Annotated in this window: 101 protein-coding genes, 4 tRNA genes, 1 rRNA gene, 2 pseudogenes and 1 riboswitch (1 of these 109 running past the window's edge); of the genes and pseudogenes, 37 read left to right on the top strand and 71 right to left on the bottom strand. The window is 57.5% G+C overall.

Annotation, left to right across the window (positions count from 1 at the left end; translation table 11 throughout):
* The 23 genes from G5182_RS12825 to mioC form a co-directional block, all read right to left on the bottom strand.
* Positions 1–1211, bottom strand: partial view of a glycosyltransferase family 4 protein gene (locus G5182_RS12825; protein WP_150390036.1) — the 5' portion only. The gene continues 7 nt to the left of window position 1, outside the view; the window shows 1211 of its 1218 coding nt (coding positions 1–1211); its start codon is at positions 1209–1211; its stop codon lies beyond the left edge, outside the window.
* On the bottom strand, positions 1208–2218 hold the full coding sequence (locus G5182_RS12820; protein WP_227341677.1) for a glycosyltransferase family 2 protein: 1011 nt from the start codon (positions 2216–2218) through the stop codon (positions 1208–1210). The genes G5182_RS12825 and G5182_RS12820 overlap by 4 nt, the downstream gene beginning before the upstream one ends.
* A complete protein-coding gene (locus tag G5182_RS12815; RefSeq protein WP_227341678.1) occupies positions 2215–3594 on the bottom strand; it encodes a capsular biosynthesis protein in 1380 nt (459 codons plus the stop codon). The genes G5182_RS12820 and G5182_RS12815 overlap by 4 nt, the downstream gene beginning before the upstream one ends.
* The gene (locus tag G5182_RS12810; RefSeq protein WP_227341679.1) at positions 3591–4805 is read right to left on the bottom strand and encodes a lipopolysaccharide biosynthesis protein; all 1215 of its coding nucleotides are present in this window, start codon (positions 4803–4805) and stop codon (positions 3591–3593) included. Before G5182_RS12810 ends, G5182_RS12815 begins: the two co-directional genes overlap by 4 nt.
* On the bottom strand, positions 4802–6943 hold the full coding sequence (locus tag G5182_RS12805) for a GumC family protein (protein WP_227341680.1): 2142 nt from the start codon (positions 6941–6943) through the stop codon (positions 4802–4804). The genes G5182_RS12810 and G5182_RS12805 overlap by 4 nt, the downstream gene beginning before the upstream one ends.
* 15 nt (positions 6944–6958) lie before the next feature.
* Positions 6959–7498 carry a polysaccharide biosynthesis/export family protein gene (locus tag G5182_RS12800; RefSeq protein ID WP_201963337.1) on the bottom strand — a complete coding sequence of 180 codons (540 nt, stop codon included), beginning with the start codon at positions 7496–7498 and terminating at the stop codon, positions 6959–6961.
* 1 nt (position 7499) lies between these two features.
* Positions 7500–8819: an outer membrane beta-barrel protein gene (locus G5182_RS12795; RefSeq protein WP_421254426.1), complete on the bottom strand. Its 1320-nt coding sequence runs from the start codon at positions 8817–8819 to the stop codon at positions 7500–7502.
* A complete protein-coding gene (locus G5182_RS12790) occupies positions 8803–10206 on the bottom strand; it encodes an undecaprenyl-phosphate glucose phosphotransferase (RefSeq protein ID WP_216952480.1) in 1404 nt (467 codons plus the stop codon). The genes G5182_RS12795 and G5182_RS12790 overlap by 17 nt, the downstream gene beginning before the upstream one ends.
* A gap of 20 nt (positions 10207–10226) precedes the next feature.
* Positions 10227–11594 (bottom strand): bifunctional UDP-N-acetylglucosamine diphosphorylase/glucosamine-1-phosphate N-acetyltransferase GlmU, encoded by a 1368-nt coding sequence (gene glmU / locus G5182_RS12785; protein WP_227341682.1) that lies wholly within the window; start codon positions 11592–11594, stop codon positions 10227–10229.
* Between the two features lie 93 nt (positions 11595–11687).
* Complete coding sequence (locus G5182_RS12780; protein ID WP_005339345.1) at positions 11688–12116, bottom strand: F0F1 ATP synthase subunit epsilon; 429 nt, start codon at positions 12114–12116, stop codon at positions 11688–11690.
* 18 nt (positions 12117–12134) lie between these two features.
* Positions 12135–13523: a F0F1 ATP synthase subunit beta gene (atpD, locus tag G5182_RS12775; RefSeq protein ID WP_026455856.1), complete on the bottom strand. Its 1389-nt coding sequence runs from the start codon at positions 13521–13523 to the stop codon at positions 12135–12137.
* Between the two features lie 33 nt (positions 13524–13556).
* Positions 13557–14423: a F0F1 ATP synthase subunit gamma gene (atpG, locus tag G5182_RS12770; RefSeq protein WP_041210471.1), complete on the bottom strand. Its 867-nt coding sequence runs from the start codon at positions 14421–14423 to the stop codon at positions 13557–13559.
* A 42-nt stretch (positions 14424–14465) separates the two neighbouring features.
* Positions 14466–16007, bottom strand: a complete 1542-nt coding sequence (gene atpA, locus G5182_RS12765) for a F0F1 ATP synthase subunit alpha (protein ID WP_216952485.1) — start codon at positions 16005–16007, stop codon at positions 14466–14468.
* 15 nt (positions 16008–16022) lie between these two features.
* Complete coding sequence (gene atpH, locus G5182_RS12760; protein WP_204480539.1) at positions 16023–16556, bottom strand: F0F1 ATP synthase subunit delta; 534 nt, start codon at positions 16554–16556, stop codon at positions 16023–16025.
* Positions 16557–16569: 13 nt separating this feature from the next.
* On the bottom strand, positions 16570–17040 hold the full coding sequence (atpF, locus tag G5182_RS12755) for a F0F1 ATP synthase subunit B (protein WP_204480536.1): 471 nt from the start codon (positions 17038–17040) through the stop codon (positions 16570–16572).
* A 55-nt stretch (positions 17041–17095) separates the two neighbouring features.
* Entirely contained in the window at positions 17096–17338 is a 243-nt protein-coding gene (gene atpE, locus G5182_RS12750) for a F0F1 ATP synthase subunit C (protein ID WP_005307205.1), read from the bottom strand.
* A gap of 58 nt (positions 17339–17396) precedes the next feature.
* A complete protein-coding gene (gene atpB / locus G5182_RS12745) occupies positions 17397–18179 on the bottom strand; it encodes a F0F1 ATP synthase subunit A (RefSeq protein ID WP_216952488.1) in 783 nt (260 codons plus the stop codon).
* Between the two features lie 8 nt (positions 18180–18187).
* Positions 18188–18598, bottom strand: a complete 411-nt coding sequence (locus G5182_RS12740; RefSeq protein ID WP_216952492.1) for an ATP synthase subunit I — start codon at positions 18596–18598, stop codon at positions 18188–18190.
* A 190-nt stretch (positions 18599–18788) separates the two neighbouring features.
* Positions 18789–19697 (bottom strand): ParB/RepB/Spo0J family partition protein, encoded by a 909-nt coding sequence (locus G5182_RS12735; protein WP_227341683.1) that lies wholly within the window; start codon positions 19695–19697, stop codon positions 18789–18791.
* Entirely contained in the window at positions 19694–20497 is an 804-nt protein-coding gene (locus G5182_RS12730; protein ID WP_216952494.1) for a ParA family protein, read from the bottom strand. The genes G5182_RS12735 and G5182_RS12730 overlap by 4 nt, the downstream gene beginning before the upstream one ends.
* A 26-nt stretch (positions 20498–20523) precedes the next feature.
* Positions 20524–21150 (bottom strand): 16S rRNA (guanine(527)-N(7))-methyltransferase RsmG, encoded by a 627-nt coding sequence (gene rsmG, locus G5182_RS12725; RefSeq protein WP_227341684.1) that lies wholly within the window; start codon positions 21148–21150, stop codon positions 20524–20526.
* A gap of 8 nt (positions 21151–21158) precedes the next feature.
* Positions 21159–23048, bottom strand: a complete 1890-nt coding sequence (gene mnmG, locus G5182_RS12720) for a tRNA uridine-5-carboxymethylaminomethyl(34) synthesis enzyme MnmG (RefSeq protein ID WP_227341685.1) — start codon at positions 23046–23048, stop codon at positions 21159–21161.
* A 508-nt stretch (positions 23049–23556) separates the two neighbouring features.
* On the bottom strand, positions 23557–24006 hold the full coding sequence (mioC, locus tag G5182_RS12715; RefSeq protein WP_227341686.1) for an FMN-binding protein MioC: 450 nt from the start codon (positions 24004–24006) through the stop codon (positions 23557–23559).
* Between the two features lie 396 nt (positions 24007–24402).
* On the opposite strand from mioC, the gene G5182_RS12710 reads away from it, so the two are divergent.
* From G5182_RS12710 to G5182_RS12670, 9 genes and pseudogenes are all read left to right on the top strand, one after another.
* On the top strand, positions 24403–26499 hold the full coding sequence (locus G5182_RS12710) for a TonB-dependent siderophore receptor (RefSeq protein ID WP_227341687.1): 2097 nt from the start codon (positions 24403–24405) through the stop codon (positions 26497–26499).
* Positions 26500–26578: 79 nt separating this feature from the next.
* Positions 26579–28273 carry a multidrug ABC transporter permease/ATP-binding protein gene (locus G5182_RS12705; protein WP_421252460.1) on the top strand — a complete coding sequence of 565 codons (1695 nt, stop codon included), beginning with the start codon at positions 26579–26581 and terminating at the stop codon, positions 28271–28273.
* The gene (locus G5182_RS12700) at positions 28261–29025 is read left to right on the top strand and encodes an ATP-binding cassette domain-containing protein (protein WP_421231430.1); all 765 of its coding nucleotides are present in this window, start codon (positions 28261–28263) and stop codon (positions 29023–29025) included. The genes G5182_RS12705 and G5182_RS12700 overlap by 13 nt, the downstream gene beginning before the upstream one ends.
* Positions 29026–29043: 18 nt before the next feature.
* Positions 29044–29970 (top strand): ABC transporter substrate-binding protein, encoded by a 927-nt coding sequence (locus G5182_RS12695; protein ID WP_227341690.1) that lies wholly within the window; start codon positions 29044–29046, stop codon positions 29968–29970.
* A complete protein-coding gene (gene fhuB, locus G5182_RS12690; RefSeq protein WP_421254425.1) occupies positions 29967–31949 on the top strand; it encodes a Fe(3+)-hydroxamate ABC transporter permease FhuB in 1983 nt (660 codons plus the stop codon). The genes G5182_RS12695 and fhuB overlap by 4 nt, the downstream gene beginning before the upstream one ends.
* A gap of 24 nt (positions 31950–31973) precedes the next feature.
* A pseudogene (locus tag G5182_RS12685) lies at positions 31974–32207 on the top strand (IS3 family transposase); the annotation flags it as partial.
* Between the two features lie 189 nt (positions 32208–32396).
* Complete coding sequence (locus tag G5182_RS12680) at positions 32397–34271, top strand: HAD-IB family phosphatase (RefSeq protein ID WP_227341692.1); 1875 nt, start codon at positions 32397–32399, stop codon at positions 34269–34271.
* A gap of 40 nt (positions 34272–34311) precedes the next feature.
* Entirely contained in the window at positions 34312–35586 is a 1275-nt protein-coding gene (locus tag G5182_RS12675) for a hypothetical protein (protein ID WP_227341693.1), read from the top strand.
* A gap of 16 nt (positions 35587–35602) precedes the next feature.
* Positions 35603–36583 carry a hypothetical protein gene (locus G5182_RS12670; RefSeq protein WP_216952506.1) on the top strand — a complete coding sequence of 327 codons (981 nt, stop codon included), beginning with the start codon at positions 35603–35605 and terminating at the stop codon, positions 36581–36583.
* On the opposite strand, the gene G5182_RS12665 is transcribed toward G5182_RS12670, so the two are convergent.
* From G5182_RS12665 to G5182_RS12625, 9 genes are all read right to left on the bottom strand, one after another.
* Positions 36536–36727, bottom strand: a complete 192-nt coding sequence (locus G5182_RS12665; protein WP_227341694.1) for a hypothetical protein — start codon at positions 36725–36727, stop codon at positions 36536–36538. The genes G5182_RS12670 and G5182_RS12665 overlap by 48 nt on opposite strands.
* A 162-nt stretch (positions 36728–36889) precedes the next feature.
* On the bottom strand, positions 36890–38251 hold the full coding sequence (gene mnmE, locus G5182_RS12660) for a tRNA uridine-5-carboxymethylaminomethyl(34) synthesis GTPase MnmE (RefSeq protein ID WP_139459600.1): 1362 nt from the start codon (positions 38249–38251) through the stop codon (positions 36890–36892).
* A 99-nt stretch (positions 38252–38350) separates the two neighbouring features.
* Positions 38351–39997: a membrane protein insertase YidC gene (yidC, locus tag G5182_RS12655; RefSeq protein ID WP_088868083.1), complete on the bottom strand. Its 1647-nt coding sequence runs from the start codon at positions 39995–39997 to the stop codon at positions 38351–38353.
* A 5-nt stretch (positions 39998–40002) separates the two neighbouring features.
* Positions 40003–40251, bottom strand: a complete 249-nt coding sequence (gene yidD / locus G5182_RS12650; protein WP_075116235.1) for a membrane protein insertion efficiency factor YidD — start codon at positions 40249–40251, stop codon at positions 40003–40005.
* The gene (gene rnpA / locus G5182_RS12645; RefSeq protein ID WP_005342318.1) at positions 40218–40577 is read right to left on the bottom strand and encodes a ribonuclease P protein component; all 360 of its coding nucleotides are present in this window, start codon (positions 40575–40577) and stop codon (positions 40218–40220) included. Before rnpA ends, yidD begins: the two co-directional genes overlap by 34 nt.
* The gene (rpmH, locus tag G5182_RS12640; RefSeq protein WP_005307156.1) at positions 40577–40711 is read right to left on the bottom strand and encodes a 50S ribosomal protein L34; all 135 of its coding nucleotides are present in this window, start codon (positions 40709–40711) and stop codon (positions 40577–40579) included. The genes rnpA and rpmH overlap by 1 nt, the downstream gene beginning before the upstream one ends.
* Positions 40712–40981: 270 nt before the next feature.
* Positions 40982–41716 (bottom strand): amino acid ABC transporter ATP-binding protein, encoded by a 735-nt coding sequence (locus tag G5182_RS12635; protein WP_005339311.1) that lies wholly within the window; start codon positions 41714–41716, stop codon positions 40982–40984.
* 12 nt (positions 41717–41728) lie between these two features.
* Entirely contained in the window at positions 41729–42397 is a 669-nt protein-coding gene (locus G5182_RS12630; RefSeq protein ID WP_019445518.1) for an amino acid ABC transporter permease, read from the bottom strand.
* Positions 42398–43156 carry an amino acid ABC transporter substrate-binding protein gene (locus G5182_RS12625; protein WP_005339308.1) on the bottom strand — a complete coding sequence of 253 codons (759 nt, stop codon included), beginning with the start codon at positions 43154–43156 and terminating at the stop codon, positions 42398–42400.
* 311 nt (positions 43157–43467) lie between these two features.
* Between G5182_RS12625 and dnaA the strand changes: the two genes are divergently transcribed.
* The 4 genes from dnaA (at position 43468) to gyrB (ending at position 49539) form a co-directional block, all read left to right on the top strand.
* Positions 43468–44838, top strand: coding sequence for a chromosomal replication initiator protein DnaA (gene dnaA / locus G5182_RS12620; protein ID WP_005339307.1), 1371 nt, complete (start codon positions 43468–43470; stop codon positions 44836–44838).
* Between the two features lie 83 nt (positions 44839–44921).
* Positions 44922–46025, top strand: coding sequence for a DNA polymerase III subunit beta (dnaN, locus tag G5182_RS12615; protein ID WP_005339306.1), 1104 nt, complete (start codon positions 44922–44924; stop codon positions 46023–46025).
* A gap of 2 nt (positions 46026–46027) precedes the next feature.
* On the top strand, positions 46028–47131 hold the full coding sequence (gene recF / locus G5182_RS12610) for a DNA replication/repair protein RecF (protein ID WP_005339305.1): 1104 nt from the start codon (positions 46028–46030) through the stop codon (positions 47129–47131).
* Positions 47128–49539 (top strand): DNA topoisomerase (ATP-hydrolyzing) subunit B, encoded by a 2412-nt coding sequence (gene gyrB, locus G5182_RS12605; RefSeq protein WP_421254424.1) that lies wholly within the window; start codon positions 47128–47130, stop codon positions 49537–49539. Before recF ends, gyrB begins: the two co-directional genes overlap by 4 nt.
* 100 nt (positions 49540–49639) lie before the next feature.
* On the opposite strand, the gene G5182_RS12600 is transcribed toward gyrB, so the two are convergent.
* The 4 genes and pseudogenes from G5182_RS12600 to G5182_RS12585 all read right to left on the bottom strand — a co-directional run bounded on the left by G5182_RS12600 (position 49640) and on the right by G5182_RS12585 (position 52675).
* The gene (locus G5182_RS12600) at positions 49640–50017 is read right to left on the bottom strand and encodes a VOC family protein (RefSeq protein ID WP_227341697.1); all 378 of its coding nucleotides are present in this window, start codon (positions 50015–50017) and stop codon (positions 49640–49642) included.
* A 66-nt stretch (positions 50018–50083) separates the two neighbouring features.
* A pseudogene (locus G5182_RS12595) lies at positions 50084–50788 on the bottom strand (helix-turn-helix transcriptional regulator).
* Positions 50789–50853: 65 nt separating this feature from the next.
* Positions 50854–51813, bottom strand: coding sequence for a helix-turn-helix domain-containing protein (locus G5182_RS12590; RefSeq protein WP_421254423.1), 960 nt, complete (start codon positions 51811–51813; stop codon positions 50854–50856).
* Positions 51814–51904: 91 nt separating this feature from the next.
* A complete protein-coding gene (locus G5182_RS12585; protein ID WP_184237128.1) occupies positions 51905–52675 on the bottom strand; it encodes an MBL fold metallo-hydrolase in 771 nt (256 codons plus the stop codon).
* 280 nt (positions 52676–52955) lie between these two features.
* On the opposite strand from G5182_RS12585, the gene G5182_RS12580 reads away from it, so the two are divergent.
* Both G5182_RS12580 and G5182_RS12575 read left to right on the top strand, forming a co-directional pair.
* Positions 52956–53369, top strand: coding sequence for an Hsp20 family protein (locus tag G5182_RS12580; protein ID WP_227341699.1), 414 nt, complete (start codon positions 52956–52958; stop codon positions 53367–53369).
* 92 nt (positions 53370–53461) lie between these two features.
* The gene (locus G5182_RS12575) at positions 53462–53902 is read left to right on the top strand and encodes an Hsp20 family protein (RefSeq protein ID WP_005339297.1); all 441 of its coding nucleotides are present in this window, start codon (positions 53462–53464) and stop codon (positions 53900–53902) included.
* A 72-nt stretch (positions 53903–53974) separates the two neighbouring features.
* Here G5182_RS12575 and G5182_RS12570 read toward each other — a convergent pair whose 3' ends face one another.
* A complete protein-coding gene (locus tag G5182_RS12570) occupies positions 53975–55225 on the bottom strand; it encodes a valine--pyruvate transaminase (RefSeq protein WP_227341700.1) in 1251 nt (416 codons plus the stop codon).
* Between the two features lie 292 nt (positions 55226–55517).
* Between G5182_RS12570 and G5182_RS12565 the strand changes: the two genes are divergently transcribed.
* Positions 55518–55751, top strand: coding sequence for a hypothetical protein (locus G5182_RS12565; RefSeq protein ID WP_216979794.1), 234 nt, complete (start codon positions 55518–55520; stop codon positions 55749–55751).
* Here the strand turns inward: G5182_RS12565 and G5182_RS12560 are convergent.
* Complete coding sequence (locus G5182_RS12560; RefSeq protein ID WP_216979793.1) at positions 55681–56505, bottom strand: AraC family transcriptional regulator; 825 nt, start codon at positions 56503–56505, stop codon at positions 55681–55683. The two genes, G5182_RS12565 and G5182_RS12560, sit on opposite strands and share 71 nt — an antisense overlap.
* 92 nt (positions 56506–56597) lie before the next feature.
* Here G5182_RS12560 and G5182_RS12555 point away from each other — a divergent pair, with 92 nt between their 5' ends.
* The gene (locus tag G5182_RS12555; protein WP_227341701.1) at positions 56598–57725 is read left to right on the top strand and encodes a multidrug effflux MFS transporter; all 1128 of its coding nucleotides are present in this window, start codon (positions 56598–56600) and stop codon (positions 57723–57725) included.
* 4 nt (positions 57726–57729) lie between these two features.
* On the opposite strand, the gene G5182_RS12550 is transcribed toward G5182_RS12555, so the two are convergent.
* The 10 genes from G5182_RS12550 to G5182_RS12505 form a co-directional block, all read right to left on the bottom strand.
* Complete coding sequence (locus G5182_RS12550) at positions 57730–58413, bottom strand: response regulator (RefSeq protein ID WP_058059785.1); 684 nt, start codon at positions 58411–58413, stop codon at positions 57730–57732.
* Positions 58413–61001: a sensor histidine kinase gene (locus G5182_RS12545; RefSeq protein WP_227341702.1), complete on the bottom strand. Its 2589-nt coding sequence runs from the start codon at positions 60999–61001 to the stop codon at positions 58413–58415. Before G5182_RS12545 ends, G5182_RS12550 begins: the two co-directional genes overlap by 1 nt.
* 126 nt (positions 61002–61127) lie before the next feature.
* Positions 61128–61655, bottom strand: a complete 528-nt coding sequence (locus tag G5182_RS12540; RefSeq protein WP_227341703.1) for a potassium-transporting ATPase subunit C — start codon at positions 61653–61655, stop codon at positions 61128–61130.
* A 62-nt stretch (positions 61656–61717) separates the two neighbouring features.
* Positions 61718–63775, bottom strand: coding sequence for a potassium-transporting ATPase subunit KdpB (gene kdpB / locus G5182_RS12535; RefSeq protein WP_421254422.1), 2058 nt, complete (start codon positions 63773–63775; stop codon positions 61718–61720).
* A gap of 67 nt (positions 63776–63842) precedes the next feature.
* On the bottom strand, positions 63843–65537 hold the full coding sequence (gene kdpA, locus G5182_RS12530; RefSeq protein ID WP_421254421.1) for a potassium-transporting ATPase subunit KdpA: 1695 nt from the start codon (positions 65535–65537) through the stop codon (positions 63843–63845).
* 463 nt (positions 65538–66000) lie between these two features.
* Positions 66001–67350 (bottom strand): glutathione-disulfide reductase, encoded by a 1350-nt coding sequence (gene gorA / locus G5182_RS12525; protein ID WP_042054367.1) that lies wholly within the window; start codon positions 67348–67350, stop codon positions 66001–66003.
* A gap of 76 nt (positions 67351–67426) precedes the next feature.
* Positions 67427–69394 carry an ATP-binding protein gene (locus G5182_RS12520; RefSeq protein ID WP_421254420.1) on the bottom strand — a complete coding sequence of 656 codons (1968 nt, stop codon included), beginning with the start codon at positions 69392–69394 and terminating at the stop codon, positions 67427–67429.
* A 118-nt stretch (positions 69395–69512) separates the two neighbouring features.
* Positions 69513–72593 carry a multidrug efflux RND transporter permease subunit gene (locus G5182_RS12515; protein WP_421254419.1) on the bottom strand — a complete coding sequence of 1027 codons (3081 nt, stop codon included), beginning with the start codon at positions 72591–72593 and terminating at the stop codon, positions 69513–69515.
* 15 nt (positions 72594–72608) lie between these two features.
* Entirely contained in the window at positions 72609–73742 is a 1134-nt protein-coding gene (locus tag G5182_RS12510; RefSeq protein ID WP_216952544.1) for an efflux RND transporter periplasmic adaptor subunit, read from the bottom strand.
* Complete coding sequence (locus tag G5182_RS12505; RefSeq protein WP_421231413.1) at positions 73739–74335, bottom strand: TetR/AcrR family transcriptional regulator; 597 nt, start codon at positions 74333–74335, stop codon at positions 73739–73741. The genes G5182_RS12510 and G5182_RS12505 overlap by 4 nt, the downstream gene beginning before the upstream one ends.
* Before the next feature lie 232 nt (positions 74336–74567).
* Between G5182_RS12505 and G5182_RS12500 the strand changes: the two genes are divergently transcribed.
* The 5 genes from G5182_RS12500 to G5182_RS12480 all read left to right on the top strand — a co-directional run bounded on the left by G5182_RS12500 (position 74568) and on the right by G5182_RS12480 (position 75723).
* Positions 74568–74644: transfer RNA gene (locus tag G5182_RS12500), tRNA-Arg, on the top strand.
* Positions 74645–74695: 51 nt separating this feature from the next.
* A tRNA-His gene (locus G5182_RS12495) sits at positions 74696–74771 on the top strand.
* 20 nt (positions 74772–74791) lie between these two features.
* Positions 74792–74877: transfer RNA gene (locus tag G5182_RS12490), tRNA-Leu, on the top strand.
* A gap of 75 nt (positions 74878–74952) precedes the next feature.
* Positions 74953–75029, top strand: a tRNA-Pro gene (locus G5182_RS12485).
* 178 nt (positions 75030–75207) lie between these two features.
* A complete protein-coding gene (locus tag G5182_RS12480) occupies positions 75208–75723 on the top strand; it encodes a ricin-type beta-trefoil lectin domain protein (RefSeq protein WP_307895902.1) in 516 nt (171 codons plus the stop codon).
* A gap of 34 nt (positions 75724–75757) precedes the next feature.
* On the opposite strand, the gene G5182_RS12475 is transcribed toward G5182_RS12480, so the two are convergent.
* The 8 genes from G5182_RS12475 to G5182_RS12440 form a co-directional block, all read right to left on the bottom strand.
* The gene (locus G5182_RS12475) at positions 75758–76573 is read right to left on the bottom strand and encodes a Cof-type HAD-IIB family hydrolase (RefSeq protein WP_005339262.1); all 816 of its coding nucleotides are present in this window, start codon (positions 76571–76573) and stop codon (positions 75758–75760) included.
* A gap of 89 nt (positions 76574–76662) precedes the next feature.
* Positions 76663–77703, bottom strand: coding sequence for an alpha/beta fold hydrolase (locus tag G5182_RS12470; RefSeq protein WP_266135176.1), 1041 nt, complete (start codon positions 77701–77703; stop codon positions 76663–76665).
* Complete coding sequence (locus tag G5182_RS12465) at positions 77703–78362, bottom strand: CatB-related O-acetyltransferase (RefSeq protein WP_227341706.1); 660 nt, start codon at positions 78360–78362, stop codon at positions 77703–77705. The genes G5182_RS12470 and G5182_RS12465 overlap by 1 nt, the downstream gene beginning before the upstream one ends.
* Positions 78362–79093 (bottom strand): tRNA (guanosine(18)-2'-O)-methyltransferase TrmH, encoded by a 732-nt coding sequence (gene trmH, locus G5182_RS12460; protein WP_159162642.1) that lies wholly within the window; start codon positions 79091–79093, stop codon positions 78362–78364. Before trmH ends, G5182_RS12465 begins: the two co-directional genes overlap by 1 nt.
* A 44-nt stretch (positions 79094–79137) precedes the next feature.
* Complete coding sequence (spoT, locus tag G5182_RS12455) at positions 79138–81255, bottom strand: bifunctional GTP diphosphokinase/guanosine-3',5'-bis pyrophosphate 3'-pyrophosphohydrolase (protein WP_421254418.1); 2118 nt, start codon at positions 81253–81255, stop codon at positions 79138–79140.
* A gap of 131 nt (positions 81256–81386) precedes the next feature.
* Positions 81387–81662, bottom strand: coding sequence for a DNA-directed RNA polymerase subunit omega (gene rpoZ, locus G5182_RS12450; protein WP_005307060.1), 276 nt, complete (start codon positions 81660–81662; stop codon positions 81387–81389).
* A gap of 79 nt (positions 81663–81741) precedes the next feature.
* Positions 81742–82368, bottom strand: coding sequence for a guanylate kinase (gmk, locus tag G5182_RS12445; RefSeq protein WP_021230465.1), 627 nt, complete (start codon positions 82366–82368; stop codon positions 81742–81744).
* 303 nt (positions 82369–82671) lie between these two features.
* On the bottom strand, positions 82672–83724 hold the full coding sequence (locus tag G5182_RS12440; protein ID WP_167565482.1) for a glycosyltransferase family 9 protein: 1053 nt from the start codon (positions 83722–83724) through the stop codon (positions 82672–82674).
* A gap of 222 nt (positions 83725–83946) precedes the next feature.
* Here G5182_RS12440 and G5182_RS12435 point away from each other — a divergent pair, with 222 nt between their 5' ends.
* Both G5182_RS12435 and G5182_RS12430 read left to right on the top strand, forming a co-directional pair.
* Entirely contained in the window at positions 83947–84660 is a 714-nt protein-coding gene (locus G5182_RS12435; protein ID WP_227341708.1) for a 3-deoxy-D-manno-octulosonic acid kinase, read from the top strand.
* Between the two features lie 70 nt (positions 84661–84730).
* Positions 84731–85594, top strand: coding sequence for a sensor domain-containing diguanylate cyclase (locus tag G5182_RS12430; protein WP_227341709.1), 864 nt, complete (start codon positions 84731–84733; stop codon positions 85592–85594).
* A gap of 6 nt (positions 85595–85600) precedes the next feature.
* Here the strand turns inward: G5182_RS12430 and G5182_RS12425 are convergent, their stop codons facing one another.
* Positions 85601–86455, bottom strand: a complete 855-nt coding sequence (locus G5182_RS12425; RefSeq protein ID WP_129503003.1) for a carboxylate/amino acid/amine transporter — start codon at positions 86453–86455, stop codon at positions 85601–85603.
* Positions 86456–86494: 39 nt separating this feature from the next.
* On the opposite strand from G5182_RS12425, the gene G5182_RS12420 reads away from it, so the two are divergent.
* Positions 86495–86956 (top strand): DUF6314 family protein, encoded by a 462-nt coding sequence (locus tag G5182_RS12420; protein ID WP_216952561.1) that lies wholly within the window; start codon positions 86495–86497, stop codon positions 86954–86956.
* Positions 86957–87460: 504 nt separating this feature from the next.
* Here the strand turns inward: G5182_RS12420 and G5182_RS12415 are convergent.
* Complete coding sequence (locus G5182_RS12415; RefSeq protein WP_005339236.1) at positions 87461–87622, bottom strand: hypothetical protein; 162 nt, start codon at positions 87620–87622, stop codon at positions 87461–87463.
* The gene (locus G5182_RS12410) at positions 87607–88506 is read right to left on the bottom strand and encodes a DMT family transporter (protein ID WP_219265247.1); all 900 of its coding nucleotides are present in this window, start codon (positions 88504–88506) and stop codon (positions 87607–87609) included. The genes G5182_RS12415 and G5182_RS12410 overlap by 16 nt, the downstream gene beginning before the upstream one ends.
* A gap of 91 nt (positions 88507–88597) precedes the next feature.
* Here G5182_RS12410 and G5182_RS12405 point away from each other — a divergent pair, with 91 nt between their 5' ends.
* Complete coding sequence (locus tag G5182_RS12405) at positions 88598–89557, top strand: LysR family transcriptional regulator (RefSeq protein ID WP_227341710.1); 960 nt, start codon at positions 88598–88600, stop codon at positions 89555–89557.
* On the opposite strand, the gene trpS is transcribed toward G5182_RS12405, so the two are convergent.
* Complete coding sequence (gene trpS / locus G5182_RS12400) at positions 89536–90549, bottom strand: tryptophan--tRNA ligase (protein WP_103252027.1); 1014 nt, start codon at positions 90547–90549, stop codon at positions 89536–89538. The two genes, G5182_RS12405 and trpS, sit on opposite strands and share 22 nt — an antisense overlap.
* A gap of 192 nt (positions 90550–90741) precedes the next feature.
* Positions 90742–91179, bottom strand: coding sequence for a universal stress protein (locus G5182_RS12395; protein WP_005339229.1), 438 nt, complete (start codon positions 91177–91179; stop codon positions 90742–90744).
* Positions 91180–91580: 401 nt separating this feature from the next.
* Here G5182_RS12395 and fabV point away from each other — a divergent pair, with 401 nt between their 5' ends.
* The 4 genes from fabV (at position 91581) to G5182_RS12375 (ending at position 96184) form a co-directional block, all read left to right on the top strand.
* Complete coding sequence (gene fabV, locus G5182_RS12390; protein WP_227341711.1) at positions 91581–92768, top strand: enoyl-ACP reductase FabV; 1188 nt, start codon at positions 91581–91583, stop codon at positions 92766–92768.
* A 92-nt stretch (positions 92769–92860) separates the two neighbouring features.
* Positions 92861–93385, top strand: a complete 525-nt coding sequence (gene ftnA, locus G5182_RS12385) for a non-heme ferritin (protein ID WP_005339225.1) — start codon at positions 92861–92863, stop codon at positions 93383–93385.
* 150 nt (positions 93386–93535) lie between these two features.
* Entirely contained in the window at positions 93536–94720 is a 1185-nt protein-coding gene (locus G5182_RS12380) for an NAD(P)/FAD-dependent oxidoreductase (RefSeq protein ID WP_227343145.1), read from the top strand.
* A 216-nt stretch (positions 94721–94936) separates the two neighbouring features.
* Entirely contained in the window at positions 94937–96184 is a 1248-nt protein-coding gene (locus G5182_RS12375; RefSeq protein WP_216979779.1) for a winged helix-turn-helix domain-containing protein, read from the top strand.
* Between the two features lie 284 nt (positions 96185–96468).
* On the opposite strand, the gene G5182_RS12370 is transcribed toward G5182_RS12375, so the two are convergent.
* The 5 genes from G5182_RS12370 to G5182_RS12350 form a co-directional block, all read right to left on the bottom strand.
* Positions 96469–97377 (bottom strand): hypothetical protein, encoded by a 909-nt coding sequence (locus tag G5182_RS12370; protein ID WP_216979778.1) that lies wholly within the window; start codon positions 97375–97377, stop codon positions 96469–96471.
* A gap of 185 nt (positions 97378–97562) precedes the next feature.
* Positions 97563–98132, bottom strand: a complete 570-nt coding sequence (locus tag G5182_RS12365; protein WP_254204534.1) for a fimbrial protein — start codon at positions 98130–98132, stop codon at positions 97563–97565.
* Between the two features lie 10 nt (positions 98133–98142).
* Positions 98143–98886: a fimbria/pilus periplasmic chaperone gene (locus tag G5182_RS12360; protein ID WP_216979777.1), complete on the bottom strand. Its 744-nt coding sequence runs from the start codon at positions 98884–98886 to the stop codon at positions 98143–98145.
* A gap of 34 nt (positions 98887–98920) precedes the next feature.
* A complete protein-coding gene (locus G5182_RS12355) occupies positions 98921–101386 on the bottom strand; it encodes a fimbria/pilus outer membrane usher protein (RefSeq protein ID WP_421254417.1) in 2466 nt (821 codons plus the stop codon).
* 84 nt (positions 101387–101470) lie between these two features.
* Entirely contained in the window at positions 101471–102025 is a 555-nt protein-coding gene (locus G5182_RS12350; RefSeq protein ID WP_005342239.1) for a fimbrial protein, read from the bottom strand.
* A 1084-nt stretch (positions 102026–103109) separates the two neighbouring features.
* On the opposite strand from G5182_RS12350, the gene G5182_RS12345 reads away from it, so the two are divergent.
* From G5182_RS12345 to G5182_RS12335, 3 genes are all read left to right on the top strand, one after another.
* Entirely contained in the window at positions 103110–104783 is a 1674-nt protein-coding gene (locus G5182_RS12345; protein ID WP_005357096.1) for a sensor histidine kinase, read from the top strand.
* Positions 104784–104829: 46 nt separating this feature from the next.
* The gene (locus tag G5182_RS12340) at positions 104830–105573 is read left to right on the top strand and encodes a LytR/AlgR family response regulator transcription factor (protein WP_108613331.1); all 744 of its coding nucleotides are present in this window, start codon (positions 104830–104832) and stop codon (positions 105571–105573) included.
* Between the two features lie 109 nt (positions 105574–105682).
* Complete coding sequence (locus G5182_RS12335) at positions 105683–106873, top strand: L-lactate MFS transporter (protein WP_227341714.1); 1191 nt, start codon at positions 105683–105685, stop codon at positions 106871–106873.
* A gap of 73 nt (positions 106874–106946) precedes the next feature.
* Here the strand turns inward: G5182_RS12335 and G5182_RS12330 are convergent, their stop codons facing one another.
* The 4 genes from G5182_RS12330 to G5182_RS12315 all read right to left on the bottom strand — a co-directional run bounded on the left by G5182_RS12330 (position 106947) and on the right by G5182_RS12315 (position 109874).
* Positions 106947–108071: a 5-(carboxyamino)imidazole ribonucleotide synthase gene (locus tag G5182_RS12330; protein WP_227341715.1), complete on the bottom strand. Its 1125-nt coding sequence runs from the start codon at positions 108069–108071 to the stop codon at positions 106947–106949.
* On the bottom strand, positions 108068–108577 hold the full coding sequence (purE, locus tag G5182_RS12325; protein WP_227341716.1) for a 5-(carboxyamino)imidazole ribonucleotide mutase: 510 nt from the start codon (positions 108575–108577) through the stop codon (positions 108068–108070). The genes G5182_RS12330 and purE overlap by 4 nt, the downstream gene beginning before the upstream one ends.
* 63 nt (positions 108578–108640) lie before the next feature.
* Positions 108641–108943, bottom strand: coding sequence for a P-II family nitrogen regulator (locus G5182_RS12320; protein ID WP_005321666.1), 303 nt, complete (start codon positions 108941–108943; stop codon positions 108641–108643).
* Between the two features lie 4 nt (positions 108944–108947).
* On the bottom strand, positions 108948–109874 hold the full coding sequence (locus G5182_RS12315; protein ID WP_227341717.1) for a sodium-dependent bicarbonate transport family permease: 927 nt from the start codon (positions 109872–109874) through the stop codon (positions 108948–108950).
* 109 nt (positions 109875–109983) lie between these two features.
* On the opposite strand from G5182_RS12315, the gene nhaR reads away from it, so the two are divergent.
* The 3 genes from nhaR (at position 109984) to murI (ending at position 113929) form a co-directional block, all read left to right on the top strand.
* Complete coding sequence (gene nhaR, locus G5182_RS12310; protein ID WP_227341718.1) at positions 109984–110886, top strand: transcriptional activator NhaR; 903 nt, start codon at positions 109984–109986, stop codon at positions 110884–110886.
* A gap of 35 nt (positions 110887–110921) precedes the next feature.
* A riboswitch (cobalamin riboswitch) is annotated at positions 110922–111100 on the top strand.
* Between the two features lie 51 nt (positions 111101–111151).
* The gene (locus G5182_RS12305) at positions 111152–113017 is read left to right on the top strand and encodes a TonB-dependent receptor domain-containing protein (protein WP_227341719.1); all 1866 of its coding nucleotides are present in this window, start codon (positions 111152–111154) and stop codon (positions 113015–113017) included.
* A gap of 108 nt (positions 113018–113125) precedes the next feature.
* Positions 113126–113929, top strand: coding sequence for a glutamate racemase (gene murI, locus G5182_RS12300; RefSeq protein ID WP_129503012.1), 804 nt, complete (start codon positions 113126–113128; stop codon positions 113927–113929).
* 7 nt (positions 113930–113936) lie between these two features.
* Here murI and G5182_RS12295 read toward each other — a convergent pair whose 3' ends face one another.
* The gene (locus G5182_RS12295) at positions 113937–114428 is read right to left on the bottom strand and encodes an RNA recognition motif domain-containing protein (RefSeq protein WP_005339200.1); all 492 of its coding nucleotides are present in this window, start codon (positions 114426–114428) and stop codon (positions 113937–113939) included.
* 604 nt (positions 114429–115032) lie between these two features.
* On the opposite strand from G5182_RS12295, the gene G5182_RS12290 reads away from it, so the two are divergent.
* A 16S ribosomal RNA gene (locus G5182_RS12290) occupies positions 115033–115343 on the top strand; the annotation flags it as partial.

Raw genomic sequence — 115343 nt, 5'->3', positions numbered from 1 at the left:
CGTTTCTCCTCCAGCAACGACTGGTAGAGCGCCAGCAGAGCTTGCTGGTGGCTGGCGAGGGAGTAGTTGTCGATCAGTCGCTGACGGGCCGAACGCCCCATGGCCGCTGTCTGCTCCGGCTCGGCCACCAGCCTGTCCATGCAGCGGGCCAGCTCGTCGGCATTGCCCGCCTCGAACAGCAGGCCATCGAGACCGTCGCGGATCTGCTCCGGAATCCCGCCAATTCGAGCCCCGATCACCGGTTTGCCGTAGGCCATCGCCTCCAGTACCGACATGGAGCAGTTCTCGTACCACTCGGACGGCACCACCACGGCCTTGGCGTGGCGTAGCAGATCGAGCAACGCTTCCCCCTGCTTGAACCCCAGCAGTTCGGCATTGGGATAATGCTGCCCGAGGTGTGCCAGCAGCGGGCCACCGCCCACAATTTTGAGGCCCGCCGGCCGCGTCATGCGCTGATGGGCACGGGCAAGCGTCTCGACCCCTTTCTCGGCCATCAGGCGGCCGAGGAACAGAAAGTACCCCCGATCCTCTCCGCTTTCGCGGCTCGACTCGACATCTATGCCATTGAGGATCACCTCGATGCGGGAAGCGGGCAGCCGGGTACGAAGCATCCCGGCCATGAAGGCGCTCGGCGCCACCAATGCATCGACCTGCTCATAGTTGCGGCGCCACTGTTGCCAGGCCGCCTCGGCAGAGAGCAGCAGGCTCTTGCCCCACGACCCCTCCTGCCACTGATGGCGAAACAGCTTGAGCCAGGAACCCTCGATCCGGGTCAGATCGAACGGCTCGCCATCGACCAGCATGCTGTAGTTGGGACAGGCCACCTTGTAGTCATGCGCCGTCAGCACTGTCTTGCAGCCCAGGGATTTGGCCACCCGGATGATCGCCGGGGTGAGCTGGTGGTAGATGTTGTGAAAGTGAACGATATCGGGCCGCTCGGCACGGATAAGCTCCGCCAGCCGATCACAGGCCTCCTGATTGTGGATGAAGCGAGCGGCAATCTTCAGCCGATCGAAGAGCCCGTGCCGCTGGTGATAATCGACGTTGGCCGGAAAGTAGCCGCTCTGGGGCGAGGGGAGGTTATCCGGATGCTGCATGGCAAAGTCGATCACCTGATGACCCGCCTGACGCACCATCTCCCGTTCCTGAAAAAGGACGGTCTCGGCACCTCCCTTCATGAAAAAGAACTTGTTGGCAAAGAGCACCTTCACGGCAATGACTCCTGGATCAGACGATGGGCGGGCGCCTCGCGCGGGGAGCGCTGGGGCAACAGCAGGCCGCGTACCAAGCCAGCTGCATAGATGGAGAGGTTCATGACACTGCGCAGGGCATCTTGCAGGGAGCGGTTTTTCAACCACTTGAGAGCGATGAAGCCACCCAGCGGTGCCAGCGCCAGCAGCGGCAACCAGAACGGCAGCCCGGCTGCGAAAAGCAGTACGCAGAACAGGAGTGCCAGCAGGTAGAGCCCGAACAGCAGCTCGGAGCGGATCACCGACAACACCTCGCGAAAATAGGGCTGCCCCCACGCCGAGCGCACCAGCTCGCCGCTGGCAAACAGATACCCCATGCGCCAGCGGTAACGGATCAGGGCAAGGGAGTCCATGGTGTGGGAGGTGTGAAAGAAGAAGGGGACATCGAGCCGCTCCAGCCGATAGCCCGCCTGACGCAACCGGATACCCAGCTCCGCCTCTTCGTAACCATGCAGGTTGCGATTGGTGAGATAGCCGATCTGCTCGATGGCGCTGCGTCGAAACAGACCGCCACCACACAGCCAGCGCGACTCGCCCAGCGGATAGATCTGGTTGATGCGCTGCTTGCGCGACTTGAACTCATAGCTGCGGGCATCATCCATCTCGGCCCGCCCGGCCACGCCACCGCATTCGGGGTGGGAGTGCATGTGTGCAAGGGCGGCCGGCACAAACTCAGGCTCCAGCTTCATGTCGCCATCGAGCAGCAGCAGGAATTCCCCTTCACTGAAGAGGTAGCCAAGCTGTGGCCCCACACCACAACAGCGATCGGCCGGGTTGGTCAGGCTGACGACAGTCACTCCCAGCTGGCAGGCGATCGCCTGGGTGCGGTCAGTCGAGAGACTGTCCGCCACGATAATCTGGTGGGTGTAGTCGGCCAGAGCGCTTCTGATGCTGGCAATGGTGTCGGCAATCCCTGCCTCCTCGTTGTAGGTCTTGATGATGACAGAGATAAGGGGGGATGGAGTCATGACACCTCACAAGAGCTGGTGGCCTGCCGAACCGAAGAACGGATCACCAGGGCGGCACCCAGCACGAAATAGAAGAGGAACTGCTGCACCGGGATCAGCATCAGCAGCTGGCTGTAAGGCAAGCTCAGCAGACAGGCGATCCCGAACGCGATGAAAGCGGGTTGGTAGCTGAGCAGACGCACATCTGCCGCGCTCAGCAGCTGGCGATCCAGCAACGGACGGGGACGGCAGCACCAGAGCAGCAGAACGATCAGCACGATGAAGATCAGGGTGCCCATCAGTCCCACCTCCCACAGCAACACGCTGAGGGAGGTGGAGTCGAGCAGCACGTTGAACAGGGGGTTGAGAAAACCGGGCAGGGTGCTGCCATGGTTGGTGGTGTTGAGGCCATAACCAAACAGCAGATTGCTGAGACCGTGGTTATCACCGTTGCAGGCCCAGAAAAAGAGCGTCGTCACCCGCCCCAGCTCACCGGTTTCCGGGTTGATGTGGTTGGGATCGAAGATATAACCGAGGGAGTCGATAAACAGCGCAATGGCCCCCTGTTGTCCGGCCCCCTCGAACGCGGATGAGTAGGAGGCAGCCAGCACCAGAACGGCCACTGCCACCAGCACCGTCATCGCCAGCGCAATCAGCAGCAGACGCTTGAGGTCATAGCTCTTCATCCCCCTGACATAGCTGGGCGAGAGCCAGACCCAGGCCAGCAGCAAGGGGGACAACAGGATGACGAACTTCACCTCGGCCAGCACACAGATGGCAAAGGCGGCAAGAATGTGAAAAGCGACCAAACGACGCGAAATGAGGCCGTGGCGAAACTCGGAGAGCTTAATCAGCATCACCAGCAGGCAGAAGAAGCCGAGTGCACCCGTATTGCCGCCCCCCATGGGGTCCCCCCCGAAGGTGCCGACCACCGAGTCCCACTTCTCAAACTCGCCGCGCATTGCCACCCGTTTCGGCACCACCACCAGCACCTGAAACAGCACCACCGGGATCTGCAGGTAGAAGACCCACTCCACCAGCTTCATGATGCGGTAAATCTGTGACTCGCGGCAGAAGCCGAGCAACAGGCAGGGGAGCAGCAAAGAGAGCGCCAGCTCGTTCTTGAAACCGATGATAGTCACCATGCCCCCCTGCTGAAGCAGGGTGCCCAGCAGCGCCAGCACCAGCAAGCCACAGTAGAGCAGCAGCAGCACCTTCTCCTGATAGTCGAGCCGCAGCGGGCTGTAACGCGTCTGCAGCGGCAGCAACATCAAGGTGGCAATGGCCAGCAGGAAGGGCAGCCAGAGGAAGGCTGTAATGCCGGTGACGTACTGGGCCAGGCCGCAGATCACCAGCGACAGCAGCAGATTGGCCTGCATGATGAGGGCACTGTTCACGAGGGCAGCTCCATCCGCCCCTGCAACTCGGCAGCCCGGCGGTTGACCCGCAAAAAGACGAAGCCGTAGCGCACCGCAGTCAGCAGAGAGAAGGCCAGCACGCAGAGCTCGTACTCCTGCTGCAACCAGGGCAACAGCACGAAGGCAATCACCACGACCAGCAGCTGCTCAAGCTGGATCTGCAAAAAGTAGCGGGGCGAGCCGAACACCAGCTCGATTACGGTCAGCGGGCAGATGGCCACCGCAGTAAAGACATAGGGCAACATGTAGCGGGAGGTATCGATGGAGGCGATCCACTCCGCATTGAAGAACCACTTCATCACCAGCGGATAGCAGATGAGGATCCCGAGGGTGGCCGCACTGCCCATCGCCAGCAGCAGCCGCTTCACCTTGCGAAACTCCTCCCCGTTGAAACGGCGCTGGCGAAAATCCTCCGACCATCGCGAGAAGATGGAGTGGCGGATGGCGTTGCCAACAATCACCACGGGCGCCAGACAGAAGCGGTTGACCACGGCAAAGTAGCCCGCCACCAGAGGGGAAAACCAGAAGTTGATCAACACGGTCGGCAGATTGGCCGTCACCATCGCCAGCACCTCGGCACTGCCGACACCAGCCAGATGCGCTTTATGGCGGGAGAAGAAGTGCTGCAAGCGGCGCGGGGCAGCCTCCCTCAGCATGGCACTGTGCCAGGTAAAGGCAGACCACAACCAGCCCCCGATCACCACCAGCAGCAGACAGGCCCATAACTGATAGAAGTGCGCCATGTCAGGGGCCAACAGCAGACAGAGCAGCACCACGGCAGAGGCCGAGATACGCTGCAGACCGAGCCGCTGGTAGTGGCCGGCCCGCAGGGCCAGATTCTCGGCGATGAGGAGCAGCCCGTGGGTCACGGTCAGCAGGTAGAGCGGCCAGAGCGGCAGCGAGAAAAAGCAGACCACCACCAGCACATAGGGGATGGGGAGCAGCCAGACCTGCAACAGGGAAAAGATCAGGTTGCCGGGCAGCTCGGCCTCCTCCAGCTTGGGCAACAGCAGTTGCGAGGCAAAGGTGGCAAGCTGGGCACCGATCAGCACCAGACTGTAGCTGAGGGCATAGAGCCCGACCGCAGCCATGTCGAACTTGTGCGACAGTGACCAGACCGAGAACGCCCCGATCAGCTGGGATAACACGGAAGCACCCCCTATGGTGGTGATGCTGCGCAGCAGTTTCATAGCGCGCCCCAGGTGGGTGCACCACAGAATCTCAGGTTCTCCGCCCCTTCCAGATCGCGCTCGGCGACCTGGGTCAGCACTGTCCCCAACACCGCCACTCTGGCATCCCGCAGCTGTGCCAGCACGCTCAGCACCCGACTGGCCGGCAGCTGGCCGGACTGGATCACATGAATGGCACCATCCAGCGGTTGCCCCAGCAGCAGGGCATCCTTGCCGACTTCCAGCGCAGGGGTGTCCACTATGATGCGGTCAAACTGCCCGGCAAGGGTTGCCAGCAGTTCGCTCCAGCGTGGCGAGCCAAGCAGTGCCAGCGGGGAGGAGACCGGCTGGCCAGCCGGCAGCAGGGTCAATCCCTCTTTTGGCACCAGACAGGCAGCCAAATCGGCTTCGCCTGCGAGCAGCTCGGCTAACCCCGGTCTGGCTGCCTGCCCCAGCAACTGGCGACCAAGGGAGCCCCGGCGCAGATCCCCATCCACCAGCAGCACTCGCTCATGGCGGGCAAAGCTGGCGGCACAGAGAGCCGCCAGCGTCGACTTGCCCTCACCAGCACCGGTCGAGGTGATCATGATGCGCTGCAGCTGACCCGGCTCCAGCCGCATGATGGCGTAGAGGTCATCGGCACTGGCACCTACTCTGGGATTGACCGCCCCCACCCGCAGCAGGGCACTCTGATCCTGCAGGGCCGCCAGCCGCGGGATTTCACCAAGCACCCGACCACCGAGCTGGGAGACCAGCTGGCTCAGACGATCCAGGGTATTGCGCAGCGCTCCGGCAGTGATGACTACCAGCACGGCAACCATGCCCGCCATGATCACCACCATCAGCAGAAACAGCATCTTGTTTGGTTTGGCAGGCAGCAAGGGCACCGATGCCGCGTCGTAGAGGATGGCATTCGACTCGTGCAGCTGAGCGTTCAGGCGGGTCTCTTCCTGACGGCGAAACAGCTCGTTATAGAGCTGACGGGTCTTGTCGATATTGTTCTTCAGGTTGTTGTACTCATCCTTCTTGACTGCCAGCGAGGAGAACTCCCGCTTCTTCTCGTCAAGCTGGGCGAGGTACTCCTGCTCCTTGCGCTGGCTGCTCTGGTAGCGATCCTCGATACCGTCGGCAATCTCCCGCATCAGCTGGTTTGACTGGGTATTGAGCGCCTTGATGCGTGCCTCGGCCTGCAGAATACGGTCATGCTTGGGGCCATAACGCTTGGCCAGCTCGGAGAGCTCCTGCTGGGCCTTGATGAGGGCGATGCGCAGATCCTGCATCTGGGGGTGGTTGGAGACCTCGGGCAGGGAAGCCAGCGCCGCCGGATTGCGGCCGTACTCCTGAATGGACTGGAATTCGGCCTGCGCCGCCAGCCGCCGCTCGCGGGCATCCGCGTACTTGTTGGTGATGATACCGAGCTCTTCGGTTTGCAGACCATCTACGCCGCGAAACGTCAGCAGATCATTGCGGGCAAGAAAATCGCCGAGCTGCTTCTCCTGCTTCTCCAGACTGGCCTTTATCTCCACCAGCCGGCTCTGGTTCCAGTGCGATGCCGTGGTGTTGGCATCGACCCGCTCCTCCACATTGAGATCGATGTAGGTCTGGGCCACCTCATTGGCGACGCTGGCGGCCAGCTCGGGAGAACGGGATTCGAACCCGATGCTGACCAGCTGGGTATCGCGCACCGGCGAGACGGTCAGGTGTCTGGCCAGATACTCCAGCGCATGCTGGTGGCGTGAGGAGGCATCCTCTTGATGTCCGGCACTCCAGAGCCCCTTGATGCGGCTCAGCCAGCTGTCCGGATTGGGCTGCCCGTTGAATTCCGGCAGCTCAGCCAAGCCCAGATGAGTAACCACCTTCTCGGCCACCCGGCGTGACTTGAGCAGCTCGAACTGGGTGTTGTAGTACTCGCGGCGGCTGGTATCGACCCGATAGACGGGCTCGATAGGGGAAGCGCTGTTGGCATCTGCCTTCAGCAGCAGGGTCGCACTGGATTGATAGTAGGGCGGCATGCTGAGGATAAAGGGGGCTGCAGCCAGGGTCACCACGGCGGCAAACAGCACCACCTTCCACCAGTTTGCCTTGAGCACCCGCCAAGGGCCGCTGAAATCGAGGCGACTCTCTAGCGCACGGCCATTTTCAACCAACAATGAAGTCATGAAGAGCGTCCTGGATCAGAAGAAACTTTGTTCGATGGTGATGATGTCGCCGGGATTTAGCTGCCGTTGCAGGCTCACCTCTTCCAGCAACTGATCGCTGCCATTGAGGCGCAGGCTGATATCCCGTCTGGCGGCGCGATCGGTGAAACCACCCGCCAACGCGACGGCCTTCTCCACCGTCAGGCCGGGCTGGTATTCATAGCCACCTGGGTGAGCCACCTCGCCAGCAACAAACACCTGGCGGAAAGTGGTCACGTTGACCGTCACCATGGGGTCGAGCAGCACGCCGTGCTTGAGCCCTCTGGTCAGCAGCTCGGCCACCTCAGTGGTGGTATGGCCCATCAGCAGCACCTGACCCAGATAGGGGTAATTGACGTGGCCACTGGTATCGACCTTGAACTTCATCGACAGATCCGGCTCGCCATACACCCGGATTTCGACCTCATCCCCCGGCGCCAACCGGTAGGCGGAATCGTTGCCTTGCGGGCTCTGGCCAGCCCAGACCGACAGGCTGAACAACCAGCCAAGCAGAAGCACCATCACGCTTTTGTTCATGTTAAATGGCTACCTTGAGTGAAAGAGAAAGCTGTTGTTTGTCGTAACCGAGGGCACGGCCATAGCAATTGCCGCCGATGTCGATGGGCTGCCCGGCAAAGCTGGAGCCGGAGTCGGCCTGCTGGTAGTGGAGCCCCAGATTGACGGAGGGACGAATGTCGTAGCTGATGCCCATGCCCCAGCGATGGATATCGTCCTGACGGTGGCGGTTGTCGTTACCACAGACCACCGACTGGTGATAATCATCCCGGATATCGTGATAAGAGAGCGTGGTCGCAACTCCGGGTGACCAGTGGTGCTGCCACTCGGCGCCATATAGCTGGCTGCTGACATAGCCGCCGTCACCACCCGGATCACGAATGGTCCGGCTGGAGAGCAGCGCGAGCTTGCTGTAATCGAGCGGTTGCCACTCCAGACGTAGATCCCAGTTCAGCCCTTTGAAACTCTCTGCATGCGGATCGTTGACGAAACGCTTGTAGATCCCGCCGATATTGGCATCGATCCGGGTCTTGCCAGTCAGCTGGCTCATCACCCCGGTGATGAGAAAAAACTCGTCGGAATCCTTGCGCGGATTGGCCGGATAGCGTCGCAGATTGGTCTGCAGGGTGTAACGAAAACGGCTGACATGGGTCACCTGATCGAACAGCTCGACAATGGCAGTGTTCTCCTGCCACTCCTGCTCGGCCATATAGCGTTCAAAGTCATGCAGGTAGAGGTGCTTGTCGAGATAGCCCAGCGCCTTGTGGGAGAGCGCCAGCTCCAGCTTGCCTCTGGCATCGGGAGCGCCGTAACTGTAGCGGCCACCCACTTCGCTGCGTTTGAAGCGCAGCGGCTCGGCAATGTTGAACCAGCCGAAAGTGGCATCACCGCCAGCCTTCTCATCCCCCTGCAACATAAAGCCTTCGGTCAGCCCCTCGCCACGCGCCTCATGGCCCAGCCGATACTGGTACATCAGCTGGAAGGCGTTGCGCAGGGAGAAGCGCCAGCTGCCGTCAAACTGGAACTGGTGATCTGCATAGTCATCCGTATGGCTGCTGCCATAGCGACGATAATCACCCAGATAGCTGAACTGATAGCGATCCAGGCCGCGTTCGCCCACCAAGCGAAATTCCGGGGTGATCCCGACGAAATCGGAGCCAATCGCCTGACCACTGTCACGCTGCCACAAGAGGTTGCTGTCGTGGCCGTAACGGCTCTCCACCTTGGTTTGGATCTCCAGACCAAGCGGCCCCTGATGGGATACGGGGGTGACCTCGGCGCGGACTGAAAGAGAGGGGGAGAGCAGCAGTCCGGCGCAAACGAGGCTAGTAAGCGGATGCACCGACAAACCCTTTGAATACAGTCAGGAAAATGACTTTGAAATCCAGTCCGAGCGACCAGTACTGGATGTACTTGAGATCGAACTTGACCCGCATCTCCATCTTGTCGAGGGTGTCGGTTTCACCACGAAATCCATTTATCTGGGCCAGCCCGGTAATCCCCGGTTTGACCTTGTGGCGCAGCATGTACCGCTCCACCAGTGAGCGGTACTGCTCGTTGTGCGCCACGGCATGGGGACGTGGCCCCACGATCGACATGGAGCCCTGAATCACATTGAAAAACTGCGGCAGCTCATCCAGCGAGGTACGACGCAAAAACGCACCGAATGGCGTCACTCTGGGATCGCCTCTGGTTGCCTGAGTCACCACGGCATCATTCTCCATGACGCGCATGGAGCGGAATTTCCAGACCTGGATCCGTTTCCCCCCCAGGCCGTAGCGATCCTGCTTGAAGAGCACGGGTCCAGGGGAAGAGAGACGCACCCCGAGAGCCACCAGCGCCATAACCGGAGAGATGAGCAGCAGGATGAGTGAACCCAACACCAGATCTTCAATGCGTTTGAGCAGGGCGGCGCCCCCTTCGAACGGGGAATCGAAAAAGCTGAAGGTATAGATATCGCCCACCCGATCGATGTGGGATACGGTCAGGCCGTACTCGTAGAAATCGGGAACCAGATAGGTATTAACCGTGGTGTCGGAGAGTTCGTAGAGGTAGTGATTGATACGCTCCCGGGCGGTCAGGGGCAGCGCCAGATAGATTTCGTCGACCAGCCCTTTGCGTGCCAGCTCGAGCAGCTCATCGACATCACCCAACAGAGGACTGCGAGTCGGGTAACCGAAGCGCTCTTCGCTACGGGCATCGAAAAATCCGAGCATCTGAATATCGTGACGCGGGCTCTCCCACAGGGATTTTTCCAGCGCCAGTCCGGCCGGAGTCACGCCAATGATGGCCACACGCCGACAGCAGGAGGCATCGCTGAACCAGAGGGTCACCAGTCGGTACAACACCCGATAGCCGGTGGAAATGAGGCAGGCCATGGCAAGCCAGAGCACCGCCAGCTCCAGCGGGAAGGGGTGGTAGGGTTTAAAGATGGGAACCAGATAGACCAGCAGGTAGAGCAGGGTAGCAGTTACCAACCAGGAGAAGATGAGGCGCAGCAGAGACTGCGCCAGATGTTTACGAACCCGGCTGCAATAGAGCCCGGTATTCTGGGAGACCAGAAAGAAGACCACCATGCCCAGCGTGACCAGGGACATCTCGTCCAACCCATGAAACAAGCCAAAGTGCCGTGCGAGCAGCACCATTGAGACTGAAATTCCCACCAGATCGACAAAGCGGGAAAACAGACTGTGGCTCGCGTCTGCGAGCTTGATGATTCGCTTGTTCATGGGTCGCCTTCATACTGATATCACTTATCAGTTTTCTTGACCGGACGAGCCCAGTTCTTGATGTGACGCTGGGGTACCCGGGTAATCACGAGTTCATTTTCACCCACGTCCTTGGTAATAGTAGAGCCGGCACCCAGGGTGGCCCCCTTGCCGATGCGAACAGGCGCTACCAGTTGGGTATCAGAACCGACGAACACATCGTCCTCGATGATGGTCTGGAATTTGTTGACCCCGTCGTAGTTGCAGGTGATGGTACCGGCACCGATATTCACCCCGGCTCCGATCTCGGCATCACCCAGATAGGTCAGATGACCGCACTTGGAACCAACCCCCAGACGGGCCTTCTTCATCTCGACGAAGTTGCCAACGTGCGCATCCTGCTCCAGAACCGCCCCCGGACGCAAGCGGGTAAACGGACCCACTGAGCACTGATCTGCCACCTGTGCACCCTCGATAACCGAGTAGGGTTTCACCTCGGTGTGATCGCCAATGACACAATCTTTCAGTACGCAACCGGCTCCGATACGAACGTGATTGCCGAGAGTCACCTTGCCCTCAATGATGACGTTTGCATCAATAACAACCTCTTCACCAATTTCCAAAACCCCACGCAAATCAAAGCGTGCGGGGTCGATCATGGTTGCACCTGCAATCATCAGTTTCTCGGCCTGCATCTGCTGATAGCTGCGCTCAAGCTGAGCCAATTGCACCCGATTGTTGGCCCCTTCCACCTCGGCGGCACGCTCCGGATGAACGGCGGCAATCGGGCAATTATCGCTGTGAGCCATGGCGATCACATCGGTCAGATAGAACTCGCCCTGGGCGTTTTTGTTGTCGAGACGAGACAACCATTGACGCAACTGGCCCCCATTGGCCACCAGCACGCCGGTATTCACCTCACGAATGGCCAGCTGTTCGGCATTGGCATCCTTCTGCTCGACGATACCGACTACCTGACCATTTTCACGGACGATGCGGCCATAGCCGGTGGGGTTGTCCAGCACCACGGTCAGCAGTGCCATCCCGTTTTCAGCCTTGGCGGCGAGCAAGCGCTGCAGGGTCTCGGGCTGGATCAGCGGGGTATCGCCGTAGAGCACCAGCACATCGTCTTCATCCTTCCAGAACGGGATGGCCTGGGCGACGGCATGACCGGTTCCCAGCTGCTGAGCTTGCAGCACCCAGTTCACATCGGCCGCCACGATCCGCTCTTTCAGCAGCTCGGCACCGTGGCCATAGACCAGATGCAGCTGCTCGGCACCGACCTGACGAGCGGTATCGATCACATGGGAAACCATGGGTTTGTTGGCTACCGGGTGCAGTACCTTGGGCAGAATGGAACGCATACGGGTACCTTTACCCGCAGCCAGGATCACGACGTTGAGGGACATAAATTGGCCTTTGGAACATGAGAAATACTCGGCGGAGTCTATCCAACGGGTAAAAAAAAAGCGACCCGAAGGTCGCTTTTTACATCACCGTTATTAGCGGTAATTCTTTTTGACGATATCGATGACTCGCAGTTGAGCCATCGCCTTGGCCAGCTCGGTGGCGGCCTGGGCGTAGTCGATATCACCATGGGAGCTGTGGATCCGCTCTTCGGCTGCGCGCTTGGCTTCCTGGGCTTTCGCCTCATCCAAGTCGTCAGCACGAATCGCGGTGTCCGCCAGCACGGTCACGGATTCAGGTTGTACTTCCAGCATACCGCCGGAGATGTACAGCACCTCTTCAGTTCCGTTCTGCTTCACCAAGCGGACCAGGCCCGGCTTGATGGCAGTCAGCAACGGAGCATGACCGTGGCGGAGACCCAACTCACCTTCGGAGCCTGATACCTGAGCGGATTGCACGCGACCGGAAAACAGTTTTCCTTCGGCGCTCACCACGTCCAGGTGAAAGGAGATCATCTCTGCCATGGGCCCTCCTGTCGAGGCTTACAGTTTCTTGGATTTCTCGACGACTTCGTCGATACCGCCAACCATGTAGAACGCCTGCTCGGGCAGATCGTCATACTCGCCTTTCAGGATGCCCTGGAAACCACGGATGGTCTCTTTCAGCGGCACGTATTTACCCGGAGAACCGGTAAACACTTCTGCTACGAAGAACGGCTGGGACAGGAAACGCTCGATCTTACGGGCACGGGCTACGGTCAGTTTGTCTTCTTCTGACAGTTCATCCATACCCAGGATGGCGATGATGTCCTTCAGCTCTTTGTAGCGCTGCAGTACGGTCTGAACGCCACGAGCGGTCTCGTAGTGCTCTTTGCCAACCACCAGCGGATCCAGCTGACGAGAGGTAGAGTCCAGCGGGTCAACGGCCGGGTAGATACCCAGTGCCGCGATTTGACGGGACAGTACGACGGTCGCATCCAGGTGGGCGAAGGTGGTCGCCGGAGACGGGTCAGTCAAGTCATCCGCAGGCACGTAAACGGCCTGTACGGAGGTGATGGAACCGGTCTTGGTGGAGGTGATACGTTCTTGCAGAACACCCATCTCCTCGGCCAGGGTCGGCTGGTAACCTACTGCGGAAGGCATACGGCCCAGCAGTGCGGATACTTCAGTACCGGCAAGGGTGTAACGGTAGATGTTGTCCACGAAGAACAGCACGTCACGACCTTCGTCACGGAACTTCTCGGCCATGGTCAGGCCGGTCAGCGCAACGCGCAGACGGTTTCCGGGCGGCTCGTTCATCTGACCGTAAACCAGAGATACTTTGTCCAGTACGTTGGACTCCATCATCTCGTGGTAGAAGTCGTTACCCTCACGGGTACGCTCACCTACACCGGCGAATACAGAGTAACCACTGTGTTCGATCGCGATGTTACGGATCAGCTCCATCATGTTTACGGTTTTGCCTACACCGGCACCACCGAACAGACCAACCTTACCCCCCTTGGCGAACGGACATACCAGGTCGATAACCTTGATGCCGGTCTCCAGCAGCTCGGTGCTGTTGGACTGATCTTCGTAGCTGGGGGCTTCACGGTGGATTGACCAGCTCTCTTCTTCACCGATCGGGCCTTTCTCGTCGATTGGCTCGCCCAGTACGTTCATGATCCGACCCAGTGTCGCAGTACCGACCGGAACCTGGATGGATTTACCGCTATTCATTACTTCCAACCCACGACGCAGACCGTCGGAGGAACCCATGGTGATGCAACGAACGACGCCGCCACCGATCTGTTGCTGAACTTCCAGCACCAGACCCTGGCCTTGACCTTCGCTAACGACCTTCAGTGCATCGTACACCTGGGGCACGGCATTCTGCGGGAACTCGATGTCCACTACAGCGCCGATGATTTGGACGATGAAACCGTTACTCATGTCAAATCCTCTAAACCTTTGATAACCCTTGCCTTACACCGCAGCAGCACCGGATACGATCTCTGTCAGCTCCTGGGTAATACTGGCCTGACGGGCCTTGTTGTATACCAGTTGCAGATCGTTAATCAGGTTACCGGCGTTGTCAGTCGCGGCTTGCATGGCAACCATTCGGGCTGCCTGTTCACTGGCCAAGTTTTCCACTACACCCTGGTAGACCTGAGATTCGACATAGCGAACCAGCAGGGTATCCAGCAGCTTCTTGGGATCCGGCTCATAGAGGTAATCCCAGTGGTGTTTCTTGGCCAGCTTGCTGTCTTCAGTTACGGGCAAAGGCAGCAGTTGATCGACCCGTGGTTGCTGCACCATGGTGTTGACGAACTTGTTGTACACCAGATACAGCTTGTCAATCTCACCGTTGTCGTAAGCCTTCAGCATGACCTTGACTGAACCAATCAGGTCATTGACGCTCGGGTTATCGCCCAGTCCTGCGACGTGAGCTTTCACCTTGGCGCCGTGCCGTTCAAAGAAGTTGGAGGCTTTGTTGCCGATCAGAGCCAGGTCAACCTTGGCACCTTTCGCGCTCCATTGCTTCATATCATTGAGGGCAGCCTTGAACAGGTTGATGTTCAGACCACCACACAGGCCACGGTCGGTGGAGACGACGATGTAACCCACTCGCTTGACCTCACGTTCGATGAGGTAGGGGTGTTTGTATTCCAGGTTCCCCTGAGCGATATGGCCGATCACCTTGCGCATGGTTTCAGCGTACGGACGGCTGGCAGACATGCGATCCTGCGCACGGCGCATCTTGCTTGCTGCCACCATTTCCATAGCGCTGGTGATCTTTTGAGTGTTTTTAACACTCCCGATCTTGTTACGTATCTCTTTTGCGCCGGCCATCTCTTCTCTCCATCAGGTGGCAGCTTGCGCTGCCACACTCGCTTACCAGGTCTGGGTTGCCTTGAAGTCATCCAGCAACGCAGTCAGCTTGCCAACGATCGCGTCGTTGTAGTCAGCCTTGGCATTGATTTCAGCCATCAGCTCAGCATGCTGGGTATCGGCGAAAGAGAGCAGAGCGGCTTCGAAGTCGAGGATCTTGCTCAACTCGACATCAGAGAGATAGCCTTTTTCCGCGGCGAACAGCACCAGAGACTGGTGAGCCACGCTCATCGGAGAGTACTGCTTCTGTTTCATCAGCTCGGTCACTTTCTGACCGTGGTCCAGCTGCTTGCGAGTTGCATCGTCCAGGTCGGAAGAGAACTGGGCAAAGGCAGCAAGTTCGCGATACTGGGCCAGCGCGGTACGGATACCACCGGACAGCTTCTTGACGATCTTGGTCTGGGCGGCACCACCCACACGGGATACGGAGATACCCGGATCAACCGCAGGACGAATACCGGCGTTGAAAGACTGGGAAGTCAGGAAGATCTGACCATCGGTGATGGAGATCACGTTGGTCGGAACGAACGCGGATACGTCGCCCGCCTGGGTTTCGATGATCGGCAGCGCGGTCAGAGAACCGGTTTTGCCCTTCACTTCACCCTTGGTGAACTTCTCTACGTACTCGTCGTTGACGCGAGCTGCACGCTCCAGCAGACGGGAGTGCAGATAGAATACGTCGCCCGGGAATGCTTCACGTCCTGGCGGACGGCGCAGCAGCAGGGAAATCTGACGATATGCAACGGCCTGCTTGGACAGGTCATCATAAATGATCAGGGCATCTTCACCGCGGTCACGGAAGTACTCACCCATGGAGCAACCTGAATACGGAGCCAGGTATTGCAGGGCAGCCGCTTCGGAAGCAGAGGCAACCACTACTATGGTGTTGGCCAGGGCGCCGTGCTCTTCCAGCTTGCGCACCACGTTGGCGATGGTGGAGGCCTTCTGGCCAATCGCAACGTAGACACACTTAATACCGGAGTCTTTCTGGTTGATGATGGTGTCGATCGCAATGGCAGTTTTACCTACCTGGCGGTCACCGATGATCAGCTCACGCTGGCCACGACCGATAGGGATCATGGAGTCGATGGCTTTCAGACCGGTCTGGACAGGCTGGTCAACAGACTTACGCTCGATAACGCCCGGGGCAATCACTTCTACCGGAGAGAAGCCATCGTGCTCGACCGGACCTTTACCGTCGATAGGCTGACCCAGGGTGTTGACCACCCGGCCCAGCAGACCACGACCGACCGGCACTTCCAGAATGCGGCCAGTACCTTTTACTTTCATCCCTTCGGCCAGATCGGCATAGGGACCCATCACTACGGCACCAACGGAGTCACGCTCCAGGTTCAATGCCAGAGCGTAGCGGTTGCCCGGCAGCTCGATCATCTCACCCTGCATGGCATCGGCCAGGCCGTGGATACGAATGATACCGTCACTCACGGAGACGATGGTACCTTCGTTACGCGCTTCGCTCTTTACATCAAACTGCGCAATGCGCTGCTTGATCAGCTCGGCGATTTCAGTGGAATTCAGTTGCATGCTCTAATACCCCAATCAAGATTGCAGCGCGTCAGCCATGCGATCCAGCTTGCCGCGGACAGTTCCGTCGATAACCAGATCACCGGCCTTGATGAGCACCCCGGCCATCAAGGACGCGTCGATGCTGCAATTCAGCTTCACTTTGCGCGCGAGACGTTGTTCCAGAGAAGCCTGAATATTGGCTTTCTGCTGGTCGGTCAGTGCAATCGCCGAAATCACGTCAGCCTGAACTTCTTTGTCCAGTTCAGACTTGAACACCACAAATTCGGCAACGACCGCCGGCAGCACACCCAAGCGACCATTCTCTGCCATTACCCGGATCAGGTTCTGGCCATGCTCGTCGAGTTGCTCCCCGCAGATGCTGACAAACAGTTTTGCCAGCTCGTCGGCAGCCACAGAGCCGTTAACCAGGGAGTGGATGGTCTCGTTCTTCACTACTTCCGCAGCGAAGCTGAGCATCCCCAGCCACTGATCAACCGCCTTGTGCTCAACGGCAAACTCGAAAGCAGCCTTGGCGTAGGGGCGAGCGATTGTAGTCAGTTCAGACATAGCCCCGTTCCCGTTACAGTTCAGCTACCAGTTTGTCGACGATGTCGCTGTTGGCAGCCTGGTCGATTTGGCGCGCCAGGATCTTCTCTGCACCCGCAATGGCAAGAGCAGCAACCTGCTTGCGCAGTTCCTCTTTGGCACGATGACGTTCAGCTTCAATCTCGGCACGGCCTTGAGCCAGGATTTTTTCCCGCTCAGCCTGAGCACCGACAGTTGCCTCATCAATGATCTGGGCCTTGCGTTTGTTGGCCTGTTCAATGATTTCAGCAGCCTGCAGCTTGGCTTCTTTCAGCTGATCGACGGCGTTGGCCTTGGCCAAATCCAGATCTTTCTTGGCTCGTTCGGCAGAAGAGAGACCGTCAGCAATAGCTTTCTGACGGGCTTCGATGGCAGCCATCAGCGGCGGCCATACATACTTCATGCAAAACACAACGAAGAAGAAAAAAGCAATTGCTTGGCCGAGGAGGGTGGCGTTGATATTCACAGCCGATGTCCTCTTTAGTTAGTTAATGGGTTATGCCTGGAGATGTCGTAACGACTTAGCCAGCAACCGCAAACATCACATACAGACCCAGACCAACGGCGATCATCGGGATCGCATCCACCAGACCCATTACGATGAAGAACTGGGTACGCAGAACAGGGATCAGATCAGGTTGACGAGCAGCACCTTCCAGGAACTTGCCACCCAGAATACCGATACCGATGGAAGCGCCGATAGCAGCCAGACCCATCATCATTGCAGCAGCGATGTACAGCAGGTCCATGTTCAAGTTTTCCATGAGGATCTCCATTTATTTAGATGTAATTGATTGTATAAAAAGGATTATTTGAGTCGCATCAACCATGGTCTTCCTGTGCCATCGACAGATAGACGATGGTCAGAACCATGAAGATGAATGCCTGCAAAGTGATGATCAAGATGTGGAAAATTGCCCAAGGCACGGACAGGATCCACTGTGACCACCAGGGTAGCAAACCCGCAATCAGGATAAAGATCAGTTCGCCAGCATACATGTTGCCGAACAGTCGAAGACCCAGAGAGACCGGTTTGGATACCAGCGTAACAGTTTCCAGGATGAGGTTAACCGGGATGGCCGCCGGGTGGTTGAAAGGCTGAAGCGTCAGCTCCTTCACAAACCCGCCGATACCCTTGACCTTGATGCTGTAATACAGGATCAAGAAGAACACGCCCAAAGCCATGGACATGGTGATGTTAACGTCAGCAGAGGGAACCACACGCAGATAGGGAATACCCATCAATTGTGCAGCGTGAGGGATAAAGTCAACGGGGATCAGATCCATCAGGTTCATCAGGAAGATCCAGACAAACACAGTCAACCCCAAAGGTGCGATGACCTTGTTGCGACCATGAAAGATGTCTTTGACGTTACCATTCACAAACTCGACCAGCATCTCCACAAAGCACTGCAGCTTACCCGGCACCCCGCTGGTAGCGTTAACGGCTACTTTGCGGAACAGCAGGATAAACAGGGCGCCTAGCACGACGGAGAATACCATTGAGTCGATATTCACCGTCCAGAACCCGGACCCGACTTGAAGGTGGGTCAGGTGGTGGGAGATATATCCCTGAGGAGTCAGGACTTCTCCGGTTGCAGACATGAGTTTTCCTAATAGTGGTTGTTAAGCGTGAATGAGACTATCCACTGTACAACGAGGGCGAGGATATAAGTGGCGAAAAACGAGACGGTAACGACCTCGACTTTCGCACCAAACAACAGAGCAAACAGACCTGCTGTCGAAACGAGCTTAATCCCAGCCCCACCATAAAAGTCCCGCAAAACCAGGCCCACACTCTCGGTTGTCACCTTGCGGCGCAGCACCCAGACAGTAAACAAGGCTTGAGGAACCCAGTACATCCCCCCTCCGTAAAGGGCGGAATAACCGGCGCTGGCACTAATCTGATAAAACCAGACAGCACTCATCGCCAGGATCAGGATGAGCTGACAAACGAGCATAACCCAGGCTAGCGTAAAACCTTCCAAGGCTATTTTCTGCTTCACCAACCTACCCCTGAACATTACAGAACTGTAAAAAATCGGGATCCGAAGACCCCATGTTAACAGCTCTTAAAGCCGGTCAAATTATACCCTTGAGGGCCGCTATTGCAATATGACAAAAATCCTTAATTTTTGCGGCTTTCCGCGGCAAATCAAGGTTATGGCCATATCAAAAGGAATGGATGTTTTATTACTACAAAAAGCGTAAGAATCACGATTCTGACACGCCAAAATAGCCCAATATACGGTCCAAATCGGATAAATTCTCGTAACTTATTACTAACTTTCCGCTATCCCGCTTGCCAGGCTGAAGTTGCACCTGATTGCCAATTTTTTCTGCCAGTTGGCGCTCCAGGTAGCCGATCTGCGGATCACGGGCCGGTTCGACCCTGGCTTTTGCCGGTTCAAGCGCTTTTTGCACCAGCTTCTCGGTATCGCGTACAGTCAGCCCTTTCTGGGCAACCAGCTTGGCCAGTTCGGACTGAGCCTGACCGCTCAGGGCCAGCAGGGCTCGGGCATGACCCATGTCGAGGTCGCCATGCTCGACGAAACGCTTCACGTCGTCGTTGAGCTGGTTGAGACGCAGCAGGTTGGTCACCGTGGTGCGGGACTTGCCCACCGCCTCGGCCACCTGCTGGTGGGTGAGTTCGAATTCGGTCAGTAGTCTTTGTAAAGCGACCGCCTCTTCGATGGCATTGAGGTCTTCCCGCTGGATGTTCTCAATCAGCGCGATGGCAACGGCAGCCTCGTCGGGTACATCCTTGACGATGCAGGGCACCACCTCGAGCCGCGCCAGCTGGGACGCGCGCCAGCGCCGCTCACCGGCGATGATTTCGAAGGATTGTTCGCCGAGAGGGCGTACCACGATGGGCTGGATCACCCCCTGGGCGCGGATGGAGTTGGCAAGCTCTTCCAGTGCATCCTGGGACATGTCCTTGCGGGGCTGGTACTTGCCGGACTGCAACCACTCCACCGGCAGCTTGCGCAGCTCCCCCTGGTTGGCGGGGGCCATGGCCTGCTCGGTGCGCTGATCGCTCATCACCTGTTTCTGGCGGGCAGCCGTGCTGGTACTGAGCAGGGCATCCAGCCCCTTGCCCAGTCCACGTTTTTTCGGAGTCATATGCTCTCTCGGTCTGCGATGGTCGCCTGACGTTCCTGCTCCTGGCGGCGCAGGATCTCGCCAGCCAGTGCCAGGTAGGCCTTGGCGCCCACCGATGATTTGTCATAGTGCATGGCCGGGGCACCGAAACTCGGGGCCTCAGCCAGTCTAACATTGCGGGGAATGATGGTGCGGTAGACCTTGTCGCCAAAGTGCTGTTTTAGCTGATCGGACACATCATTGGCCAGCCGGTTGCGGTGATCGTACATGGTACGCAGCACACCTTCGATCTTGAGATCGGGATTGACCACGGCGGCCAGCTTGCTGATGGTGTCGACCAGGGCGGTGAGCCCTTCCAGCGCATAGTATTCGCACTGCATGGGCACCAGCACGGAGTCGGCGGCGGCCATGGCATTCACGGTCAGCATGTTGAGGGAAGGTGGGCAGTCGATGAAGACGTAGTCGTACTTGTCCCGCACCGAGGCCAGCGCATTGCGCAGACGGATCTCGCGGGCGAAAAACTCCATCAGGCGGATTTCGGCTGCGGTCACGTCGGCGTTGGCGGCGATCAGGTGATAACCACCGGAAGTTTCGGGTATGATCACCTCGCTGATGGGAGCATCTTCGATCAGCAGCTCATAGGCGGTGCGCTCGACTTCGTACTTGTCGACGCCGCTGCCCATGGTGGCATTGCCCTGCGGATCCAGATCGATCACCAGCACCTTGCGCCGGGTGGCGGCCATGGAGGCGGCCAGGTTCACACAGGTGGTGGTTTTACCCACTCCACCCTTCTGGTTGGCTATGGCAATGACTTTTCCCACACTATCCCCTAAATGAAACTGCGACCCTATTCGGGCTGGATATGTTTGAATTCCAGCAGATGACGTTCGCCTTCCAGCTCCGGCACCCGCAGCTCATGACAGGCTACCAGACGGATATTGGCAGGCAACTGGGCCAGCTCCTCTGCGGGATATTGTCCCTTGAGCGCGAGGAAGCAGCCCTGTTCTGACGGCAGGTGGTGACACCAGCTCAGCATGTCCTCTAGCGAAGCGAACGCTCTGCTGAGTACACCATCAAACCCGACTTCGGGTTGATACTCTTCCACCCGGGATTTGATCGGCGTCACATTGGTCAACCCCAGCTCCAGAATGACCTGGCGGATGAAGTTGATCCGTTTGCCCAGACTGTCTAGCAGAACGAACTGCTTGTCCGGATTGATGATCGCCAGCGGCAATCCCGGCAGGCCGGGACCGGTCCCCACGTCGATGAAGCGCTCACCGTGCAAGTGGGGGCTTACCACCAGGCTATCGAGGATATGCTTGACCAGCATGGCGTCCGGATCTCGCACCGAGGTGAGATTGTAAGCCTTGTTCCACTTGTGCAGCAACTCGACCAACTGCACCAGTTGGCTCTTTTGGGTATCGGTGATAACAATTTCGGCCTGCTTGAGCAGGCCGTTCAATCTTTCCAACATGGGATTCCTCAGGCGGTTTTACGCAGCAGGCCGTGTTTTTTCAGGTGAACCAGCAGGATGGAGATGGCCGCCGGGGTGATGCCGGAGATGCGGGAAGCCTGACCAATGGTCTGCGGCTTGGCATCGTTCAGCTTGGTTTTCACCTCGTTGGAGAGGCCGTTCACATCGCGGTAGTCGAGATCCAGCGGCAGCAGGGTGTTCTCGTTGCGCAGCTGCTTCTCCACCTCGTCGTGCTGGCGCTCGATGTAACCGGCGTACTTGATCTGGATCTCCACCTGCTCGGCGGCGGCCGGATCGGCGATGGCCGGACCGACCCCGTCGATGGCCATCAGGGCATCGTAGGTTACTTCGGGACGACGCAACAGCTCTTCCAGACTCTGCTCGCGGGTCAGCGGGGTATTGACCAGAGCGTTGACTGCCTCCAGTGACGGATGTTGCGGGTGGATCCAGGTTGAACGCATGCGCTGACGCTCCAGCTCGACCTGTTCCATCTTGGCGTTGAATTTGCTCCAGCGCTCGTCATCCACCAGACCCAGTTCGCGACCGATGGCAGTCAGGCGGATATCGGCGTTGTCTTCCCGCAGCAGCAGGCGATATTCGGCGCGGCTGGTGAACATGCGGTAAGGCTCGCGGGTCCCCAGGGTGGAGAGATCATCCATCATCACACCCATGTAGGCCTGATCCCGACGCGGGTTCCAGGGATCCTTGTCCTGGGCACGCAAGGCCGCGTTCAGACCGGCCATCAGGCCTTGTGCCGCCGCCTCTTCGTAACCGGTCGTCCCGTTGATCTGGCCGGCGAAGAACAGGTTTGGAATGCACTTGCTCTCCATGTTGGCCTTGAGATCCCGCGGATCGAAGAAATCATATTCGATGGCATAGCCGGGGCGAGTGATGTGGGCGTTCTCGAAGCCACGCACGGAGCGAACGATCTGCACCTGCACGTCAAACGGCAGGCTGGTAGAGATCCCGTTCGGGTAGAGCTCGTGGGTGGTCAGGCCTTCCGGCTCGACGAAGATCTGGTGCGCCGTCTTGTCGGCAAAACGGGTGATCTTGTCTTCGATCGACGGGCAGTAGCGCGGGCCGATCCCCTCGATCACCCCGGCGTACATGGGGCTGCGATCCAGGTTATTGCGGATCACTTCGTGGGTACGCTCGTTGGTGTGGGTGACGTAGCAGGGCACCTGACGGGGATGCTGGCTGGCATCGCCGATAAACGAGAAGACGGGGCGCGGATCGTCGCCGTGCTGGGCCTGCATCACAGAGAAATCGACGCTGCGAGCATCGATGCGCGGCGGCGTACCCGTCTTGAGACGATCGATGCGCAGCGGCAGTTCACGCAGGCGCTGGGCCAGAGCGATCGAGGGAGGATCCCCGGCACGACCGCCCTTGTAGTTTTCCATCCCGATGTGGATCAAACCATTCAGGAAGGTACCGACCGTCAGCACCACAGTCTTGCCGCTGATGCGGATCCCGCTTTGGGTGACCACACCGGCAACACGATCCCCATCCATGATCAGATCGTCACAAGCCTGCTGGAAGATCTTCAGGTTCGGGTAGTTCTCCAGCATCTGGCGAACGACAGCCTTGTAGAGCAGGCGATCCGCCTGGGCACGAGTGGCTCGTACTGCCGGGCCCTTGGAGGAGTTGAGGGTGCGGAACTGGATCCCGCCAAGATCGATGGCACGCGCCATGATCCCGCCGAGTGCGTCAACTTCCCTGACCAGGTGTCCCTTGCCGATCCCGCCGATCGCCGGATTACAGGACATGTGTCCCAGCGTATCAATATTGTGGGTCAGCAACAGGGTGTTCATGCCCATACGGGCTGCCGCTGTTGCTGCTTCGGTTCCGGCATGACCGCCACCGACGACGATCACATCAAATTGTTCATGGTATTGCATTGGGATCACCTTGATCTGCACGCCTGAAGATCTTTATTTGCCTGGGCTAAAGGGCGGAACATTCTATCTGTTTCGCGTCCTGAGGGGAACGTCTACTTAACGTTCAGTATGAAGGGAGGATCCACTAATTAGATCTTAAGGATCTTTAGATCGATCTTTTACTGGATCTCTTATTAGGATCCGCCCTTTCTGTTGATAAGCACTTTTTGATCATAAAGATCATTAATTTAAGGACGATCCTAGCTTGTGGAAAAGCTTGGATCCTGGCTCGGTGAACGAGGGGATAACCAGGACTTTTATACACAGAGGTCTGTCGGTCTGGATCTAATACATGGATAACTATAGGTTTTGCAGAGCTTTACACCGTAGTTATGCACATTACCCCTGGGCGTTGTGGGTAACCTTGTAGAACAACTCCCCCGGATCAATCTGTTAATAACACGGTGGATAGTCGATCTGGGGATAAGTGGGGAGATCAAGCTTTTTTTCAGGATCTCCCGCACGCTGATCAGACGATCATCGTCATCCAGTCGCGGATCCACACTTCTGCGGCATCTTCGGGGATCTCGTGTTGGGTCACATCTATGTCGAGCCGCTCGCCGATCCGGCTGGCACCGCATTCGGCCAGCAGCCGATCCAGCGTCTTGCCACCCTGGCAAAAGGTGTCATAACTGCTGTCACCAAGGGCAATCACTCCATATTTCAATGAATTAAGATCCGGATGCTGCTCGGCAAGATCCTTGGCGAAGGGTTGCAGGTTGTCGGGCACATCCCCGGCACCATGGGTGGAAGTGACCACCAGCAGGATGGATCCCGCATCATCCAGCACCTCTGCCAGCTTGGCCGGGTTGTGGATCCGAGTCTGGTGGCCAGCCTGTTCCAGCAGGTTGGCGACGTGGTCTGCGACATATTCGGCGGCGCCCAGCATGGAGCCGACGACGAGATTGAGTTTGGCCATGGAATGGATCCTGATTTCAGACAAAGAAACGGAAAGCCGGATTCTACCGCCAAAGGGTGTGGATAAATATGGATAAAGCTTGGGGATAATGGATCCAGTCAGATAATGCCACCGGATCCATCCTGCCGATCTTTTTTCTGCTTCTTTATATTCCTCTCCATTGTCTTCTCCGCTCATGGCTCTCCTGATGACTCCCATCCCCTGCGAGATCCTGCCAATGATGCAGCTAGATAACAATGTAGATGCAAATGATTAGCAATTATTGAATCGATTCGATCACGGCTCCTGTAGTAGGATTGCGCTGCTTTATTCGCCCATGGAACAGGGTGATGTCGTGACAAACGACCACAAATAACAATTAAAACAACATAACTCATTGATAAACGAGACTTTAATATGATTGCGCAAAAATACACTACAGGACCCGGCAAGAAGGGCGCCTTCGGCGTGCTTTCGCTCTCCGGTTTGCTCGTCTCCCTGCCGCTGATGGCCGAACAAACCACCGCTGAGCTGCCCAAAGCCAGCGAAACCATGGTGGTGACCGGTACGGCCATGAAGGTGGAAGTGCCGATGGCCGAGACCCCTCGCGCCGTCTCCGTGGTTAATCGCGAGGAACTGGATCAGCACGCCGTGTTGCAGCTGGATGAAGCGATTCGCTACCGTTCCGGCGTATTGACCGGTCTCTATGGTTCCGACAACAACACCGACTGGTTCAAGGTGCGTGGCTTCGATGCCGCCTCTTATCTGGATGGCAACCGCTTGTTTGGCACCGGCTACTACGTCTGGACGCCGGAACCGTTCGGTCTGGAGAGTGTGGAAGTGCTGAAAGGGCCAGCCTCGATCCTTTACGGTGAGGCGCCTCCGGGCGGGGTGATCAATGCCATCAGCAAGCGGCCGACCGCCACGCCGCAAGGGCAGGTGGATCTGCAGCTTGGCAGCCGGGATCATCGTCAAGTCGGGGTGGACGTCTCTGACGCGCTCTCCGACAACAGCCGCTACCGCATGGTTGCTCTTTATAAAGAGCGTGATGGGGTGCTTACCGGTACTTACAACGATCGGGTTTATCTGGCGCCCAGCGTCACCTTCGATCTTTCGGATCGTACCAGCCTGACCCTGCTGGCCAGTTTTCTGCACGACGAAGGGGTCCCGACCAACGGCTTCTTCCCGGTCTATGGCACCCTGAATACGTCAGGTGGCCAGATTGATCCCTCCACCAACCTGAGCCAGCCGGATTACGATCGCAACCGCAATACCCAGATCTCCACCGGTTACGAGCTGGCCCACCAGCTCAACCAGACCTGGGAGTTCAAGCAGAACGTCCGCTTCAACTACAACGATCTGCTGCTGCGCCAGACCTATATCTTCCCGACCTATGAAGGCACAACCGCCAGTCGTGGCCTGGTTTACCGCGATGGCAATACCAAGAGTGCCACTATGGACAACCAGATGGTGGGCTACTGGAACACCGACAGCACCGAGCAGACCTTGCTGCTGGGGGTGGATCTGCAGCGTCACGTCAATGAAGGGGTCGAGGCCGACAACTACGCCATGGGCTCCATCAATACCATGAACCCGGATTACAGCGGCTTCCCCGGTTTTGATGAGTCGACTGCTACTCACCAGAAGAGCAGCAAGGGCCAGAGCGGTCTCTATGCCCAGCACCAGATCCGCTGGGACGATCGCTGGTTGCTGACTGCCGGTGGCCGTTTTGACTATGTGGAGACCCACAACACCAATACCAGCAAGGACGAGCGCCAGTACGATCACGAGCTCTCCCTCTCGGGCAGCCTGATGTATCTGGCTGACAACGGCCTCTCTCCCTACTTTGCCTATGCCGAGTCGTTCGAGGTGCTGCCGGGGATCGATCCCAACACCAAGAGTTCCTACAAGCCGCTCAAGGGCAAGCTCTACGAGACCGGCGTGAAGTATGCGCCTGCCTTCCTCGACGGTTACATCAATCTGGCGCTGTTCGATCTGGCCCAGACCAACTCGCTGGTCTCTACCGGTTCCGGCCAGCAGACCCAGGCGGGTGAAGTGACCTCTCAGGGGGTTGAGCTGGAAGGGAGCGTGCAGGTGACCGATGCGCTGCGTCTGACCGCTGCTTATACCTACACCGATGCCAAAACCAACGACACAGGCAGTAGCGATCGCCGTGCCAGCCTGATCCCGCGCCACCAGGCCTCCTTCTGGGGTAACTACAAGGTGCAGCAAGGGGTGGCTTCGGGTCTGGAGCTGGGTACCGGTGTGCGTTATATCGGTTCCAGCGTGGGTATTGGCGCCGTGAATGCGGACTACACCCCCATCTACGGCTCTGCCGAGGTGCCGGCCCATACCGTCTGGGATGCGATGATCGGGTATGACTTTGCCAAGAACTGGCGTGCCCAGCTCAACGTCAACAACCTGCTGGGTGAAACCTACGTGGCCAGTTGTGACTACTACTGCTACTACGGCGAGCCGCGCAGCGTAGTGGGCAGCATCAACTACCGCTGGTAATCGAAGTCGGGCGGGAACCGGATTCCCGCCCTTCTTTTCACCCGCAGTTGTTCTGATCTCTCTGGAATACCGGTCCGTTATGGAACTCTTGTCTCTGGTTTATCGCCAATATCGTTGGCCCTTTATCGCCATCACCCTGCTCAGTCTGCTCAGTGCCGTCAGCGGGATTGGCGTCATTGCTTTTATCAATCAGTCTCTTATCGAATCTATAGGTGATCCGCTGCCGATCCTCGGTCAGCTGGTCGGCCTGATTGTGTTGCTGCTGGTGATCACTCTCGGATCTCAGCTGGCCCTGACCACTCTCGGTCACCATTTTGTCTACCGGTTGCGTGGCCGTCTGCTCAAGCAACTGTTGGATACCGATGTCGCCCGCATCCGCCAGATTGGTCAGGGGCCACTGCTGGCCTCCCTCTCCAGCGATATCGGCCAGATCACCATCGCCTTCGTGCGCCTGCCTGAGCTGGTGCAGGGGCTGGTGCTCACGCTGGGTTCTGCCCTTTACCTTGGCTGGCTCTCTCCTGCATTGCTCGGGGTGACTGCGCTCTGGGTCACCGTCACCATGGTGGTGGGCTGGTTGCTGGTGAACCGTGTTTATCGCCATCTCTCCCACATGCGTCAGGCCGAAGATCGGCTCTATCAGAACTATCAGGCCATCATCGCGGGCAGCAAGGAGCTGGCGCTCAACCGCGAGCGGGCTCACTTCGTTTACCACCAGCTCTATGAGCAAGATGCCCGTGACTACCGCCAGCAGATCATTCGCGCCGACACCTATCACCTGAGCGCGGTGAACTGGTCGAATATCATGATGCTGGGGGCGATCGGTCTGGTCTTCTTTCTGGCCAACGGCCTTGGCTGGGCCAACACCAATGTGGCCGCCACCTTCGCGCTGACCCTGCTGTTCCTGCGCACCCCGCTGTTGCAGGGGATTGGCGCCCTGCCGACCCTGCTTGCCGCTCAGGTGGCGTTCGACAAGATCGCCGCCCTCAATCTGGCCGAGCCGGATGCGGACTTCCCACTGCCGCCCGCCATCCGCCCCTGGCAGCGTATCGAGCTGGAGCAGGTGAGCTTTCACTATCAGGGAGAGGGCGGCTTTGCCGTTGGCCCCATCGATCTGGTCATCGAAAAGGGGGAGCAGATCTTCATTATCGGCGGCAATGGCTCCGGCAAGTCGACGCTGGCCATGCTGCTGACCGGCCTTTACCAGCCGGTATCGGGCCGGATCCTGCTGGATGATGAACCCGTCACCGATCGCAACGGCTATCTGGCGCTCTTCTCCGCCATCTTCACCGACTATCACCTGTTCCAGCATCTGCTGGGGCCAGACCCCAAAGATGAGCTGGTCGCCGAGTGGCTGGAGCGGTTGCAGATGGGCAGCAAGCTCACCATCGAGGATGGCTTTATCACCGATATCGAGCTCTCCCAGGGGCAGCGCAAGCGAGTCGCCCTGCTGCTGGCGCTGGCCGAGCAGCGCGAGGTGATGCTGTTTGACGAGTGGGCCGCGGATCAGGATCCCCAGTTCCGCCGCATCTTCTATCAGCTGCTGTTGCCGCGCCTCAAGGAGATGGGCAAGACGGTGATTGCTATCAGTCACGATGATCACTACTTCGCGCTGGCCGATCGCCTGCTGGAGATGCGTCAGGGCCAGCTCACCGAACTGACCGGCGCGCGCCGCGCCGCAGTGAGCCGCGATGCGATCGCCCACCTGGATTGCGAGGTGCCGGCACCGATGAGACTGGCGACAAGCCAGCACAGGAATTGCTTATGTTCGAGATGAAATCAGCCAGCTTTACGGTCAATGACCGCACGCTGCTGCACCCCACTAACCTGCGTTTCGAGCAGGGACAGGTCTATGGCCTCATCGGCCACAATGGTTCGGGCAAATCGACCCTGCTCAAGCTGTTGGCTCGCCAGCAACCGCTCAGCGATGGCGAAATCCTGTTCGATGGCAAGCCGCTGCACGACTGGGGCAACCGGGAGTTCGCCCGTCAGGTGGCCTATCTGCCCCAGCATCTGCCGAGCGCCGAGAATCTGCTCGGGCGGGAGCTGGTGGAGATGGGCCGCTACCCCTGGCGCGGTCTGCTGGGCCGGATGGGGGCGGAGGATCACCGTCAGGTCGATCGGGCTATCGCCCTTACCCATACCGAACGCTTTGCCGATCGGCTGGTGGATACCCTCTCCGGCGGCGAGCGAGGGCGGGTCTGGCTGGCGATGCTGCTGGCGCAGGAGAGCCGCTTTATCCTGCTGGACGAGCCGCTGGCCGCGCTGGATGTGGCCCATCAGGTGGAGGTGCTGACGCTCGTCAAGCAGTTGAGTCGTCAGCTTAACCTCGGGGTCATCATCGTCATTCACGACATCAATATGGCCTCCCGCTTCTGCGATCGGCTGGTGGCACTTCACTCCGGCCGCCTGCTCACCCACGGCGAACCTGAGGGGATCATGACCAGCGAGACCCTGCACGCCATCTATGGCATTCCGATGGAGGTCATTCGCCACCCGGCTCATGCCCATCCCATCGCCATCGTTTAGATAAGGCTTGTTACCTCGATGCTTTTATTCAAGAAAGTTGGCTGGTTCTGCTGCCTCTTGGCTCCGTTTATGTTGCAGGCCGAGCCAACGATGCCTGCCGCTGCAGAGCTCCCTCAAACCGATGCTGTGAAGTCGCTACCCCGTATCGCCACCGTTGACTGGACCATAGCCGAGACCCTGCTGGCGCTCGGGGTGACTCCGCTGGCCGTTGGGGATGCAGGTCCCTATCAGGCATGGGTCGGCGAGCCACGGCTACCCGCCGGGGTGGTGGATATCGGCCTGCGCACCCAGCCCAACCGCGAGCTGCTGGCGGAGCTCAAACCCGATCGCATCCTCATCTCGCCGCTGGCGGCCCCGCTGGCGCCAACTCTTTCCCGCATCGCGCCGGTGAGCACCATCGCCCTCTATGATGGGCAAACCGATCTGTGGCAGCGGCTGCACGAGGTGACCCTGACCCTCGCTCGTATGGTGGGTAAAATCGCCGAGGGCGAACGGCTGCTGGCGGGGCTGGATCGGGATCTCGCCAGCATGCAGGTCAGATTGCCTGCGGATCTGCCGCCCCTGCTGGTGGTGCAGTTTATCGATGAGCGCCATGTGCGGGTGTTTGGTCGCCACAGCCTGTTCGATGCGGTGATAACGCGGCTCAGGCTGCAAAATGGCTGGCAGGAGCAGACCAATGACTGGGGTTTCTCGGTGGTCAGCATCGAGCAGTTCATGACCTTGCCAACCGCGCGGCTGGTGGTGGTCGATCCCATTCCGGTCGGGGTGAGTGAACGGCTTCAGGAGCCGGGGTTGTGGCAGCATCTGCCGCTGGTACGGCAGGCGCCCGTGCTGCATCTGCCTGCGGTCTGGAGTTTTGGCGGCGTACTTGCCGCCCGCCGTTTCGCCGGTCTGCTCAGCGATGCATTGCTGCAAGATGCCGAGCGTATGGAGGCTAACCGATGAAGCGACTGCTCACATCGCCGCTGCTGCGGCCGGTCTCGATCCTGCTGGGGTTGACCCTCTCGCTCGGATGTTGGGAGCTGGCTCGCCAGCTGCCCGGTGCGCTCTGGTGGCAGAGCCTGTTCGCCCCCAATCTGGATGACGTCAGCCAGGCGGTGGTGCATTTCAGTTGGCTGCCCCGTTTGGTGGTCACCCTGCTGGCCGGAGCGGCGCTCGGGCTGGCGGGCTCCCTGATGCAGCAGGTGCTGCGCAACCCGCTCGCGTCTCCGACCACCTTGGGGGTAGCCTCCGGCGCTCAACTGGCGTTGATGATGGTGACCCTATTTGCCCCCTCCTGGTTGCTGCTGGGGCGGGAGTGGATCGCCATGGCCGGCGGCAGCCTTGCGATGGCACTGGTGTTTGCCCTGGCCTGGCGTCGCCAGCTCAATCCGGTGGTCATCGTCTTTGCCGGGCTGGTGATCAACCTCTATCTGGCGGCCATCAGCATGGGGCTCTTGCTGTTCTTTCAGGAGGAGCTGAAAGGCTTGCTGGTGTGGGGCAGTGGCTCGCTAGTGCAGAACAGCTGGAGCGGGGTGAGTTATCTGTTGCCCCGCCTGCTGGCAGCCGCTTTGCTGGCCGCAGTACTGGTGCGCCCGCTGGCGGTGCTGGAGCTGGATGATGCCAGCGCCCGCAGTCTGGGGGTCTCCCTCCAACACTTGCGACTGGCGGGGCTTGGCTTGGCGGTATTTGTCACCGCTTGCGTGGTGAGCGTGGTTGGGCTAATCGGCTTTATCGGATTGGCAGCGCCCGCCATGGTGCGGCTGCTCGGGATCCGTCAGCTTGGCCAACGGCTATTGTGGACACCGATCCTCGGCGCCCTGCTGCTGGCGGCGACCGATCTGCTGCTGCAGAGTCTGAGCCGCTTCTGGCCAGTCTTGATCCCCACTGGCGCCATGACCGCCATGCTGGGCGCGCCGCTGCTGCTCTGGCTGATCCCGCGCCTTGGCATCAAGTCGGGTACGCCAAAGGCAAACGCCGGCCTGCTGGTGGCCCGCCATCCGGCACCGGCTCGCCTTATTGGCCTGTTGCTGGTCGGGCTGATGCTGGCCGTGGTCGCCTCCCTGCTGGTTGGACAGGGGATGATGGGCTGGAGTTGGCCAAGCTGGCTGCGCTGGCAGGCCCAGCTGGAGTGGCGGCTGCCGCGCACTCTGGCGGCGGGGGCTGCTGGCGTGCTGCTGGCGCTGGCGGGCACCCTGTTGCAGCGGGTCAGCAACAACCCGATGGCGAGCCCGGAGTTGCTGGGGGTGAGCGGCGGCACCTTTATGGGGGTGATAGCGACGGCCTTACTGCTGCCAGCTTTGCCGTTGCCCATAATGCTGCTGGGCGGCCTGATCGGGGCCTTCGCTTGTCTCTTGCTGCTGGTAGTGGTCAATCGCAAGCACGGCTTCCAGCCGGAGCGGATCCTGCTCTCAGGTATCGCCATCACGGCGTTGTTTGAGCCGCTGCAGGCCATCGCGTTGGCCAACGGTGACCTGCGGGTGCAGCAACTGCTCTCATGGATGTCCGGTTCCACCTACTACGTCACCCTGCCGGTGGCCTATGGGCTGGTGGGGCTGGCGCTGTTGATGCTGGCCGCCTGCCTGCTTGTCAGCCGCTGGCTCGATCTGCTGCCAATGGGGAGTGCGGTGGCGACCGCGCTGGGCATTCGCCTCAACAGTGCCCAGCTCGCCATCCTGCTGCTGGTGGCCGTGCTCACTGCCAGCGCCACACTGGTGGTGGGGCCGCTCTCCTTCGTTGGTCTGCTGGCACCACATATGGCCAAGCTGATGGGGTTGGTGCGGGCACGCTGGCACCTGCTTGGGGCCGCCGCTTCCGGCGCCCTGTTGATGGTATCGGCGGACTGGGTCGGCCAGCAGATCCTCTTCCCGCAGGAGGTGCCGGTCGGGCTGGTCTCCACCCTATTAGGGGGCGCTTACTTCATGTGGTGCCTGCGCCGCCTTTAGGTTTGTGGATTGGCTATCGTGTAGTCGGATCAGGGTTGCCAATATGGCAGTAACGATAGGCAGTGTTTTTTGGGGCCAATAACTTGGCCCCCAATATGAGCCGACGTGGCAACTGTTGGGATCATGCTGTCTCTGAATCGTTCTTCAGTTCGCTGAAAAAAAGATCGCATCATAAAAAGGATCAACAAAACCCACGATCTGGTCCGCGCCGAAATCTTCGATTGCATTGAAGCGTTCTACTACAGAGTGCGACGCTAGAGCCACCTTGGATGCGCGTCACACCAGAGGTCTTCGAATAAGTCTCGTCGTGAGAACAGAATATGTCTACCATCGTGGGCTAAGTCCATCTGATCTGGGTATGATCCTGCGCCAGATTGTCTCGACTTCACTTGCTTATTGTCTTATAAATACAAACGTTTAGATATTGCCAATCTAGCGAGGCAAAGGATGAAATTTATTTTCGATCTCGACGGAACTCTTAGCTGCTGTGAAACATTGCCTATCATAGCTAAAAGTTTCAATGTCACTACGCAAATAGAAGAGTTAACTGCCCAGACTATTAATGGTCAGATCCCATTCATGGAAAGTTTCATCAAGCGGGTTGACATACTTGGTCACCTAGATGTGGCTCAAGTTGCTCGCATCGTAGCGGATATTCCCCTTAACCAGTCTCTGCTCGATTTTATCAATAGTAACCGTGATGACTGTATTATTGCCACTGGAAATTATAATGGCTGGATCGCAGAATTAGCCAAAAAAATAGAGTGCGTAATTCGTTCATCAGAAGGGGAAGTTGATGCCAATGGCAAGGTTCGATTAACCAAAATACTAAAGAAAGAAGATATTGTTAAAGAGTATCAAGCGCAAGGTGAGCAAGTCGTTTTCATCGGTGATGGAAATAATGATGCTGAGGCCATGAGGATCGCTGATGTTTCTATTGCTTGCGGCTTGATTCACCAACCGGCAAATACGGTCATGCAAGTTGCAGATTATGCAGTATATGATTCTGTTGCTATGCTCAGGTTACTGCAACAGATAAAATCACCTCAAAATGGAAGGTCAGTGGTAATTAGTGCTGCGGGGGTTGGTTCGCGCCTTGGGCTGGGACAAACAAAGTCGCTTATTAAGCTACAAGGGGTGCCACTTATTCATCTACAGCTAGAACAATTCCGGCATGTAAGTGATCTTAGAATAGTTGTTGGTTTTCAGGCTAGCAGTCTTATTGATGAAGTATGCTCGATCAGAAAAGATATTATTTTTGTTTTCAATCACGATTATTTTCACTCTAAAACTGGCGCTAGTCTCTATCTTGGTGGTAAACATGCTAATGAAATGATTATTGCTTGGGATGGGGATCTATTAGTTCACCCAGATGATATTGCTCAGTGCATTGAAGCAGAGCAAGAATTTATTGGGGTGAGTCAAAAAGTGAGCGAAGACGCAGTTTTTGTGAAGCTTAATGAACAAGAACAAGTTGTTTCATTTTCCAGAGATGATGGTGATTACGAGTGGTCTGGACCTGCTGCCATCCGCAGGGAAAATATAAGATTTACCTCGGGCCATCTTTACAATCTTTTAGAACCATTATTGCCAATGTCTGCGAAGATAATACGAGCGCAAGATATTGACACTTATGAAGACTATAAGAAAGCTGTTGATTTTGTGGACTCGTGGAGTAGTGGTAATCATAAAATAAATAGTTATTATGAAAAACTAGCCAGCAAAATAAAATCACCAATAGAGACTAGAAATAAAGCCCCCGATTTTTCTATTTTTGATATTGAGTTAGTCAAACGTTTCTCAGATAAAAGTAAAACCCTGCTTGATCTTGGTGCTGGTACTGGGCTGCTTGTTAATCACCTTACAGAAGATTTCTCTAAAATAGTCGCTGTAGAAAAATATTCTAACTTTAGCGATTTTATAAAAAGAACGGACAACCTGAAAGTTATTAATGAAGATCTCAATATATTTGATGTGGCAGAGAAATTTGATCTTGTTACCATTTTTGGTGTGATGAATTTCTTTAATAGAACAGAGGCGGAACGGATTTATCAGAAGGCTCGCTCATGGATACGACCTGCTGGTACTTTGATAGTCAAGCATCAGATGGGGTGTACTGAAGATGTCATTGTTGATGGTTACTCCAAAGAGCTAGGAACAGATTACTACTCTGAATATAGATGGCTACAGCATGAGATAGATCTTATACGTCAAGCCGGTTTCAGCATTAAGGAAGTTGTTGATATTTATCCAAAAGAGTACAACCGATGGGATAACACCCATTTCTATGCCCTTGTCTGTATACCTGAAGAGAGCAGTTAGGCAAAACTGTACTGAATAATAATTATTGGATGACGATACCATGAGTCGATTTACGCGTTTTCTCCAATCATTCCTGAGGCGTTCAGGAAAGTGCGATGCTGATCTCATTTTTTCAGAACAGCTGGTTAATCTGAGTCAGGGGATTGAGCAAGGTAACCAGCAACTGTCAGAGGTGCAGCTAACTCTGCGTGATGATATCTCCAGACTTCAGGCTATAACAGAACTTCTGTGCGAGAAAGTCAGTTCATTACCGGTGATGTCATCAGCCAATGTCCACGATGTGATAGTTACAGCGGCTGAGCTTGAAGATGTTTTTGTTGGTATTTCTAAAAATATCAAGAGTTGGCAGCAGTGCAATATAGTTTTTGCATGTCCAGTGCTACATGATGGTGTCTCGTTACTGTTGCAAGATCAGGAAGTTATTTATGTTCGCAATGTTGACGATTTTGTATTGCATTTGAAAGATCGTCATGTAACAAGTATTGGTATCACATCACCTTGGCTGATGCAGGATTTTATTGGTGAGCGACATATCCTAAATCTACTTCTGAGGGCTTGTCAAAGTCATATTTTATATATCGATAATTGCCATTTTGTGGTACATAGCAAGAACACTAGAAAACGTCTTCATAAGGTTGGTTTCTATGAGATAGCACAGCTTTCGGAAAATCAAAAATGTGATTTTGTCTCTATTGGATGTTTGCCTGATGGTTCTTATTCTGTATTTGGTTCTGCACCGGCGATTTATACTGAGTCGCCCAGCTGTGTAACACTTAGGGCGGCTAGACTCCCAATTTGCAATACCGAAAATTTCTATTGGGAGAATTTGATGATAACACCATTTGATTCGACCAAGATTGGTTTTATGGCGCCAGCTGATGGTTTTTCTCTGGCCATTGCTCAGGCAAAAACTGCTGTAGATGATGTGATTAGTATAAAGGCTAAATTTTCGTGGTTGGGGGCTGGGAGTGGACATGCTTCTCTGGTCGCTTGCTATTCAGGCCCGCAAGATAGTCATATGTATGCCTGTATGCTTCAGGCATCCACGGCAGATATGCCTGTTATCACATTATGGGTTAATGATGGTAGTTGGAGGATAATAAGTGAGCCTAAATTTATACCATGTGAAGAGGTGAATGTTACCGCTGGGCAGTACTCTACTATTATTGCACTCTCTGTCATGTCTACCAAGGTAATGGTTGAGGTTGGCAGCACTCTCATTATTGATGTCATTGACACCAAGTTGACGCGTACACCGCGAGTGGGGATAAGAGCAAGCGATAATCAGTTTGCTGTTTCTCAAATTACCACATAATAAAAGGCCAGACCTCATGAAAATTGTTACCTCAGGCGTAGATTCTGAGTATGTGTTGGCTGATTTATGCAAATACCTTAGGGCGGTTGGTTATGATGTCACAGAGTTGGATTTTGGCCAACTCACAGCGCAGGATGAAGATTTACTTGCCCCCTTTATTGGTGAGGATGTTGTCTACATTACATCAGCACATACTAATTTAACTAGAGATGTTGCAAAGTTTTTGGCGCCAAAATTTAATGAACACTACCCAAATTATTTATCGCCATTAGAAATAATTCAAAAATTAAAACCTAAGAAATCCATATATATTCCACATGATCTTCTTACTCCTTTTGGAGATAAAAATCTCAATGAACTAAGGTTTTTGGATCTTTTTGACTACATACTTACGCCTTTTTCATCCTCTGCACTCCAGGCGACCTTGGGTCGTCATACGAAAGTCATAGAAAGTGGATGGATAAAGCATACAAAAAGTGCTCGTCCTAGCCAGCCAGCCCAAAAAAATAAACCGAGGATTGTACTGTTCATCAGTATGTTTGAACACTTGCGTCTGAGATTTGGTGATTCAGGAATAGTCGATTACTTTGCTCCGCTTATAACGGAAAATGTCAGAGTCAAGTTACCTGCTTGGCGGGACGTGGCGCAGGTAGAGAAATTATTCAATAATCGTTTTCCCGATTGCATCATTCCCGCTGAGGAGTGCTCGATCCGAGCGATTCAGGAGGCTGATGTTGTGTTGTGCAACGGTGCTTCCTCCATACACGCCGAGTCCATTCTAATGGGGCGGCCCACAGTCTGCCTGTTGGATGATGAGGGCTTGCCCTCCGATGAGCAGCGCAGCAAGCTGGGACATCTCCAGGCCATTCTGTTTCATGACTATCGGCAACGAGCACCATTGGCAGATGAGTTTGTCGAGCAGGCGATGAAATATCACAGCAACTTCCCGTCAGCCCACTTTGATTATGGTGTAGTGGAAAACATCATCAGCAAGTGATGCTGTGGTCATTGTGATGGCGCAGTGGCGTTTGTGCTTGCGGATGCCCGTGGTTGGTTCAAGGTAGGAGCCGGCGTAATAGGTTAAGCGCAGAGCGCGCTTGCCTTCGGCGTCAGGTTCGCGGAATTCGATGCTGATCTTCATAATTGTCCCCCGAAAGTACCCCGAGAGGTTACTTCGGGGTACTCTCGGGGTAAATTCTCACGAAACAAGATCAGGCAAGAATAGTCAGTAAAAAACAAAGTTCAATATTTACAATGTCTTATATTCTCGCTGGCTGCTTTTTATTGCTGATTTTTCACCACATTACTTGCCGATGCAGAAGCTGGAGAAGATGCGGCCCAGCAGATCGTCGGAGCTGAATTCGCCGGTGATCTCGGAGAGGGACTCCTGCGCCAGGCGCAACTCTTCGGCCACCAGCTCGCCGGCCACGAACACTTCCAGCTGCTCCTTGGCCACCAGCAGGCGCTCGGCGGCGCGCTCCAGTGCATCCAGATGGCGGCGGCGGGCCATAAAGCCCCCCTCGGTGTTGCCCTGGAAGCCCATGCAGGCTTTCAGGTGTTCGCGCAGGGCGGGCAGCCCCAGTTCGGTTTTGGCGGAGATGCGGTAGACGGCGTGGCCCAGCTCCTGGCTCGGTGCCAGATCCTCGCCGGTCAGGTCTGCCTTGTTGCGAATGACGGTGAGGCCGATGTTTTTTGGCAACCGATCAACAAATTCCGGCCAGATCTCCCGCGGGTCAACCGCATCTGTGGTGGTGCCATCCACCATAAACAGCACCCGATCGGCCTGTTCAATCTCGGCCCAGGCGCGTTCGATACCGATCTGCTCCACCTTGTCCTGAGTGTCGCGCAGACCGGCGGTGTCGATGATGTGCAGCGGCATGCCATCGAGATGGATGTGTTCGCGCAGCACGTCGCGGGTGGTACCGGCAATCTCGGTGACGATGGCTGACTCGCGCCCTGCCAAAGCGTTGAGCAGGCTCGATTTGCCGGCGTTGGGACGACCTGCGATCACCACCTTCATCCCTTCCCGCAGCAGAGCGCCCTGTTTGGCTTCACTGCGCACGTCGTCCAGCTCGGACATGATGCTGTAGAGGTCGCCCGCCACCTTGCCGTCAGAGAGGAAATCGATCTCCTCGTCCGGGAAGTCGATGGCCGCTTCCACATAGATGCGCAGCCGGATCAGGCTCTCCACCAGTTGCTGGATTTTGCTGGAGAACTGCCCCTGCAGGGAGTGCATGGCGCTGCGAGCGGCCTGTTCGCTGGAGGCTTCGATAAGGTCAGCGATGGCTTCGGCCTGGGCCAGATCCAGCTTGTCGTTGATGAAGGCGCGCTCGCTGAACTCGCCGGGGCGGGCAGGGCGGATGCCATCGATTTTCAGAATGCGGCGGATCAGCATGTCCATGATGACGGGGCCGCCGTGGCCCTGCAGCTCCAGCACATCCTCGCCGGTGAAGCTGTTGGGGGCTTTGAACAGCAGGGCGATGCCCTGATCCAGTACCTGGCCTTGCTCATCCTTGAACGGCAGATATTCGGCGTAGCGCACCCGAGGGAGCTTGCCGAGCACTATCCCGGCGACCTGTTCGGCGGCGGGGCCGGAGACCCGGACTATGCCGACGCCACCACGGCCTGGCGCGGTGGCCTGGGCCACGATCGTATCTGTTGTCATCTTGCTTGGCTCGTTTGTTCGCTGATAGGAAAACGTAGTGGGGGACATTGTAATAAAAAAGGCGGCCCGAAGGCCGCCTCTTTTGTCATCACGGGAAGATTAGCTGCGTGAATGCAGTCCTTTCTTCTCCAGCTGACGATAGATGATGGTCTGCTGGATGATGGAGATGACGTTGCTCACCAGCCAGTAGAGAGTCAGGCCAGCCGGGAACCAGAGGAACATGAAAGTGAAGATGATCGGCATGAACTGCATCACTTTCTGCTGCATCGGGTCGGTTACGGTGGTCGGGCTCATCTTCTGCAGATACCACATGGAGGCACCCATGAGGATTGGCAGCACGAAGAAGGGGTCCTTCACTGACAGGTCAGTGATCCACAGGGCAAACGGCGCGTGGCGCAGCTCAACAGACTCCATCAGTGCCCAGTAGAGGGCAATGAAGATGGGCATCTGAACCAGGATCGGCAGGCAGCCACCCAGCGGGTTGACCTTCTCCTTCTTGTACAGCTCCATCATGCCCTGAGACATCTTCTGGCGGTCATCGCCGAAGCGCTCGCGCAGGGCCGCAATCTTGGGTTGCAGCATGCGCATCTTGGCCATGGAGGTGTACTGGGCCTTGGTCAGCGGGAACATGATGCCGCGCACCAGCAGGGTCAGCATGATGATGGCCAGACCCCAGTTCTGGACGAAACCGTGGAACACGGTCAGCAGCCAGTGCAGCGGTTGGGCGATGAACCACAGCCAGCCGTAGTCGACAGTCAGGTCGAGGTGGTTAGCTACCTTGGCCATCTGGTCTTGCAGCTTGGGGCCGACCCACAGTTTGCTGGTCACTTCGGCCTGTTGACCGGCAGCCACGTCAACCATTGGCGCCTTGTAACCGATGATGGCCTGGCCTTTACCCGGGATCACGCGGCTGTAGAAGCTGTTGGTATCGTCGGCATTCGGAGCCCAGGCAGAGACGAAGTAGTGTTGCAGCATGGCGACCCAACCACCCTTGGTGGTCTTGTTCAGGTCGGCATCCTTCATCTCGTCGAAGGTGTACTTCTTGTAGCGTGTATCTTCAGTGGAGAAGGCACCACCACGGTAAGCGCTGGCTACCATGGCATGACCTTCCTGATCCTTCGGCGTTGCTACGGTCTGCTTCAGCTGACCATAGAACTGCACCTGAACCGGCTCGGCAGATTTGTTGTCGATCTTGTAATCAACGCCAACGGCATAGTCGCCACGCTTGAGGATGAACTCCTTGGTGAAGACCACGCCTTTGCTGTCGGTCCAGGTCATCGGAACGACGACTTGATCCTGACCATCGGCCAGCTGATAGCTGGTCTGGGCGGCTTCATAGGTAGGACGACCTTCGGCCTGACTGTCCGGACCGTTGCGACCCACCAGACCGCTCTGGGCGATATAGAGGTGCTCAGGCTTGCTGGTCAGCAGCACGAACGGTTGGTCCTTGCCCTCTTCCAGTTTGTGAGACAGCAGTTCGGCAGACACGATGTCGCCACCCTGGGTATCCAGGGTCAGCTTGAGCACGTCAGAGGAGACTGTGATCAGCTTGCGTGCGGCAGTCGCGTTGGCTTGCTCGGAAACCTGAGGAATATCACCGGTCTGACCGGCTTCAGGTACGAAATGTTCGGTTTGGGCCACGGTAGTCGGGGCCGGCTTCGGAGCCTTGTCGGACTCCCACTGTTGCCAGAGCAGAAAGCTCACGAACAGCAAACCGATCAGGAGTAGATTGCGTTGTGATTCCATAGTTTTCAGTTTCTTCGCTTTGGTTGCGGAACCGGGTCATAACCACCCTCGGATAAGGGATGGCATTTTAATAGACGTTTGCTGGCTAACCAAACGCCTTTTATGAAACCGTGAAGTCGGATGGCTTCTATCGCAAATTGGGAACAAGTCGGGGTAAAACGGCAGCGCGGCCCGAGCAGAGGGCTAATGATTAGCTGATACAGGCGTATCAGTTTGATAGCTACCCATTGCAACGGCGTGACAGGGTGCGCCATAGCTTTTCCAGTAACTTGAACAGTTCCTCGTTATCCATCTCTTTCACACCGGCCTTGGCGATCACCACGATGTCGATAGCGGGCAGCTGATGTTGTTTGAGGCGGAAACTTTCCCGAACCACCCGTTTGACACGGTTACGCCAGACGGCACGCTTGAGTGCTTTTTTGGGCACAGCGAGACCAAGACGAGGGTGTTCGAGCGAATTGGGAGAAGCGAGAAGGGTAATCTGCGGAGAGGCGGCCCGGACAGGCTCGGCAAAAACGCGTTTGAAGTGTTCGGGAGTTAACAGACGTAACTCCCGAGAGAAGGTGTGCTGGGTAGGCATTAGACTACCAGGCGGGCACGACCCTTGGCACGACGAGCGGCCAGAACTTTACGACCGTTGGCAGTTGCCATGCGGGCGCGGAAACCGTGAGAGCGCTTGCGCTTCAGGTTGGACGGTTGAAAAGTACGTTTCATGATTCGATTCCGTATTTCTGTACAGTTTTGATTGTCACACTTAGCCGACGCGCCAGCTATAGCGTGTGACGACTAGCAAAAGAGGCCGAATTCTAAACAGAGTTCGGCTTTTAGTCAATCCGCCGTTCCCTCTCATCCTGCCATGGTCTTGAAAAGGCCACTGCCGAGCGTGAGGATCCAGAGGATCAAGGGCTCCGGATTATACTGGCAACCCGGGGTTAAACAAGGGATCCCTCAATAAAAAAGGCGGCCAGGCCGCCAAAGAGAGAGCTATTTAAGGACTTTCCGCAAGAACTCCCGGGTACGGGGATCCTTGGGATCGACCAATATCTGATCCGGCGGGCCCTGCTCGACGATCCGCCCTCCTTCCATGAAGATCACCCGATCGGCAACATCACGAGCAAATTCAATCTCATGAGTCACCACCACCATGGTCTGGTGCTGGCGGGCCAACTCTTTCATCAGTCCCAAAACCTCGTCGACCCACTCGGGATCGAGGGCCGAGGTGGGCTCGTCAAACAGGATCACCTTGGAGTGGGCCGCCATGGCGCGGCCAATGCCGACCCGCTGCTGCTGGCCGCCCGAGAGAGACGCCGGATAGGCATCCTGCTTGTCGGCAAGACCAATATCCTTGAGGATGCCGAGCGCTGTGGCGCGGGCCTCCGCTTTTGGCTGCTTCCAGACGGTGATCAGCCCTTCGGCGATGTTGTCGAGCGCCGTCTTGTTGGCAAACAGGGCGTAGTTCTGGAACACGAAGGAGGCTCGTTTACGCAGCTCGATCGCCTGCTGTTCGCTGGCCTTGGCCAGATTCAGCTCGAGATCGTCGATGGCAAGGGTGCCCGCATCCGGGGTCTCCAGCAGGTTCAGGCAGCGCAACAGGGTCGACTTGCCGGTGCCGGAGGGGCCGATGATGACGACAATTTCCCCCTTTTTGACCTCCAGATCGATGCCGTTGAGCACCTGATTGCCGTGATATGCCTTGGAGAGGCCGGTTAGCTTGATCATGAACGCCCTCCTTTAATAGGCACGGTTGAGACGGACTTCCAGCAGATGCTGCAAGCGGGTAAAGAAGATCACCACCACCCAGTAGATCAGCGCCACCGCCATAAAGCTCTCGAAGAACTTGAAGGAAGAGGAGGCTTCCATCTGCGCTTTGCCCATGATCTCGGCCACTCCCAGGGTGAAGGCCAGTGAGGTGCTTTTGATCATGTCGATGAAGTAGTTCATCAGCGACGGGGTGGCGATGCGGGCCGCCTGCGGCAGGATGATCCGCTGCATCGCCTGATAACGGCTCATGCCGATACTGAGCGCCGCTTCCATCTGGCTTTTGTGAATGCCGAGGATGGCTGCGCGGATCGACTCGGCCATGTAGGCGGCGAAGTGCAGGGTCAGACCGACGATGGCGGCGGTAAAGGCATCCATCCCCACGAAGATCGGGAACAGTTGCGGCAGTCCGTAGTAGAGCAGGAACAGCTGAACGAGTAGCGGTGTACCCCGAAAGAACGAGATATAGAGCATCGCCAGCCAGTGAATCGCAGGGACGCGAAACACCCGTACTATCGCCAGGGCCAGCGAGAGTACGAGTGCTAGCACGAATCCCCACAGGGCCATCTCCATCGTGGTGCCCAGGTATTTGAGCAGGATGGGAAACAGCCCCAGCGTGTATTCGAGGTCAAATTCCATCATTTATTTGTCGGTGATGTCGGAAGCGAACCATTTCTCGGAGATCTGACGCAGGGAGCCATCCTTGCGCATGGCGGTCAGAGCCTCGTCGACCTTCTTCAGCAGCGCCTGTTTCTCCGGGGTCTTCAGGAAGGGCAGGGCGTTCTCGATAGTCTCGAACGGTGCGCCAGCCTGTTGCAGCGGCAGCTTGGACTCTTTGATCAGCTGGGCGGTGGAGACGCGGTCCATCACGAAGGCATCGATGCGACCCAGGGCGACATCCTGCTCGAAGGCGGAGTCATAGGTGCGGATGTCGATCTTCTTGTTCGGGTCGTTCTTGCGCAGCAGCTCTTCGAAGTTGGAACCCAGGTTCACGGCCACCTTCTTGCCTTCCAGATCCTTGATGCCGTGGATGGTGCTGTTGCCCTTGCGTACCACAATCTGGGCGCCGTCATAGACGTAAGGCTGGGAGAAGTCGTACTTCGCCTTGCGCTCGTCGGTGATGGTGATCTGGTTGGAGATGGTGTCGATGCGGCCGGTTTCCAGCATGCCGAACAGGCCGGAGAAGCTGGCGGTCACGAATTCGACCTTGTAGCCGGTGCGCTCGCCGATCTGGTTCCACATATCCACTTCAAAGCCTTGCAGCTTGTCCTGCTTGACGAAGGTGAACGGGAAATATTTGCCAGACATGCCGACCTTGATGGTCTCCTGGGCGATGGCCTGACCGGACAGGGTGGCGAGCAGGATGGCTGCGCCGGAAATCAGTTTGATGGATGTTTTCATGGTGTTTCTCTCTCTCAATGTCTTGTATTTGTAGTTGTAATAACTGGTTTGGCCCTGATGTTATTGGAATAAAATTTAAAAAATAAATGACATTTGGTTATATGAAATAACAGGAGAGAAGCACGGGATCGACCAATCCGGACGGTGGATCAAGCTGTGGGTAACTTTGGGGATGAAATCCGATCCAAAGGCGCTGGATCCTTGAAAGTCAAGGATCTTATTTGCTGGATCCACCGGGCGATGGCTGGAGATCCGGCGGCTAAAAACGTAGAATAGCCGGTCTTTAGTTAATCAATCGACAGGAGTTTAGAGTGACTGCTTCGCTATGGCAGCAGTGCCTTAACCGGCTGCAAGATGAGTTGCCCTCGGCAGAATTCAGCATGTGGATCCGGCCGCTTCAAGCGGAGTTGAGTGACAATACTCTGACCCTGTATGCACCGAATCGCTTTGTTCTGGACTGGGTACGAGACAAGTATCTCATCCGGGTTAACGGCATCATCAACGAACTCTGCGGGGTCGACGGCCCCGCCCTGCGTTTTGATATAGGTAATCGTCCCCATCCTGTTGCTGTCGCCAGAGCGCCGGTACAGGGTGCCGCGCCTGTGAATAACTTGCAGAAGAGCTGGGAAAGCAAGGCTGAAGCCAAGCCCGAGCCGAACCACAAGAGCAACACCAACGTGAACTATACCTTCGAGAATTTCGTCGAGGGTAAGTCCAACCAGTTGGCGCGTGCGGCTGCCCGTCAGGTAGCGGACAATCCGGGTGGTGCTTACAACCCGCTGTTCCTCTATGGCGGCACCGGCCTGGGTAAAACCCACCTGCTGCACGCCGTTGGCAATGCCATCAAGGAGAGTAAAAAAGATGCCAAAGTCATCTATATGCACTCCGAGCGGTTTGTTCAGGACATGGTGAAAGCGCTGCAAAACAACGCTATTGAAGAGTTCAAGCGTTACTACCGTAGCGTCGATGCCCTGCTCATCGATGACATCCAGTTTTTCGCCAACAAGGAGCGCTCCCAGGAGGAGTTCTTCCATACCTTCAATGCCTTGCTGGAAGGTAACCAGCAGATCATCCTGACCTCGGATCGCTATCCGAAGGAGATCAACGGTGTCGAGGATCGCCTCAAGTCCCGCTTCGGCTGGGGCCTGACCGTGGCGATCGAACCGCCGGAGCTGGAGACCCGCGTCGCGATCCTGATGCGCAAGGCAGACGAGAACCAGATCCATCTGCCGGACGAAGTGGCCTTCTTCATCGCCAAACGTCTGCGATCCAACGTCCGTGAACTGGAAGGCGCCCTCAACCGGGTGATAGCCAACGCCAACTTTACCGGCCGTGCCATCAACATCGATTTCGTGCGCGAAGCGCTGCGCGACCTGTTGGCACTGCAGGAGAAGCTGGTCACCATCGACAATATCCAGAAGACGGTGGCGGAGTACTACAAGATCAAGCTGGCGGATCTGCTCTCCAAGCGTCGTTCCCGCTCTGTTGCCCGTCCGCGCCAACTGGCGATGGCACTGGCCAAGGAGCTGACCAACCACAGTTTGCCGGAGATAGGTGATGCCTTTGGTGGCCGTGACCACACTACCGTTCTTCATGCCTGCCGCAAGATCGAGCAGCTGAAGGAGGAGAGTCACGACATCAAGGAGGACTATTCCAACCTGATCCGTACCCTTTCTTCCTGATAACGGAATCGAGTGGACAGATGCAGCGCGAATATTCCAACCTGATCCGAATCTTTTCCTCCTAATCACAACGGAGAGCACAGATGCAGCTCGAAATTAGCCGTGAGGCCCTGTTACGTCCTCTGCAACTGGTGTCCGGCGCCCTCGGCGGCCGACCGACCCTGCCGATACTCGGCAACGTGCTGCTTGATGTCAGCAACGGTCTGCTGTCACTGACCGGTACCGATCTCGAAGTAGAGATGATCGGTCAGGTCTATCTGAACGGGGCCAGCGAAGATGGCCGCACCACAGTACCGGCGCGCAAGCTGCTGGATATCTGCCGTGGTCTGCCGGAAGGCGCCGAGATCCGTCTCAATACCGAAGGCGAGCGCCTGATCATCCGGTCCGGTCGTTCCCGCTTCAACCTCTCGACCCTGCCGGCGACCGAGTATCCGAACATCGAGGATTGGGAATCCGTGCTCGAGTTCGATATCAGCCAGCTGGAGCTGAAGAAGCTGATCGATGCGACCCAGTTCTCCATGGCCAGCCAGGATGTGCGTTACTACCTGAATGGCATGCTGTTCGAGAGCGAAGGTCACGGTCTGCGCACCGTAGCGACCGACGGTCACCGTCTGGCCACCTGCCGCCGCGAGGTAGTAGGGGAATCGCTGCCCGATCATCAGGTTATCCTGCCGCGCAAAGGGGTACTGGAGCTGGTGCGTCTGCTGGAGGCGGAAGACAAGCCGGTACGTCTGCAGATCGGTCGCAGCAACCTGCGCGCTGCGCTGGACGGCTTCATCTTCACCTCCAAGCTGGTGGATGGCCGCTTCCCGGACTGGCGCCGCGTCATTCCGCGCAACAGCGACAAGGCCCTGATCGCCGGCCGTGAGGATCTGCGTCAGGCGTTTGCCCGCGCCGCCATCCTCTCCAACGAGAAATTCCGTGGGGTGCGTCTCAATCTGCAGGAAAACCTGCTGCGCATCACCGCGAACAACCCGGAACAGGAAGAAGCCGAAGAGCTGCTTGACGTACAATATGCCGCTGGCGAGATGGAGATCGGCTTTAACGTCTCTTATGTGCTCGACGTGCTGAATACGTTAAAATGTGACCAAATTCGGATTAGCCTGAGCGATTCCATCAGCAGTGCCATTATTGAGGATTTTGAACATCAGGATGCTCAGTACGTGGTGATGCCGATGCGGATCTAGTCGTGTCCCTGGTCAAACTCCAGCTCAGCGACTTTCGCAATATCCAGCAAGCCAGTCTCAAGCTGTCGCCCGGCCTCAACATTCTGGTCGGGTGCAATGGCAGCGGCAAGACCAGTGTGCTGGAAGCCATTCACTACCTTGGTCTGGGGCGCTCCTTTCGCACTCATTTGACCGGGCGGGTCATCCGCCAGGGGGAGAGGGCCTTTACCCTGTTTGCCCAGTGCGAGCTGGAGGGGCGTCAGGTACCGATCGGTCTTGCCAAAGACAAGAGTGGCGAGACCCAGCTCAAGATTGCCGGGGCACAGGCCCAGCGGCTTGCCGATTTGGCGGAGCTGTTGCCGGTGCAGTTGATCCATCCCGATGGTTTCAACTTGCTGACGGGCGGGCCTCAGGCTCGCCGCGCCTGGCTCGATTGGGGTGTCTTCCATCAGGAGCCGACCTTCTTTGCCCTGTGGGGACGAGTGCGGCGGCTGCTGAAACAGCGCAATGCGCTGTTGCGCCAGAGCACCCAATACCGCCAGCTGGCGTTCTGGGATCAGGAGTTGGTGCGGCTGGGTGGTGAGCTGGCCGAGTTTCGCGCCAGTTATTGTCAGGCCATTACGCCCCTGATCAAGGAGATGACGGCGGATTTTCTGCCGGAATTCGATATCAGTCTCGGCTTTTACCGGGGCTGGGAGAAAGATACTCCCCTCGGCGATCTGCTGGAGGCGGGGTTTGAGCGGGATCGGGCGCTGGGCTATACCGGTGTCGGTCCACAGAAAGCCGATGTGCGTCTCAAGGCGAACGGGGTGCCCGCTCAGGATATTTTGTCCCGGGGTCAGCTGAAGTTGCTGGTCTGCGCCATGCGACTGGCCCAAGGGCTCTATTTGAATCAACATAGCAGCCGTGGCTGTATTTTTTTAATTGACGATTTTGCCTCTGAACTGGATGTCGACAAGCGCCGCTTGCTGGCCGCAAGGCTGAAGCAGTGTGCGTCCCAGGTGTTTATCACCGCCATCGACACCGGTCAGCTCGCAGACATGATGGATGCGAATGACTGCAAGTTGTTCCACGTGGAACAGGGTAAAATCTCCGAAACGTTAGAGAAGGCAGAGAGTAAGCTATGAGTGAAAATACTTACGACTCCTCGAATATCAAGGTGCTGAAGGGCCTGGATGCGGTCCGCAAGCGCCCGGGGATGTATATCGGCGATACGGATGATGGCTCGGGTCTGCACCACATGGTGTTCGAGGTCGTCGATAACTCCATTGACGAGGCGCTCGCTGGCTACTGCTCCGATATTCAGGTCAAGATCCATTCCGATGGCTCCGTCTCCGTGCGCGATAACGGCCGTGGTATTCCGGTCGATATTCACCCGGAAGAGGGCCGATCCGCTGCCGAAGTCATCATGACCGTGCTGCACGCTGGCGGTAAGTTCGATGACAACTCCTACAAGGTTTCCGGTGGTCTGCACGGCGTCGGCGTCTCCGTTGTTAACGCGCTCTCTGACAAGCTGCTGCTGACCATTCGTCGTAACGGCCACGTCTACGAACAGACCTATCATCTGGGTGAGCCGCAAGCGCCGCTCAAGCAGATTGGCGACAGCACCGGCACCGGTACTGAAGTTCGCTTCTGGCCGAGCCCGACCATCTTCAGCGACACCCTGTTCCACTACGAGATCCTGGCCAAGCGCCTGCGCGAGCTCTCCTTCCTCAACTCCGGTGTTTCCATCCGTCTGATGGATGAGCGTGACGGCCGTGAGGCGCACTTCTGTTACGAAGGCGGCATCAAAGCGTTCGTTGAGTACCTGAACCAGAACAAGACCCCGATCCACCCGAAGGTGTTCCATTTCACCACCGAGCAGGATGGTATCGGCGTTGAAGTGGCGATGCAGTGGAACGACGCCTATCAGGAAGGGGTCTACTGCTTCACCAACAACATCCCGCAGCGGGATGGTGGTACTCACCTTGTTGGCTTCCGTACCGCACTGACCCGTACTCTGAACTCCTATATGGACAAAGAGGACTACAGCAAGAAGGCCAAGTCTGCCGCCAGTGGCGACGACGTGCGTGAAGGTCTGATTGCCGTTATCTCCGTCAAGGTGCCGGATCCCAAGTTCTCCTCCCAGACCAAGGACAAGCTGGTCTCTTCCGAAGTGAAGACCGCCGTTGAACAGGCGATGGGTGAGAAGCTGGCTGACTTCCTGCTGGAAAACCCGGGCGATGCCAAGATCGTGGTCAACAAGATCATCGATGCGGCCCGTGCCCGTGAAGCGGCCCGCAAGGCTCGCGAACTGACCCGCCGCAAAGGCGCGCTGGATATCGCCGGTCTGCCCGGCAAGCTGGCTGACTGTCAGGAAAAAGACCCGGCTCTCTCCGAACTCTACATAGTGGAAGGGGACTCTGCTGGCGGTTCCGCCAAGCAGGGTCGCAACCGGAAGAACCAGGCCATCCTGCCGCTCAAGGGCAAGATCCTGAACGTAGAGAAGGCCCGTTTCGACAAGATGATCTCCTCGCAAGAGGTGGGCACCCTGATCACCGCACTGGGCTGCGGTATCGGTCGCGACGAGTACAATCCGGACAAGCTGCGTTATCACAACATCATCATCATGACCGATGCGGACGTCGATGGTGCGCACATCCGAACTCTGCTGTTGACCTTCTTCTATCGTCAGATGCCGGAAATTATCGAACGTGGCTACGTCTACATCGCCCAGCCGCCGCTCTACAAAGTGAAGAAGGGCAAGCAGGAGCAGTATCTGAAAGACGAAGACGCGCTGCTGCAGTACCAGACCGCCATGGCGCTGGACGGTGCCACCCTGCACGTCAACGAGTCTGCCCCGGCCATCGGTGGCGAGGCACTGGAGCGTCTGGTCAACCAGCACCGCTCGGTGACTCACCTGATCACCCGCATGTCTCGTCGTGCGCCGGAAGCCGTGCTGACCCAACTGATCTATCAGCCGGAGTTGAATGAAGCGCTGCTGAACAGCGAGAGCGATCTGCTGGCCTGGTGTCAGGGTATGGAAGCCGTGCTCAACGAGAGCAACCACGGTATCCAGTACCAGATCCAGGTTCGTCGTGACGAAGAGCGCAGCCTGTACGTGCCGCACGCCGTGGTACGTCAGCACGGTGTCGATCGCGAATATCCGCTCAGCTACGACTTCCTGCAATCCTCCGAGTACCGTCAGCTGGTCTCGCTGGGCAAGGAGATCGCCAACCTGATCGAGGAAGGCGGTTACATCAAGCGTGGCGAGAAGGTCAAGCCGGTCTCCAGCTTCATCGAAGCGGTCGAGTGGCTGATGGGCGAAGGCAAGCGCGGCATCTACATCCAGCGCTATAAAGGGCTGGGCGAGATGAACCCGGACCAGCTGTGGGAAACCACCATGGATCCGGAAGCCCGCCGCATGCTGCGCGTCACCATCGACGATGCCGTCGGTGCCGACCAGCTCTTCTCCACCCTGATGGGTGATGCCGTTGAGCCCCGTCGTGACTTTATCGAGACCAACGCTCTGCGCGTAGCCAACCTCGACGTCTAATCGACGCTGTCAGCCCGATATAAAAAAGCCGCTCCCTGTGAGCGGCTTTTTGTTTTTGGGCGGAAGGAGTTGCACGTTCCACGTGGAACATTGAACCCGATTAACCAAGCTCAGGTGCCGGGCAGTAGAGGCGCAGACGATGGCCATCCGGATCGAGGGCCATGCTGGTGTAGCCAAACTCCATCTTGGTCGGCGCCTGGATCAGGGGGAGCCCGCGCGCCAGCCATTCGGCAGACAGGCGAACGACGGCATCATCATCGGGGAGGGCGAAGGCCAGCTCCATCGCTCCGGCCGTTTGGGTCACGGCAGGTTCAACTGTGGCGCTGGACCAGAGTGCCAGTCTGGCGCCCGATTCGAACACGAACATGGCAAAGGTAGGTGACTCCTCCACCGGCTGGCGACCGAACAGTTCGCGGTAGAAGAGCGCGCTGCGGGTCGGGTTGGCAACGTAGAGGATGGTGAATTGGGGGACTAACATGGTGATGCTCCTTGCTGATGAGATGGCGCATTGGCGCCGACCCTGTCAGCATGGCGCTACCTGCTGTCAGTTTCTGTCAGCAATGAATTTCGGCTGCGGGATCTGCTGGGTGGCGCGCCACTCTTTCAGCAGGCTCTCCCGGCTTTTGGGGTAGCGGCTCTCTTCCTGCTGCATTCGGGTGATGCGATCGACTCGAAAGTGGCGAAAGCCCTTACGCAGTTCGCACCAGGCTACCAGTACCCGCACCTGTTCGAAGTAGCCGAGGGCAAAGGGCCAGACGGTACGCTCAGAGGCCTTATCTTTGAGGTCACGATAACTCAGGGTCACCTTGCGTTGCTGGCGGATGGCGCAGCGCAGCGGGGCTTCATCGGTGAGGCGGTCGCTGCGGGAGGTGCCGATCAGCAGGGCATTGCTCTGGAGCTGCTGGCGATAGTCGGCTGGCAGTACGGCTTCTATCTTGGCCAGCGCACTGCTGGCCTATGCTCTCAAGGCTCCGTCACCGTGGGCGACGACCCAACGTGACCCCAGCACTAGCGCATCCAGCTCCTCTTCACTGAACATCAATGGCGGCAGCATGAAGCCGGGACGCAGCACATAGCCGATCCCCGGTTCACCCTCGATATGGGCACCTTGCGCCTGCAGGGTGGCGATATCCCGATAGAGGGTGCGCAGGCTGATGCCAAGCTGGTTGGCCAGCTCCGCGCCAGTTATGGCGTAACGGTGGCCGCGCAGCAGCTGGAGCAGGGCCAGCAGGCGTTCGGAACGGGACATGGGATGACTCCTCGGGATTTCTGGTTAGCCTGCCATAGCGGAGTGAGCGGGTATAGAGGATGTCATCAGACATTATTTCCGCGAAAAGATCGTCGCCACTCGCTGGGGGAGATGGCAAAGCGGCCGCGGAAGTGGTTGCGCAAAGAGGTGGCACTCTTGAAGCCAACCAGCTCGGCAATGCGATCGATTGAATGACCGCTTACCTCCAGCAGCTCCTGACTGCGCCTGAGCCGCTCCGCCAGCAGCCATTCACCCACCGAGAGGCCGGTAGCCTGATGAAAACGGCGGGTAAAGGTGCGGCGGCTCATCAGGGTGTGGGCCGCCAGAGAATCCAGGGTGTGGGGTTCGGCCAGATGGGCACGCAGGTGATCGAGCAACTGGTTCATCCTGACATCGCGGGTGGAGGCGGGCACCGGCTGTTCGATAAACTGGGCTTGGCCCCCTTCCCGGTGAGGCGGGATCACCAGCCGCCGCGCCACCTTGTTGGCGATGGCCGAGCCGTGGTACTGGCGTACCAGATAGAGGCAGCAATCCAGCCCGGCGGCAGTGCCTGCCGAGGTGACCAGCCCCTCGTCATCCACATAGAGAGCATTGGTATCGAGTTGCACGCAGAGAAAGCGGCGGCAGAAATCTTGTTCGTACTCCCAGTGGGTCGACGCTTTGCGACCATTGAGCAGCCCGGCGTAGGCGAGCACATAGGTGCCGAGGCAGAGTCCGACCAGTCGGGCACCTCTGGCTCTGGCGGCGATAAGGGCATCGAGCAGCGCTGCGGGTGGTCGGGCTGCCGGGTCGTGCCAGAAGGGGATGACGATGATCTCCGCCTCGGCCAGCACCTCCAGCCCATAGGGAGCCTGAATGGTGAAGCCATGCGCCGAGTGTGCGTGGTGGTTGCCATCGCCGCAGCAGATCTTGAGCTCGAACAGCGGCTGGCCCGGCAGGATGTCGCCGAAGATGAGGCAGGGGACGGCGAAGTGAAAAGGACTGAAGTGATCGAAGGTCACCACGGCAACGATCGGGGTGGGCATTATGTTGGCTCCTCTCTGCGCGCAGACACTCATCATAAACGTCAGGCTGTGAAAGCCGAAGAGCCATGTCTGGCATGGGCCCTCCTGCGGGTCACAGCGATATCTCCTCGCCATCTTGCGGCACCCGTACCCGATCCATCATGCCCCGTTCCGCCAGATAGTCGCGCAGTTCCTGGCGCGACAGCACTGCGTGGTTAACCGCCTCCATATGGCTGGCGATCAGCGTGGCCTGCGGTGCGGCCTGATAAACGGCGGCGACATCCTCCTTGCCCATGATGATGGAACCGAGCCCGGGCACCTGTGCATCGCCACAGTTGAGGATGATGACCTCGGGCTGATGCTGTTGCAGGGCTTGCTCGACCGAGGGATGCCAGATGGTATCACCGGCCAGATAGAGGCACTGTTCGTCGGGATGGGAGAAGACCACGCCGCACACTTCTCCCATGCGTTCACCCAGTACCGCCATCAACTGGTCGTTGCCGTGCTGGCCACCGGTCTGCTGCAGGCGAATGCCGGCAAACTCGGGCTGGTCGCTCAGCAGACGCACATCCTCAAAGCCACTGGCACGAATAGCATCGGCATCTTTCTGATGTTGCACCAAGAGCGGCAGATGCTTGGGGATCCGGGCTCTGGCGGCATCATCCCAGTGGTCGGGATGGTCGTGGGTGACGATAACGGCGTCCACATCGACCAGCTCATCGATCGGTAGCGGCAGCTCGACCAGCGGATTGCGCAGATGGCTGTTGGCGGTGCCCTCAAAGCCGGGGAAGGCCCCTTTGGCCGAGAGCATGGGGTCAATCAGAAAGCGGGTGCCGGCATAGTCGAGCAGCAAGGTGGCGTTGCGAACCTGGGTAATCTTCATGGGATGGCTCCATGTTGGCTGGTGGATATGCAACCAATTATGGGGCGCTAAGCGAGTTGCCATCAGTGGCCCACGGGTCGATTATCATCACTATCGGGCCAACAAGTTGATGTTCTACAGGTCGGCGCGGCCATTTAAAAAATTTGAAAAAATCCCCTTGAAAGGAAAAAGTGAGCCCCTATATAGGTAACAAGGCCGGAACGCTCGACAGAGGTTTCGACCAGGCGCCCGTCCATAAGGAGGGCAAACAATCCGTTATCGCTCACAAGAGGGTAATACTATGCGTTCTATCGACTTTTCTCCGCTCTATCGTTCTGCCATCGGTTTCGATCGTCTGGCCAATCTCATCGAATCTGCGGCCAGCAATGGCAATGCCGGTTATCCCCCCTACAACATCGAGCAGTTGGGTGACAACGACTACCGCATCAGCATGGCGGTAGCGGGCTTTACCCAGGAAGAGCTGGAGCTGAGCTTCCAGGAAAATCTGCTGACGGTGAAGGGCAACAAGCAGGCCGATACCGAGCGCAACTATCTCTATCAGGGGATCGCCGAACGTGGTTTTGAGCGCCGCTTCCAGCTGGCCGACTATGTACGGGTGAAAGGAGCCGACCTGAAAAACGGCTTGCTGCACATCGAGCTGGTGCGTGAAGTGCCTGATGCGATGAAGCCGCGCAAGATAGAGATCAACGGCTGATAGCCTGAATTCACTGAAATTTTAAAATTTCCCGGGTGCCGATAACGGGCCTGTGGAGAGTTGAACCTGTTGCTTATTAGAAGGATAGGATTATGCGTAACCTCGATTTTTCTCATCTCTATTCCAACGCCGTCGGCTTCGAGCGGATGGCCCGTGAGCTGGAAGGTCTGTTCGAGCAGAAGACCGCCGCTTACCCCCCGTACAACATTGAAAAGCGCGATCAGGATGGCTATCGCATCACGGTCGCCGTGGCCGGCTTCGAGCGCGAAGAGCTGGAGCTGGAGACCGAAAACGGCACCCTCAAGGTGAAGGGGCGCAAAGGGGCTGCGGCCGGTGAGCGTCAGTTTCTCCATCAGGGGATTGCCGAGCGTGACTTCGAGCTCGCCTTCAAGTTGAGCCAGCACGTGGAAGTGCAGGGCGCCAAGCTGGAGCATGGTCTGTTGACCATCGACCTGGCTCGCGAACTGCCGGAGGCGCTCAAGCCCCGCGCCATCCCCATCGGCAAACCCGAGCAGCTGGCGCTGCCCGGCTAAGCAAACCGGATCGCGATAAACAATAAAGGCCTGCATCTGCAGGCCTTTCTGTTTTTGTATCGCCGGATTGGATTAGCCGGCGTAGAGGGCGTTGATTTCGTCGGCCAGAATGGCGATGCCACGGCGCACCAGCTCCTCGCTCTGGGAGTAGTTGAGGCGGATGCACTCCTGACTGTGGCGCCACTCTGGGTCGTCGATGCCGGGGAAGAAGTAGTGACCCGGCACGATCAGCAGGTTCTTCGCCTTCAGTCGCTCATAGAGCTCCTGACAGTGGATCGGCAAATCTTCAAACCAGAGCCAGAGGAAGAGGGCGCCTTCCGGCTTGTGGATATGGAAGCGCGGGTCGGGGATCGCCTCGCGCAGCAGTTGCACCGCCAGCTCCGCCTTCTGCTGATAGAAGGGTTTCACCACCTGTTCGCTGAGGGCGATGATCTCGCCGCTCTCGATCATCGGGATGGTGATGGCGGGCCCCAGACTGCCCGGCGCCAAATTGATGATGCCACTCAGGTTGGTGATGGCCTGAATGATCTTTTCGTCAGCGATGACGATGCCGCAGCGGGTGCCCGGCAAGCCCAGCTTGGAGAGGCTCATGCAGAGGATGGTGTTGGCATTCCAGAATGGCTTGGCTTCGCTGAAGATGATACCTGGGAAGGGGACGCCGTAGGCGTTGTCGATCAGCAGCGGGATCCCCTTGTCGCGGGCGATCTGATCGAGGTGTTCGATCTCTTCGTCGGTCAGCACGTTGCCGGTGGGGTTGGTGGGGCGGGAGACGCAGATCACCCCGATATCGTCACCCACCTGCAGGCTCTCGAAGTCCACATGGTATTTGAACTGGCCATCGGGCAGCTTCTCAATGGTGGGCTTGTAGGCCACGAAGTAGTCGTCGGCCAGCGCCGAGTCGGCATAGCCGATGTACTCGGGGGCGAGCGGGAACAGCACCTTCTTCTTGCGGCCATCGGCAAATTCACCGGCCAGCAGGTTGAACAGGTAGAAGAAGGCATTCTGGCTGCCGTTGGTCAGGGCGATATTGCGGGCTGAGATATCCCAGCCCAGCTCCTTGCTGAGCAGTCCGGCTAGCGCCCTGGTGAACCTGTCTTTGCCTTGCGGGCCATCGTAGTTGGCCATCGCTTTCACCAGTTCGCCGTTGTCGAGCAGGGTTTTGGCCTCGGCCTGAAAGCGCTCCAGCATGGCGGGGATCGGGGCCGGATTGCCGCCACCCAGCATGATGGCGTCCGGATTGGTCAGCCCCTGATTGAGGTCATCCATGAGTTGGGTAATACCGGCGTGGCGAGTGAACTTCTCGCCGAACAAGGAAAATTCCATTCGGTGACAGATCCAGAGTCAGTTACGAAGATGTAGCACCATAGCTCAGTTTAAAAGCGGGTGTCGATCAAAAAGATGGAACGTTCCACGTGGAACATGGTGCAAAAATCAAGCGTGGTTAAAAGCACCAACTGTTGGTTTAAAAATGATCGAGCGGGATGCATTTTGCGACTCAATTTGGTATCGCAAGATAGTTAATTTAAACAAAATCATCATGTTATGAATTGCATGAGGATTGGCACAACTATTGAAATAGCTATCTGGTCATCTCAACCATACCGGAGCAAACCAGATGAAAAGCCTGATCGCTACCCTGATTGTGAGTGCCCTGAGCCTGAACGTGATGGCCAACGAAAACCCGCGGCCCGAGCTGGAGAGTGCCCAGCTGGAGCAGGATGTGCAGAGCGAGGTGCAACAGGCATCCCACGCCGTGGTGAAGGATGCGTTGCACAATCTCAAACCGCTGGCGCTGGATACCCTGGTGGTGGAAGCGAGCCAGGCTGTGGCGACTCACCCCGAGAGCTGAGATAGCGCAGGGGGGTCTGTCCCGTATGTTGTTTGAAGAAGCTGATAAAGGCACTGTCGCTGGAGAACTCCAGCGCAGCGGCAATCCGGCTGATGGGCTCGCTTTCTGCCAGCAGCTCCATGGCACGCAACAGCCGCCACTGCTGACGCCACGCCTGATAGCTCATGCCGGTCTCCCGCATAAAGATGCGGCCAATGGTCTTGTCACTGGCACCCACCCGCTCGGCCAGCCGGTTGAGCCGATCGGGCAGGGCATCCCCCCGTTTCAACTGCTGTAGCCAGTCGCCCAGTCTGGGATCCGTCGGCAGCGGCAACTGCCACGACTCCCGCGGTGCCTGCCCCAACTCCTCCATAAACAGTGCCACCGTCCGTTGTTGCTGCTCTTGCGGTTTGTCCCACGGCCAGAGCGCCATCCGTTCGATCAGTTCGTGCAGCAGCGGATTGACCGCCAGCACTTCGACCGTGCCGGGCAACTCGGGGTGCGGCTGGAAGTAGAGGGAGCGGTAGGCCACCACACCGCGCATCAAGATCCGGTGTGAGGTGCCTGCAGGCAGCCAGGCGGCGCGGGTAGGCGGCAGCAGGCAGACCCGACCTTCCAGCTCCATGGTCATGCAGCCGGATTGGGCGAACAGCAGCTGATGGCGCTGATGTTGATGTAGGCCCGAGTCGTGCCAGCCGAGGGCGGAGGCAATGCCGATCACGCTGCCGGTCAGCTGGTCGGGGTCAAAAGGGTGATCGGGAAGAATAAAGGCCATATGTCCGATTTTTGATGTTTATAGTCCTTCTTATTGTAATCAGACAGACGGCATCTCTCTAGAATGGCGACCTCTTGTGAAGGAGGTTTGTCATGAACAACAAGTTGCCACCGCTCTGGCTGGTGGTGGGATTGATGATGTTTCCCCAAATTGTGGAGACCATCTACAGCCCGGTACTGACCCACATCGCCACCCAGTTTCAGGTGAGCGAGGGGCAGGCATCCCAGACCCTGTCGGTCTATTTTCTGGCGTTTGCGGTGGGCGTGGTCTGCTGGGGACGGCTCTGCGATCTGATTGGGCGGCGTCCCGCCATGCTGGCGGGTCTGCTCACCTATGGTGTCGGCACCCTGCTGGCGCTGCTGGCCAATCAGTTTGAAACCCTGCTGCTGGCCCGGGTTATCTCGGCCTTTGGCGCTGCGGTGGGATCCGTGGTGACCCAGACCATGCTGCGCGATAGCTATCAGGGCAGCGATCTGGCGCGGGTCTTCTCGGTGATGGGCATTGCGCTCTCACTCAGTCCGGTGCTGGGGCTGCTCAGTGGCGGCCAGCTGGCGAGCGGGTTCGGCTATCTCGGGGTGTTCAGTGGTCTGCTGATACTGGCGGTAGGTTTGCTGCTGGTGACCTGCTGGCAGTTGCCGGAAACCCGTCCGGTTAGTACCCAGCGAGTCGCGCTCTGGCCGCTGGCGTGCCGGATGATAAAAGATGGTGGGCTCTGGCGCAGTGCCATGCTGGTTGCTTTGTTCAACACCATGCTGTTTGGCTACTACAGTCTGGCGCCGTTCCTCTTTGCCGGATTGGGCTTGAGCGCCAGCGAGTTTGGCTATTCGGGGATCTTGCTGGCACTGGCGACTCTGCTCGGCAGCCTGCTCAACAAGCATCTGCTGGGGAGGGGGTGGCTGCCGTCCTCTCTGGTCAGACTGGCTTGCGCTCTGGCGCTGGTTGCCGGGCTGCTGGTCTGGGCGAGTCAGTCCAGCCTCTGGTTCCTGTTGCCCATGATGGGTGTGGTGGTGGCCTTCGGGCTGGCAATCCCCAACGTGCTGAGTCAGGCGCTGTTGGCCTATCGCGAGGTAGCAGGCAGTGCTGGCGCCCTGTTCGGGCTTGGCTACTACCTGCTGCTCAGTCTGGGGTTGGCGGTGGCGGCCGGATTGCAGGATCTCGGCCTGTTGCTGAGTGGCTGCGGTCTATTGGCGCTGATTTGCAGTGGGCGTCGTTCCACGTGAAACATCAGTTGCCGATAAAGCGGTAGCCGATACCTGATTCGGTCTCGATAAGCGTCGGTTGCTGGGGGTTATCCCCCAGCTTCTTGCGCAGGCTGGCGATGACGATGCGCAGGTAGTGGGTGTCCTCCTTGTGGCTCGGCCCCCAGATGTCATTGAGCAGCTGGGTCTGCATCACCAGCTTGCCGGGGTGGCACACCAGCGCCTGCAACAGGGCGAACTCCTTGCGGGAGAGAGGGATCTCCTCGTCTTTCATGGTCACCTTGTGGCTGCTGACATCAAGCGTCAGGCCGCATTGGGGGAAGTGGCGCCGCTCGCCGCTGCTGACGCCAGCCCGCTGGCGCAAGAGCACACGGATGCGGGCCATCATCTCGCCGATACCGAACGGCTTGCTCATGTAGTCGTTGGCGCCGGCATCCAGCAGCCGTACCTTCTCCTGCTCCGAATCGCGAGCCGACAGCACCAGCACCGGATTGGGGTGGTGTTCGCGAATGGCCTGCAATACCTGAATACCATCGCCATCCGGCAGGCCGAGATCGAGGATCACCAGATCGGGGTTGAGGTGGCGATACTGCTCCAGCCCCTCGGTGACGCTGACCGCTTCGCTCACCTGATGCCCCTCGGCAATCAGGCTGATCCGCAGAAAGCGACGGATCGCCGCTTCATCATCTATGACCAGAATGTGAGCCATCAAACCTCCGGTGAATTGAGGGCGAGCGGCAGGGAGATACGCATGCAGGTGCCGTTGCCATTGGGGCCGGAGAAGGCCCAAATCTTGCCGCCGTGGGCCTCTATCATAGCGCGGGAAATGGCGAGGCCAAGCCCGGTGCCACGGCTGCCGCAATCGCCCACCGGCTGGGTGTAGAAGAGGTTGAAGATCTTCTCCCGATCCGACTCGGCGATGCCGACCCCGATATCGATGATATCGATGATGAGGTCGGGTTCGGCCACCATCACCTTGAACTCGATGGGGGTGCCTGCCGGCGAGTAGCGGGAGGCGTTGTCGAGGATATTGACCAGCACCTGCTCGATCAGGGCGCCGTGCACATAGAGATTGGGCACATGCTGATCGAAATGGACCAGCAGCTTGTGCTGGCGCCAGGAGGAGTCGAGCCGCTTGCGGGCGCTTTCCACCAGATCAGCCAGATCGACCCAGTCCCGTTTCAGCTGGAAGTCGGGGGAGCCGATGCGGGTCATATCCAGCAGATTTTGCACATAGCTGTGCAGGCGGCGCGCCTCCTCCTGCACCGAGTGGAGCAGTTCGTCGCGGTCTTCGGCGGGGATCCGGTCACCATATTCCAGCAGAGTGCTGCCTGCCCCCATGATGGTCGCCAAGGGGGTCTTCAAATCGTGGGAGACCGAGGAGAGCAGAGCGGCACGCATCCGGTCGGTCTCCGCCTGCAACTGGCTGTCAGCCAGCCGCTCGTTGAGGTCGATCCGCGCCAGCGCGGCGCGAATGTCGGTGAGCAGCGCCTGCAGCTGATGCTCGGCGGAGGAGGAGAGCGGATTGGCCAGCGTTATGCCGATCACCAGATCGTCGCTGAGGTGGTGATACTGGGCCTCGGCGGCATTGAGGGTCGCAGTCTGGGCCCCGGCGCTCTGCTTCTGGGCCAGACACCAGTCGATGGCCGCCTTGTCGGTCTGCCCGGGCCTGTGTTTCTCGTTGCCGAGCCGATCGTTGAACTCCTTGTCGATCACCACGGTCGGCTGGCCGAGCGCCAGCGAAATGGCCTGGGCACCTTGTCTCAAAACCTCCTCCGGGCTGCTGGCGGTGGCCAGCCCCTGACTGAGGGAGAGCAGGGCATTGCCCAGCTGCTGGGTCTCTCGCAGACCGATCAACTGCTGGCGCTGACGGGAGGCGAGCCGCCCCGCCGTCATGCCGACGATAAGCAGCACAAACAGGGTGAGTAGGTCGCTGTGGTTGGCGACGCTCAGGGAGAAGTAGGGTGCGGTGAACAGCAGATTGTGGGCGATAAAGCCCAGCACCGCCGCCAGTGTGGCGGGCACCAGACTGGTGGTGAGGGCAGTCGCCAGCACCCCCAGTACAAAGATGAGCGGCAACGCCGCGGGCGGCAGCCAGTAGGAGAGCCCCCAGGCGGCGGCCGAGGTGATCCCCATGATCACCACTGCCAGCAGACTGTGGTGAATATCCTTCGGGGTCGGGACGCGCATCCCCACTTCGGGCTTCTGCTTCTCGGTATCGACCAGCGTGATTTCGAGCCCCTGAGCCTGCTTGAGCAGGTGTTGCACCAGCGAGCGACGCCACGGCGCCTTGTGGGGTTTGCCGAGCAGCAGCTGGGAGACCTGCTGCTGTTCGGCGGTCTCCAGCAGGGTGTTGGCGACCGCCGGGCTGGAGAGCGTCAGCACCTTGGCACCGAGGTGGGAGGCGAGCGCCAGCGCCTGCTCCACATCGGCTGAGCGGCGGCCATTGCTGTCGACATGCACCACCAGCCAGGGGAGTTGGCGGCGCTGGGCAAAGCGGTGGCCGTAGCGCACCAGCGCCGAGCCGTGCAGGTCACCGAGGCAAACCATCAGCTTGCCCCGCAGCGGCAAGGTGCTCTTGCCTGCAGCCTGCCACTGCAGTTGCAGATCGCCCTCCACATGGCTGGCGGCGGTCTGCATCGCCAGCTCCCGCAATGCGGTGAGGTTGTTGAGGGAGAAGAAGGATTGCAGCGCAGCCTTGGCCTGATGGGGCACATAGACCTTGCCCTCCTTGAGGCGGCCGAGCAGCTCCTTGGGGGGCAGGTCGATCAGCACCAGACTGTCGGCTTCCAGCAGCACCTGATCGGGCAGGGTCTCTTTCACCCTGACCCCGGTCAGCTGCCACACCAGATCGTTGAGGCTCTCCAGATGCTGCACGTTGAGGGTGGTGTAGACGTCGATCCCGGCGTTGAGCAGCTCCTCCACATCCTGCCAGCGCTTCTCGTGGCGGCTGCCGGGGGCGTTGCTGTGGGCCAGCTCGTCCACCACGGCGATGGCCGGTTTGCGGGCGAGCAGACCGTCGAGATCCATCTCCTCCAGTCGCTGCTGGCGGTGCATGTGGATCTTGCGCGGCATGATGGCGAGCTTGTCGAGCAGAGCCAGCGTCTCCTGCCTGCCGTGGGTCTCCACCACGCCGATCAGGATGTCTACCCCCTCTTTGGCCTGCTCCCGCACCGCCTGCAGCATGGCGTAGGTCTTGCCCACGCCGGGAGCGGCGCCGAGAAACACCTTCAGCTTGCCCTTGTGCTCCTGTTCCAGACTCGCCAGCAGGGCGTCGGCCCTTACCTCATCACGCATCCCCATGCTCCTGCATCAGACTCGTCAGCAGGGCATCAGCGCTTGCTACATCAGCCATTGTTATCCCTATCGAGCCAACTGCCCGTTTCGAAAATCGAGGTCATCACCAAACCGGAATGGGCGCCATCAGGCGCCCTTTTTATGATCCAGTTGCAGATTCAGCTGGAGAATGTTGACCACCTGCGGGCCAAGGATACCAGCTTGTGTGGCCGACTTGACCTGCTCCGTCAGTTGGGCGGGATCCAGTCCACGTTCTTTGGCGACGCGGTCGACCTGAGCCAGCACCGCATCCAGCGGCAGGTGGGGATCGAGGCCGGAGGCGGAGCGGGTCAGCATGGCGGGGGAGCTGGTTCCCGGCTGTGCCTTGGCTGCCTGTTCGGCAAACTCTGCCCGAAACGGTGAGCTCATCCCCAGATTGCTGGCGCTGCCGCCAATGGTGTTGAAATCGCTGGCGGAGGGACGGGGATGGAAATAGTCAGCCCGCTCGAATTTCTGCCCCAGCAGGGCGCTACCGATCAGTTGCTGCTTGCTGTCGGTGAGCTGGCTGCCGTTGGCCTGCCAGGGGAACAGCAGCTGTGCCAGTCCGGTGACCGCCAGCGGGTAGGCGACCCCCAGCAGCAGGGTGAGGGTCAACAGGGTTCTGATTGCTATCATGATTCGCTTGCTCCAAAAAGATGGCTGGGGATGCGGGTCTGCCCCGCATCCCGGTTATGTCGTTACACCAGACCCAGGCCGGTAATGACCAGATCGATCAGCTTGATGCCGATAAAAGGCACCAGCAGGCCACCGACACCGTAGATCAGCAGGTTGCGGCGCAGCAGGCTGGCGGCCGAGCCTTTCAGGTCGACACCACGCAGTGCCAGCGGCACCAGCGCCACAATGATCAGGGCGTTGAAGATGATGGCCGACAGGATGGCGCTCTGCGGGCTGCCCAGCTGCATCAGGTTCAACGCCCCCAGTTGCGGGTAGGCGGCGATGAACAGGGCTGGCAGGATGGCGAAGTACTTGGCCACGTCGTTGGCGATGGAGAAGGTGGTCAGGGCGCCACGGGTCACCAGCAGCTGTTTGCCGACCAGCACCACGTCCAGCAGCTTGGTGGGGTTGGAGTCGAGATCCACCAGATTGCCCGCCTCCTTGGCTGCCTGGGTACCCTCGTTCATGGCCAGACCCACATCAGCCTGTGCCAGTGCCGGTGCATCGTTGGCACCGTCGCCGCACATGGCAACCAGACGACCATCGGCCTGCTCCTGCCGGATATAGGCGAGCTTCTTCTCCGGCGTCGCTTCGGCGATGAAGTCATCCACCCCGGCTTCGGCGGCGATGGCGGCGGCGGTTTTCGGGTTGTCACCGGTGATCATCACGGTGCGGATCCCCATATGGCGCAGGATCTGGAAGCGAGCCTTGATACCGGGCTTGATGATGTCCTTGAGGTAGACCACCCCCAGCAGTTTCTCCTGAGTGCATACCAGCAGCGGGGTGCCACCCTGACGGGCGATGCTGTCGACTGACTTGATCACCAGCTCAGGCACCGCCTTGCGGTCGAGGCTGAGGTAGTTCAACACGGCATCCACCGCACCCTTGCGATATTGATGACCGTTGCGATCCAGTCCGCTCAGGCGGGTCTCGGCGCTGAAAGGGATCACCTTGTCGCTCTCCAGCTGGCTCGGCTTGGCCATGCTTTTGCTGGCCAGAGTCAGGATGGATTTGCCCTCCGGGGTATTGTCACCCAGCGAGGCCAGCATGGCCGCTTGTGCCAGCAGGGCAGGGTCGACGCCGGGGGCTGGGATCAACTCATCGGCCATCCGGTTGCCGAAGGTGATGGTGCCTGTCTTGTCCAGCAGCAGGGTGCGCACGTCACCAGCCGCTTCGACGGCACGGCCAGACTTGGCGATGACGTTCAGCTTCACCAGTCGATCCATACCGGCAATGCCGATGGCGGAGAGCAGGCCGCCGATGGTGGTCGGGATCAGGGTGATAAAGAGAGCGATCAGGTAGAGACGCGGGACCTGGGTGCCGTTGTAGTCGAGGAACCAGGGCAGGGTGGCGACCACCAACAGGAAGATCAGGGTCAGGCCCACCAGCAGGGCGTCGAGCGCCATCTCGTTGGGGGTCTTCTGGCGCTTGGCCCCTTCCACCAGTGCGATCATCCGATCCAGCGTACTTTCGCCCGGATTGTTGCTGACGCGTACCCAGATCTCGTCGGAGACGACCGTCGTGTTGCCGGTCACGCCGCTGCGGTCGGTACCCGACTCGCGGATGACGGGGGCGGATTCACCGGTGATGGCGGCCTCGTTGACCGAGGCGATGCCGGCGATCACTTCGCCGTCGGCAGGGATCATCTCGCCGCTGCGTACCAGCACCAGATCACCCTTCATCAGGCTGGTGGCGGGTACCCATTCACCCTGACCATCTTTGGCATTCTCCACACGACGGGCCTTGAGCTGGCTCATGCCCGCTTTCAGGCTGTCGGCGCGGGCCTTGCCGCGTCCTTCGGCCAGCGTCTCGGCGAAGTTGGCAAACCAGAGGGTCAGCCAGAGCCAGGCGGTCAGCTGCCAGGCCAGTGAGGGAGCGACGCCGGAGAAAGGTTGCCCCAGCAGGGACTCCACCGTCGCCATGACTGCGGCCAGCCAGAGGGTGAACAGGATGGGGCTGCCAAACAGCGCCTTGGGATTGAAGCGATAGAGGGCCTCAACCATTGCCTGGATGATCTGTGATTTCTGTTTTTTGCCCTTCACCAACATGGTGTCGGTGCTCATTGCAGTGGACTTGCTCATTGGAAAGCTCCCAGCATCAGATAGTTGGCCATTGGCATCCGGATGGTGATCGACAGGGTCAGGTTCATCAGAGTGCCCCTCCGGTCAGGCTCAGATGTTCGGCCACCGGGCCCAGTGCCAGCACCGGCAGGAAGGAGAGGCCACCTATCAGCAGGACGGTGATGATCAGCAGGGTAACGAACAGCGGGCCGCTGATGGGGAAGTCCCCTTCACTTGTCTCCTGACGGGGCGCGCGGGCCAGCTGACCGGCTATGGCCAGTACCGGAATGATGTAGCCGAAGCGACCGAGCAGCATGGCCAGACCGATGGCGATGCACTGCCAGTTGTCACCGGCGGCAAAACCGGCGAAGGCGGAGCCGTTGTTGCCGGCAGCCGAGGCGTAGGCATAGATGAGGCGTGACAGACCGTGCGGGCCATCATGGCCGATGATGGTGCTGGCATCCGGCATCAACAGAGTGACACCACCGATCACCAAAACCCCCACCGGCATCACCAGCATGCTGGCGACCACCCACTTCATCTCGGTGATACCGAGCCGTTTGCCCAGATAGGTCGGGGTACGTCCCACCATCAGGCCGCACAGGAACACGGTCAGCAGTACGAACAGCATCATGCCGTAGATACCGGAGCCGACCCCGCCGAAGATGACCTCACCCAGCAGCATGTTGATCATGCCCACCATGCCGCCGAGCGGAGTAAAGCTGTCGTGCATGGCGTTGACGGCACCGTTGGAGGCGGCAGTGGTCGCCACTTCCCAGATGCTGGAGAGCACAGGGCCGAAGCGGCTCTCCTTGCCTTCCCAGTTGCCAGCCATGTTGCTGGCGTCAGTGGTGAGCTGGGCGAGGGCGTGATCCGGTTTCAGCTCCTGGGAGAGGGAGACGAAGAGCCCCAGCACCAGCATGAGGGTCATTGCGCCGAGAATGGCGCGACTGTGGGCCATGTTCTTCACATAGCGGCCCAGAGTAAAGACCATGGCTGCGGCGATGGTGAGCAGGGCGACCATCTCCAGCCAGTTGGAGAGGGCGGTCGGGTTCTCGAACGGGTGGGCGGAGTTGATGCCGAAGAAGCCACCGCCGTTGGAGCCGAGCTGCTTGATGGCAATTTGCGAAGCAGCCGGGCCGAGGGGCAACAGCTGCTCCTGACCTTCCACACCGTGGAACGGCAGATAGGCTGACAGGCTTTGCGGCACCCCTTGCCATACCAGCACCAGCGCCATGATCAGCGCGATGGGCAGCAGCACATAGAGGCAGAAACGCACCAGGTCCTGCCAGAAATTGCCAAGGTTGATGGTCTGCTGGCGGGCGATGCCGCGGAACAGGGCAATGGCGACGGCGGCGCCCGTCCCTGCGGAGACGAAGTTCTGGGTGGTCAGGCCTACCATCTGGCTGAAGTAGGAGAGGCTGGCCTCACCGGAATAGGCTTGCCAGTTGGTGTTGGTCATAAAGCTGACCGCGGTGTTGAATGCCAGTTGCCAGCTCAGACCCGGCAGTTGTTGCGGGTTGAGGGGCAGCAACCCCTGCGCCATCAGGATCAGGAACAGCAGACCGAAACCGGCGCCGTTGAAGGCCAGCAGGCTGAGGGCGTAGGACTTCCAGTCCTGCTCCCGCCCATCGGTGCCACAGCAAGCCAGCGTGGCGCGCTCGACCGGCGCCAGCCAGTGGATTTTGCCTTCAAATACCCGGTAGATGTAGTTGCCCAGCAGCGGTGCTGGTAGCAGAACCAGCAGCACGAAGGCCACCGGATAGATTATTTCTTGCCACATGTTCTAGTTCCTCACTCGTGGTCACGGTGCGTCAGGGCACGCATTGGATTGCTCACGAGGCTCGGCAGTTTGCTGGCCACCGGGTAGATAAATTCTTGCTGCATATAGGTAGTCCCTCACTCGTGAGTGCGCGTGAGTGCGCGCATCAGATAGGCCATCAAGGCGAGGACCAGCAGCAGATATAGCCAATTCATATCGACTCCATTGAGATAATTAGCTGCGAGAGCCGATGTAAGACCATATCGACTCTGTTGATGTCATTGACGCTGAAAAGGGTATGTAAAACAGGCGTAAAGGCGCCATAAAGCGCCATGTGGTAGGCGTAAAATCGGCGTAAAGAACGGCGGATCTGCGAGAGAAATAGCGAGGAGGGATCAAAAAACCCGGCCTGAGCCGGGTTTGGGAGAAGGGGTTAGATGGTTGTCGAAGCCGGTTGCTCGTGAAAGGCCAACTTCATCTGCCCTTAGCGCATAGTGACGAACTCTTCCGCGCTGGTCGGATGGATAGCCACGCAGTTGTCGAAATCAGCCTTGGTGGCCCCCATCTTCATGGCGACGCCGAAGCCTTGCAGGATCTCGTCCATCGCAAAGCCGATACCGTGCAAACCGACCACCTTCTCTTCCGGGCCGACACAGACCAGCTTCATCCGGGTGGGCTGGCGATGCTGGGTCAGTGCCGAGTACATGGCGGTGAACTGGCTGCGGTAGACCTTCACTTGGTCCTCGCCGTATTCGGCGATGGCTTCAGGTTCGGTCATGCCTATGGTGCCGATGGGTGGGTGGCTGAACACCACGGTCGGCACCAGATCGTAGTTGAGGTGCTCATTGGGCTTGTTGTTGAACAGCCGCTCGGAGAGGCGACGGCCCGCGGCGACGGCCACCGGGGTGAGCTGGATGCGACCCGTGTTGTCACCCACTGCATAGATGTTGGCGACGGAAGTGTTCTGGAACTTGTCGGTCGGGATAAAGCCCTTCTCGTCCAGCGTGATGCCAGCGGCAGCCAGGTTGAGGTTGTCGGTAGCCGGTACCCGGCCGATGGCCCAGATCAGGCAGTCAACGGTGAGGTGGCGACCATCTTCCAGTTGCAGGGTAAGGCTGTTGTCAGCGTTCTTGAGCACGGCTTTGGGAATGGCGTGGGTGTGCAGCTTGGGCCCTTCCTGCGCCATGATTTCGACCAGAGTCTCGTGGATCATGGGGTCGAAGTTGCGCAGCGGCGCGTGCTTGCGCACCACCAGATGGGTCTCTGAGCCGAGTGCCTGCATCACGCCTGCGATCTCGACTGCGATGTAGCCAGCACCCACCACGGCAACCCGCTTGGGCTGGCTTTGCAGATCGAAGAAACCGTCCGAGTCGATACCCAGCTCGGCTCCCGGGATCGCTGGAATTTCCGGGCGGCCACCGGTGGCGATCAAGATGTGATCGGCCGTGTAGTGCTCGCCATTAACCTCGATGGTGTTGCTGCTGACGAAGCGGGCGAAGCCCTTGATGACGGTGATCTGGTTCTTGCCCAGCACGTTTTGATAGGACTGGTGAATGCGGCCGATGTAGGCCTGGCGGGACTCGACCAGCTTGGCCCAGTTGAAGTGGTTGAGGGTGGTGTCAAAGCCGTAGTCGGCGCCATATTTCAGGGCATCGGCGATCTGGCCGGCATACCACATGGCCTTCTTCGGTACGCAGCCTACGTTGACGCAGGTTCCACCCAACTCTTTGGCTTCAATCAGGGCAACTTTCTTACCGTACATGGCAGCCCGGTTGGCAGACGCAATACCGCCGCTGCCGCCGCCGATGGCGATATAGTCAAAATGCTGTGCCATTGCGAGGTTCTCCGCTCATTAAGAATGCAATCACAGCATGATGGGGATAAAGCGGCTGGCTCACAAGAGCCAGCGCTCAGTTATGTTGGATCGGCAGGCGAATATGGAACTGGGCGCCCTGGCCCGGTTCGCTGGCACAGCTGATACGGCCTTTCAGCAGTTGCACCACCAGGTTGTAGATAATGTGGGTGCCCAGACCGCTGCCACCCTGACCCCGCTTGGAGGTGACGAAGGGATCGAAGATGCGCGGCAAGATTTCGGGCGGGATGCCGCGACCGTTGTCCGAATAGTCGATAAACAGCTCCTCTCCCTGCTGTTCCACCTTGATGGTGATCTTCTTCGGTTTGTCCCAGCTGTCGAACCCGTGGTTGATGGAGTTGAGGATCAGGTTCGAGTAGATCTGGGTAAAGCTGCCCGGGAAGGAGAATATAGACAGCTTGGGATCGCACTGGATATCCACTTCGCACTGGCTCTTCTTCAGTTTGTGGCCAAGCGAGACCACCACCTGATGGAGGTTGTCGGCGAGGCTGAAGTTGTAGCGTGCTTCCGATGACTGGTCGACCGCCACCTGCTTGAAGCTGGCAATCAGCTCGGAGGCGCGCCGCAGGTTGCTCTGCAGCAGCTGCATCGACTCGTCGAGGTTGACGGTGAACTCGTTGAGATAGGAACGCGACAGCTGTTTTGACTCTATATGAGATTTGAAATCGGCAACCCGTTCCTGCAGGTAGGAGGAGGCGGTCACACTGATGCCGATTGGGGTATTGATCTCGTGTGCCACCCCGGCCACCAGCGAGCCGAGGGAGGCCATCTTCTCCGACTCCACCAGGGTTTGCTGGGCTTGTTTCAGGTCGTCGTACGCCTTGCCCAGCTGGTTGTTGGCTTCGCTCAGGCTGCGGGTACGCTCCACCACCTTGCCTTCCAGCTGCTCGTTGAGCTGGATTATCTCCCGCTCGACCTTTTTCAGCTGGGTGATGTCGTAGCCGAAGCCGATCTGGTACTTGAGGTTCGGCCCTTCATAGAAGGGTACGAAGGTCCACTGCAGCACCAGCTCGTGGGCCTGCTGGTCATGCATGATGACCTCTTTGTCCGCCAGTGAACCTTCCGCCGCCAGAATATCGTTCAGCTCTTCCCGTTGCGCCGGGCTGACAAAGAGATCCAGCCAGTTGTGTTGCAACAGCTCCTGCTGGTGGTAGCCGGTCAGCAGTATGGCTGCCGGGTTGATGCTGGCGATGGTCAAGTCTGGTTCCATGCAGCAGATGACCATGTTGGCGGAGTTGATCAGGGTGGCGGAGAAATCCCGCTCCTGTTGCAGCTGTTCCACCGCCTGATGACGAGCGACCAGCTCGTCACGTAGCCGGGTGCGCATCTGGTTGAGGGTGGATACCAGGGTATCCAGTTCGTCGGGTTTCTTGCGCGGCTGCGGGCGGCCTTCCAGCTCCAGCTCCATGTCGAGCCGATCGAGGTTGAACTTCTGGGCGTAGTTGGCGATGCGGTTGATGTGCCTGACCACCAGATAGTAAATGATGATCAGGATACAAAATGAGACCACCAGGGTCTTGATGGTCTGGCTGACCATGATCAGCACTGACTTCTCAATCAGACGCTGGTAAATCTGCTCCAGCGACGCGGCGACAAACAGCTTGCCGACAATTTCCCCCTGATAGGTGAGATTGAACTCCTGGGAGATGTCATAGCTTTCCCGTTCCACTCCCTGGGTCAACAGTGGCACTTCGGAGTTGCCGAGCATCTCCTTGACCATCACAAACTGCATGTTGGGCAGGTTCATGATCCCTTCGATCTGCACCTTGACCTGCTCCTCATCGAGGTTCCACAAGCTGGCGGCAATAGGTTGCAAAAAGGAGGCTTCGATCTGGCCGATGCTGTCTTCGATGACGGCGACATCCTTGCGGTAATCCCAGGCGAGTTGCAGCACCGTAATGATCATCGCCAATACGGTACTACACACCAGAATATAGGAGAGCAGGCGGTATGAGAGTCCGTTGCGGCCTACGGCCTCGGCGGTCTTGGAGATGAGTCCTGACATGGCGTCCTTGCGGTCTGGATGTTGTGTTTTTTAGTTTAACTGCTTCATGGACTTATGTCGTCTTTCCTGCGAACCATAAAAAAGGCCCCGTATCGGGGCCTTGGCAAGTGATTGATGATCAGTGTCCGCCGTTTGCCTTGGGCGGAATGGTTTCATCGAATACCGGCAAGGGTTTGTGCTCGGAAGCCAGATAGGTGTAGATCACCGGCAGTACGAACAGGGTGAACAGGGTACCGATGGCAAGGCCTGCCACGATGACGATACCGATGCTGAACCGTTGTGCTGCACCGGCGCCTGCGGCGTAGAGCAGCGGGATCAGACCGGCAATCATGGCGGCGGTGGTCATCAGGATCGGACGCAGACGCACCTTGGCGGCTTGCATCACGGCTTCCATCCGGTTCATGCCGCGCAGCAGCTGCTCTTCCTTCGCTACTTCACAGATCAGGATGCCGTGCTTGGTAATCAGACCCACCAGGGTGATGAGGCCCACCTGGGAGTAGATGTTCATGGTCGCCAGTCCCCAAGCCAAGGCAATCAAGGCCCCGCTGATGGCGAGCGGTACAGAGACCATGATGACCAGCGGGTCACGCACCGACTCGAACTGGATCGCCAGCACCAGGAAGATGATCGCCAGTGCCAGCGCGAAGGTGGCATAGAGCGCATTGCCTTCGGTGACGAACTGACGGGCTTCACCCATGAAGTCGTAACGATAGCCTTGCGGCAGCTTCTCGTCGGCGGTGGTCTGGAACCAGTTGATCGCATCACCCATGGTCACACCCGGAGCCGGAACGGCACCGATAGTGGCGGAGTTCAGCTGGTTGAAGTGGGGCAGGGCGCGGGGCTCGCCAACCACTTCAATGGTGATCAGGCTGCCGAGCGGGATCGACTTGCCATCTGCGGCCCGCACGTAGTAGCCCTTGATGGACTCCGGATTGAGACGGTATTTGCGCTCGACCTGCGGGATCACCTCGTAGGAGCGGCCATCCAGGTCGATACGGTTGACGTAACCGTCCGCCATCATGGTGCCCATGGTGATACCGATATCCTGCATGGTGATGCCGTAGGCACCCGCCTTGTCCTTGTCGATGCGGATCTTCATGGTGGCGGAGTCGTAGTTCAGATCGAGATCCGAATAGACGAACTGACCGTTACTCTGCGCCGCGGCCAGAATTTCACCGGCCACCAGGAACAGGCTTTCGAAGCTGTTCGGGGTGGTGATGACGAACTGGATCGGCAGACCACTCGATGCTCCCGGCAGTTCCGGGAACTGGAAGGTGGTGATGGCCATACCCGGGATGTCTTTCACCAGATTGGCGACCCGATCCAGCACCTCTTTCTGGCTCGCTTCACGTTGGCTCCAGGGCACCATGGAGGCGATACCGAACGCCTGGTTGGCGTTGAACACCCCTGAGAAGACCTGGGAGAAGGCGATCTCGGGCTGCTCGTCCAGGATCTTGTTCACATCCGCCATGGTGTTTTCGATGTAGTCCAGGTTGGCGTTGGACGGTGCGGTACCCAGCACGGCCATTACCCCCTTGTCCTCTGACGGTGCCAGTTCGCTCGGGATGAACTTGAACAGCAACGGCAGGCTGGCGAACACGATGACGGCGAACACCACGATGACGGGGCGCTTTTTCATCACGGCGTGCAGCATGCTGTCGTAGCGATCGGTCATCTGTTCCAGCAGGTGGTGGACCGTGCTCTCGAATTTGCCCGGTTGCTCGTTGGCCTTGAGCATCTTGGAACACATCATCGGTGACAGGGTCAGGGCGATGATGCCCGAGACGAACACGGCACCTGCCAGGGTCAGGGCAAACTCCTTGAACAGGGAGCCGGTGATACCCCCCATCAGGGCGATAGGTGCGTATACCGCCGCCAGGGTGACCGTCATGGCGATAACCGGCACCGCAATTTCACGGGTACCGATAATGGCGGCCCGGAACGGCTCTTCACCTTCTTTGATATGGCGGTCGACGTTCTCCAGCACCACGATGGCGTCATCCACCACCAGACCGATCGCCAGCACCATCGCCAGCAGGGTCATCAGGTTTATCGAGAAGCCGAACATATCCATCATCATCACCACGCCGATAAGACTGAGCGGAATGGTGATGATCGGGATGATGACCGCGCGGAACGAGCCGAGGAACAGGGTGATGACCACCAGAACGATGGCGGCTGCCTCCAGGATGGTCTTGATAACCTCGTGGATGGACTCGTTGATCGCCACGGTGGAGTCATACATCACGTTGAGACGCATGGTGCTCGGCATATTGCGCTCAAGGCTCGGCAGCAGTGCCAGCACATCGCGGGCGATGTTGATGGGGTTGGCTGTCGGGGCGGCGTTGACCGCCATGACCACGGCTTCGCGACCATTGGCGCTGGCACGATAGACATCGTGACTCTTCTCAAGGGTTACCTTGGCGATGTCCGCCAGACGGATCACCTTGCCGTCGCGGGTAGCCACCACCAGTCGCTTCAGCTCGTCGACATCCTTGACCTGGGTCTCGGCATTGCCATTGAACAGGGTGAAGTAACCGGTCGCCTGACCTGTCGCGGACTGATAGTTGTTGCTGTTGAGCACCGTCATCACGTCGCTGGCAGTCAGGTTGAAGGCCGCCATCTTGGCCGGATCCAGCCATACCCGCAGGGCAAACTCGACACCGCCGTAGAGGTCAACCTTGGAGACCCCGCCGACAGTAAAGAGCTGCGGCTTGATAACCCGCTCCAGATAGTCGGTGATCTGGCTGGAGTTGAGCTCCGGGCTGGTAAAGCCGAGGTAGAGCACCGCCGTGGTTGAACCGGTGGAGGAGGTGACCGAGGGGTCTTCCGCCTCTTTCGGCAACTGAGAGCGCACCGAGTTCACCTTCGCCAGGATGTCGGACAGCGCGGCGTTGGGGTCGGTATTGAGCTTCATGTATGCAGTGATGGTGGAGCTACCCAGCTGGCTGGAGGAGGTCATGAAGTCGATGTTGTCGGCTTGCGCGACCGCCTGTTCCAGCGGCTGGGTGATGAACCCCTGGATCAGATCAGAACTGGCGCCATAGTAGCCAGTGCTGACGGTGATCACCGTGTTGGTCACCTCGGGGTATTCCCGTACCTGCATCTTGAAGATGGCCTGAAAGCCCAGCAAGGCGATCAGGAAGCTGAGCGAGATCGCCAGCACAGGCCGTTTTATAAATATGTCAGTAAATCGCATCGCAGATCTCCGCGCTTACAGCATCGGGGTTTGTGCCGGAACGGCCAGGGCATCGTTCTCGACCACATGCACCTTGGTGTCGTTGCTCAGGCGAACCTGACCCGACAGTACGATCTGGTCACCGGCCTGAATGCCAGAGAGCACATGCACATCGTTGCCACGGCGCTCACCCGCCTTGACCACAACCTGCTTGGCTCGCAGCACTTTCACCTTGTTACCCTCTTTGTCGGTCTCTTCGCCCTCTTTGAGCACATAGACGTTCTGACCGTAAAGGGTGAAGGAGATAGCGGTCTGCGGGATCACGATCTGATCTTTCACCGTCGGCAGAATGATGCTGGCGCGGGCGAACATACCGGAACGGAGCTGACCGTCGTTGTTCGGAATGTCTGCCTGTACCTGGATCAGGCCGCTCTGGAAGTTGACCGCAGGCTCGATGGCGGTGATATGGCCGTCAAACTGGGTTTGCGGATAGGCATCCACATTGATCTTGATGGTCTGGCCCAGCTTGATTTTGGAGATATCGGTCTGGGGCACGGTGAAGCGCAGACGCATCACGCTGGTATCTTCCAGGCGCACGATATCTGTGCCTGGTTGCAGATACTGGCCAAGGAACACATTGCGCAGGCCGACCACGCCGCTAAAGGGCGCGCGCACTTCACGACGGGCAATGGTCGCCTTCAGACTCTCGATATCCGCTTCCAGCGAGCGATAGGCCGCTTCGGCTTCATCCAGCTGCTCTTTGGAGATGGAGCTGGTCTTGTAGAGGTTCTGGAAGCGTTCGAATTTGGCTTTTGCCGCTGGCAGCTTGGCCTGGGAGGCGCGCAGATTGGCCTTCTCCACGGTGGAGTCCAGGCTCAGCAGCAGTTGGTCAGCCTTGACCGGTTTGCCCGACTCAAAGGTGATGGCATCAATGGTGCCAGCCAGTTCGGTGGAGAGGGTCACCCCCTGATTCGGCTCGATGAAGCCGATCGCTTCGATGGTCGGTACCCAATCCTGCGCCTTGGTCACCATGGCGGTGACGGGGAACTCGGGTTCCGGCCGGTTGGCCATGTATTGGGCAATCATCTTCTGTTTGAACAAATTGAAGCCGATGACGCTGCCAAACAAGGCGATCGCTATCAGCAACATAATGGCCATCCACTTTTTCATGAACAGGCTCCTGAGGTGGAAAGATTAGGGGATAAAATGGCATTCCAGCTGGCCTGGATCGCGGTTTCCAACTGCGATTCGGTCAGCGTGATGTTGTGCACCCTGCACTGCAGGGCCAGATGCATGACACTGTCCAGACTCAACACCTGGAGTGCCCGTATCGGTAAATCAATAAACAATCCTTGTTCAACGCCCTGTTCAAAAAATCGGTCCAGAGGCTCCCAGGCAGCCAGAATGACAGGATTGGTCTCCAATTCTGCCCCTAGCGGAGAGCTCTCGTACTGCAATTTGCACCGGATAGCGTTGGGTTCGTTAACAAAAATGGCATGAATATTGAGCCATAATTGGCGAAATTGTTGAAATGAAACTTTATCGATCGCTACATCTGCCATGACCATGGGGACACACTGCAAGATAGTGTGCTGATGCAGTTGCCGGATCAGATCATCCTTGTCACCGAAGTAGCGATAGATGGTGCCGGTGGCAACATTGGCCTTCTTGGCGACTTCTGCAATCGACAGACCATGAAAACCCCGTTCACCCAGCACCTCATGGGCCGCGTTGAAGATGCTCTCTTTTTTATCCAGAATCATCAGTGTGACTTTCGATTGAATGAACGTTCATTCATTCTAGATGGGCACAACATCAAGTCAAGACGGCAAGATGAACTGATGCGGGGATGTATGCCTTTTGTCAGGCTACAGGCAGGAATGTGGAAGAAAAACACACAGATTGCCTGAAAAAACAACGAACAGTCCTTCGGTGACAGAAAAGTGTAGACAAACCAGAAACCATAATTAATAATGCGCCCCGTTCGACAGCGTAGCGCCCGTAGCTCAGCTGGATAGAGCGCTGCCCTCCGGAGGCAGAGGTCACAGGTTCGAATCCTGTCGGGCGCACCATCAAAAGTGCGTCGGTTAAACGGGCGTTGTTGTGGAACAAAAACAGCTGTGGTGGCTGTAGCTCAGTTGGTAGAGTCCCGGATTGTGATTCCGGTTGTCGTGGGTTCGAGCCCCATCAGCCACCCCATTTTACAGCTTGTCAGGTACGCGAAGGTGGCGGAATTGGTAGACGCGCTAGCTTCAGGTGTTAGTGCCCCCCGGGTGTGAGGGTTCGAGTCCCTCTCTTCGCACCATACTTGCTGTATGACGAGGATGACCATAAGGTCGTCTTTGTTTTTTGAAGTAAACTATTTTGAAAGAAATAGCCTCGGTGATTAGCGCAGCCCGGTAGCGCATCTGGTTTGGGACCAGAGGGTCAAAGGTTCGAATCCTTTATCACCGACCACATTTAGAAAAACCTCGCTTCGGCGGGGTTTTTTGCATTCTGGTCTTTGCTGCGCGTGCGTTCTTTCCCTGTTACGTCTGTTTACACTCTATCCGGGCAGAACGCCCCGCCTTTCGGTTATGCTTCAGCCTCGAGTCACTGACAAACGGATGTCATCGGCCCATTTCAGGCATTTTCCATGAATAACAAAATTTCCTTTGCTTGCTCTCCCGCCTTGCTGGTTGCCTTGCTGCTGGGAGGTTGTACCATCAAACCGCCATCAACCGATGAAATTATGGACTCAATCGCTTCGAGACCGTCGGAAGATCGGGTGATCTCTCCCTTGCTGACCAGCGGCGGCTTTTGTGTCGCAGTATCCCGACAGAAGGTGTTGGCACAACCTTGCAGCGGAAAAGACGATCAACTGTTCGAGTGGGATCTGGGTGAGTTGCGCCTGCAGGATCTCTGTTTGCAAGCCAAAAACGACAGCGAAGTGATGCTGGCACCCTGTGACGGTCAGGCGCAGTGGGAGTGGCAGAAAGACAGGCTTTTCAACAGCAAGGTCTCTCGCTGCCTCGATGTGGCCGGGCGACGCCATACCCCCGGCACGCCACTGCGGCTGGCCGAATGCTACGGCGGAGCGAACCAGAGCTTCAGCTGGCAGCGGCCCAATCCCTGGCTGGAGACCCTGAAAAAACAAAGCCTCACATGGTGAGGCTTTGCTGATTCGAATGTCGGGCTGAAGAGGATCAGGCGGCGCTGACGCTCTCCAGCTCGAACAGCTTCTCCAGATAGACGGCGACGCCATCTTCATCGGAGGTGAGGGTCTGCTCGTACTCCGGCAGCGCCATTTTCAGGCGGTCATGGGCGTTACCCATGACGATGCCGCGCCCCACCATAGTCAGCATCTCGAAGTCGTTCATGCCATCGCCGAATGCGATCGCCTCCGACATGTCGAAACCGTTCTGCTCCAGCACGGCACGTACCGCATTGCCCTTGTGCACCCCGGCGTGCATCACTTCGAGGCAGTCCGGCAGGGAGAAAGTGACGTTGAGCTGATCGCCGTAGCGCTGGTTGAGGTGCGCCTCGATCTTCAGCAGCTTTTCGTGGTCGCCGATGTAGAACACCTTGTTGATCTGCTCTTTCGGTTCCTGTTTCAGGTCATCGACCAGACGGTAGGTGAACCCTGACTCGTCGTGGAACTGCAGCAGCCAGGGCAGCTCCTCTTCCACCACCCAATCATCACCCTGATAGACATTGAGGTGGATAGAGGGGTCGCGCTCCAGCGCAATCAGTTCGGCGGCGATTTCGGTCGGCAGCGGCTGGTTGAAAATGAGCTGATCCTGTTTGTCATGGACCACGGCGCCATTGGAGGTAATGAGGTAGATGTCCATCCCCAGCGCATCGCGGAAGCTGCGTACGTCAACGTGATGACGGCCGGTGGCGACCACGAATTTCACACCTTGTTCTACCAGGCGGTGCAGGGTATCCCGGGTACGGGGAGAGATCTGGTGCTGCTTGTTGAGCAGAGTGCCATCGAGATCGGATACAACTACCTTGAACATCATTACCTCGGCATCGATTGAAAACAGGGGCAGTTTACCTTAGCCCGCACTGTCACCCCATTTATTTAGGGTTACAAAAAATAGCCAGCTCAGAAGCGGGCGAAAAAGTCGACCATCGCGGTCAGGGCGGGCTGGCGCTTGTCATCGGATTCGATAAACAGTTCGTGCCAGGCACCCTCGATGCGCAGTGGTTTGCCCCCTTCGCACTTGGCAATGGTGCAGAAGCGATCCTGTGCGGCATTGTCCACCACGCTGTCGTTGCCAGCCTGCAGCACCAGCAGCGGCGTCTTGATGGCGCCCGCATCGGCGATGGCAGCATCGGCACCGGTGATCCCCTGATAAATCCAGTGGGCGGTAGCGCCACCCAGCTTGATCTGCGGGTGCTGTTCGTAGAGCTGGCGGAACGCCTGATAGCGGGACTGACTGTGAGTCAGCTCGTTGTCGGCAAAGCCGTGATCCTGATAGGTGCTCTGACCCGGCCCATAGGGTGGTTCGCCAAACCAACCGCCGACCGTGCCTATGGTGCTCGCCAATCCCTTGGCCAGCCACTTGGGCAGACCGCCGAGATTGATGCCCAGCATGGGGGAGGAGAGCACGGCCGCCTTGATATCATCGGGCCAGCGCTCCAGATAGCGGGCCGAGATGGCACCGCCCATGGAGTGGGCCAGCAGGAACAGCTTGGCAGGTTGGTCCGCCATGATTATCTGGTCGTGAAACTGCTTGAGATCGAGCACATAATCGTCGAATTGGTCGACATATCCCTTCTGCGGGTCATTCAGCATCCGGCCAGACATTCCCTGACCGCGATGGTCGATGAGATAGAGGCTGTAGCCCTGACGCCACAGATCCCACGTCAGCTCCTGATACTTGAGGTAGCTTTCGACCCGGCCATTGACGATGAGGATGGCGCGATCAACCTTCTCCTGCCGCAGCGCGGCATAGCGGATGGTCACCCCGTCCTTGCCCTTGAACTCCCCTTCAACCGCATGCTGGCGCCAGAAGTCGGGTAGGATTTGCTGGTAGAGGCTGGGTACATCGGCTTCGCTGGTGAGCTGATAGGTATTGGTCACGGCAAGGGCTCCGGCAGAAAACAGGGTCAGGGCCAACAGGGAAAGAGAGAGGGGTTTCATCAGGCACACTCCTGTTGCCAATGGTGATAAAGGGCAGCGATATCCTCCGAGCAGAGCAGCACCATGCAGGCTTGCAAGCGAGGCAGGGGCCAGTCCCACCACTGCATCTCTTGCAGCATGAGGATCTGCTCATCGCTGAAACGACGGCGGATCGGCTGAGCCGGGTTGCCGCCGACTATGGTGTAAGGGGCCACATCCCTGGTTACCACGGCGCGGGTGGCGATGACGGCGCCATCACCTATGGTGATGCCGGGCATGATCATCGCTTCCGAGCCGATCCAGACATCGTTGCCAATCCGGGTGTCTCCCTTGCGCAGAAAGCCGCTGCGGGCCCCTTCGCCAAAGGTGTCGGGATTGAACGGGAAGGTGGAAACCCAATCCAGCCGGTGGCCCTGATTGCCCGCCAGCACGAAGGTGGCGCCCGAGCCGATGGAGCAGAACTTGCCGATGATCAGCCGATCCACCTCGCCCCAGAGGCCGCTCTCCCAGGTGTCGCGGGTCGAGCCATCGCCGAGCAGGTAACGGACGCAGTGATCCTCGAACGGCTTGCCGTGGTAGTAGCCGGAGTAGTAGCTGTAGTCGCCGGCCTCTATGTTCGGGTTGGTCAGGTGATCCCGGATGATTTGCGATTCCAGCCAGCTGCCAAAAGGGTTCTCCATCACTCCTCCTGCGGATCGTCCTGCTCGCTCTGCTGCGCCCACCCTTTGCGGGTCAGCTGCATCCGTTGCCACCACTCTTCGTCCGCCAGAATTTCACCGGCCGGGCCGAGCTGGGGGTAGGGCATCTCTTTCTCTTTGCAGAGCTGGGCATAGATGGGATATCCACCCTCGAACAGGATGCTGTTCTGCTCCTCCGGAGTGAGCGGGCAGCCGCGCTGATAGCAACCGGCCAGCTCGCGCTGACGCTGCGCTTCGTAGAGGATGGCGGCAGCAGCCACCGAGACGTTGAGGGACTGCACCATGCCCACCATGGGGATGACGATATGGTGATCGGCCAGTGCCAGCGCCTCCTCACCGATGCCGTGTTTCTCCTGACCCACCAGAATGGCGGTCGGTTTGGTGTAGTCGATAGCGCGAAAATCGACGGAGCTGTCGGAGAGGTGGGTTGCCAGGATCTGCATGCCTGAAGCTTTCAGCTCGGCAACGGCTGTGCCGATATCCGGGTGCAGTTTTACATCCACCCAGTTCTGGCTGCCGCGGGCGGTGCCCTTGCGCTTGTGGATCCAGGTTTTGGGCCAGACGGCGTGTACCCGGTGGATGCCGATGGCATCGGCGGTACGCACGATGGCGGCCAGATTGTGAGGTTTGTGTACCTCTTCCATACAGACGGTCAAATCGAGCTGACGCTGGGCCAGCATGTCGGTGATGCGCTTGAAGCGTTCGGGGGTCATGGCTTGTCTCAATAAAAGCAGCAGGCGGCTTGCGCCGCCTGTGTTCAGTTCTTCTGTCGGCTCACCTTGAGCACGTTGGGCATGACGCGGATCTTGCGCATGATGTTGGCCAGGTGGATGCGGCTCTTGGTGGTGATGAGCAGGCTGACCTGATAGACCCGGCCATCCTTCTCTTCGGTGCTGATGGCGTGAATATTGGCGCCGGTGGCGGCAATCACGTTGGCCAGCTCGGCCAGCGCACCCTGATGGTTGACGATCTCGATGCTGATGCCGGTGCGGAACTCCTGTTCCTGCTCCTTGTCCACTTCCCACTGCACTGGCAAGTACTTGTCCGGCTCCTTGCTGTAGCCCTTGATGTTGCGGCAGGCTTCCTGATGGATCACCAGACCCTTGCCCGGGCTGATGTGGGCGATGATGGCATCTCCCGGGATCGGACGGCAGCAGTTGGCGAAGGTGACCAGCATGCCGTCGGCACCCTTGATCGGCATCTTCTTGCTGCTGGTTTTGGGCTGTTCTTCCGGCGGCAGTTCATCCCCCAGCATACGGCGCGCCACCATGACACTCATGGCGTTGCCGAGGCCCACATCGGCCAGCAGCCCCTGCAGGTTCTCGTGCTTGGTATCGGCCAGCACCTGTTTGATGCGAGGCTCGGGAATGTCTTCGATATTCTTGGCGCCCAGCGCATGGTTGAGCAGGCGACGACCCAGCACCACCGACTCTTCGGTGCGCAGGTTCTTGAGGAACTGGCGGATCTTGGAGCGCGCCTTGGTGGTCACTACGAAGTTGAGCCAGGCCGCGTTGGGACGGGCGCCCGGCGCCGTGATGATCTCTACCGTCTGGCCCGAGTGCAGCGGGCTGCTGAGCGGGTAGGGGTGGCGGTCGACCCGCGAACCGACGCAGGCGTGGCCGATATCGGTGTGCACCGTGTAGGCGAAGTCCACCGGTGTGGCGCCGGCGGGCAGCTCCATGATGCGCCCTTCGGGGGTGAAGACGTAGATTTCGTCGGGGAAGAGGTCGGTCTTGACCCCTTCGATAAATTCAAAGGAGCTGCCGGCGCTCTGCTGCAATTCCAGCAGGCTCTGCATCCAGCGCTGGGCGCGGATCTGGGCGGTAGTGCCCGAGCTGTCGCCATCCTGCTTGTAGGCCCAGTGGGCGGCAACCCCTTTATCGGCCATCTGATCCATGAACTCGGTGCGGATCTGCACCTCCACCGGCACACCGTGCGGCCCCACCAGCGAGGTGTGCAGCGACTGGTAACCGTTGGTCTTGGGGATGGCGATGTAATCCTTGAAGCGGCCGGGGCGCGGCTTGTAGAGGCTGTGCATCTGTCCCAGCACCCGGTAACAGGTATCTATGTCCTTCACCTTGACCCGAAAGGCGTAGATATCCATTACCTCATGAAATTGCAGCTCTTTTTTCTCCATCTTGTTGTAGATGGAGAAGAGGTTCTTCTCGCGGCCACTGACCTGATGTTCGATCCCAGCCTCACGCAGGCGCCCGCTGATTTCGCTCTGGATGGAGTCGATGATCTCGCGGCGATTGCCACGGGCGCGGCGCACCGATTCGCGCAACACGCGGGAGCGCATCGGATAGAGCGCCTCGAAGCCCAGCTCTTCCAGCTCGTTCTTCATGGTGTGAATACCGAGGCGGTTGGCGATGGGGGCGAAAATTTCGAGGGTTTCCCGGGCGATACGGCGGCGCTTGTCCGGTCGCAGGGAACCCAGGGTACGCATGTTGTGGGTGCGGTCGGCCAGCTTGATCAGAATGACCCGGATATCCTGGGTCATCGCCATCACCATCTTGCGGAAGTTCTCGGCCTGCGCCTCTTTGCGATCGCGAAACTTCAGCTTGTCGAGCTTGGAGACCCCGGCCACCAGTTCTGCAACCGCATTGCCGAATTGTTCGGCCAGATCGGCCTTGGTGACAGAGGTGTCTTCAATGACGTCGTGCAGCACGGCGGCCATCAGGGTTTCATGATCGAGGCGCATGTCACCCAGGATCCGGGCAACGGCAACAGGGTGGGTTATGTAGGGTTCGCCACTGGAACGCATCTGACCCTGGTGGGCATCACGGGCCACCACATAGGCTTGCTTGAGCTTCTCAACCTGCTCTGGCGGCAGGTAGGAACTGGCTATTTCTTTAAGGTTTTCAAATAAATACAAGACAGTCCCCGCAGCGGTGAAACGGCAATTCGTGGAATTGAGGGTATAGCCCTGAGTTTGCGAGGTTTTCGAGCGGTTGTAAATGGGGATGAACAGTCGGCACCCGGGCGGGTGCCAACCGGAAGAATAACTTAACCGCGGCCTTCGGCGATGGCAGCAACGGCAGCCAGCTCGGCGGCTTCCTGCTCTTGCTGTTCGTAGCGGTCCTGGGTGTCCATCACTTGATTGTTCACCAGACCCAGCTCGATCTCACGCAGGGCGATCACAGTCGGCTTGTCGTTCTCTTCGTCGACCAGGGGATCTTTGCCTTGTACCGCGATTTGACGAGCGCGGCGCGCGGCGACCAGCACCAGGTCAAAACGGTTACCTACCTGTTTTACAGCATCTTCTACAGTAACGCGTGCCATGCAGGACTCCAGTGTTTGGGCTTTCTGTATTTAGAAAAGCAGTGTTTAAAAATGACGCAAAAGTTTACTTGTTTTTGGCTTACTCTGCCAGTAGCTGTTGCAGCAAGTTTTTTTGAGCCTGTTGCTGGTGACGCATCTCCAGCCGTTGGCACTCAATAATGGACCTGAGCTGGAACAGCGCCTGCTCGAAGTCTTCGTTGATAATGACATAGTCATACTCGTCGTAGTGCACCATTTCGGCAATGGCTTTCGCCATCCGGCCGGCAATCACTTCGGCGCTGTCCTGACCGCGCCCAATCAGGCGGCGTTCCAGCTCTTCGCGGCTGGGGGGCAGGATGAAAATGGATTTGGTCGGCATCTGCTCGCGGATCTGGCGGGCACCTTGCCAGTCGATATCGAGGAATACGTCGATCCCCTTGGCCAGACAGGCTTCGATGGTGGCGCGGGAGGTGCCGTAGTAGTTGCCGAACACTTCGGCCCATTCTAGAAAATCACCACGCTCGATCAGCGCCTTGAACTCTTCCACCTGAACGAAGTGGTAGTGTACGCCGTGCTCTTCGCCCGGGCGGGTGGCGCGAGTGGTGTGGGAAACCGACAGCTGCATCTTGCCCGCAGCGTTATGTTGGGTCAGCAAGGCATTGAGCAGGCTGGATTTACCCGCGCCGCTCGGAGAAGAGATGATATAGAGAGTGCCTTGTTGCGCCATATTATTACCTTTAATCGAAACCGCTGTTTTGGTTGTAGCAGAGACTGCCGTCTTGTGCCCGAAAGGGAGACAGCCAAACGCAAAACGCGGAAAATTCTTGGATCAGGGGGATGTAAAGGCGGCGAATTTTACCAGAATGCGGCGAATAAAAAAACGGCCGGAATCATATTCCAGCCGATCAAAGTATTCGTAGCTTGCTGCGGGAGCGTAACCCACATCAGCCTGCATTGTGCCTTTGGCTGAGGGCAGAGGCTATCAGGTTATCCCTCCCTGATGGCTCGGAATTCCCGAGGTGCCCTGTCACTACGGCAGCTGACGATCGGCACAGAGGCGGTCGAAGGCGGCGATCACCTGCTCGCTGGTGATCTTTCGCATGGCCTCCGGGTCTTTGAGACGGGTGCGCCAGCTCAATTCGGCCAGCGGCTTGCCGGTCTCCTGCTCGACCAGCTCCTGATAGACGCTGACCACGTAGTCGCGGCACAGATATGGGCCGGTGCGTGCCGGATTGTGGTGGGCATAGAGGCCGATCACCGGCGTGCCCACTATGGTGGCCATATGGGTGGGGCCGGTATCGGGGGCCAGTACCAGACTCGCCTCGCTAATCAGCGCCAGCAGCTGCTTGAGGTTGGTCTGCCCCACCAGATCGACCGGCTTGCTCTGGCTGAGTTGCCGGATCTCGGCGGCCAGATCTCGCTCCAGCTTGGCCGGCCCGCCACAGAGATAGACCTGAAAGCCCTTGCTGGCGGCGTGATCCGCCAGCGCGGCATAGCCTGCGGCCGTCCAGTTTTTGAATGCCTTGCTGGCGGCGGCGCAGATCAGCAGGGTCGGTTTGCCGCCAATCTTCTCCTTTGCCCACGCCTGATGTTCGGCGCTGATGGGCAGTTGCCAGTCCGGGGTCAGATCCTGGATGCCGAGCTCTTTGGCGAAAGCGAGGAAACCGTCCAGCACATGGGGAGAGGCAGGCGAAGGCACCTTGTGGTTGGTGAACAGCCACTGGCCGTCGTTGGCCCGTTCCCGATCAAACCCGAGTTTGACCTTGGCCTTGATGCCGAGGGTCGCGATGCTGGCGCGCATGGCCGCCTGCAGATGGAGTAGGGCATCGAATTTGCGCCCCTTGAGGGTCTGCCAGAGATCGCGATAGCCGCGCCACCCCTTGCTCTTGTCGAAGGGGATCACCTCGACCCCGGGCAGATCGGCAAACAGGGTTGCTTCGATTTTGCCGGTGATCCAGGTGATGCGGGTTTGCGGCCACTCCCGCTGGATGACGCGCACCAGCGCCAGTGCGTGGCAGCAATCCCCGATGGCGGAGAGCCGCAGGATGCAGATGGAGGAGGGGGGCGTTTGAAATAGCGGCATGTTGTGGCGCACGGCTGGCAAAAAGGGTGGATGGCATTATGCAAACTCCCCTCTGGATTGTAAAATTGCGCACAATCGTCAGCCGGGATAGGCCGGGCCCTGCGCCATGACCTGTTTCTGCACGTCGTTGATTAAAGGCCACTATTGCGGGCATGCCAGAGCGGCAGCCTCATCGCCAATTGAAAAATTGCGATCCATGACCCACCGAGCGGGATCTCCACGATGCGAGTACAGACCGAACACAACCAGATCTGCTGGTATGCCGAAGGGGCCTTTCGCGACCCTTCTCCCCAGTTATTCGATCCTGCCTGGTGGCAGAACAACCGTCAGGTGGTGGGGACCTCCATCGGGCGGGGGGTGACCTGGTTCGTCAAGGATGAGTCCCGCCATCTGGTGCTGCGCCACTACTATCGCGGCGGCATGGTGGGCAAGGTGGTGCGGGATCGCTTCTGGTTCGAAGGGGTCGAGTCGAGCCGTGCCATGGCCGAATACACCCTGCTGGCCAAGCTGTGCGAGCTGGGGCTGCCGGTGCCGCGTCCGTTTGGTGCCCGCATGGTCAAACAGGGCCCATTCTATCGTGCCGATATCCTGATTGAGCGAATTCGCGGTGCCAAGGATATGGTGGCACTGCTCAAGCAGGGGCCGGTGGCGACCGAGATATGGCACAAGATAGGCCAGACGGTGCGCCAGCTGCACGATGCCGGGGTCTATCACGCCGATCTCAACAGCCACAACCTGCTGCTCGATAAAGAGGGCAAGGTGTGGGTGATCGATTTTGACAAGGGGGCGATCCGCTCCCCCGGCGAATGGCAGAAGGCCAATCTGGAACGCTTGCTCCGTTCATTCAATAAAGAGTCTCAACTGCACACCAGTTTCCACTTCGTACCGGAGAACTGGCAGACGTTGATGAACGGGTATCAGGGAAAAGCGCTCTGACCCTGTTGCTCGGCGTAAACGCCAATGTTACTTATTGAGCAGGTATTCAGATCCTGTTTCGAGGCGCCCCATGGAAATGCTCAAGACACCTTTGGTCGATGTGACTGCCCGGCTTGATCCGGGTCTGCTGTCTGATGCCATGGCGCTGCTGGAGGCGGGGATCTGGAGCTGGTCAGCTCAACATGGACTGCAGCGTGATCCCTCCTGCCTGCGCCTGTTGGGATTGGGAGAGTGCTGGCCGGATGATCTCGGCTGGCTGGATCGGGTTCATCCCGACGATGTTGCCCGGCTGGAAGATGCCCTGCTCGCCTGCCAGAGCGGCCGCAGCAGCGGTCTGCGCCTCGAATACCGCATTTTGCATCATCACGGTCACTACATCCGGCTGGAAGAGCGAATGCGTCGCGATGAGCGGGGGTATCTGCTGGGGGTGGTCCGTCACCTCGATCCTGCCGTGGTGCTGGTGGAGGAGCGACATGGCACCGATCCGCTGACCGGTCTGGAGAGCCGTGGCCGTTTCGAGCAACTGCTTGAAGAGCGGCTGGCGACCGAGAGCGGCACTTTCAGTCTGCTGCAGTTTTCGGTCGATCACATGGCCAAAATCCAGCAACTGTTTGGTGAAGCGGCTTGCGACGCCATGCTGGCCAAGCTGGCGCGTATCGTGCGTCACGAACTGCGGCGGGAAGATCCCTTCGCCCGCTGGGATGAGGACGGTTTTATCCTGATGCTCTCCCAGACCGAGCGGATGAGTGCGCTGGAGATCGCCGAGCGGCTGCGCCTCGAGATTGCCGATGCCAGCCTGCTGTCACAGCGGCCGGTCACCGTCAGCATCGGGCTGGTGCAGAGTCAGGCTGGCGAGCAGCTCGATCATCTGCTGGCCCGGCTGGCCAGCTGTCACGGTCAGGCCAGACGGGAGCACAACACCGTCGTCGGCTGAGTGCGGTCAGGGTTGGCCGCGCTTGTCACGCTGGCAGACCCAGAGCGAGGCCAGCATCAGCAGGCCGCCGATGGTCAGTCGGGTCAGGTCGGTATCCTTGCCCCAGAGCAGCAGATTGACCAGCAAGCCGGCCGGAATGAGCGCATTGTTCATGATGGCCAGCACCCCGCTGGTGACCAGCGTCGCCCCCTTGTTCCAGAGGAAGTAGCCGAGGCCGGAGGCACCCACCCCCAGCCAGAGCAGAATGCCCCACTGCAACCCTGACGTTGGGTATTGCGGCTTGCCCAGCAGCCACCAGGCGGGCAGTGCGATCACCAGCGCTCCCAGATAGAAGCAGCCGAACACCGCCAGTTGCGGCGGTTGCTCCGCCTCCCTTGCCAGCAGTACCTTGTAGCCCACTTGACCCAGGGCGAAACAGAGGTTGGCCCCCTGCACCACCAGAAATCCCAGCACATAACTTTCGGTCAGGCCGTCGAAGCGGATGACGGCAGCCCCGAGCACCGCCAGCAGGGCACCCCACAGATAAGTGGGCTTGAAGCGCCCTTCCAGCAAGTCGTGGAGCAGGGTGACGTAGATGGGGGTGAAGATGGTAAAGACCAGCACTTCCGGCACTGTCAGCAGCAGGAAGGAGTGGTAGTAGAAGAGATACATGATGCCGAGCTGGATGGCGCCCAGCGCCATCAGCTTGGCCGCCAGATCGGGGCGCAGCCAGCGGCGGCGCAGGAAGGGCAGAAACACCAGACTGGCGAGGGCGATGCGGGTCAGCACCGAGAAGTAGGCATCCACCTGGCCAGCGAGGTAGACCCCGATCAGGCTGAAGGAGAATGACCAGAGCAGGGTGACCCCTATCAAGTAGTTCATGTGTTTGATTTATCGTCAGTTGTCAATTTTAAGGGGGCTATGATGGCCGAGATGGAAGCGGCAATCCAGTGTTTATGGGGGCGATTGCCACAGGTCGGAGCATTTTCCTTTACCGCCAGCAATGGCGAGGGGTCGGCGACCGACTGGAATGGTCGGGGCGAGGGGCGTGTGCAGGTGACCGATCATCAGGGTGGCTGGCTCTTCAGCGAGCAGGGTCGCTACACCACGCCCCATGGAAGGGTGCTCGCCATGCATAACCGCTTCTGGTGGCAGCGCAGTGCGCGGGGGATCCGTCTCTCCCATCTGCGTTATGAGGAGCCGGTCGAACTGTTCGAGCTGCTGCCGCAGGGGGATGGCTGCTGGCTGACCGCCGAGCCCCATCTGTGCGGGGCGGATCACTACAGCGCCGAGCTGACCGAGATAGACGGCGGTTTTCTGCTGAGCTGGCAGATCACCGGGCCGCGCAAGAACGAGCGACTCAGCTATCGCTATTCGGTTTGAGTTTCAGATGGTTGTCGTTGGCTTTTTTGGCCAGTCAGTCTGATATATCAGGCTGACTGGTGGAATGTGTATCAGTCTGGCGAGCTCGGCTAAGTTTCCCGTGAAGGTGTTGCTCACACTCTATGTTGTCAGTAGCTCTGCAAAAGCGTTTATCAGCCTTATCAGGGCAAACGCTGCTACGGCAACGCATAGGTTTTCTAACGGACTATTGGTCGCCAAGGCATGAAGGGTATCGGATATGACAAGATGAGTACGCATGTAAATTACCTTAATGAGTCGGTTTTATTCCTAATACCCAGTTCTTTAAGGATTCACCGTTGGTGAGAAACCACTGTTAGATCAGCCCCCCATCAAAACAGTTGATAACAGGTAACGGTCTTCTCCTGATCTCGAACATAAAAAAACCGGCGCAGAGCGCCGGTAGCGGGGGACAAATCGGAGGTTTTTTAAAACAGTCCCAAAAACAGGAGAGATAGACTCTCGTCACACATTCAGAGATGGACTTCAGGCATTCAGGGCATAGCTCAGCATGGCTTGCAGCTTGCTATCGAAGAACCAGGGCAGCAGTACCATCAGCAGGCCCAGGATCCCGGCCAGCCGCTGGCGATACTGCCAGCCGGCAATCAGTACCAGACCACCGCACAGTGTGGTCAGGATGCCTGACATAGGGAGACCTCGCGCTGCATACGACGCTGTTGCGCCCACTGGTTCATGGCGACCGAGCCGAGGATCAGGGCCAGAGCAACACCTGTGGTGGGGTGGATCTGCTCGCCGAGGAACAGGGCACCCAGCATCACGCCGAACAGCGGCACCAGATAGTTGCTGAAGGAGGCGAACGTCGGGCCGGCCTTCTGGATCAGCGCCATGTAGAGGAAGTAGACCAGACCGGTACAGAGGGTACCCAGCACGGTAATCGCGCTCAGGGCCTGGGTGCTCGGCAGGGCCAGGCTGCTGAGGTCAACCATGAAGGGGGCGACCAGCAGCAACTGGATTGCCGAGGAGATCAGGATATTGCGGGCGACCACGACCGGATGGTCCTTGGCGAAGCGCTTGATCATCAGCAGGCCGATGGCGAAGCAGCTGGCACCCAGCAGGATGGCCATGGCACCGAGCAGACCGGCGTTCATGCCCTGGGAGAGTTTCGGCCAGAACAGGGTGAGCACACCGGCAAAGCCGATGATCACGGAAAGCAGACCGGCTTTGGTGATTCTTTCACCAGAAATAAACAGCGGTGCAGCCAGAATGGTCACAAACGGGATACAACCCATGACCACGGCGGCGATGGCGCTATCCACATACTGTTGGCCCCAGGCGACCATGATGAAGGGGATGGTGGCATCCAGCAGGGCGATCAGCATATAGGTACGCCACGGGGTGTGCTCACTCTTGAGCCGCATGAACAGGCAGAGCAGACCCAGGGTCAGGCTGCCGCACAGGGCACGACCGGCAGCCACCAGAATGGGGGGCAACTCGGCAACGGCCTGGTGCATGAAAATGAATTGGGAACCCCACAGCAGGCCAATGGCCAGCAATAACAGATAGCTACGCATTTGAATCTCCGATGTATTAAGCCAGCGCATTCTAGGCAATCTGTTACTATGGTAAAAATGAATTGTTGGCATTTAACTATGGCTAATATCGATGGATAGCTCGCTCGCCCGTCTCGACCTCAACCTGCTCGCCGTATTCGACATGCTGATGCAGGAGCGCAATGTCACCCGTGCCGCCGAACGGCTGCATCTCTCCCAGTCCACCGTCAGTCACGCCTTGGGGCGGCTGCGGGGGGCGCTGGATGACCCGCTGTTCGTGATGAGTCGGCGCGAGATGATGCCGACCGAGCGAGCCAAGGCGCTGGCTGGGCCGGTGCGCCAGGCGCTGGCGATGCTGGAGCAGGGATTGCGGCAGGCCAAAGGGTTTGATCCCACCACTGCGCGGCGGATTTTCCGTATCGCCACCCCGGGCTCGGTGGAGCATGGGTTGGTGCCGGTGCTGGTGGAGAGGCTCCATCGGCAGGCCCCTCACTGTCGGCTTGAGGTGTGCGAGCTGGCGGACAGCGACTACGAGCGGGAGTTGGAAAAGGGTGAGCTGGATCTGGTGATCGGTTTCGCCGGGGCGAATCATCTCTCACCCCGCTTGTGGCGGGAGGAGTGGTTCAACAACCCGCTGGTCTGCCTGTCGCCGCTCGGCAGCGAATTGCCCGATGTGCTGACTCCGGTCGAGCTGGTGAGCCGCCCCCACATCCACACCTCCAGCTGGGGTCACAGTCAGGCGATGGTGGAGCTCTGGCTGGCCCGTTTCGGGGTGGAGCGGGAGCTGGGCGTGCGGTTGCCGAGCTTTATGGCGGTGCCGCCACTGATGGCGACCGGCCGCTATCTGGTGGTGGTGCCCGAGATGATCGGGCGCCACTTCTGCCGCTACTACCCGCTGCGGATGCACCAGCTCGACCCCGCAATCCCCATCGTCTACCTGATGGCGGGGCACCCGCTCACCGCCCACGACGAGGCGATAGGCTGGTTCAAGAGCCTGTTGCACCAGCTGGTGTTCGACCTCTACGGCGACGATGCGCTCGGGACCCCCGCTCAGCGGATGTTGGCGAAGTAATCCAGCCCCATGGCGCTTTTCACCTCCGCCAATACCTCATCGGTGATGATGCGAGCCTGCTCGGTGCCTTGATAGAGCAGCTCCAGCAGCATCTTCTTGTCGGCGATGGCCGCGGCACGGCGCTCCCGCATCGGGGCGAGCAGGGTCTGCAGGCAGTCGTTGAGCACCTGTTTGCAGCGCATGTCCCCCAGTCCACCGCGTCGGTAGTGCGCCTTCATCTCGGCGACCAGCGCCTTGTCGGGGTGAAAGGCATCGAGATAGGCGAACACCGTATTGCCCTCCACCTGACCCGGATCGCTCACTTTGAGGTGGTTGGGGTCGGTATACATGGCGAACACCGCCTGTTTGACCTCTTCCGCCGACATGCCGAGCTCTATGGTGTTGCCGAGGGATTTGGACATCTTGGCCTTGCCGTCGATGCCGGGCAGGCGGCCGGTGTCACTCAGGATCGGTTGGCATTCGGTCAGCACCTCTTTGCCTACCAGAGAGTTGAAGCGGCGGACGATCTCGTTGGTCTGCTCCAGCATCGGCAGCTGATCTTCCCCGACCGGCACATGGCTGGCGCGAAAGGCGGTGATGTCGGCGGCCTGACTCACCGGATAGACCAGAAAACCGGCCGGCAGCGTGCGCTCGAACCCTTTCTGCTGGATCTCCGCCTTGACGGTGGGGTTGCGCTCCAGCCGCGCGACGCTGACCAGATTGAGGTAGTAGCAGGTGAGTTCGGCGAGGGCGGGCAGGGCGCTCTGCAAACAGAAGGTGGTCTTGGCCGGGTCGAGGCCGACCGCCAGATAGTCAGCCATCACCTCCAGCACGTTGTCTGTCACCTTGGCCGGGTTGTGGCCGTTGTCGGTCAGCGCCTGCAGGTCGGCGATCATCACGAATTGACGGTAGTGGTGCTGAGCTTCGACGCGCTGGCGCAGGGAGCCGACATAGTGGCCGATGTGCAGTTTGCCGGTGGGACGATCGCCAGTAAGGATTACGGGGTTGTGCATGTCACTCTCTCCAGTTGGGTGAGCCGGGAGGCGACAAAGGGATAAAAACAGTTGACCGCCTCTCGGCGGTCACGGTGTTTTCTTTGGGAAATCTTGAATGGAAACGCGGTGCCGCCTGTTTAGGAGCAGCACCACCAGTAGTTGTGATTGAATGCGGTCATGTTCATAGCAAATCAAACTACGCCGGTTTCATTACTTCTGCAAGGGGACGACCAGCAGATCGCAGGGCACCGTATTCATCAGCTGACGGGCGCTCGAGGTGAGCAGGCTCCAGAAGCTCTGGCGATGGCCGCACACCAGCAGGTCGATCTCGTACTCCTTGACCGCCTGATTGACCCGCTCGCTCAGATCGCCGCAGATCACCAGCTTCTTCTCGATGGGATAGTCCACCGAGGCCAGAAATGCCTCCAGCTTCTCTTTCGCTTCGGCGATCACCTGATCCTGCACGTTGTCGATGTCGATATCGATCATCTCGGTGTAGAGATCCTTGAGGTCCACATCGACATGGATAACCGACAGCTTGGCGCCGTTGGAGCGGGCTCTGTCCACCGCCTTGTCGATCACCTTGCGGTTATCTTCAGAGAGGTCGATCGCGGCCAGAATATGCTTGTAATAGGTTGTTCCACTCATGGGGGTTCTCCTTACCGATCCTTCAGTCCACTATACCAATCTCTGCTGAAACTAAAATGGTGCCTCAGGCACAGTTTTGGGATTTAAATGAGTTTAATGACGTGTGACACAGGGTCAGTCACTCAGTTATTAACCACTATTTGCCTATAAATTAAACAAGAGTTTGACGCCGGTCACACCCCTCGGCTTGCCGATCAGGGGGGAGAGGCATAGGATGGGCCCGTGCTTCGCAATGAACACAAAACAACAAAAAGCATCTGAATACCGCTTTGGGGAGCCACGTGCTCCCTTTTGTTTTTCTGCCTCAATTCCCGCGGCTTTTCTGACTGATAGCGATCCGGCATCAAGTTAATCTCCTTCGATTTGGTTATGCTGTAGCCAGTTTCTTTGGAGGCCTTCCCATGATCATTCATCCCCAGATTCAAGGTTGTGTTGCCCGCAACTGTCACCCCATCGGCTGTCGCGCCGCCGTGCAGCAGCAGATCGAACGGATCAAGGCCGCTGGCCCGTTCAACGGCCCCAAGCGGGTGCTGGTGCTGGGTGCCTCCTCCGGGTTTGGACTGGCGTCGCGCATTGCACTCGCCTTTGGTGCCGGTGCCGACACCATTGGTATCTCCTTCGAGCGCGGCCCTTCCGACAAAGGATTGGGCAGCGCCGGCTGGTACAACAACATCTGGTTTCGCAAGGAGGCGGAGCAGGAGGGGCGTATCGCCATCAACCTGATCGGTGATGCCTTCTCCGACGGCATGCGTCAGCAGGCCATCGACACCATCCGTCAGCAGCTGGGGCAGGTGGATCTGGTGATCTATTCGATGGCGAGCGGCATCCGGGTGCTGCCCGACGGCACGCAGGTGCGCTCCGTGCTCAAGACCACCGGCCAGCCATTCAGCGGCTGGGGGCTGGATCTGGAGCGCGATACTCTGGTGCAGCAGTCGCTGGCGCCTGCCACGCCGGAGGAGATCCGCGATACCGTCACCGTGATGGGGGGCGAGGATTGGCAGCTCTGGATGCAGGCGTTGCAGCAGGCCGATTGTCTGGCCCCCGGTGCCCAAACCGTCGCTTACTCCTATATCGGCCCCGAATCCACCTATCCCCTCTATCGGGATGGCACCATCGGTTATGCCAAGGAGCATCTGCACGCCACCGCCGAGACCATCAACCTGCAGCTGGCCGAGATTGGTGGCCATGCCTGGGTGTCAGTCTGCAAGGCGTTGGTAACCAAGGCGAGCGCCTATATTCCGGTGTTGCCGGTCTATCTGGGCCTGCTGATGGGGGTGATGAAGGAGCGCGGTGTGCACGAAGGCTGCATCGAGCAGATGCAGCGACTGTTTGCCGCCAAGATGTACGGGCCCAATGGGGTGGTGGCCGATGGCAACCGGCTGATCCGAATGGATGACCACGAGCTGGACTCGGCCATTCAGGCCGCCGTCTCGGCGCTCTGGCCCAAGGTGACGCCGGACAATTTCCACGCGCTGGGGGACTTTGCCGGGCTGCGGCAGGATTTCATGCAGCTCAACGGCTTCGAGCTGCCGGGCGTAGATTATGCTGCGCCCGTGGATGTCGCCTCCCTTGGGGAGCTGACCCCCTGAGCTGAAAGAAACGGGATCTCCCTCTCGTTGGCGGGTTGATTCGCGGCGGGAGTGTGGCGACAATCGATACCAAATCACTGAGGAGAAACAAGATGCTGGCCCAAGCCATGATTGAGAAGTTGAACGAGCAGATTAACCTGGAGTTCTACTCCTCCAATCTCTATCTGCAGATGAGCGCCTGGTGCGAAGACAAGGGCTTTGAAGGGGCGGCGACCTTCCTGCGTCAGCACGCGGTCGAGGAGCGCCAGCACATGGAGCGTCTGTTCACCTATGTGAGCGAGACCGGCGCCATGCCCAAGCTGGGTGCCATCGATGCCCCTCCCCACGAGTTCAAGTCGCTGGGCGACGTGTTCCGTACCACCCTGGAGCACGAGTACCACATCACCAAGTGCATCAATGGTCTGGCCCACGTAGCCTTCACCACTCAGGACTACTCCACTTTCAACTTCCTGCAGTGGTATGTGGCCGAGCAGCATGAAGAGGAGAAGTTGTTCAAGAGCATCGTCGACCGTCTGGGTCTGGTGGGTGAAGATGGCAAAGGCCTCTACTTCATCGACAAGGAGCTGGCCGAACTGGCCAAGGGCGCCCCTGCCAGCATCATGGACAGCAACGCCTGATAGTCGTGGACACTTAGTGTTCAGCCAGTACAATAACGGCCCTTTTAAGGGCCGTTGTTTATTCTGGTGGGCAGCCACTATGGTTCTGTTCCGCCAGAGGCAATCTCGGTTCTGGCCAGGTGCCGTTTCTATTTTGATAAGTGAGTGATGATGAAGCAGGTCGATGTGGTGGTGATCGGGGCCGGTGCGGCCGGATTGATGTGTGCGGCGCAGGCGGGCTACCGTGGCCGCTCCGTGCTGGTGCTCGACAACGCCAAGAAGCCGGGCCGCAAAATCCTCATCAGTGGCGGTGGCCGCTGCAACTTCACCAACCATCAGGCGGGCGCTCACGCCTACCTGTCGGAGAATCCCCACTTCAGCAAGTCGGCGCTGGCCCGCTACACCCAGCAGGACTTTATCGATCTGGTGGATCGCCACGGGGTCAGCTATCACGAACGCACCCTGGGGCAGCTGTTTTGTCTCGAGAGCGCCAAGGATATCGTCGATGTGTTGCTCACCGAGTGCGACTGGGCCGGGGTGACCCTGCAGTTCCAGACCGAAATCCTCACCGTCAGCAAGCAGGACGAAGGCTTTGTGTTGACCACCAGCAAGGGTGAGATCGGCTGCCACTCGCTGGTGGTGGCGACCGGCGGTCTCTCCATGCCCAAGCTGGGCGCGACTCCGTATGGCTTCAAGCTGGCGGAGCAGTTCGGTCTCAAGGTGCTGCCGACCCGCGCAGGTCTGGTGCCCTTTACCCTCCATCAGGCAGAGAAAGAGGCGTTCGCCGATCTGGCGGGCATCAGCCTGCCGGTGGCGGTGACCGCCGAGGATGGCACCTGCTTCAAGGAGGCGATGCTGTTCACCCATCGCGGCCTCTCCGGTCCCGTCATCCTGCAGATCTCCTCCTACTGGCATGCCGGCGAGAAGATCCACATCAACCTGCTGCCGGAGCTGGATATTCCGGCCGCCCTGCGCGAGTGGGCGCAAGCGCACCCCGCGCAGGAGCTGAAAACCGTGCTGGGGCGCGAGCTGCCCAAGCGTTTCGTCGACAAGCAGGTGGAGCTGGGGCAGCTGGTCAGCAAGCCGATGCGTCAGTACAACGAGCGGGAACTTGAGGCGATCACCAACCTGCTGGGTGACTGGCAGATCCTGCCCAACGGCACCGAGGGGTATCGCACCGCCGAAGTGACCCTGGGCGGCGTCGATACCAACGAGCTCTCCTCCAAGACCATGGAGGCGCGCAAGGTGCCCGGCCTCTACTTCATTGGCGAGGTGGTGGATGTGACCGGCTGGCTTGGCGGTTACAACTTCCAGTGGGCCTGGTCTTCCGGCTGGGTGGCCGGTCAGTACTGCTAATTCGGACATATCCCCTGTTGGAGAGCCCAAGAGAACATTATGTATAAGTGTGGTTCTTCATTGCCGACATACTGGAGGTCGAGTATGTCGGCCTGGGGCTGTGCCTACAGTTATCTGTTCATGATTACGTGTTACCGCATTCCCTAGAAAATTCCTGTAAGGTATATAAAATCATATACAATGTAGTTCAACAGAACGTTGAGATTAAATAAAATCATGACAAAGCAATATAAGTATAACGACACGTTCACATTTGAACCTGAGACATACAGAATTATTCTTGACGAGAAAGAAATAAAGCTCAGTCAAAAAGAAACCGTATTGCTGGAAGTGCTTTGTGATAATAGTCTGCGAGTTGTTGAAAGAAAAAAAATACTTGATGATATTTGGGGTGAAACAGAAAGCAGGGATATTAGTCTCAACAAAACAATTCTTCTACTACGTAGGAAGTTTGAGTCTATCGGGATTTTCAATTCCATAGAAACAATTCCTCGTGTGGGTTACATTTTCAAGTTGGAGGTTGAACTTGGTCATGGTGATGAATTGTCACACCGTACGGAGGTGATCACAAAGACTGAGGAATCCGATGATGTTGATGCAAACGAGGAACAAAGACTCTTTGATCGCGGTCGACTTGATAAATATATATTAATGTTCTTTGTTTTTATTGTTACTATCATTTCAGCTATTACATCATATTATATTTTGACAGAAAAAGATGAGATTTCATTAGAATTTAGAAAGCTTGAAAAGATAAAGGAATTAGCAACACCAAGTGTTAATCGTATTGTTATGTATACAGAGGATATTCGTTCCCCTGACGAGTATAAATATATTGAAAAGTTGATAAAAAAAGACCGAAACTTTTATGCTCTTGCATCAAAAGATGCATTCTCATATTTGGACTTTAATATAAAAGATAATATAGTTTGGCAAAAAACATTTTTAATGGATAAGCGGCTGGACATAAAGAAACAGCTGGAATGCATTGCTCAGAATATTAATCTTGAAGCTGTTTCACCGATCAATGTACACGATATTCCTGGGATGGGCTTTGTGCGTTTGAGATTCTATCGCCCATGCCAGATTAAAGCAGACTATATCGGTTATATGTTGATCAAAACTACCGGCATTGATAATGATAATGTTGAACAAGCCGCATGGGCTCAAGATTTGATGTTTAACGATGCAAAGCAAAACATGGTGTTTGAAATAAAAAAGATTTCTCGCGTGCATTTTTATGAGAATGGTTTGAGACATCTTGAGAATAAGTCATTGAAGGTCAAATCGATACAGCAAGATATTTTGCAAGTCGATCCTCAAATTTATACCATTTTTGATCAATTTACACAGGATGATGCTTATTTGCGCACAATTAAGATAAAAAATGAGATTGTTCATGTAACCAGTCTTTTTGGTGGGGTTTTATTTTATACAAAAGTATTCAATGGTAAAAATAGTTAGTGCTTTAAGAAAGTTGAGAGTCTCATAAATATGGATGATTACTTGTCGCCAGATAGAGAAATGACTGATACATTGTTTTGTAAATAGAATTATCGGTAATGAGATGTTAATAAAGTCAGAATAAGAATGCTTGTTTTGATATGGAGTTATAAGTAAAAGCTAATATATAAAGCGTATGTGTCAAGTTACAATCTGATATCAGCGTCAAAGTGATATCAAATTATAACTTAACCTTTACTTTATATGTAACGAGCCGAAGCAGCACTTCCAAATTTTCTGGGCATTTAATCTACCGTAAATACAATTATTCCCGCACCTCGATGTAAACCTAGAGTATTCACGCCTGAAAATAGGCATTTAGCGATCACTTTTTTCCGCATTCCATATTGCACTGTTAACTTATGAGGTTTATTTGGACCAGAACCTAAATCAAGATTACAATAACCTCCACCATCTAAAACCAATTGACCTTTTTCATCGGTTAATTTAATTGTGCCTGAGGTTGTATTCGTACACTCTAAGTAACTTTCTGCACTTGCAGACATATTTTTAAATTCGCTTGCTGTACCTTTTGCATTTATGGAAATGTTAGGGCCAAATTTACAACTCTCAGCTGGTTTATAACCTGATACGCAATTTGATATTGGTCCAGGATATGAGGCTGATTGTACTGTATCTCTTCCATAAAAAAGACATAAATCAGGGCCTGATTTAAGTCTACGACTACCGATAGTATCATATAAGGGTCTCTGAAGTACGCCATTATTTCGCCAGCAAGAAATAACCTTTCCTAACGTTTTATTTTCATTGGAATTTACACAGCTTCGCCATGACTCTGAGTTAATGCCACCGGCATCATATGATTTATACCCATCAAGTTGTTTGTTTGGCCATGACCTTTCAACTAACCAAGCTAATATGGAACAATCACCCCATTTCTTACCAGCACATAAATTAGGCGTGAGATCATTATTATCTCCCCCAATAATTACCGCTTTCATATATGGATCGCCTTTCGTTGTAAGTCCTGGAGCTTCGGTTAAAGAAATAGAAAGGCTAGATGCATAGGTATTTGTTATGCCAAGTAAAAAAACAAACATAACATTTGTTATGAAGCACAAAAAGTAACCAAGGTGTTTTTTAAAATCACTGGTGCTAAATACACCTCGTATTATTTCGAAAAAAAAGACCATATAACCTCAGTATCACATAAATATTAATAAGGTGCTAAAAATTGCTATTAAGAGAGCATGGAGCATGATGCTTAACTTAAGTTTAAGACTTATCCACCACCACATGTAGAAATTTAGTAAGCCACGGGTGTTCGTCGAAAATCTCGAGAAGGAACACTGTGGATTCTAATTTTAACTCAGCATCTTTACTCATACTCTAGCTTGAAGTTGGCACTTGTACTAAACGTACCTGATACCAAGCCCGTTTGTCCCGATGGTAGCAATTGCACATAGGTAGCGAAGGTCAGTACGTTGTCACCAGCAGTTAACATCAATTCACGGCTTGCTTTGTTGAGGGGTAATGCCTTTCCCTGATGCTCCAGTCCGATGGCAATCCCTTTGGCGATACTGTCCCCCATCAGCGCCAGCAAGTCCGGATTGTCTGGCGCTCCTTGACCACTGAATGTCACCTTCACACCCTTGGAGATATCGGGGTCACACTCTTCAAGATGAAGCTGAAACTCTCTACTTGGTGTGCGTTTGTCCCTCAATAACTCTTTGTTCACGATATTGCCAAAGTTGACGGTGATGGTTTCATCACCGGGGCGCAGCGAACAGGCTTGATTGACTACCTCTGCGACGACATTAATCATCAAGCTATCACTCCCCGCCTGAGCTTGAGACGGGATAAGCACGCTCTGAAAAGTGATCAATATGAACCACAGGTAACGAACCCTGGAGTAGGCCGCGCGCGGAGAAGAAGAGCCTAGCGACATATTTATCTCTCTATTTTGCATCTTGAGCGGGCAACAAATGGCAGGTCCCGGTGCAGCGGTAGCTCAGGGTTCGACGGCCGCCGTAGTCATCCACATAGGTAAAAGTGGGTTGCTGGCCAAGCTGGGCCACACCAAGATTGACCATGGCACTGCTATTGGGGGCAATCATGACTGGCTCAAATCCCGTAGTACTACCCGCATTGAGTGTGCGGGCCCCATCCACAATGGAGATGTAGTAAGGGGTCGGATTGGTCAACTGGTATTTTCCTCCTACCGCTTGCAGGGTAACTTTTTCTTGCCACGGCGCTTGGTTGCTGCCCGGCTCAACCAGCAGAGTTGCGGGGCGGTAGAAGAACTTGATCCGGGTTTGCAGTGCAAGCTGCAGGGTGTTTGGCTTGTCGCTGCGAGGGGGAATCTCCCGCAAGTTGAAGTAGAACAAACTCTCTTTATCCTGGGGCAGCAGAGCGACAGCAGGTAATGCTTGCACCTTGACCAGGCTCTCCATACCCGGCTCCAGCCGCTGAACTGGTGGCAACAGGGTGAACGGACTATTTATCTTGTTGCCATTGGCATCTTCCAGCCAGGCCTGGGCCAGGTAAGGCAGTGTTTTGTTGTTATTGTGGATCGTCAGGCTCATTGAATTGGCTCCCGCCGGGTAGATCACCCGGGTACGATCCAATGAGACGGCAGCCTGAACCTGGCTAGCCATCATGGTTAGCAATAGAGGCAGAGTGAACAACAGTTTCTTGGTCATATCGGTTTATCTCAATCTGGTTATACAAAATCGATTACTGACAAGTCAGTCTCGCCGTCGTGTTGACTTCTGGTAGCGGTGATGGCAAATAAAAGCGGCAATGCTGCTCGCTGCCCCAGCGAGCCTCCACAGGACTTCCTTCATGCAGGCCTGCGAGATAGGCCATGCCATCATCACCGACCATCCCCAATTGTTGCCCCTTGTCATTGACGACTTCAGCGGCGAATGGAACTGGGCTGCCATCTGTTTTGACCAGTTCAAGCATGCGCTTGCCGCCCGACAACATATCGAAATGACGATAACCGATAGCTCCTTCGGTCAGGGTCCCCATGGAAATAGGTGTCCCAATAGGCTCAACATCATCACCCAATTGATCGATGTCGATGCTGGTTCGTTGACGATAGTAGCTGGATATATCGGCTACAACCGCCTTGCCATTTTGATTCGTGAAGGTGACTGGCCCGCCGGTGTGTACAGGCACACCGCTGGCCCCGTCAGTATCTACCATGATACGACTGCCCCCCATCATGCCTACCCGGTGCATGGCAATCCCCTCTTTGGTCGCAGTAATTCCGCCATTGATGGAGAGCCCTGCGGCTGTTGAACTACCTGCCTGGTGACTAACGTTGGCCATCAGGGTGGTTTTGTCGCCAGTGTGGGTATAGAAACCGCTGGCGCTTTCACCTGCTGGCGAGGTTGAGGCCGTGACTGAGTAACTGTTACGGTCATCCACCCGGTTGAAGAGGCTGATATTGTTGGTGGTTTTGCCCCCCATGGTTGAGGCGCTGTAACTCACATGTTTGTTCAGCCCAAAGGGAATCGACAGTGTGAAGTACATGCCATTATCAGTCTGACGGCCCTGCTCGTTGTGATAGGTGGTGAGCGAGGTCGCCAGGCTACGCCACTCCATTACATCAAAATAGTGAGACAGAGAGAGGCTGATACGCTCACTATCTGTCTGGGACCAGTAAGACTGATGGGTGTAATCGATATATGCTCCCAGCTGAGCTGCTTTGAATTGCTTGCTTAGCCTCACGTTATACAGTTCTCTGGAGCCGCCCCTGTATGGTTGGCCAATCTTGCGGGCGGCCATAAAGTCATTCATGTTCATAAAATCCCGCTCCGAGAAGCGGTAACCGGCAAACGCCACTTGGCTGTCATACTCTTCGAAGTTCTTTGAATAGTTGATTCGATAAGAGCTGCCAGTTTTTGAGCCCTCTGCCAACTGGGCACGAGATTCAGTGATATCGAAAGAGATAGCACCTAATTGCAGCAAATCACGTCCAACCCCGACAGAGAGTGCATCGTAACCCTCACTGAGCAGAGCCCCTCCCAACAGTGACCATCCATTGCTCACGCCCCAAGAGAATTCACTGCTGGCAAAGGCCGGTCCATCCAAGCGATGGGGTTGACTGCTGATCTTGCCACTATTGAACTTGTAGCGTATCGAGCCTGGTCGGGAGAGATAGGGGATGCGAGCGGTGTTGACCTGAAAAGTCTGCACCGATCCATCCTGCTCCTCTACTCTGACATCCAGGGTGCCGCTGACTGCGCTGCTCAAATCCTGAATACGAAATGGCCCGGAAGCCACCTGCGTTTCATAAATAACGCGCCCTTGCTGACTAATCACTACCTTGGCGTTGGTCTTGGCAATACCTACCACTTCCGGGGCGTAGCCACGCAAGTCGGGGGGTAACATGTTGTCATCGTTAACTACAGAGGCGCCTGTATACAGAAAGCTATCGAACATGGAGTTATCCAGATCGAGTTCGCCCATCGTCAACTTGGTGCTGAGTTCGGGTAAGGCGCGATAGGCATACACACGACTGACATCCAGCTCACTTTGGGAGCCTGCTTGCTCTTTGTTACGCTCATAACGACCCTGCCAGTCAGCCCGCAGCCGCCAGGCCCCCATATTGACACCAGCCACACCATAGGCACTGACATTGGTTGTGTCACCATTACCATGGGTCGAATGGTTCTCTTGAAGATTGATGCCATAATCGAGCAGGGCACCATTGACCCCTTCATCCCAACGTGACGGGGGATCCCAGGAGTCACTCACATAATCCCGATATGCTTGAGGGACAGAAATGAGAAGCGTGTCTTTGCTGATATCGCCCTTGATCACTATTCCTTCGAGTACGTCAGGATTAAGGCAAGAGCCCCTCTTCCCACTAGTCAGTAGGCGTTCCAGATCGTGCTTTTTAAGGCCCAATTCATTGGCCAGCGCAACGGTCAAACACAGCTGTGAGCTGTTGCTGGAGGTTGCTTGAAACTTGACGTTACGCTCGCCAATAAAGGCATCGTTTACCACCATTTGCATGGTGTATTCACCGGGTACAATATAACCCGCCTGTTTAAAAGCACCTGATTCAATGCTTTCTTTATCTTTAACATCCAACAGGTCAGTATTGAACTCAATATCACCTGCGTGAGAACTTTTTGCCACACTCATAAAAATGAAAAAAATGGCCAACGATAATAAAAATTGTTTCATAGATTTCAATTTATAAGGTAAACAAAAGGAAACGCGCCTCCCTGCGCGTAATTACTGGATAAATGTTTGATTAAATTTAAATATTTACTGGTAGGTCATGATAAAGTCAGTGGTTGCACTAAATTCACCCGGGATTGCTTTTCCGCCGTCACCCGCTTTGATATTGCTTACCAACTTGGCACCAAATTTCAGGTGGTTGTCACCCTCAACCAGAGTGGCAGCCTTGGTCGGGGTGCCCAAAACAACTTCAGAACCATCCAGTTGGCTAATCATGGCGATAGCCGCACCTTTTGCGAAACCATTAATAGCTAAATGTTTTTTCTCAGTATCATCAGGAATGCCGTTGAAGGTAATCGCGGCAGTTTTGGCGGTATCAAGAGAGCAGCCTTCAAGATGAATATCGAACGGACGCAGAGGACCCTCACCTTGATGCTCGAGTACACTGTTGGAGATTTGTCCCATATTTATGGTTTGATCTACGCTTTCCGGGGCGATAGAGCAGGGGGCATCTACAATTGCACCAATAAATTTGATCACGCCATGGCCTTGATCAGTTGCTGCTGGAGTTGCACTATTTTCAGCATAACTGGCGCCAGAGAATACAGCTAGTAATACAGAAGCTACAATAGCCTTTTTCATATTTTACCCTTTTAATCTGAATTGAGAGTTTCATTCTTGACAAGACTAAGGTTGTCAAAAATGAAACAAGTTTTGAGAAAGCAACAAATTTTTATTAGAAGATTTATTGTTGTGTCATGTCATCAGAGACATGTTGATGACTGATTTCGGTGGCTATTTAATCACCGGGGGCAGTGGTTTTCAAAATATCTAAAAATACAAAAAAATACCAATAAAAACAAAGTCTTATGATTTCTTTGTGATGTTGAAAAGGAGGGGTGGAAGTCATGGTGTTTTATGTAATTTAATATATTTTGTTTTTTGGTGTATTGTTTCTACCCCTTTAGGGTTGGCATGCAAAGTACCTGGAGATTCATGATGGTGACTGGCATGTTGGTTTGAACTTGTGATTTTTTTTGATAAAGCGAGGAAAATAACAACTTATTTGCACAGATATATTTTATGTTGTTTTTAGATCTTTTATATTAAATTGCTTTCTGAAGTCGGTCACTCATTTAAATTGGTGGTGTTTAGTAAGCGTATAGCAATCAGGGTGATTAAAAATTCAGTGGGTTTTATTTTTACTGGTGCGTGCATCACGCCTATCATTTTATAGGCGGTAAATGATGTTTTTTTCTCCAAAAAGTTAGCTTGGTATCAAGGATACCAATCTCACAGATAGCAAAATAAAGTGGCAAGTCTTCAATGATGAGTAGAGAAATTAAGATTGTCTACTTGAGTAGACTATTTCCTATGTTAAATAAATCATCAATGATTTTTGAAAGGATGTTTTTGAGGCTGGGATTCAGAGATGGCTTTTGAATATATTCAGTTTTGCACTGTACAGGTAATTATCTCTAAAAGTATGGTTGATAGAGGATTTTGTTGTGCGTGGAGCTTGGATGACGGATGCCATTACATTAACCGTGAGCTGTTTTTTTAGCTGGCAAGTTAGTAGCCAGTAACTTGTGCTGACTCGTTATCCATAGACATGGTTTCGTTTTATTCGTACGGTTAGGCCACTTTCATCCTGTTTCGAAATCAGTACATTGCCAGCAAATAGGATATGATCCGGAGTACTCTTGGTTGATGCAGGAATACATTTGTGCTTGAAAATCAGATGATGCTGCTGGCGGTGTTCGAACGGGCGGCGCTGATGCTGATGACCCTCTTCTTCCTGACCCGCACCCGGCCGTTCCAGCGGCTGTTCCAGAAGCGGGATCACACCCCGGCGGAGCTGGTGCTGGTGGCCTCCATCTTCGGCCTGTTTGCGGTGTTCAGTACCTACACCGGCATTCCGGTGGAGGGGGCGCTGATCAACGTGCGGATCATCGCCATCATCTCGGGCGGCATCCTGTTCGGCCCCTGGGTCGGCATTCCGGCCGGGGTCATCTCCGGCCTGCATCGCTATCTCATCGACATGGATGGCCACACCTCCATCCCTTGTCTTATCGCCAGCATCATTGCCGGTCTGCTCGCCACCTGGCTGCACCTGCGCTGTCGCAAGTCGCGGCTCTGGCTCTACGGCATTCTGGCGGGGATGCTATGCGAAGGGCTGACCATGCTGCTGATCTGGCTGCTGACCGAGCCCCATGAAGTCGGGGTGGAGATCGTCAACCATATCGCCTATCCGATGATCGCCGGGGCGCTCTGCATCGGCCTCATCATCAAGCTGGTGCAGGATCTGGATGACGAGAAGGAGCTGATTGCCGCCAAGCAGGCCAAGCTGGCGCTCGATATCGCCAACAAGACGCTGCCCTTCTTCCAGAACATCGATCGCCACTCCCTCAGTCAGGTGTGCGATGTGATCCGGCGCGACATCAGCGCCGATGCGGTGGCCATCACAGATACCCATGACGTGCTGGCCTATGTCGGGGTGGGCAAGGACTATTACGAGCTGGATGAGCACCACGCCATCAGCGGCATGACCCAGCAGGCGGTGCTGCTCGACCAGATCATCATCAACAACGATCTGCGCCAGTATCACCTCTCCGATTTCCACTCGGTCATCATTATTCCGCTGCGGGAGAACGGCTCGGTGAGCGGCACCCTCAAGATCTACTACCGCCGCACCCACAGCATCACCAGCTCCCTGCGGGAGATGGCGGTGGGCCTCTCCCAGCTCATCTCCACCCAGATGGAGGTGTCGCGCATCGAGCAGCTCAAGGAGATGACCCGCAAGGCGGAGTTCACCGCGCTGCAGAGCAAGATCAACCCGCACTTCCTGTTCAATGCCCTCAACGCCATCTCGTCGCTGATCCGCATCCGGCCCCAGCAGGCGCGCCAGCTGATCGCCAATCTGGCGGATTATCTGCGCTACAACCTCAACAAGGGGGATGAACTGATCGACATTCAGGAGGAGCTGCAGCAGGTGCGTGACTACGTGGCCATCGAGCAGGCCCGCTTCGGCGACAAGCTGGAGGTGGTGTTCGAGGTGGACGATGTGCACATTCAGGTGCCGAGCCTGCTGTTGCAGCCGCTGGTGGAAAACGCCATCCTGCACGGCATCCAGCCCCGCAGCGCGCCGGGTCGGGTCACCATCGAGGTGAAACAGCTGGCGGGGGGCATCCGGGTTGCGGTGCGGGATACCGGTTATGGCATCAGTCAGGCGGTGATCGACGGGGTGGCCGCCGGGCGGGTGGAGAGCCGCAGCATCGGCCTGATGAACGTGCATCAGCGGGTCAAGCTGCTCTATGGCGACGGCCTGCATCTCAAGCGGCTGGAACCGGGTACCGAGGTGAGTTTCTATCTGCCGGATCAGGAGTCGATGCCATGCTGAGTGCCATCATGGTTGAGGATAAGTGTGTGCCGCGAGAGGTGTTGTCATGCTGAAAGCCATTATTGTCGAAGATGAGTATCTGGCCCGCGAGGAGTTGATCTATCTGGTGAATCAGCACAGCACCATCGAGATAGTGGCGAGCTTCGAGGATGGGCTGGAGGCGTTCAAATACCTGCAGGATCACGAGGTGGATGTGGTGTTTCTGGATATCCAGATCCCCTCCATCGATGGCCTGCTGCTGGCCAAGAACCTGCACAAGTCGAGCCATCCGCCCCACATCGTCTTTGTCACCGCCTACAAGGAGTTTGCGGTGGAAGCGTTCGAGCTGGAGGCGTTCGACTATATCCTCAAGCCCTACAACGAGCCGCGCCTCATCAATCTGCTGCAAAAGCTAGAGCATGCGGGCAAGTCGCAGCCAGCCACCACGGGGGAGGCGAGCGGCGAGGGGAACAGCCCGCACAATCGCACCGTCAATCTGGTGAAGGGGGAGCGCATCATCGTCACCCCCTGCGAGCAGATCTACTACGCCGAGGCCGACGAGAAGCTCACCTATGTCTACACCCGTGATGACCGCTACGTGATGACCATGACCATCAGCGAGTTTGTCAGCCGCCTGCCTGCCGAGGGGTTCTTCCGTTGCCACCGCTCCTACTGCGTCAACATCAACAAGATCCGCGAAATAGTCCCCTGGTTTAACAGCACCTATCTCATCCGGCTCCATGATCTGCCGTTCGAGGTACCGGTCAGTCGCAGCAACATCAAGGCGTTCCGTCAGCTGATGCGGCTCTGATTGTCATTCATTCCCGCCGATCTGCATTTCATGCCTTAATCGATCGGCGCGAACTGCGTCTTGCCTATAGTGGCCTCAATTTCCTTAAGGCCATCGACCGAGACGCATCATGACCAAAGAGATGAACCGCACCCGGTACCTGACACTGATCGGTACCATCATCACCCAGTTCGCACTGGGTTCTGTCTACACCTGGAGCCTGTTCAACGCCCAGCTCTCCGACAAGCTGGACGAGCCGGTGAGTCAGGTGGCTTTCGCCTTCGGCCTGCTCAGCCTGTCGCTGGCAGTCGCCTCCTCCATGGCGGGCAAGCTGCAGGAGCGATTCGGTGTGCGCAACGTGACCCTGGGCGCTGGTGTGCTGCTCGGCATCGGCTTCTTCCTCACTGCCCATGCCAGCAATCTGGCGATGCTCTACCTCTGCGCGGGCATTCTGGTCGGTTTTGCCGACGGTACCGGCTACCTGATGACCCTCTCCAACTGCGTGAAGTGGTTCCCGGAGCGCAAGGGGCTGATCTCCGCCTGCTCCATCGGTGCCTATGGCCTCGGCAGTCTCGGTTTCAAATATATCAACCTGCTGCTGCTCTCCAGCTCCGGCCTTGAGACCACCTTCCAGCTGTGGGGGCTGATCGCCATGTCCATGGTGCTGGTGGGCGGCATGCTGATGAAGGATGCGCCCAAGCAGGCCGCCTCCGTGCAGCAGAGCGAGAGCCGTGACTTCACTCTGGCCGAGGCGATGCGCAAGCCGCAGTACTGGATGCTGGCGCTGATGTTCCTCACCGCCTGCATGAGTGGCCTCTACGTCATCGGCGTGGCCAAGGATATCGGCGAGAAGATGGTGGGTCTGCCAGCAGTGGTGGCTGCCAATGCCGTCGCCATCATCGCTATGGCAAACCTGGGTGGCCGTCTGGTGCTGGGTATCCTCTCCGACAAGATGTCCCGCATCCGGGTCATCACCATCGCCCAGCTGATTACCCTGGCGGGCATGGCGCTGCTGCTGTTCGTGCCGCTCAATGCCAACCTGTTCTTCGTGGCGGTGGCCTGTGTGGCCTTCAGTTTCGGCGGCACCATCACCGTCTACCCCTCGCTGGTGAGCGACTTCTTCGGTCTCAACAACCTGACCAAGAACTACGGCGTCATCTATCTGGGCTTTGGTCTGGGCAGCATCATCGGCTCCATCGTGGCCTCCCTGTTTGGCGGCTTCATGGCGACCTTCAACCTGATTCTGGTGTTGCTGCTGGTAGCGCTGGTGCTCTCCCTCACCATTCGCCTGCCGGCACCGGTAGCGGTGGAGCGGGCCTGATAAGGCTCCCTGCCAGAGCAAGCAAAAACAGAGACCCGGGCCATGCCCGGGTCTTTGCATTTCCGATGGTCGATCAGCACGGCGCCAGCCCCAGCAGCTGGCGGGCCTGACGGCAGCGCTCCTCCACCGTTGGCCACTCATCACCGGTTACCGTGATATGGCCCATCTTGCGGCCGGGGCGGGGTTCGCCCTTGCCGTAGAGGTGCAGATGCAGGCCGGGCAGCGCCAGCAGGGCGGCCCAGTCTGGCGTGCCCTTCTGCCAGAGATCCCCCAGCAGGTTGATTAACAGGGCGGGGCGCACGGCGATTTGCTCCGGCAGCGGCAGATCGCACAGGGCCCGCACCTGCAACTCGAACTGGCTGCATGCAGCGTTGTCGAGGCTGGGATGACCCGAGTTGTGGGGGCGGGGCGCCAGCTCGTTGACCAGCAGGCGCCCCTCCACCAGAAAGAACTCCACCGTCAGTACCCCGACGTAATCGAGGGCGGCAATCAGTCGCTCAGCGATCCCTTTGGCCTCGCGCTCCAGCGTTGGCACATTGGCCGGGGAGCGAGTCTGGTCGAGAATGCCGCCGCAGTGCCAGTTCTGCACCAGTGGCAGGGAGCTGATGGCGCCGCTCGGGCTGCGGGCCAGGGTCAGGGCAAACTCCCCCTCCAGTGCCAGCCGTTTTTCCAGCACGCAGGGGACGCCACTGGCTGCCAGCGCCGTCGCCAGCTCATCCAGATTACTGATCTGCCACTGCCCCTTGCCGTCGTACCCCTCGCGGGCCGTCTTGAGAATGGCGGGCAAGAGTTCGCTGGCCTGTGCGGGGATGGGCTCTTCCGGCAGTAGCGCCAGATAGGGGGCGACCGGGATGTTGGCCCCGCGCAGAAAGGCTTTCTCCTCGCGGCGATCCTGACAGATGCGCACAGCGCTGGCGGCCGGGCGCACCGGCTTGTGTTTTTCGAGCAGGGCGAGGGTGGCGGCGGGCACATTTTCGAATTCGCAGCTGATGGCCTCGCAGCGGCTGGCCAGCTCGTACAGGGCGGTCTGGTCGTCATAGGGGGCGACAATATGGTGATCGGCGGCGGCACCGGCGATGCTGGCCGGATCGGGATCCAGCACCACCACCTTGTAGCCGAGGCGGTGGGCGGCCATCACGAAGTAGCGGCCAAGCTGGCCGCCCCCCAGCATGCCGAGGATTGCGGGTGGCAGGATCATGTCGGCTCCTCCAGTTGCAGTGCCTGCACCCGATCTCGCTCGTGGGTGCGGAAGTCGTCGAGCTGCTGCCGGTAGCGAGAGGCATCGCCGTCTTGTGCAACGGAGAGCAGAGAGACCGCAAACAGGGCGGCGTTGGCGGCCCCCGCCTCGCCGATGGCGAAGGTGGCGACCGGCACCCCTTTGGGCATCTGCACGATGGAGAGTAGCGAGTCCATTCCCTTGAGATGGCGTGATGGGATGGGCACCCCCAGCACCGGAAGAGTGGTCTTGGCGGCGACCATGCCCGGCAGATGGGCAGCGCCACCGGCCCCGGCGATGATGGCGCGCAGTCCGCGCTCGCGGGCAGTGGCGGCATACTCGAACAGCAGATCCGGGGTGCGATGGGCCGAGACTACCTGCGCCTCGTAGTGCACGCCGTGCTCCTTGAGGATGCGGGCGGCGGCCTGCAGCACGGGCCAGTCGGAGTCGGAGCCCATTACCAGGCCGATCAGGGGAGCTGTGTTCATTTTCTCTGAATCCTTGATGTCAAACGTTTGCTTTTGGTGGGCAAAAAGAGCCGGCAAGCCGGCTCAGAATTTCTCGGGTCGCACGATTTCGACCGGTTGCAGAAAGGCGATCATGGCGTAATCGGGGTAGTAGCGACTCTGCAGGTGGGCCAGCAGCCGTTCCGCCTGCTCCCGGCTGCAGATCGCTTCCAGCCGGATGTTGCCGCTCTCGCTCCAGCTGGCGTTGCGCTCGCCATGATCCCCCCGGCCGCGGGCATCTGTGATGGTATAGCCGCGCAGCCCCTCGCGGGTGAGGGTGCGCAGCAGGGTCGGCTCCAGATTGGCTTCCGTAATGACGGTCAGCAGGGTGCGGGTCTCGGTCTGCATGTGGCTACTCCGTGAAGTGGCGGGCCCAGCTGTAGTAGAGCGGGATCCCCAGCATGATGTTGAACGGGAAGGTGACCCCCAGCACGGCGCTGAGGGAGAGCCCCGGGTTGGCCTGAGGCACGGCGATGCGCATGGTAGCCGGCACGGCAATATAGGAGGCGCTGGCCGCCAGGGTCGCCAGCAGGGTCAGGCCACCGAGGGAGAGGCCCATCAGCTGGCCAGCTGCCAATCCCAGTCCCGCCGAGGCGAGCGGCATCAACAGGGCGAAGCCGAGCAGGAACAGGCCATGGCGGCGCAGATCCTGACACTGGCGAGCGACGATGAGGCCCATCTCCAGCAGGAACAGCGCCAGCGCCCCCTTGAACAGGTCGACAAACAGCGGTTTGAGCGGGGTAATTCCGTCCGGCCCGGCCAGATAGCCGATGGCCATGCCGCCCAGCAGCAGGGTTACCCCTTTGCCGAGGAAGGTCTCGTGGGCCAGCATGCGCCAGCGGGTCTCGCGACTGATGCCGCGGGCCAGCACTATGCCCACCAGAATGGCGGGGATCTCCATTACAGCCAAGAAGATGGAGAGCTGGGATTCAAAGCTGATGCCCCGCTCGGTGAGCCAGTTCACCCCGACCGCAAAGGTGGCGACGCTGACCGAGCCATAGTGGGCGGCGGTGGCGGCGGCATCCACCCGGTTCATCTTGAGGCGCAGCACGGCAAAGCCGAGCAGGGTCTGCACCACGCCGAGCAGGATCACCAGCGCCAGTTGTGGCAGCAGAGGTTGCAGGGATTGCTGGGCCAGACCGACGCCGCCCTTGAGGCCGATGGCCAGCAGCAGAAAGAGAGAGAGGGTGTCGTAGAGGGCGGGCGGCAGCTTGAGCTCGGATCGCACCAGACCGGCCAGCAGACCAAACAGAAAGAAGAGTACAACAACGTCCAGCATGATGGTTCGCAGGGCAGTTCAGATAATGGTTGCATGCTAGAGCCCGCAATGTTTCGATAAAATCAGATTCTCGCTGATGGTTGTTCGGTAAAAACTGATAGGGAACGGCATGCTCAACTACAAACAGCTCTACTACTTCTGGCATGTGGCGCGCAGCGGCAGTGTGACGCAGGCCGCCGAACAGCTGCATCTCACGCCGCAGACCATCAGCGGTCAGGTGGCCGAGCTGGAGCAGTCCCTCGGGGTGGCGCTGTTCAACCGGGTGGGGCGGCGTCTGGTGCTGACCGCCGCCGGACGGCAGGCGCAGGAGCAGGCGGGGGCGATTTTCTCGCTCGGCGCCGAGCTGGAGCACACCCTGCGCCACGCCAGTCAGGAGCTGACCATGCAGGTGGGGATCGCCGATTCGGTACCCCGCACCCTGGCGTTCGAGCTGCTGGCTCCCGCCATGGCGCTGGCGACCCCGCTGCGGTTGGTGTGCCACGAGGAGCGGGCCGAGCAGCTGTTCAGCGAGCTGGCCCGTCACAAGCTCGACATGGTGCTGATCGATCGCCCGCTTCCTCCCGACAGCGGCGTGCGCGGCTACAACCACGAGCTGGGGCGCAGCCCGCTGGCGCTGTTTGCCAGCCCAGAGCTGGCGGCTCGGGCGCGGGACGGCTTTCCCGCCTCGCTGGAGGGGTTGCCGCTGCTGATCCCCGGAGAGAAGTCTGCCACCCACGATCGGCTGCTGGAGTGGTATCGCCAGCAGGGTATTCATCCCCATCTGGTGGGGCAGTTTGATGACTCCACCCTGATGAAGTCGTTCGGCAAGGCGGGGATGGGGATTTTCCCGGCGCCGCTGGCGATGGCTGACGAGATTGGTCGCCTCTACGGAGTGGAGCGGATTGCGACCCTCACCGACGTTACCCTCTCTTATTATCTGGTCTCGGCAGGGCGCCATCTCTCCCATCCAGGGGTACAGGCGGTGATGGAGGGGGCACAGCAGCGGCTGGCAGCGCTGGCTGACAAGAAATAGAAATCTGGATGGCTATACATCCAGCTTGGCTCTGCCTATAATCCTCCCGCTTTGGCGCATCATGCTTAATAGGGAATCCGGTGAAAATCCGGAGCTGGCGCGCAGCGGTAAGGGGGAACGAAGCGACATCAGGGCACTGCCATCAGGCGGGAAGCCGTCGCCGTAGGCTATCAGCCCCCGAGCCCGAAGACCTGCCAGAGTTCGTATTTCGGGCCGAGAGAAACCGGCCACGAAGTAGATACTTACGCGAACTTAAGGATCTCTCATGTCGAAGAAATTTCTGGCGGCTGCCCTGTTGCCGACGGCGGCGTTTGCCCAGCAGCTGACCATTCCCGTCAATCCCACCATGGTGGTGACCGCTACCCGCGTCGCCCAACCTGCCTCCAGCGTGCTTGCCCCGGTCAATGTGGTGACCCGGGATGAGATCGATCGCCTGCAAGCCCAGACCGTGACCGATGTGGTCAAGACCCTGCCCGGTGTGGAAGTGGTCAGCAATGGTGGCCGCGGCCAACTCAGCTCGCTGCGGGTGCGTGGTGGCACCTCTTCCCAGACGCTGGTGCTGGTGGATGGGGTGCGCAGTGCCTCCCTGACCGCCGGGATGACCGAACTGAATAACCTGCCGCTCAATCAGGTGGAGCGCATCGAATATATTCGTGGCCCACGCGCCACCATTTATGGTTCTGATGCCATCGGCGGGGTGATCAACATCATTACCCGTCCCGACAAGGGGACAAATCAGCACAAGTTCAATATCGGTGCCGGTTCCCATCAACAGCGTCAGGCCGCTTTCAGTAGTGCCAGCCAGGTAGGTGAGGCGGGTCAGCTCAAGGTGGCTGGCGGTTTTGATGATGAAGAGGGTTACAACGTACACCCCTTGCCCGGCATCAACGATGGTGACCGTCACGGGCATCAGGGCTACAACGCCATGCTGGACTACCAGCAGGCGCTCGGCAGCAACTGGGATCTGTTCGGTACGACCCGCTGGTTCCGCAATGTCGCCCAGTACGACCGCTCTTCTGCGGCTTCCGCCTGGGGGCCTGCCACCCATCAACGCAACGAGACCTGGACTGAAAACCAGAGCTATCAGCTGGGGTCGCGCTATCACGATGATCGCTATCTGAGTGAGTTGCGTGGCGCCTTCTCCAAACAGGATGCGTACGACTATCAGGACAACAGTGGCCGCGATCAGGCCAATAACCGGACCTACACCCGCCAGTACAGCCTGAACTGGGTCAACAGCCTCAAGCTGAACGAGCTGTGGACGCTCGGCGGCGGTGCTGACTGGCAGCGCGACATGCTGGACGATCGCTCGCGATCTTCTGGCTCCCCCTATCCGGCAGGGGCCAAGGAGCGGGACAATACCGGGGTCTATGCCCTGGTCCAGTTCGACAACCAGACATGGCAGGGTGAGCTGAGCGGCCGCAGTGATGACAACGAGCAGTTTGGTCGTCACAACACCTGGCAAACCGGCGCAGGCTGGCGTTTTGTCGAGGATTACCGCCTGAGTGCCCGCTACGGCACCGGTTTCCGCGCCCCCTCCTTTAATGACCTCTACTATCCGGGCTCTGGCAATCCCAACCTGAAGCCGGAAGAGTCTAAGAGCAGCGAGCTGATGCTGGATGGTCAAACTGCGGGTGTCGAGTGGCGAGCCACCGGTTATCGCAATGACTTCGAACAGATGATCCAGTGGGCTCCCAACAGTCAGGGGATGTGGACACCACAAAACGTTGGCAAGGCGCGCATTGAAGGGATCGAGCTGGAAGGGGAGTTCGACACTGGCTGGTTGAGTCATAGGGTCTCTGCCGAGTACAAGGATCCCAAAGACAAGGTGACCGATAAACAGTTGCAGCTGATCTCCCGCAAAGGGGCCAAGTGGATTACGCAGGCGCAGTGGCAGCAGTTTGACGGCTCGTTGAGCTGGATCTATCAGGGTGAGCGCTATGGCGATGTGGCCAACACCACCAAACTCGGTGGCTACAGCGTGTGGAATCTGGCTGTCGGCTACAAGGTCACCCCGGCGCTCAAGGTATCTGGCAAGATCAACAACCTGCTGGATAAGGAGTATCAGACTGCAGTGGGGTATCCGGCCGATGAGCGCGCATACTACGTGACGATGGATTACTCACTCTAAGCCGGAGCCGGCCAAGTGGAAAAATCAGGGGCCCTGCCATTGGCAGGGCCTTTTCTATTGGCGGCAGGCGGGAGTATGATCGCCGCCTTGCACCAAAGGGGAGCTCAAGTGGCCAATATTCTCGTGTTTGATTCCGGTATGGGTGGCCTGACCATCTACCGCGAGATCCGCCGCGTCCTGCCGGCACACAACTATTTCTACTGCTTCGATAATGCCAACTTCCCCTATGGTGAATTGAGCGAGCCCGCCCTGATTGTTGCCTGCACCCGCTTGGTGACCACCATGGTGGCCCGTCATCATATCGATCTGGTGGTGATTGCCTGCAACACGGCCAGCACCATAGCGCTGCCGGCCCTGCGCGAGGCACTGGATATTCCCGTGGTGGGGGTGGTGCCAGCCATCAAGCCCGCAGCTGCGCAGACTCGCAACGGTTGTATCGGTCTGCTGGCTACGCCAGGCACCGTTAGCCGCGACTATACCCACGAGCTGATCGCCCAGTTTGCCCCGGGCAAGCGGGTGCTGCTTAAGGGCACCACCGAGCTGGTCATAGAAGCCGAACACAAGCTGGCGGGCCTGCCGGTCAATATGGCGTTGCTGCGCGAGGTATTGGCCGACTGGCTGGATGGGGAAGAGCAGCCGGATACGCTGGTGCTCGGTTGCACTCACTTCCCGCTACTTAATGAAGAGATTGGGCAACTGATGCCGCAATGTCAGCTTATTGACTCGGGCAGTGCCGTTGCCAAACGGGTGGCCTGGTTGCTGAGCAATGGCGGGCATGCTGTCATGCAGCCTGTACATATAGAAGAGGTGATTGCCAGGGCCTACTGTACCCGGCTGGATGGGGAGGCCCAAAAACTGACAGCCCCCTTGCAAGCATGGGGGCTGTCATCACTGGAAGAGGTGAAGTACTGACGAGCGGTTAGGCGTCAGTTTCGCTACCTTCTCTTTCCTCTTTATCACGTTTGTCATTTGCTTCACGCACCTTGAGGGTGCGCTGCTGGTACTCTTTATCATTCAAAGCGGCAATCGCCTTGGCGGCATCGGCGGCGGGCATCTCCACGAAACCGAAACCTCTGCGCTTGCCGGTTGCCTTGTCTTTCATCAACCGCACGGAAATGACCTGGCCCTGTTCGGCAAACAACTCGCGCACTGCAATCTCATTGGCGCGATAGGGCAGGTTGCCTACATATAAGGTGCAAGTCTCCTGATTGGCGATCGACTCGGCGACATTGGCCGGGGTTCGCTTCAGGAACAGCGGTACCACGAAACCGCCGATGGCCAGACCTGCTGCAAAAATCACTTCCGCTTTCAAAGAGAACTGCAGGGCCTGGGCAACCAGGTAGCCAACCACTGCCAATACCAGAGCAAGGATTGCGGCCTGCATATATACGGGAAACTTGGATAAATTCATCTTAAAAGACCTTTTGTAAATGAAAGCAAAAAAGGTGCAACACTATATTCACCTCCATGGTAACCAGCTTTCCTGATTGGCGCTACCATGGACCACTCGGGAGAGGTTATCGGCTCCAGTATGGCATTCCCAAGGTCACTAAAGGCGACATAAATGACGCTAAAATGGGAGTGGAATAACCGGATTGTGGATAACATTGTATATATACACTGAATAAGCTGTTTCTAATTGAATAATTTGAAATTTTCGTGATTTTCTTCAAAAAAACTATTGTCATCCCGGCGCGGCTCCCTATAATGCGCCCCTACCAGCACGGCGGAACACGCCAACCTGATGAGCCAGCTTCCTTGTGAAGTCGGCGCCGAAAGAAAAGCGAAAACAATCGCTTGACTTTTGAAGTGAGAGGCGTAATATGCGCCTCCTCAGCGCGAAAAGCGTGACGCTCTTTAACAATTTGAATCAAGCAATCTGTGTGGGCACTCACAGCATCGAGCATCAAAAACAATTTTTGATTTTCAATGTCTGATGAAGTGACCAAAGCAACTTTATGTTGCAGCAGTTAATTCAGCAATTCATTGAGCCGCCTTAATTGGCAACCAAACTTAAATTGAAGAGTTTGATCATGGCTCAGATTGAACGCTGGCGGCAGGCCTAACACATGCAAGTCGAGCGGCAGCGGGAAAGTAGCTTGCTACTTTTGCCGGCGAGCGGCGGACGGGTGAGTAATGCCTGGGGATCTGCCCAGTCGAGGGGGATAACTACTGGAAACGGTAGCTAATACCGCATACGCCCTACGGGGGAAAGCAGGGGACCTTCGGGCCTTGCGCGATTGGATGAACCCAGGTGGGATTAGCTAGTTGGTGAGGTAATGGCTCACCAAGGCGACGATCCCTAGCTGGTCTGAGAGGATGATCA

This window comes from Aeromonas sp. 600948, assembly GCF_049174875.1.
Lineage (GTDB): Bacteria > Pseudomonadota > Gammaproteobacteria > Enterobacterales > Aeromonadaceae > Aeromonas > Aeromonas veronii_A.
This window is presented reverse-complemented; position numbering and strand designations above follow the sequence as displayed.

Excerpts from the sequence above, each read along its gene's own strand:
- G5182_RS12420 (WP_216952561.1), top strand. The coding sequence starts at position 86,495 with ATGATGGCCGAGATGGAAGCGGCAATCCAGTGTTTATGGGGGCGATTG.
- atpB (WP_216952488.1), bottom strand. The coding sequence starts at position 18,179 with ATGTCTGCAACCGGAGAAGTCCTGACTCCTCAGGGATATATCTCCCAC.
- G5182_RS12375 (WP_216979779.1), top strand. The coding sequence starts at position 94,937 with ATGACAAAGCAATATAAGTATAACGACACGTTCACATTTGAACCTGAG.
- G5182_RS12700 (WP_421231430.1), top strand. The coding sequence starts at position 28,261 with ATGTTCGAGATGAAATCAGCCAGCTTTACGGTCAATGACCGCACGCTG.
- fhuB (WP_421254425.1), top strand. The coding sequence starts at position 29,967 with ATGAAGCGACTGCTCACATCGCCGCTGCTGCGGCCGGTCTCGATCCTG.
- G5182_RS12590 (WP_421254423.1), bottom strand. The coding sequence starts at position 51,813 with ATGCCCACCCCGATCGTTGCCGTGGTGACCTTCGATCACTTCAGTCCT.
- G5182_RS12665 (WP_227341694.1), bottom strand. The coding sequence starts at position 36,727 with ATGAAGATCAGCATCGAATTCCGCGAACCTGACGCCGAAGGCAAGCGC.
- atpE (WP_005307205.1), bottom strand. The coding sequence starts at position 17,338 with ATGGAAAACTTGAACATGGACCTGCTGTACATCGCTGCTGCAATGATG.
- G5182_RS12600 (WP_227341697.1), bottom strand. The coding sequence starts at position 50,017 with ATGTTAGTCCCCCAATTCACCATCCTCTACGTTGCCAACCCGACCCGC.
- gorA (WP_042054367.1), bottom strand. The coding sequence starts at position 67,350 with ATGGCACAGCATTTTGACTATATCGCCATCGGCGGCGGCAGCGGCGGT.
- G5182_RS12305 (WP_227341719.1), top strand. The coding sequence starts at position 111,152 with ATGTCGAAGAAATTTCTGGCGGCTGCCCTGTTGCCGACGGCGGCGTTT.
- G5182_RS12430 (WP_227341709.1), top strand. The coding sequence starts at position 84,731 with ATGGAAATGCTCAAGACACCTTTGGTCGATGTGACTGCCCGGCTTGAT.
- yidC (WP_088868083.1), bottom strand. The coding sequence starts at position 39,997 with ATGGAATCACAACGCAATCTACTCCTGATCGGTTTGCTGTTCGTGAGC.
- fabV (WP_227341711.1), top strand. The coding sequence starts at position 91,581 with ATGATCATTCATCCCCAGATTCAAGGTTGTGTTGCCCGCAACTGTCAC.
- G5182_RS12470 (WP_266135176.1), bottom strand. The coding sequence starts at position 77,703 with ATGAAACCCCTCTCTCTTTCCCTGTTGGCCCTGACCCTGTTTTCTGCC.
- G5182_RS12410 (WP_219265247.1), bottom strand. The coding sequence starts at position 88,506 with ATGCGTAGCTATCTGTTATTGCTGGCCATTGGCCTGCTGTGGGGTTCC.
- G5182_RS12675 (WP_227341693.1), top strand. The coding sequence starts at position 34,312 with ATGAGTCGATTTACGCGTTTTCTCCAATCATTCCTGAGGCGTTCAGGA.
- trpS (WP_103252027.1), bottom strand. The coding sequence starts at position 90,549 with ATGCACAACCCCGTAATCCTTACTGGCGATCGTCCCACCGGCAAACTG.
- G5182_RS12395 (WP_005339229.1), bottom strand. The coding sequence starts at position 91,179 with ATGAGTGGAACAACCTATTACAAGCATATTCTGGCCGCGATCGACCTC.
- G5182_RS12320 (WP_005321666.1), bottom strand. The coding sequence starts at position 108,943 with ATGCAGACCGAGACCCGCACCCTGCTGACCGTCATTACGGAAGCCAAT.
- yidD (WP_075116235.1), bottom strand. The coding sequence starts at position 40,251 with ATGGCGCACCCTGTCACGCCGTTGCAATGGGTAGCTATCAAACTGATA.
- G5182_RS12680 (WP_227341692.1), top strand. The coding sequence starts at position 32,397 with ATGAAATTTATTTTCGATCTCGACGGAACTCTTAGCTGCTGTGAAACA.
- G5182_RS12330 (WP_227341715.1), bottom strand. The coding sequence starts at position 108,071 with ATGATCCTGCCACCCGCAATCCTCGGCATGCTGGGGGGCGGCCAGCTT.
- G5182_RS12540 (WP_227341703.1), bottom strand. The coding sequence starts at position 61,655 with ATGATAGCAATCAGAACCCTGTTGACCCTCACCCTGCTGCTGGGGGTC.
- G5182_RS12570 (WP_227341700.1), bottom strand. The coding sequence starts at position 55,225 with ATGGAATTTTCCTTGTTCGGCGAGAAGTTCACTCGCCACGCCGGTATT.
- G5182_RS12805 (WP_227341680.1), bottom strand. The coding sequence starts at position 6,943 with ATGACTTCATTGTTGGTTGAAAATGGCCGTGCGCTAGAGAGTCGCCTC.
- G5182_RS12740 (WP_216952492.1), bottom strand. The coding sequence starts at position 18,598 with ATGTTCAGGGGTAGGTTGGTGAAGCAGAAAATAGCCTTGGAAGGTTTT.
- G5182_RS12350 (WP_005342239.1), bottom strand. The coding sequence starts at position 102,025 with ATGAAAAAGGCTATTGTAGCTTCTGTATTACTAGCTGTATTCTCTGGC.
- G5182_RS12365 (WP_254204534.1), bottom strand. The coding sequence starts at position 98,132 with ATGTCGCTAGGCTCTTCTTCTCCGCGCGCGGCCTACTCCAGGGTTCGT.
- G5182_RS12520 (WP_421254420.1), bottom strand. The coding sequence starts at position 69,394 with ATGTCAGGACTCATCTCCAAGACCGCCGAGGCCGTAGGCCGCAACGGA.
- purE (WP_227341716.1), bottom strand. The coding sequence starts at position 108,577 with ATGAACACAGCTCCCCTGATCGGCCTGGTAATGGGCTCCGACTCCGAC.
- nhaR (WP_227341718.1), top strand. The coding sequence starts at position 109,984 with ATGCTCAACTACAAACAGCTCTACTACTTCTGGCATGTGGCGCGCAGC.
- G5182_RS12820 (WP_227341677.1), bottom strand. The coding sequence starts at position 2,218 with ATGACTCCATCCCCCCTTATCTCTGTCATCATCAAGACCTACAACGAG.
- gyrB (WP_421254424.1), top strand. The coding sequence starts at position 47,128 with ATGAGTGAAAATACTTACGACTCCTCGAATATCAAGGTGCTGAAGGGC.
- atpH (WP_204480539.1), bottom strand. The coding sequence starts at position 16,556 with ATGTCTGAACTGACTACAATCGCTCGCCCCTACGCCAAGGCTGCTTTC.
- atpG (WP_041210471.1), bottom strand. The coding sequence starts at position 14,423 with ATGGCCGGCGCAAAAGAGATACGTAACAAGATCGGGAGTGTTAAAAAC.
- G5182_RS12435 (WP_227341708.1), top strand. The coding sequence starts at position 83,947 with ATGCGAGTACAGACCGAACACAACCAGATCTGCTGGTATGCCGAAGGG.
- atpA (WP_216952485.1), bottom strand. The coding sequence starts at position 16,007 with ATGCAACTGAATTCCACTGAAATCGCCGAGCTGATCAAGCAGCGCATT.
- rsmG (WP_227341684.1), bottom strand. The coding sequence starts at position 21,150 with ATGTTGGAAAGATTGAACGGCCTGCTCAAGCAGGCCGAAATTGTTATC.
- G5182_RS12560 (WP_216979793.1), bottom strand. The coding sequence starts at position 56,505 with ATGGCCTTTATTCTTCCCGATCACCCTTTTGACCCCGACCAGCTGACC.
- G5182_RS12340 (WP_108613331.1), top strand. The coding sequence starts at position 104,830 with ATGCTGAAAGCCATTATTGTCGAAGATGAGTATCTGGCCCGCGAGGAG.
- dnaN (WP_005339306.1), top strand. The coding sequence starts at position 44,922 with ATGCAGCTCGAAATTAGCCGTGAGGCCCTGTTACGTCCTCTGCAACTG.
- G5182_RS12575 (WP_005339297.1), top strand. The coding sequence starts at position 53,462 with ATGCGTAACCTCGATTTTTCTCATCTCTATTCCAACGCCGTCGGCTTC.
- G5182_RS12550 (WP_058059785.1), bottom strand. The coding sequence starts at position 58,413 with ATGGCTCACATTCTGGTCATAGATGATGAAGCGGCGATCCGTCGCTTT.
- G5182_RS12405 (WP_227341710.1), top strand. The coding sequence starts at position 88,598 with ATGGATAGCTCGCTCGCCCGTCTCGACCTCAACCTGCTCGCCGTATTC.
- G5182_RS12425 (WP_129503003.1), bottom strand. The coding sequence starts at position 86,455 with ATGAACTACTTGATAGGGGTCACCCTGCTCTGGTCATTCTCCTTCAGC.
- glmU (WP_227341682.1), bottom strand. The coding sequence starts at position 11,594 with ATGTCCCTCAACGTCGTGATCCTGGCTGCGGGTAAAGGTACCCGTATG.
- rpmH (WP_005307156.1), bottom strand. The coding sequence starts at position 40,711 with ATGAAACGTACTTTTCAACCGTCCAACCTGAAGCGCAAGCGCTCTCAC.
- G5182_RS12695 (WP_227341690.1), top strand. The coding sequence starts at position 29,044 with ATGCTTTTATTCAAGAAAGTTGGCTGGTTCTGCTGCCTCTTGGCTCCG.
- G5182_RS12565 (WP_216979794.1), top strand. The coding sequence starts at position 55,518 with ATGAAAAGCCTGATCGCTACCCTGATTGTGAGTGCCCTGAGCCTGAAC.
- G5182_RS12630 (WP_019445518.1), bottom strand. The coding sequence starts at position 42,397 with ATGATGGAATTTGACCTCGAATACACGCTGGGGCTGTTTCCCATCCTG.
- G5182_RS12780 (WP_005339345.1), bottom strand. The coding sequence starts at position 12,116 with ATGGCAGAGATGATCTCCTTTCACCTGGACGTGGTGAGCGCCGAAGGA.
- G5182_RS12475 (WP_005339262.1), bottom strand. The coding sequence starts at position 76,573 with ATGTTCAAGGTAGTTGTATCCGATCTCGATGGCACTCTGCTCAACAAG.
- G5182_RS12585 (WP_184237128.1), bottom strand. The coding sequence starts at position 52,675 with ATGAAGATTACCCAGGTTCGCAACGCCACCTTGCTGCTCGACTATGCC.
- G5182_RS12710 (WP_227341687.1), top strand. The coding sequence starts at position 24,403 with ATGATTGCGCAAAAATACACTACAGGACCCGGCAAGAAGGGCGCCTTC.
- G5182_RS12515 (WP_421254419.1), bottom strand. The coding sequence starts at position 72,593 with ATGCGATTTACTGACATATTTATAAAACGGCCTGTGCTGGCGATCTCG.
- G5182_RS12465 (WP_227341706.1), bottom strand. The coding sequence starts at position 78,362 with ATGGAGAACCCTTTTGGCAGCTGGCTGGAATCGCAAATCATCCGGGAT.
- G5182_RS12735 (WP_227341683.1), bottom strand. The coding sequence starts at position 19,697 with ATGACTCCGAAAAAACGTGGACTGGGCAAGGGGCTGGATGCCCTGCTC.
- G5182_RS12670 (WP_216952506.1), top strand. The coding sequence starts at position 35,603 with ATGAAAATTGTTACCTCAGGCGTAGATTCTGAGTATGTGTTGGCTGAT.
- G5182_RS12555 (WP_227341701.1), top strand. The coding sequence starts at position 56,598 with ATGAACAACAAGTTGCCACCGCTCTGGCTGGTGGTGGGATTGATGATG.
- G5182_RS12335 (WP_227341714.1), top strand. The coding sequence starts at position 105,683 with ATGACCAAAGAGATGAACCGCACCCGGTACCTGACACTGATCGGTACC.
- G5182_RS12315 (WP_227341717.1), bottom strand. The coding sequence starts at position 109,874 with ATGCTGGACGTTGTTGTACTCTTCTTTCTGTTTGGTCTGCTGGCCGGT.
- kdpA (WP_421254421.1), bottom strand. The coding sequence starts at position 65,537 with ATGTGGCAAGAAATAATCTATCCGGTGGCCTTCGTGCTGCTGGTTCTG.
- rpoZ (WP_005307060.1), bottom strand. The coding sequence starts at position 81,662 with ATGGCACGCGTTACTGTAGAAGATGCTGTAAAACAGGTAGGTAACCGT.
- G5182_RS12635 (WP_005339311.1), bottom strand. The coding sequence starts at position 41,716 with ATGATCAAGCTAACCGGCCTCTCCAAGGCATATCACGGCAATCAGGTG.
- G5182_RS12800 (WP_201963337.1), bottom strand. The coding sequence starts at position 7,498 with ATGAACAAAAGCGTGATGGTGCTTCTGCTTGGCTGGTTGTTCAGCCTG.
- G5182_RS12545 (WP_227341702.1), bottom strand. The coding sequence starts at position 61,001 with ATGCGTGATGAGGTAAGGGCCGACGCCCTGCTGGCGAGTCTGGAACAG.
- G5182_RS12440 (WP_167565482.1), bottom strand. The coding sequence starts at position 83,724 with ATGCCGCTATTTCAAACGCCCCCCTCCTCCATCTGCATCCTGCGGCTC.
- G5182_RS12625 (WP_005339308.1), bottom strand. The coding sequence starts at position 43,156 with ATGAAAACATCCATCAAACTGATTTCCGGCGCAGCCATCCTGCTCGCC.
- G5182_RS12480 (WP_307895902.1), top strand. The coding sequence starts at position 75,208 with ATGAATAACAAAATTTCCTTTGCTTGCTCTCCCGCCTTGCTGGTTGCC.
- G5182_RS12360 (WP_216979777.1), bottom strand. The coding sequence starts at position 98,886 with ATGACCAAGAAACTGTTGTTCACTCTGCCTCTATTGCTAACCATGATG.
- G5182_RS12505 (WP_421231413.1), bottom strand. The coding sequence starts at position 74,335 with ATGATTCTGGATAAAAAAGAGAGCATCTTCAACGCGGCCCATGAGGTG.
- trmH (WP_159162642.1), bottom strand. The coding sequence starts at position 79,093 with ATGACCCCCGAACGCTTCAAGCGCATCACCGACATGCTGGCCCAGCGT.
- G5182_RS12790 (WP_216952480.1), bottom strand. The coding sequence starts at position 10,206 with ATGAACAAGCGAATCATCAAGCTCGCAGACGCGAGCCACAGTCTGTTT.
- G5182_RS12380 (WP_227343145.1), top strand. The coding sequence starts at position 93,536 with ATGAAGCAGGTCGATGTGGTGGTGATCGGGGCCGGTGCGGCCGGATTG.
- rnpA (WP_005342318.1), bottom strand. The coding sequence starts at position 40,577 with ATGCCTACCCAGCACACCTTCTCTCGGGAGTTACGTCTGTTAACTCCC.
- mioC (WP_227341686.1), bottom strand. The coding sequence starts at position 24,006 with ATGGCCAAACTCAATCTCGTCGTCGGCTCCATGCTGGGCGCCGCCGAA.
- atpD (WP_026455856.1), bottom strand. The coding sequence starts at position 13,523 with ATGAGTAACGGTTTCATCGTCCAAATCATCGGCGCTGTAGTGGACATC.
- mnmG (WP_227341685.1), bottom strand. The coding sequence starts at position 23,048 with ATGCAATACCATGAACAATTTGATGTGATCGTCGTCGGTGGCGGTCAT.
- kdpB (WP_421254422.1), bottom strand. The coding sequence starts at position 63,775 with ATGAGCAAGTCCACTGCAATGAGCACCGACACCATGTTGGTGAAGGGC.
- G5182_RS12295 (WP_005339200.1), bottom strand. The coding sequence starts at position 114,428 with ATGAATTTATCCAAGTTTCCCGTATATATGCAGGCCGCAATCCTTGCT.
- mnmE (WP_139459600.1), bottom strand. The coding sequence starts at position 38,251 with ATGACAACAGATACGATCGTGGCCCAGGCCACCGCGCCAGGCCGTGGT.
- gmk (WP_021230465.1), bottom strand. The coding sequence starts at position 82,368 with ATGGCGCAACAAGGCACTCTCTATATCATCTCTTCTCCGAGCGGCGCG.
- G5182_RS12510 (WP_216952544.1), bottom strand. The coding sequence starts at position 73,742 with ATGAAAAAGTGGATGGCCATTATGTTGCTGATAGCGATCGCCTTGTTT.
- G5182_RS12415 (WP_005339236.1), bottom strand. The coding sequence starts at position 87,622 with ATGTCAGGCATCCTGACCACACTGTGCGGTGGTCTGGTACTGATTGCC.
- ftnA (WP_005339225.1), top strand. The coding sequence starts at position 92,861 with ATGCTGGCCCAAGCCATGATTGAGAAGTTGAACGAGCAGATTAACCTG.
- G5182_RS12705 (WP_421252460.1), top strand. The coding sequence starts at position 26,579 with ATGGAACTCTTGTCTCTGGTTTATCGCCAATATCGTTGGCCCTTTATC.
- G5182_RS12810 (WP_227341679.1), bottom strand. The coding sequence starts at position 4,805 with ATGAAACTGCTGCGCAGCATCACCACCATAGGGGGTGCTTCCGTGTTA.
- G5182_RS12370 (WP_216979778.1), bottom strand. The coding sequence starts at position 97,377 with ATGGTCTTTTTTTTCGAAATAATACGAGGTGTATTTAGCACCAGTGAT.
- G5182_RS12580 (WP_227341699.1), top strand. The coding sequence starts at position 52,956 with ATGCGTTCTATCGACTTTTCTCCGCTCTATCGTTCTGCCATCGGTTTC.
- G5182_RS12355 (WP_421254417.1), bottom strand. The coding sequence starts at position 101,386 with ATGAAACAATTTTTATTATCGTTGGCCATTTTTTTCATTTTTATGAGT.